Raw genomic sequence first — 114,431 nt, 5'->3', positions numbered from 1 at the left:
CAGGCCGAGCCCGTCGACCCTGTCCGGCAGCAGCTCCAGGAGGTCGACCCGGTCACCGGTGCGCCGAAATGGACGTACGAGGTCAAGGCCGGCTGGAAGGTCGCGCACGTGTACTCGTCGAGTCCGCTCGTCATCTCGATCAAGAAGGACGAGGAGTGGGCCATCGCCGTCCTGAACGAGGACGGTACCTACCGCTCCCAACTGGTCGGCGGCACGGAGAACTACGCCCAGAGGTGCGGTGAGGAGTCCGTGGAGTCGGGCAGCAACCTCGACGGCTGCGTCGGGGTCGCGGCCGACAAGGAGAGGTTCTACCTGTCGACCAATCCCGAGAGCACCTCCGAGGGGATGACCAACAAGGTCATCGCCTTCAGCCTGGCCACCGGCCGGACCGTGTGGAAGGCGCCCGCGCCGGACAACCAGGTCATGTGGCCGCTGCGCAAGGAAGGCACCGACGTACTGGTCTACGTGAAGCCCTCGTACAGCAAGGGCGGTGCGCTCGCCGTCATCGCGCCCACCGGGGGTGCACCCAGGACGCTGCTCCAGCACCCGGCGTCGGGGGCCGCGACGGAGTCCTCGGTCTTCTCGCCCAAGGCCGCCTACGTGGGGGGCCGTTTCTTCCTCGCTCCGACGCGGATCAGCTCGGACGAGGACGAGGAGGAGAAAGCGATGACGGCCCTCATGGTCTTCGGCAAGTGAGGGTTCCGTGTGCGCTGCGCCGCGCGGGAGCGTCACGGAGCGGTACGGCGCAAAGAGTGCAGGGTCCGTGAAAGGCTCCCGGTACGGGGCAAGTTGACGCAACCTCGGTGACGGGTGTCCCGATGGTCCCGGGCGCGCGCGTAACGGCGGCATCACGGCCCGGTTCTCCCTTGGGAACAGGGGGTGGACCGATCCGGTGTTCGATGTCGGGCGGGTGGTACAAAGAAGCCCCGCTCGACTGCCGTAACGCAGCGGAAGCCATGCCCGATTCGCTCCTTTCCGAGGGGAATTCAGCCCAGCGGAATCGCGGGGGAGAACGAACCGGGCACCGGACCGCACCGCACGAAGGGGGACGTACTGATGACCCAGCCGCCCAGCCAGCAACCGCCGCAGGGAGGCTTCGGGGCTCCGCAGGAGCCGCCGCAGGGAACTCCTCAGCCGCCCGGGAACCAGCCGTCCCCGCCGCAGACGCCGCCGCCCGCCGCCCCGCCGCAGATGCCGCCGGCTCCCCCGCAGACGCCGCCCCCGGGCGGACCCGGCTACGGCTACCCGCAGGCACCGGCCGGCACCCCCGGCTACGGCTACCCGCAGGCCCCGGGCCCGTACGCCCAGCAGCCCGGCCCGTACGACGCGCAGACCGGCCCGTACGCCCAGCAGCCGGGTCCCTACGCCCAGCAGCCCGGCCCGTACGGCCAGCCGACGCAGCCCGGCGGCTACGGCTACCCGCAGCAGCAGTACCCCGGCGCGCCCGCTCCCGGCGGCTCCGGCGGCAACCCCTTCAAGGGGAAGCCCGCGATCATCATCGGCGCGGCCGTGGCCGCACTGCTGGTCGTCGGCGGTGGCGTCTGGTTCGCCACGAGCGGCAGCGACGACGACAAGAAGCCCATCGCCAGGACGAGCACCGCGCCCGGCCCGACCGCCTCGCCCACCGTCGACGAGGGTGACGGCAACGGCGACGGCCGCGAGGTCGACGACGACCTGAACGCCGGGCGCAAGCCCGGTGAGGCGAAGGTCCTCTGGCTGACGACGAACGACGTCGACCTCCCTCGCAACGGCGCGGACGTGTACGGCCCGTGGATCGTCGGCGACACGATCGTCAAGGGCATGTACCGCACGGTCTCCGGCTACTCGGCCGCCGACGGCAAGCAGAAGTGGACGCTTCCGCTGCCCGCCGACATGTGCGCGGCGCCCGGCACGGCCACCACCGACGGCAAGATCGTCATCGGTGTGAAGAACGGCACCACGGACAAGGCGGACTGCTCGGTCCTGCAGATGATCGACCTCAACACCGGCAAGCCCGGCTGGAAGAAGACGATCACGAAGAACAGCACCTGGGACCTGATGTCCGACATCGGCCTGGCGATCAGCGGCGACACCGTGACCGTCGGCCGCACCAGCAACTCCAACGGCTACCGGGTCAGCGACGGCAAGGAACTGTTCGGTAAGCAGGCGGGCAACTGCCAGCCGTTCGCGTTCGCCGGCGGCCCCAAGCTCATCGCGGCGTCCAGCTGCCGCACCGACGACCTGGACAACCCGCAGCACCAGGTCCAGGAGGTCGACCCGGCCACCGGGAAGCCCAAGTGGACGTACAAGCCCCAGCGCGGCTGGGAGGTCGACAAGGTCTACTCGGTGAGCCCGCTCGTCGTCTCCCTCACCCAGCGCGAGGAGAAGAAGTGGTCCATCCTCGCCATCAAGGAGAACGGCACGCTCCGTTCCCAGCTGGTCGGCGACAAGGAGGACAAGTTCTCCGTCGACTGCGGCCACGACTTCGCCATCTTCGGTGAGCAGCTCGAGGGCTGCACCGGTGTCGCCGCCGACGCCAACACCTTCTACATGGCGACCGAGGACGACACCAGCGGCACCAGCCGCACCAACAAGGTCATCGCGTTCAACCTGAACACCGGCAAGCCCAAGTGGAAGGCGGCGGCTCCCGCCGAGCGCGTCATGAAGCCGCTGCGCATGGAGGGCGGCAACGTGCTGCTCTACCTGGAGGCCACGTACGACAAGGGCGGGGCGATCGCGACCCTCGCACCGGCCGGCGGTGCGCCCAAGGTGGTCCTGCAGCACCCGGACTCGACGACCCGGATCGAGAGTTCCTTCTTCACGTCGAAGATCGCCTACGCGGGCGGCCGTTCCTTCATCGTCAGCGGACGCGTCAGCGCCTCGAACGACGAGGAGGAGAAGGCCCAGAAGACGATGATGGCCTTCGGCAAGTGACGTATCACGACGGCATCCGAGGGACCCGGCCCTCCCGCCGCACCCGCAGCCCCCTCTCCACAGACTCCTCAGAGGTACGTACGCCATGACGCAGCCGCCCAACGAGCCGCCCCAGGGCGGATTCGGCGCCCCGCAGGACCCGCCTCCCGGCGGATTCGGCGCGCCGACGCCGCCCCCCTCCGACGGCTTCTCCAAGCAGCCCCCGGCCGCACCGCCGACCCCGCCCGCCGGTGGTTACGGAAGCCCGCCGCCTCCGCCCCCCGGTGGCTACGGTGCCCCGCAGCCGCCCCCCGGTGGCTACGGCACCCCGCAGACGCCGCCCGGACAGCCGCCGCAGAACCCCGCCTACGGATACCCGCAGGCCCCGCCGCCCGGACAGCCCCCGACCCAGCCCGGGTACGGCTTCCCGCAGGGACCGCCGCCCGGGCACCCCGGCATGCCCCCGCAGCAGGGGTACGGCTACCCGACCGCCCCGATGCAGCAGCAGTACCTCGCACCGCAGCCGGGCGGCAACGGCGGCAAGAAGTTCAACACCCAGATGAAGATCATCGTCGCCGCGGTCGTCGCGGTGGTGCTGATCGTCGGCGGCGGAGTCATCTACGCCTCCACCAGCGGTGACGACGGTGGCAAGAAGGACGAGGCGTCCTCGGCCGGCACCAACGGCGGCGAGGGCAAGGGCGGCGAAGGCAGCGGACTCGGCGGCGGCAACGAGAAGGCGCCGGCCGACATCAAGTCCGAGGTCGGCTTCCAGCTCCCCCAGCCGAAGGTCACGGACACCACCACGGTCACGGGCTCCTGGCTCACCGACAAGGCGTTCGTGAAGACCGGTGTGTACGAGATCGCCGGCTACGACCCGGCCAAGGGCACCAAGCTCTGGTCCATCCCGCTGCCCGGCCAGCTCTGCGCCGCCTCCCGGCACATGAGCAAGGACTACAAGACGGCCATCGTCTTCGAGGAGGGCAAGCCGACCAAGGCGGACAAGTACCCGTCGTGCAACCAGGTCGGCGCCCTCGATCTGAACACCGGCAAGCTGCTGTGGAACAAGTCGGTCGTCTCCAGCTCCAGCGGTGACGAGCCCATCAGGTTCAGCGAGGTCACGCTCAGCGGGACGACGGTCGCCGCGGGCGGCACCAGCGGCGGCGCGGCGTTCAACCTCGCCACCGGCGCGGAGCTGTGGAAGCCGAAGACCGACACCAACGGCTGCTACGACAAGGGGTACGGCGGCGGCGAGGCCCTCGCCGTGGTCCGCAAGTGCGGTACCTACGACGACCCGCAGCTCACCATCCAGGCACTGAACCCGACGACCGGTGCCCCCCTGTCCTCGTACAACATGCCGGCCGGTGTGGAGTACGCGAGCATCGTCTCCACCAAGCCGCTCGTCGTCGCGGCCGATGTCGGCGACACCGCCGGTGACGGCAGCGGGATCTCGGACTTCTTCTCCATCAACGCGGCCACCGGCAAGCTGATCGTCCGGATCTCTGCCGACGCGGACCAGTACGCCGGCCGCTGCGGTTCCACCGAGGTCGAGACGTGCCAGTCCCTGGCCGTCGGCGGCAACAAGCTCTACGTGCCGACCGAGGAGCACGAGGGCGGCGGCGAGTACGGCGACACGAACGAGATCGTCGCCTTCGACCTGGCCACCGGCAAGCTCGTCGGCGGCAAGGCGGACGCGGGCGACCGCTACACGCTGACCCCGCTGCGCATGGACGGCACCAACGTCATCGCCTACAAGGAGCCCCCGTACGACAAGGGCGGCCAGATCGTCTCCATCGACGGTTCCACCTTCAAGCAGACCGTGCTGATGGAGAACCCGAGCGACGAGGCGGTGCGCGACGCGGAGACCGGGTTCTCCGGGTACTACGCCGAGTACATCTACGACAAGGGCCGGCTGTTCATCTCCGAGAAGATGATCAGCGAGCCCCGCAAGAGCACGCTGGACGACAAGCAGTACCTCGTCGTCAGCTTCACCACCGGCTGACCCGTCCGCGGGTGAGCAGCGGCCCTGTCGGTTGATCATTCAGCCGGCAGGGCCGATCGTTTTCCGTCCCGCAAGTAGCCCTGAATGACGCAGAATTCGGCATTCTGGGGGGCTTCTGCCCAGTAAGGGGCACGCCACGTCGAACAAGCGTGTAGCTTGCCGGGTCAGAGGGCCGGGGGGCCTGTTCGAGGGCTACACAGCAGTACATGGGGGTTGCTCGATGGGCGTGCGGCTCATGGTGATCGATGATCACCGTCTGCTCGCCGAGGCGCTGGCCTCGGCGCTGAAACTGCGCGGGCACCGGGTGCTCGCGGCAGCGGCGCCGACGTCCGGGGCCGCGGAACTGGTGGTCAGCAGGGCACCGGAAGTCTGCCTGTTCGGCACGGCGACACCGGCCGAACCGGGCACCTTCGACCCGATCGTGCGGATCGGGCGGGAGCGCCCGCAGGTGGCCGTCGTGGTGCTCGGCCCGGTGCCGAGCCCGCGCGGGATCGCGGCGGCCTTCGCCGCAGGCGCCGCCGGCTACGTCCGCCACGACGAACGCATAGAAGGCGTCGAACGCGCGATGATCAAGGCCCGCGCGGGGGAGGCCGCGGTCGTCCCGCAGCTCCTGCGGGGCGCGTTCGCCGAGCTGCTCCACCCGGCGGTCCAGCCGGACGACGAGGGGCAGCGGCTGCTGCAGATGCTCACCCCGCGCGAGGTCGAGGTGCTGGTACGGGTCGCCGAGGGCGAGGACACCCGGCTGATCGCCGCCGGGATGGGGATCGCGCCGAGCACCGCGCGTACGCATGTGCAGCGGGTCCTGATGAAACTGGGGGTCGGCTCCCGGCTGGAGGCCGCGGCGCTCGCGGCCCGTACCGGACTGCTGGACCGGGCGGCGGCGGGAATGCCGCAGGGGCCGGACGGCCTCGCGTGAACGCGTGACGGTCCGGCCCCCGCAAGGGTGCCGCGGTCAGCTCTCCGGCGTACCGGGGGCCTCGTCCGGCACCTGGGCGGGACGCACCTTCATCCAGACCAGGAAGAAGATCCCGAGGGCCAGCATGGCCAGGCCGGTCCAGAGGTTGATGTGGACGCCCTCGGCCTTCTTCAGGTCGGCGTCGGACGGGTTGATGCCGGCGATGGTGACGATCACTCCATAGACCACGAAGAGACCGCCGATGATCCGCCGGATGTCGAAGAGCCGGGCCGCGGTCGCGGACTTGCGCTCCAGCTCGGAGACTTCCTTGTGCAGGTCGGACATGGTGAGTGCCTCCGATCAGAGCGAGTAGGGCAGGTAGCACAGGGCGGCGAGGACGATGGCGCCCCAGCCGAGGAGAGCGGGACTGCGGTACCAGGCGCTGTCGCCCTCCTCCGGGACCTCGTCCGCGTCGGGGGACTCGGTGCCGTACACCAGGCCCGCCAGTTCGGCCTCGGGCCTGGGTGCCGTGAAGAGCGTGACGGCGACCATGACGACCGCACCGGCGACGAATCCGACGATCGCGGAGACGAAGTTGGCGCCCTGGTCGGTCGGGATGTCGACGATGCCCTGCTTGTAGACGACGAAGTAGTTGACCATCGCGGCCGTCGTGCCCGCGACGAGGCCCCAGACACCGGACTTCATCGAGGCGCGCTTCCAGAACATTCCGATGATGAAGACCACGAACATCGGGACGTTGAAGAACGAGAACAGCGTCTGCAGGTACGTCATGATGTTGGAGAAGCTGGCGGCGATGAACGCCGTGCCGATGGAGGCCAGCACACCCACCGCGGTGATCACCCGGCCGAAGCGCAGGTAGTACGCGTCGGGCTTGTCCTTGATCACGTACCGCGCCCAGATGTCCGTCGTGAACACCGTGTTGAACGAGGACACGTTGGCGGCCATGCCGGCCATGAACGCGGCCAGCAGACCGGTCACCGCGATGCCGAGCACACCGTTGGGCAGGAGTTCCCGCATCAGCAGCGGGATGGCGTCGTTGTACGTGAGGTCCGAACCGGGCGTGCCGATCTTCGGGAAGACGGCGGCGGCGACCAGGCCCGGGATCATCACGGCGAAGACGATGAAGATCTTCGGGTACGCGGCGATGAGCGGGGTGCGCTTGGCCGCCGAGAGGTTCTTGGCCGACAGGGCGCGCTGCACCTCGGCGAAGTTGGTGGTCCAGTAGCCGAAGGAGAGCACGAAGCCGAGGCCGAGGATGATCGTCAGCCAGTTGGCGCCGAGCGGGTTGGCGTCACCGATGCCCGTGCCGCTCCAGGCGGAGAGGAAGTCCCCGCCGTGGCTCTTCTCCAGCGAACCGGTCAGGCCGTCCCAGCCGCCGACGCGCTTGAGGCCGAGCAGGGTGAGCGGGATCAGCGCGGCGAGGATGACGAAGAACTGCAGCACCTCGTTGTAGATCGCCGAGGAGAGGCCGCCGATGGTGATGTAGAGGAGGACGAACACGCCGGCGACGACGATCGCGACCCAGCGGTCCCAGCCGAGCAGCGCCTCCACGACGATCGACAGGGCGTAGAGGTTCACGCCCGCGATCAGTATCGCCGCGAAGGCGAAGAGTATGGAACTCAGCAGGTGCGCCGACTTGTCGAAGCGCTGGAGCAGGTACTCGGGTACGGAGCGGACCTTCGACCGGTAGTAGAAGGGCATCATCACCAGGCCGAGGAAGACCATGGCCGGGATGGCGCCGATCCAGTACCAGTGGACGACCGCGACGCCGTACTGCGCGCCGGTCGCTGCCATGCCGAGGATCTCGGTGGCCCCGAGATTTGCCGCGACGAAGGCCAGACCGGTCACCCAGGCGGGCAGTGACCGTCCGGAGAGGAAGAAGTCGAGGCTCGTCTTCACACTGGCCCGGGCGGCGAAGCCGATGCCGAGCACCACGACGAAATAGATCGCCAGGATTGTGTAATCGAGCCCGTTCGTGGGGAGCCGGAGCCCTTCGGCCAGATAGTGCATGGGGGGTACTCGCTTCGTTGCCGAACTGAACCCGTCGGAACCTACGCCTTTGTGTTCAGAAACTGAACAGCTTGAGTGGCGTTCTTTGTTTGATCGTGATCGGGCGGGGTGGAATGTCCCGATCTGGTGTCGTCGGCGCCCGGCAAGATCGCACTTAGTGGCGGCATTGACTCGCCTGTTGGCTTGTGATTTGTTATGTGCGATTCTGTTGGAGGGCGGTTACCTTGAGGAGCCTGGTGAAGAAGACGGTTACGACCCTCGCCGACGGCCGCGAGCTGATCTACTACGACTCCGCGGACGACACCGTCCGCGACGCCGTGGACCAGCGGCCGCTCGACGCCGTCTCGACGTCCTCGGAGATCCGTCGCGACGCGCTGCTCGGCGACTCGGTGGCCATCGCCTCGCACCGCCAGGGGCGCACGTACCACCCGCCGGCCGACGAGTGCCCGCTCTGCCCCTCGCGGGACGGCCGGCTGAGCGAGATCCCCGACAGCCACTACGACGTCGCCGTCTTCGAGAACCGCTTCCCCTCACTCGCCGGCGACTCCGGCCGCTGCGAGGTCGTCTGCTTCACCTCCGACCACGACGTGTCCTTCGCCGGACTCACCGAGGAGCAGGCCGCCCTGGTCCTGGAGGCATGGACCGACCGCACCGCCGAGCTGGCCGAACACCCGCAGGTCACCCAGGTGTTCTGCTTCGAGAACCGGGGCGCCGAGATCGGCGTGACGCTCGGCCACCCGCACGGGCAGATCTACGGCTACCCCTTCGTCACACCGCGCACCGAGCTGATGATGCGCTCGACGGAAACCCACCGTGCGGAGACCGGTCGCAACCTCTTCGACGACGTCGTCGCCCGCGAACTGGCCGACGGCACCCGTGTCGTCCTCGAAGGTGAGCACTGGGTCGCCTTCGTGCCGTACGCGGCGCACTGGCCCTACGAGGTCCACCTGCACCCGCGCCGCCGCGTTCCCGACCTGCGGGAGCTCGACGACGACGCCCGCACAGAGTTCCCACAGATCTATCTGGAACTCTTGAGGCGATTCGACCGGATCTTCGGCCCCGGGGAGCCGCCGACCCCGTACATCTCCGCCTGGCACCAGGCACCGTTCGGGATCCCCGGGCGGGAGGAGTTCGGGCTGCACCTGGAGCTTTTCACCATCCGGCGCACATCCGGCAAGCTGAAGTTCCTCGCGGGCTCCGAGTCCGGCATGAGCGTGTTCATCAACGATGTGCCACCGGAGGCCGCGGCCCAGCGACTGCGAGAGGTAGCCAGCGAGTGAGCAATCCCGGTAAGAAGTACCTGGTGACGGGCGGTGCGGGATACGTCGGCAGCGTCGTCGCCGCGCATCTGCTGGAGGCAGGTCACACCGTGACCGTCCTCGACGACCTGTCGACCGGCTTCCGTGAAGGGGTGCCAGAGGGCGCCGAGTTCATCGAGGGCCGCATCCAGGACGCGGCCGAATGGCTGGACTCCTCCTACGACGGGGTGCTGCACTTCGCCGCGTACTCCCAGGTCGGCGAATCCGTCGTCAACCCGGAGAAGTACTGGGTGAACAACGTCGGCGGCACCACCGCCCTGCTCGCCGCGATGCGCGACGCCGGGGTGCGGACCCTGGTCTTCTCCTCCACCGCGGCGACCTACGGCGAGCCCGTCTCCAGCCCCATCACGGAGGCCGACCCGACCGCACCCACCAGCCCGTACGGCGCCTCCAAGCTCGCCGTCGACCACATGATCACCGGCGAGGCGGCCGCACACGGCCTGGCCGCCGTCTCCCTGCGCTACTTCAACGTCGCCGGGGCATACGGCAGCTGCGGTGAGCGCCACAGCCCCGAGTCGCACCTGATCCCGCTGGTCCTCCAGGTCGCGCTCGGGCAGCGCGAGTCGATCTCCGTGTACGGGGACGACTACCCGACCCCGGACGGCACCTGCGTACGCGACTACATCCACGTCGCCGACCTCGCCGACGCCCACCTGCTCGCGCTGGACGCGGCCACCACGGGCGAGCACCTGATCTGCAACCTCGGCAACGGCAACGGCTTCTCCGTGCGGGAGGTCATCGAGACCGTCCGGCAGGTCACCGGCCACCCGGTCCCCGAGACCCCGGCCCCCCGGCGCGGCGGCGACCCTGCCGTCCTCGTCGCCTCCGCCGCCACCGCCAGGGAGCGGCTCGGCTGGCAGCCGTCCCGCGCCGACCTGGCCGGAATCGTCGCCGACGCCTGGACGTTCGCCCGCCGAGAGGAACCCAGCACCCCATGACCGAGTCCCTGAACGACAGCGCGCTGGCCGCCTCCTTCACCGAGCTGTACGGGAGCGCCCCGGAGGGGATCTGGGCAGCGCCCGGACGAGTGAACCTGATCGGTGAGTACACCGACTTCAACGACGGCTTCGTCATGCCGCTCGCCCTTCCGCACACCGCACGCGTCGCCGTCGCCCGCCGCACCGACGGTGAACTGCGCCTGCACTCCACCGACGTACCGGGCGGCGTCGTGTCGCTGCGGGTCGACGAACTGACCCCGCACTCGGGTCACGGCTGGGCGGCCTACCCGGCCGGCGTCGTCTGGGCCCTGCGCGAGGCCGGCCACGCCGTCACCGGCGCGGACATCCAGCTCACCTCCACCGTCCCGGTCGGTGCCGGACTCTCCTCGTCCGCAGCCCTCGAAGTGGTCACCGCGCTCGCGCTGAACGATCTCTTCGGCCTGGGCCTCGACGCCCCGGAGCTCGCGGTGCTCGGCCAGCGCGCCGAGAACGCCTTCGTCGGCGTGCCGTGCGGGGTCATGGACCAGATGGCCTCGGCCTGCTGCACCGAGGGGCACGCGCTGTACCTCGACACCCGCGACCTCACCCAGCGCCAGGTCCCCTTCGACCTGGCCGCACACGGGCTGCAGCTCCTGGTCGTCGACACCCGGGTCAAGCACGCCCTGGGCGACGGGGCGTACGCGGAGCGGCGGGCCGGCTGCGAGGCGGGGGCGCGCGCCCTCGGCATCGGCACCCTGCGCGACCTCCCGTACGAGGGCCTCGGTACCGCACTGACGGCGCTGGAGGCAGGCGGCGCGGACGAGTCGGTCGTGCGCTACGTCCGCCATGTGGTGAGCGACAACCACCGTGTGGAGCAGGTCATCGCACTGCTCGACGCGGGGGAGGTGCGCGCGGCCGGCCCGGTTCTCAACGAGGGGCACATCTCGCTCCGCGACGATCTGCGGGTCTCCTGCCCGGAGCTGGACCTGGTGGTCTCGGCGGCGAACGCGGCCGGGGCGCTCGGGGCCAGGATGACCGGGGGCGGCTTCGGCGGTTCGGCGATCGTGCTGGTGGAGGATTCCGCGGCGGACACGGTCACCAAGTCCGTCATGGAGGCCTTCACTTCGGCCGGGTACGCCACCCCAGGCGTCTTCCCCGCCGTTCCTTCGGCGGGCGCCCGGCGGGTCGGTCCAGCCGCTTGACCAGGATGAACTCGGTCACTCCCGGCGGATAGTCCTCGACCTCGCCGACCACCTCGTACCCCTGCTTCCGGTAGAACGCGGGGGCCTGGAAGTCCCAGGTCTCCAGCCGGGAGCGGGTGCAGGCCCGGTCCTCGTGGGCGACGCGTTCGGCCTCGGTGAGCAGCCGCGCCCCGAGGCCCCGGCCGCGGTGGCCGGCGTCCACCCAGAGCAGGTCCACGTGGAGCCAGTGCGCCCAGGTCCGTCCGGTCAGCCCGCCGGCGAGAGCTCCCTGTCCGTCCAGGAGCCATACCCCCACGGGGAGTTCGTGCTCGGCGGAGGTGCCGGCCAGGGATCGCAGGTGCGGTGATCCGTCCCAGTTGTCGTCGTGCAGCCGTCTGCCCAGCAGAATGCGACGTTCGTTGTCTACTTCTGTCTCAAGACGGAACATGAAGCACACCCTAAACACCTTGGACAGTCAGTTCCGTGAATTGCCTTCCGCCGTCGACCGCCCGCCGTACGCTGATGCACAGCACCGGTGGGGGCCGGTGCTGATTCAGGGGACGAGACAGTCGGATACGACGCCCGGGGCGGGTGGCGGTCGGACACGGCGGCGGCTGTGGGCGGCGGTTCACCTCGATGTTCCGGGCGTCGTGTCCGCCGTGGTCCGTCCCCGTCGGGGAGGCCGTTCAGGGGCACCCCAGGAGCTGACGCAGCATGGGGGTGTCCGTGGCTCGTATCCGAGTTCTGGTGGTCGACGACCACCGCATCTTTGCCGAATCCCTGGCGGCGGCCCTCGCGGCCGAACCGGACGTCGACGTGTCGGCCGCGGGCAGTGGCCCTGCCGCGCTGCGATGCCTGGAGCGCGCGGCCGCCGAGGGGCGTCGCTACGACGTGATGCTGATCGACGCCGAGCTGGGCATCCTCGCCACCGCCGGGACCCGGGCCGTGCCCGTACCGGACAGCGGGCCGAACGGGACCGCTGTCGTGGACGGCATCTCGCTGGTCGCGGGGGTGCGTTCGGGCCAGCCGTCCGTCCGTACGGTGGTGCTCGCCGAGAAGGACGACCCGCGCAGGGCGGCGCTCGCGCTGCAGGCCGGTGCGTCGGGCTGGGTCGCCAAGGACTGTTCGCTGCAGCGCCTGCTCACGGTCATACGGGGCGTGCTGCGGGACGAGACGCATCTGCCCGCCGCGCTGCTGACCGGTGTCCTGCGGGAGTTGACCACGGCGCGCAAGCACCGCACCGAGAGCGAGCAGCTCGTGGAGTCACTGACGCCGCGCGAGCGCGAGGTGCTGCGGTGCATGGTGGCGGGTCTGGGCCGCAAGGCCGTCGCGGAGCGGCTGTTCCTCTCCCCGCACACGGTGCGTACGCACATGCAGAACGTGCTGGGGAAGCTGGGCGTGCACTCGACGCTGGCTGCCGTGGCCCTGGCCAGACGGGCCGGGGTGGGTCCGGTCGCGCTATCCGGGGACGTTGTCGAACGGGGCGGTCAACTGGCGTAGCAGGTTCGCCAGTTCACCCCGTTGCCCACGGGACAGTTCGGCCAGGATCGCCCGCTCCTGGTCGAGCAGGCCGGCCAGTGACTGGTCGGCCTTGTCGCGGCCCTCCGCGGTCAGCCGTACGAGGACGCCGCGCCGGTCGCTCGGATCGGGCAGCCGCTCGACGAGGTTCTTCTTGGTCAGCCGGTCGATGCGGTTGGTCATCGTGCCGGAGGTGACCAGGGTCTGGGTGAGGAGCTGGCCGGGGGAGAGCTGGTAGGGGGCGCCCGCGCGGCGCAGCGACGTCAGGACGTCGAACTCCCAGGGCTCCAGGTGGTGCTCCGCGAAGGCGATCCTGCGCGCCCGGTCGAGGTGGCGGGCCAGGCGGGAGACGCGGCTCAGTACCTCGAGTGGTTCCACGTCGAGGTCGGGGCGCTCTCGGCGCCATGCAGCGACCAGTCGGTCGACCTCGTCCTCCATGTCGATCAGTGTAGATGGTCCCTCGACATGAAGTCTCTTGAATTCAAGTGTCTTGACATCAAGATAATCTGTGATCGATCCTGACCCCATGACCGCACCCACCTGGGACCCGCAGCAGTACCTGCGCCACGCGGACCACCGCACCCGCCCCTTCCACGACCTCCTGGCCCGCATCGGACCCCTGCCCCACGACAGCGCCCCCCGGATCGCCGACCTGGGCTGCGGCGCCGGCAACGTCACCGCCCTGCTGGCCCGCCGCTGGCCACAGGCCCGCATCACCGGCTACGACAGCTCCCCCGAGATGCTGGAGCGCGCCCACGCCCACGCGGGGCCCCGGCTCGACTTCGCCGAGGCCGACGCCGCGACCTGGACGCCCGACGAAACGTACGACCTGATCGTCTCCAACGCCCTGCTCCAATGGGTCCCCGGCCACGCCGACCGCTTCCCCCACTGGCTGGACGCCCTCACCCCCGGCGGCACCCTCGCCTTCCAGGTCCCCGGCAACTTCGACGCACCCAGCCACGTCCACATGCGCGAACTGGCCGGCTCCCCGCGCTGGCGCACCCGCCTCGACGGCCTGCTCCGCCACGGCGACGCCGTGCTCGAACCGGCCGACTACCTGGAACGCCTGACCGCACCCGGACGCACGGTGGACGTCTGGGAGACCACGTACCTGCACCTCCTGGAAGGCGAGGACCCCGTCCTCGACTGGGTGAAAGGCACCGGCCTGCGCCCCGTCCTGACCGCCCTGGCCGACGAACCCGAGGCCCGGGACGCCTTCGTCGCCGAATACCGCGACCTGCTGCGCACCGCCTACCCGGCCGGCCCGCACGGCACGGTCTTCCCGTTCCGCCGGATCTTCGCCGTCGCCCGCAAGGAGAAGTGACCGGCCGGAGACCCGGAGCCGGCCGGGCGTCACAGCCGGTCGAGGGCGTCCGACGAGATATCGATGTCCACGGGGAACGGCACACCGGTCTTGAGCCGGTCGTGGTGGATCCCCGTCAGGGCGTACGCCTTCGTCACCGGGTCCAGCTCGTAGACCCGCACCACCGGGTGCCGGTCGCTGCCGGCCATCTCGACGAGCCAGAAGTTCGGAATGCCGGCCGCCGCGTACTTCTGCGGCTTGGTGTCACGGTCGCGGGCCTCGGAGTCGGGTGAGACCACCTCAACGGCGAGGAGGACATCCTCGGCTCGGAAACGGGTCAGCTCACGTCCCGTGACGGCCTCGGCGCGGACCACCGAGACATCCGGCTCGGGGCCGTTGCGCCGGTCGAGGACCACGGTCATCTCCCGACGTACCTTCAGGTCGGGCGGCGAGCTGTGCCGGAGCCCGGCCACCAGAAGGTCGATCATCGTGGTGTGAAAGTCTCGCTGCGGACTCACAAATACCAGGCTCCCGTCGAGCAACTCCGTGTGCGGCGGGAGATCGGGCAGGGTGAACAGGTCGTCCACCGTGTATCCGTCCTGCGGCGGCACCGGCCAGCGGCTGCTGCGCCCGGCGGTCGGCTCGGCGGTCATGATTCCTCCCATGGACGGGATTCTGGTCCTGCATGACCACAGTAAGGGCCGCTTCGCGCTCTCGTCATCACAAAGGGTGATCGCGCGGCGGCGGGCTGATCAGCTCCTGCGGTGGCCGATCAGCCGCGGCTTCGACTCCAGGTTCTCCAGCCCGTGCCACGCCAGATTCACCAGATGGGCCGCGACCTCCGCCTTCTTCGGCTTGCGTACGTCCAGCCACCACTGGCCGGTCAGCGCCACCATGCCGACCAGCGCCTGCGCGTACAGCGGAGCCAGCTTCGGGTCGAAGCCCCGGGCCTTGAACTCCAGGCCCAGGATGTCCTCCACCTGCGTGGCGATATCACTGATCAGCGACGCGAACGTGCCCGTGGACTGCGCCACCGGGGAGTCACGGACGAGGATCCGGAAACCGTCCGTGTACGTCTCGATGTAGTCGAGCAGCGCGAACGCGGCCTGCTCCAGCAGCTCACGCGGGTGACCCGCCGTGAGAGCGCCGGTGACCAGATCCAGCAGCTGGCGCATCTCGCGGTCCACCACGACGGCGTACAGCCCCTCCTTGCCGCCGAAGTGCTCGTAGACCACCGGCTTGGAGACCCCGGCACGCGCCGCGATCTCCTCGACGGAGGTGCCCTCGAAGCCCTTGTCGGCGAAAAGGGTGCGACCGATGTCCAGAAGCTGTTCGCGGCGCTCCTTGCCGGTCATCCGGACCCGCCGGGTCCGGCGGGTGGGGGCAGGCTTGCTCTTCTCGCCGCTGGTGCTTCCGTCGGTCGCCACGTCGTCAATCATGCCGGGTCGGCGGCCACGGTCTTGCGCCGGGAGTCGATACGCGAAGCATCGGGCCACCGCACGTCGTACGCCCAGCCCAGCTTCTCGAACCAGCGGATCAGCCGGGCGCTCGAGTCGATCTGGCCCCGCATCACCCCGTGCCGTGCGCTCGTCGGGTCCGCGTGGTGCAGGTTGTGCCACGACTCACCGCACGACAGCACCGCCAGCCACCACACGTTCCCGGACCTGTCACGGGACTTGAAGGGCCGCTTGCCCACCGCGTGGCAGATCGAGTTGATCGACCAGGTCACATGGTGGAGCAGTGCGACCCGGACCAGCGAACCCCAGAAGAACCCGGTGAACGCACCCCACCACGACATCGTCACGAGGCCGCCGACCAGCGGCGGGATCGCCAGCGAAATGATCGTGAAGGTGAGGAAGTGACGCGAGACGGCACGGATGGCGGGGTCCCTGACCAGGTCGGGGGCGTACTTGTGCTGCGGCGTCTGCTCCTCGTTGAACATCCAGCCGATGTGGGCCCACCACAGGCCCTTCATGAGAGCCGGAAGGGTCTCACCGAACCGCCACGGCGAATGCGGGTCACCCTCGGCGTCGGAGAAACGGTGGTGCTTGCGGTGGTCGGCCACCCAGCGAACGACAGGACCCTCCACCGCCATCGAACCCGCGACGGCCAGGGCGATACGGAGCGGACGCTTCGCCTTGAACGAGCCGTGGGTGAAGTAGCGGTGGAAACCGATGGTGACGCCGTGGCAGCCGAGGTAGTACATCCCGATCAGCAGACCCAGGTCGAGCCAGCTGACCCCCCGGCCCCAGGCCAGCGGCACGGCGGCGACCAGGGCCGCGAACGGCACCACGATGAACAGCAGCAGTGCGATCTGCTCGACCGAACGCTTCTTGTCGCCGCCGAGCGTGGCGGGCGGAGGCGCGGAGCCTCCTGCCGCCGGCGGCAGGCCGTCGTTGATCACGTCGGGGCTGGTGGGCATGGGGGGTCCCTCGTGAGGTGAGTAAATATGACGGAATGAGCGGGCTACGCATCCGTAACCTACGGAAACGTAAGTATGGCAGTGAAGAGGCCCGCAACACGAGAGCGGCACCGCCCCGTCCCTCAGGTCCGCCGGGTGGACGACCCCGGAGGGACGGGGCCCACACCCTTCACCTACCCCGGATCCGGGACGCCTTGCAGGGCAACGAGCACACCGATCCCCCGGACACCTATCCTGGGTGGGTCGGACAGCGCGGTCCGCACTCTGCTTTCCCGGGGGTGACGTGAACACCGCGACAGCCCCGGACCCCCTGTGACAGAAGTGCTCAACCACTGCAAGGAGCCGCACACTGTGAGCAGTGCCGACCAGACCCCTGAGTCCAGCCCCGAACTCCGGGCCGACATCCGCCGCCTCGGTGACCTGCTGGGCGAGACCCTCGTACGACAGGAGGGACAGGACCTCCTCGACCTCGTCGAACGCGTCCGCGCCCTGACCCGCACCGACGGCGAAGCAGCGGCCCAGCTCCTCGGCGAGACGGACCTGGAGACCGCCGCACAGCTCGTGCGCGCCTTCTCCACGTACTTCCACCTCGCCAACGTCACCGAGCAGGTCCACCGCGCCCACGAGATGCGCGACCGCCGGGCCGCCGAGGGCGGGCTCCTCGCCCGTACCGCCGACCGGCTCAAGGACGCGGACCCCGAACACCTGCGCGAGACCGTCAAGAACCTGAACGTACGACCCGTCTTCACCGCGCACCCCACCGAAGCAGCCCGGCGCTCCGTACTGAACAAGCTCCGCCGCATCGCCGCGCTCCTCGAAACCCCCGTCATCGAGGCCGACCGGCGCCGCCAGGACATCCGGCTCGCCGAGAACATCGACCTCATCTGGCAGACCGACGAACTGCGCGTGGTCCGCCCGGAACCCGCCGACGAAGCGCGCAACGCCATCTACTACCTCGACGAACTCCACGCCAACGCCGTGGGCGACGTCCTGGAGGACCTGGCCGCCGAACTGGAACGCGTCGGCGTCGAACTGCCCGCCGGGACCCGCCCCCTCACCTTCGGCACCTGGATCGGCGGCGACCGCGACGGCAACCCCAACGTGACACCCGCCGTCACCTGGGACGTGCTGATCCTCCAGCACGAGCACGGCATCACCGACGCCCTCGAACTCGTCGACCAGCTGCGCGGACTGCTCTCCAACTCCATCCGCTACACCGGAGCCACCGACGAGCTCCTCACCTCCCTCCAGGCCGACCTGGACGCGCTCCCCGAGATCAGCCCCCGCTACAAGCGGCTGAACGCGGAAGAGCCCTACCGGCTCAAGGCCACGTGCATCCGGCAGAAGCTCGTCAACACCCGCGAACGCCTCGCCACCGGCACCCCGCACCGCCCCGGCTGCGACTACCTCGGCACCGCCGAGCTCATCGCCGACCTGGCCCTCATCCAGACCTCACTGCGCAAGCACAAGGGCGGCATCGTCGCCGACGGCCGCATGGACCGCACCATCCGCACCCTCTCCGCGTTCGGCCTGCAGCTCGCCACCATGGACGTCCGCGAACACGCCGACGCCCACCACCACGTGCTCGGCCAGCTCTTCGACCGGCTCGGCGAGGAGTCCTGGCGCTACGCCGACATGCCCCGCGACTACCGGCAGAAGCTCCTCGCCAAGGAACTCCGCTCCCGCCGCCCGCTCGCCCCGACCCCGGCCCCGCTCGACGCCGCCGGCGAGAAGACCCTCGGCGTCTTCCACACCATCAAGGAAGCCTTCGAGCGCTTCGGCCCCGAAGTCATCGAGTCCTACATCATCTCCATGTGCCAGGGCGCCGACGACGTCTTCGCCGCAGCCGTCCTCGCCCGCGAGGCCGGACTCCTCGACCTGCACGGCGGCTGGGCCAAGATCGGCATCGTCCCGCTCCTGGAGACCACCGACGAACTGCGCGCCGCCGACGTCATCCTCGACGAGATGCTCGCCGACCCCTCCTACCGCCTCCTCGTCTCCCTCCGCGGCGACGTACAGGAGGTCATGCTCGGCTACTCCGACTCCTCCAAGTTCGGCGGCATCACCACCTCCCAGTGGGAGATCCACCGCGCCCAGCGCCGCCTCCGCGACGTCGCCCACCGCTACGGCGTACGCCTGCGCCTCTTCCACGGCCGCGGCGGCACCGTCGGCCGCGGCGGCGGCCCCTCGCACGACGCGATCCTCGCGCAGCCCTGGGGCACCCTGGAAGGCGAGATCAAGGTCACCGAACAGGGCGAGGTCATTTCCGACAAGTACCTCATCCCGGCACTCGCCCGGGAGAACCTGGAACTGACCGTCGCAGCCACCCTCCAGGCCTCCGCGCTGCACACCGCGCCCCGCCAGTCCGACGAAGCATTGGCCCGCTGGGACGCTGCCATGGACACCGTCTCCGACGCCGCCCACGCGGCCTACCGCAAGCTGGTCGAGGACCCCGACCTGCCGACGTACTTCCTCGCCTCCACCCCGGTGGACCAGCTCGCCGACCTGCACCTGGGCTCGCGGCCCTCCCGCCGCCCCGGCTCGGGCGTCTCCCTCGACGGCCTGCGCGCCATCCCGTGGGTCTTCGGCTGGACCCAGTCACGGCAGATCGTGCCCGGCTGGTTCGGCGTGGGCTCCGGCCTCAAGGCCCTGCGCGAAGCCGGCCTCGACACCGTCCTGGACGAGATGCACGAACAGTGGCACTTCTTCCAGAACTTCCTCTCCAACGTCGAGATGACCCTCGCCAAGACCGACCTGCGCATCGCCCGCCACTACGTCGACACCCTCGTGCCCGACGAGCTCAAGCACGTCTTCGACGTCATCCAGGCCGAGCACGAACTCACCGTCCAGGAAGTCCTCAAGGTCACCCGCAGCAAGGAACTCCTCGGCACCAACCCGGTGCTCCAGCAGACCTTCGCCATCCGCGACGCCTACCTGGACCCGATCTCCTACCTCCAGGTATCCCTGCTGGCCCGTCAGCGCCAGGCCGCCGAGCGCGGCGAGGAAGCCGACCCGCTGCTCGCCCGGGCCCTGCTGCTCACCGTCAACGGTGTCGCCGCAGGCCTGCGCAACACCGGCTGAGTCCCGTACGAGCGGGTGCGGCCCTGCCTAGAGGGCGATGAACGTCGCCACCAGCAGGACCGCACCCGCGATCCCGGTCCCCCACGCGGTCCGGGTCAGCCGCATACCGCCGCCGATCACCAGGGCGGCCAGCACCAGCGCACCGCCCAGCGGCACCCACGCATGGAGGAAGCCCGGCGTTCCGGTGCGTACGACCTCACCGGTCCCGGGCTTCACCACGACGGGGAAACGGTCCCCCTTCTTCACCGCGACGGACCTCTCGATCGTCACGCCGGGACGCTTCCCGGACTCCGCGTCCGGAGCGAACGACCCCGTACACACGTCCTCGCCGCAGCCCGTGACCGACATCGTGCCGTGCTCACGGCCCTTGGCCAGGACGATGTGGTGCGCGGTGTTCCACGACGTCCACGCGCCCGCGACGAGCACCAGCAGGACAAGGCAGCCCGCGGCGAACATACGGCCGTGGGCCAGGAGCCGGTGGGAGGAACTCCGCTTCATGGGGGCCGATCCTTGGGCAGAGCGATGCCCTCGGTCAACCTGTGGCCGAAAATGCCCGTGGAACCAGGGGAAATGTCAGGAGTTGTACGTGGACTGCGCCCGCTCCAGCCCGTCCGCCAGCAACGACTCCACCGAGTCCGCCGCCCGGTCCACCAGGTAGCCGAGCTCCTTGCGCTCCGCGGACGAGAAATCCTTCAGCACGAAGTCCGCGACCTGCATCCGCCCCGGCGGCCGCCCGATCCCGAACCGCACCCGGTGATACTCCGGACCCATCGACTTCGTCATCGACTTCAGCCCGTTGTGCCCGTTGTCACCGCCGCCCAGCTTCAGCCGCAGCATCCCGTAGTCGATGTCCAGCTCGTCATGGATCGCCACCACGTGGTCCGTGGGCACCTTGTAGAAGTCCCGCAACGCCGTGACAGGACCGCCCGACAGATTCATGTACGACATCGGCTTCGCCAGGACCACACGACGGCTCAAAGGGCCGGGCGGACCGATCCGGCCCTCCAGAACCTGCGCCTGCGCCTTCTGCGCCCGCTTGAACTTCCCGCCGACGCGCTCGGCCAGCAGGTCGGCGACCATGAACCCGACATTGTGCCGGTTCGCCGCGTACTCGGGGCCGGGATTGCCGAGGCCCACGATCAGCCAGGGGTCGGTGGCGTCGGACATCGCGCTGGGTCTCCTCGCGTACGGACGAGCGGGACAGGGAAACGGGGCGGCGGATCCCCGGAAGGGAACCGCCACCCCGTCAGTCAAGCAGGTGCGTCGAGGCTCAGGCCTCGGTGGTCGCCTCGGCGGCGGACTCGGCAGCCGGCTCCTCGGCCTGCGCGGCGACGACCTGGAGCACGACGGCGTCCTCGTCACCGGCCAGCACGGAGCCCTTGGGCAGCGGGATGTCCTTGGCGAGGATCGAGTCACCGGCGTCGAGGCCCGCGATGGAGACCGTGACCGACTCGGGGATGTGCGTGGCCTCGGCCTCGACGAGCAGGGTGTTCTGCACGTACTCGAGAAGGTTGCCGCCCGGGGCCAGCTCGCCCTCGACGTGCACCGCGACCTCGACCTCGACCTTCTCGCCGCGCTTCACGGTGAGGAGGTCGACGTGCTCGATGTTGCCCTTGATGGCGTTGCGCTGGACAGCCTTCGGGATGACCAGGGCGTCCTTGCCGTCGATCTCGAGACCGATCAGGACGTTCGCGGTACGGAGCGCGAGCTGCAGCTCGTGGCCCGGAAGCGTGATGTGAACGGGGTCCGCGCCGTGGCCGTAGACGACCGCGGGGACCAGGTTGGCACGACGGGTACGGCGGGCAGCGCCCTTGCCGAACTCGGTACGGGACTCGGCGGCGAGCTTGATCTCGGCCATGATGCACTCCTCGTAAGGTGACAGAAGTCGGATGGTCACCCGGCCCACGACAGGCCTGCTACGAAGAGCGCGTCGATAACGGACTGCCCGCCCCATGAGAACTCATGAGAACGGCCTCCCTCGCCGAGCAACTCCGTGAGTCTACCCGGCGGGGAGGCCGCATCCCAAAGTGGATCACCCGCAGGTGGTCCGCAGGCGTCAGTCGCCCTGCTCCTCGAAGAGGCTCGTGACCGAACCGTCCTCGAAGACCTCCCGCACCGCACGCGCGATGGTCGGGGCGATCGAGAGAACCGTGATCTTGTCGATCTCCAGCTCGCCCGGGGTCGGCAGGGAGTCCGTGAAGACGAACTCGCTGACCTTGGAGTTCTTCAGACGGTCCGCGGCGGGGCCCGAGAGCACACCGTGCGTCGCCGTCACTATGACGTCCTCGGCGCCGTGCGCGAACAGGGCGTCCGCGGCCGCGCAGATGGTGCCACCCGTGTCGATCATGTCGTCGACCAGGACACAGACCCGGCCCTCGACGTTGCCCACGACCTCGTGGACGCTGACCTGGTTCGGGACGTCCTTGTCACGGCGCTTGTGCACGATCGCCAGCGGGGCGTCCAGACGGTCGCACCAGCGGTCGGCGACGCGCACCCGGCCGGCGTCCGGAGAGACGATCGTCAGCTTCGAACGGTCGACCTTCGCACCCACGTAGTCCGCCAGGATCGGCAGCGCGAACAGGTGGTCGACAGGACCGTCGAAGAAGCCCTGGATCTGGTCCGTGTGCAGATCGACGGTGAGGATGCGGTCCGCACCCGCCGTCTTCATCAGGTCCGCGACCAGGCGGGCCGAGATCGGCTCACGGCCACGGTGCTTCTTGTCCTGACGGGCGTAACCGTAGAACGGCACGATCACCGTGATCGAACGGGCCGACGCGCGCTTCAGCGCATCCAGCATGATCAGCTGCTCCATGATCCACTTGTTGATCGGAGCCGTGTGGCTCTGGATCAGGAAGCAGTCGGCGCCGCGGGCGGACTCCTGGAAACGGACGTAGATCTCACCGTTGGCGAAATCGAAGGCCTTCGTCGGCACGAGGCCGACACCCAACTGATGTGCGACCTCCTCGGCCAGCTCGGGGTGGGCGCGGCCGGAGAAGAGCATCAGCTTCTTCTCGCCGGTCGTCTTGATCCCGGTCACAGCACAGTCTCCTCAGACGTGTTTCTGGCGCTGCACGCATGTGTCCCGATGTGCAACGAGCCAGCCGAAATGGGTGAGCATCTATCACGGTACGCCGAGTCAGGCGCACCTGTTTCCGGTCAGCTTTCGCTGTCGGTCTCCTGGGTGGCGGCCTGAGCTGCCTGCGCCGCGGCACTGCCGGGACGCTTCCGGGCCACCCAGCCCTCGATATTCCGCTGCTGGCCCCGTGCGACGGCCAGCGAACCGGCCGGCACGTCCTTGGTGATGACCGAACCGGCCGCGGTGTAGACGCCGTCCCCGACCGTGACAGGCGCCACAAACATATTGTCGGACCCGGTCCGGCAGTGCGACCCGATCGTCGTGTGGTGCTTGGCCACACCGTCGTAGTTCACGAAGACGCTCGCCGCACCGATGTTGGTGTGGTCGCCGATCGTCGCGTCACCGACGTAACTCAGGTGCGGCACCTTGGTGCCCTCGCCGATCGAGGCGTTCTTCATCTCCACGTACGTACCGGCCTTGGACTTCGCGCCCATCCTGGTACCCGGCCGCAGATACGCGAACGGGCCGACCTGGGCCCCGGGGCCCACCTCGGCCCCCTGCGCGACCGAGTTGTCCACGCGGGCGCCCGCGTGCACGACGGTGTCCGTCAGCCGGGAGTTCGGGCCGACCTCGGCGTCCTCCGCGAGGTGCGTCGTCCCCAGCAGCTGGGTTCCCGGGTGCACGATCGCGTCACGCTCGTACGTGACCGTCGCGTCGATCAGGGTCGACGCCGGCTCCACGACCGTCACGCCCGCCAGCATGGCGCGCTCCAGGAGCCGCTCGTTGAGCAGCCGCCGGGCCTCGGCGAGCTGGAGCCGGTTGTTGATGCCGAGGATCTCCCGGTGGTCACCCGTGACCGAGGCACCCACCCGGTGACCGGCCGCGCGCAGGATCGACAGGACGTCGGTGAGGTACTCCTCGCCCTGGCTGTTGTCGGTGCGGACCTTGCCTAGTGCCTCGCTGAGCAGCCGCCCGTCGAACGCGAAGACGCCGGAGTTGATCTCCCGGATGGCCCGCTGGTCCTCGGTGGCGTCCTTGTGCTCGACGATCTCGATGACCGCGCCGGTGGCCGCGTCACGGACGATCCGGCCGTAGCCGGTGGAGTCCGGAACCTCGGCGGTCAGCACGGTGACGGCGTTGGAGTCGGCGGCGTGCGTCCCGGCGAGCGCGGAGAGCGTCTCGCCGGACAGCAGCGGGGTGTCGCCGCAGACGACGATCACGGTGCCGTCGACGGTGCCGCCGAGCTCCTCGAGCGCCATCCGCACGGCGTGCCCGGTGCCGTTCTGCTCGGCCTGGTAGGCGGTGCGCACGGGGGTGTCCCCGGCGGTGAGATGCGCGGTGACCTGCTCACTCGCATGGCCGACGACCACGACGAGGTGCTGGGGGTCGAGCTCGCGGGACGCGGCGACGACATGTCCGACGAGCGAGCGCCCGGAGATCTCGTGCAGGACCTTGGGAGTCTTCGACTTCATGCGGGTGCCCTCACCCGCTGCGAGGACGACGACGGCTGCCAGTGGGGCATCCCCTGTTCGAGCAGAGCCGAGAACTTGGGGAGTGTTGGCGCTCACGGATGTGCCCTTCGGCTTCGGGTGGTGGACATCCGCAGGATACCGGGGGTGTTTCCGCACGAAACGAGCGCGGGCCCCGACCGGTGAGGTCGAGGCCCGCGCTCGTGGGCTCCCGGGGAAGGAATCGAACCCTCATTCAATGGACCAAAACCATTTGTCCTGCCATTAGACGACCCGGGATGGTACGACGCTTATGTCCGAATTTACTTCTCGGGCAAAAGCGCAGCCCCTACTATGCCGTACCACCAGCCCTCGATGCGACGGTACAGCTCGGCGCTCTGGAGTACGTGGATCACGAGACAACCTCGGTAGTTCTCGCTGATGTTCTTCCGGTTGGTTGTGGGTTGATGTTTCTTCACCGAGGTCTTTCCGAAGCGCGATGGGTCGGCGCCCGCGTGCTCGGCCCAGAAGCGTTCCGCTTCGGGGATGTCGGCGGTCTCGTGGATGTGGACATGGAACCTGAGCCGCTCCGAGGAGAAACCGAGCAGGCGCAGCCAGGCGAGGTAGACGCCGATCATGTCCGGGTCGCTGTTGATGAAGGACACGCGTTCCTGGCGTCGGTAGGGCTTGGACTTGGTGCCCTCGGCCCAGTAGAGCCCGACTCCCACGAGGAACAGCTCACGCTCGCTGAGGGTTGCAGTTTCCTGTCGGGCAGCTTCCTTCGTCCGGCGGCGCTCCACCTCGCGTCGCTGAAGCGTGGCTTCCCAGCCCCGCCGGGCAATGGCCGAAGCGTCCTCGCGGGTCCGCGGGGGCGGCTTCGGCAGGTCCCGCACCCACAGCGAGATCGAGCTCTTCGAGCATCCCAGCTCCACCTGGATCGCGTCGTACGTCATGCCCTGCAGCCGCAGCTCCCGCGCTTTGGCCCGCAGGTCGTCCTTGGCGCGGGGGCGCTTCGTCCACTCCGGTGCCGACTCGCCCTTCAGCATGCGGTCGAGGATGCCGTTGTTGAAGATCTTCAGCCGGTCGCGGATCTGGCGGCGACTGAGGCCCTCGCGCCGGAGCGCGACCGCCTGCTCCCGGAGCTCCTCGAAGTTCTCGTACGTGCCACTGGCATGTGTCATACGAGAACGATCGTCCGGAATGCGGACGTCCGGCCCGGAAGGACGAGCGGTTCACCGGATCGTGGGATCTGCGCACCATTCGCGGCCCGGCCGGTGACTTCGTGTGCTGACGGAGTCGCCCGAAAATGGGATGCGTCCGCCCGTAGTCTGGATGCCATGACCGCAACGGGGGCAGACCTGGGAGCGGCGGGCTCGACCACCCGCAGCTACTGGTGGTGGGAACGGCGGCGCAGTGTCGCCCTGGACGTAGGACTGGCGCTGGTCTCGGCGCTGGAGTGTGCGCTGGAGGGGGTGGCGTTCGCCGGGGACACCGGGATGCCGGTGCCGATCGGGGTGCTTTTCGGGCTGCTGGCCGGGTCCGTGCTGGTGGTGCGTCGGCGCTGGCCGATCGCCGTGGTGCTGGTGTCGATCGCGACGACGCCCGCCGAGATGGGCTTCCTGATGGGGCTGGTCGGCCTGTACACGCTGGCCGCCTCCGACGTACCGCGCAGGATCACTGTCGTCCTCACGGGGATGACGCTCGTCGGCACGTTCATCGTCACCTATGTGCGGCTTCGGCAGAGCGTCAGCGATCATGCCGACTTCGGGCCGGGCGTCTGGTACGTGCCGTTGCTGTCGCTCTTCATGTCGTTGGGGATGACGGCGCCGGCCGTGCTGTTCGGCCTCTACATCGGGGCCCGGCGACGGCTCATGGAGAGTCTGCGGGAGCGGGCCGACTCGCTGGAGCGGGAGCTGTCGCTCCTGGCGGACCGGGCCGAGGAGCGGGCCGAGTGGGCGCGTACCGAGGAGCGGACCAGGATCGCCCGTGAGATGCACGACGTGGTCGCGCACCGGGTCAGTCTGATGGTGGTGCACGCGGCGGCGCTCCAGGCGGTCGCTCCGAAGGATCCGGCGAAGGCTGTGCGCAACGCGGCGCTGGTGGGTGACATGGGGCGGCAGGCGCTGACGGAGCTACGGGAGATGCTCGGGGTCCTGCGTACCGGGGACGCGCTGATCGCCCCGCCGGAGGGGCGGGTGCCGCTCGCTTCGGTGAGGCGGGCGGCTGCGGCTGCCGCGGCGGCGGCTGTGGAGGACGGGCCGCGGCTGCGGGAGGTGGAGGTGCTCATCGCGCAGTCCCGTGAGGCCGGTATGACGGTGGAGCTGTCGGTGGACGGTGAGTTGCGCCCGTACGCCCCCGAGGTCGAGCAGACGGCGTACCGGGTGGTGCAGGAGGCTCTGACGAACGTGCACAAGCATGCGGCGGGTGCGAAGACGTGGGTGCGGCTGGCGCATCGTGGTGCGGAGGTCGCGATGCAGGTGGAGAACGGGCCGACGGACGGTGCGACGGCGGATGCGGGTCTGCCGAGCGGTGGCAACGGTCTGGTCGGGATGCGGGAGCGGGTGCTGGGTCTGGGCGGTGTCTTCGTCTCGGGTCCGACGGACGCGGGTGGCTTCCGGGTCTCCGCGGTGCTGCCGGACACGTCCGGGCCGTCCGCGGCGTGAGGGTGGCGCGGGGGCGGTCCGGGTCGTTCAGCCCGCGGTGAGCCGTTCCGGCTGCGCTCCGCCGACGAGTGTCGCCAGTGCTCCGTCGATGTCGGATCCGAGGTACCAGTCCCCGGTGTGGTCGATGGAGTAGACGCGTCCTTCGTGGTCGATCGCGAGTACTGCTTGTGCGTCGCCCTCCTCGCCGAGGGGGGCGACCTCGGTGCCCAGTGCGCGTCCCAGGTCGCTGAGTGTCCGTGCCAGGTGCAGTCCGCTCAGGGGGTCGATGCGTACGGCGGTGGGTGCGATCTGCCGGCCGGGTGCGGAGGCGGTGATGCGCAGTCCGCCGAACTCGGCCCATGCTTCGACCGCGGCGGGGAAGACGGCGTGCAGGTGTCCGGCGGGCGAGGTGTGGGAGCGCAGGGCGTCGGCCCATTCCTCTGCCTGGCGGATGTTCCAGCGTCCGGGATGCCACCCGGCCTCGCGCAGTGCGGCGTCGACGGCGACGGGGAAGCGGGTGGTGGAGCTGCGGTCCTGTTGGGCGGGGACTTCGGTTCGGTCGTGCATCTGTTCGCGGTCAGCCCTTCTCGGCGGTGGTCGCTGCACCGGATGCGGTGAGGTCGACGGGGCGTACGCCGAAGTGGGCGAGCATTTCCGTGCAGGAGCGGCAGGGCGGTGCGTAGCTGCCGTGGAGCGGGTCGCCGTCCTCGCGGATGCGGCGGGCGGTGAGGCGGGCGTGTTTGAGTACGCGGCGGGCTTCGCCGTTGGTCAGGGGTTTGCGCTGGGCGCGCTTGGAGCGGCCGGTGTCGGCGGCGGTGAGTTGCCGGGACAGCAGTATCGCTTCGGGGCAGCGTCCGGTGAAGCGCTCGCGCTGGCCGCTGGTGAGGGTGTCGAGGAAGTCCTGCACGAGTGGGTGGAGCACGGGTGGCTGGTCCCCTTTGCCGGCCGTGCAGGTCAGTGTCTCTCCGCGTACGGACAGCGCTGCGGCCACGGCGGGCAGGATGCCGTCGCGGCGGTGCCGGAGCTGGGGTGCGGTGCCGGCTCCGGTGGTGCCCCAGCTGAGTCTCGGATCTCCGGATGTGACTGTCTGTGCAGTGTGCATGTGCTGGTGTCCCTCCCGTGCCCGCAGCGGCAGCTGCAGCCGTGCACGCCCCCGCGTTGCGGGGACAGCCTGCCAAATGTGCGGGGCGCTGGGGAAGCTGGGGCGGTGAAACGTGTCTGCGTGTCGCGGTTCGGTGGCCCGACCGTCGCACGTCCGTCACGCGACGGTGACGTTCGGTGAGTGGTTCGGAGGGGCGGGTCCCCTTGTTGCGCCACCGCATAGGCTGTGCTGAACACCAGACGCAGCAGGGGGCAACCGCCATGACGACAGGTCGGCTCGGGCAGCAAGCCGCGCCACCGAACGCGGCCTATGCCGGGCAGGTCGTGCACTTCCCGGATCCGGTCCGGGCGTCCCGCCACCCCAGAGGTGTGCGCGTGGACGAGAACGGCCGTCCGGAGCTTTCGCCGTACGCGCGGGCCGCCGCGGAGATCGCCGATCCTCCGCCGGGGTTCGGTATCGACGAGTTGCGGCTCACGGACTACGTGTCGGCGAACGCGGCCATGGCGGCGAGTGGGCATGAGCTGTGGGACACCATTCCGGCCGTGGCGACTCCGCACGGCTGGACGTGGCATCACGTGGCGGGTGGCCGGCGGATGGAGCTCGTTCCGGTCGAGGTGAAGGCGCTGCTGCGTCATCACGGCGGTCTGGCGACGACCGAGGTGGACCAGAACCGGCGGGGTACGCGGCCGTTGCAGGAGACCCGGCCGGCCCACTTCCGGTTGCCGAAGGGTGCGGTCGCGGTGACTGAGCAGCAGGTGCTGGGTGTCGAGGAGGATCTCGGTTACCGGCTTCCGGGTGCGTACCGCTCGTTCCTGAAGGCGGCGGGCGGTGCGGCCCCGGTGGGTGCGGCGCTCGACGCGGAGCTCGGGCTGCTGGTCGACCAGCCGTTCTTCACGGTGCGTGAGGAGGCGGCGGTGAACGACCTGGTGTACGTCAACAAGTGCTTGCGGGACCATTTCACGAAGGATTATCTGGGTGTCGGTTTCGTCCAGGGCGGCATCATCGCTGTGAAGGTGCGGGGCGGTGATGTGGGATCGGTGTGGTTCTGCGCGTACGACGATGCCCGGGACCAGGACGGCTGGAGCGTGCAGGAGCGCGTGGACCGGCTGCTGCTTCCCTGTGGTGCGGACTTCGACGCTTTCCTCCAGCGTCTGGCGGGTAATCCGCCGGAGCTGGAGACCGTGGCGAATCTGATGGTGGACGGCGGCTTCGCGCAGACCGTCCCGGTGGAGGGGTGAGCGCGGTGGTGACCTTCGCGCAGGCGCAGGAGCGGGCGGACGAGTGGGTCAACGGTGACGTGCCCGCGTATCAGCACCGTGAGGTGCGGGTCCGTGAGTTCGAGCTGGGTTTTGTGGTGTGGGCCGAGGACCGTGCGGAGGGCCCTGTTTCGGACGGGGGCCGTCAGCGGCTGGTGATCGCCCGGGACAGTGGTGAGGCCACGTTGTGGCCGGGGTTGCCCGTGGGTGAGGTGATCCGGCGGTACGAGGAGGAGTACGGGGTGTCCGATGCGGCGCCTGTTTCTCCGGAGCCGCCGGCGCGTATCGATCTGAATCAGACGTCGTTCCTGTTGAGCCCGCCGGAGTGGCTCCAGGAGGCGGCGGACAAGCTGGGGATTCCGGACCGGCGTGCGGAGGCTGCCCCGGGGGCGCCGTCGGCACCGGATCCCGTTCCCGCTCCGGTGCCCGTTCCCGCGCCGGGTCCTTCGGCCCCGGCGGGTTCGAGTGGTTCGGGTGGGTCGGGGTGGCCTGCTGCGGGCGGGCCGCGGGATTACGAGCCGACCGCGTCCGACGGGGTGCCCGCGGGTGCTACGCCATGGGCGGGTACGGACACGAACGCGGACTCGGACGAGGGTGCGGTGCCGTTGCCGGAGACGGTGTTCTCGCCGCCGCTGTCCGGGTCGGACGACGAGGGGACGCCGCCGCATGTCGTGTCGGCGGAGGCGCCCACGGCGCTGATGTCGGGGGGCAGTCAGCTGCCCAGGACCTCGATCGTTCCCGGACTGAACCCGCAGCCCGGTGCTCCGGGCGCGCCTGCGGCCGGGGCTGCCGCCATTCCCGCGGCTCCTGTCCGGACCCCGGCTCCGGGGAACAGTGCGGGTGACATAGCGGATGCGGCGACCAGCAAGGCCGTGGTCTCGCGCGGTGCGCGTGGGACGGGTTCGACGACTCCGCCGCCGCCCGGGGCGCCCGGTGTCCCGGGTGCGCGGCCCGGTGCGACTCCGCCGCCGTCGGGGCCGGGTGCGCCCGGTGCGCCGGCGGGTGGCTACGTACCGACGCAGCTCGTGTCTCAGCTGGGTCCGCCCGGTGCTCCGCAGCCGCCTGCTGCTCCGGGGCCTCCGGGGCCTCCGGGTCCTCCCGGTCCTCCTGGGGCGACGCCGCCTCCGGGTGGCGGGGTGCATCATGCGGCGACGATGTTCGCCGATGCGAGCATCGGCGGCCCGAACGCTCCGCGGCCCCCGGGTCCGCCCGGTGCTCCGGGTGCTCCGCAGCCGCCTGCTGCTCCGGGCGCTCCGCAGCCGCCTGTTGCTCCGGGGCCTCCTGGTCCTCCTGGGGCGACGCCGCCTCCGGGTGGCGGGGTGCATCATGCGGCGACGATGTTCGCCGGTTCGAGCATCGGCGGCCCGGGTGCGCCGCAGCCGCCCGGTCCTCCGGGGCCGCCGCCCGGGATGCCGGGTCCGCACACCCCGCCGCCTCCGGCGTACGGCTATCCGCAGCAGCCGGCCGGCCTGCCGACGGTCGGCCCGGGTTACCAGGCGGTGCTGCGCTTCCGCGCGCCCGATGGCAGTGAGCAGCAGCTGATCCGCCGTTCGGCGCCGGGTACTCCGCACCCGGAGTGGCAGATGCTGCACGAGCTGCGGGCGATGAACGTGCCGCCGCAGCAGGTCATCGAGCTGCACACGGAGCTGGAGTCGTGTGAGTTGCCGGGTGGTTACTGTGCGCGGATGATCCGGGAGACCTGGCCGCAGGTGCGGATCACGAGCGTTGCCCCGTACGGGACGGATCATGCGAGCCGGCAGCAGGGCATGCAGCATCTGCTGACGCATCAGGGTGAGTTGCACCAGGTCGCCGACGGTCCTGCGCGGCCGGCTCCGGTGCGGGCTCCGTTGCCGCAGATGCCGCCGGCAGGCGCGGTGGCGCCCGAGGCGCTGGCGGAGGAGCTGTTGCAGGCGTTCGGCCCGCAGGGTGTGCTCCGCTTCGATCAGCGTGCGGTGTCCCGTCAGGGTGTGCCGGAGGTGGTGGGGCGGACGCTCGTGTGGGCGGGGCTGCCCGCTGATTTCGGGCCGTTCTTCTGGGCGCAGCCGGGGCAGCCGGTGGTGCCGACGCTGGCCGAGCTGGCCGCGCAGCGTCAGGTGCAGCCGGCGTCGGATGCGGGTTCGTACCTGGTGATGGGGTCGGACTTCGGCCGTGCGATCTGTGTGCAGTACGGCACGGCGAACATCGTGGCGGTGCCGGTCGAGCCGGGTCCGGGTGGGCAGCCGGTGCCGCCGCAGTTCGTGAACACGGGGCTGCCGGAGTTCGTGCGGTGCATGGCGTTGCTGGGCCGGATGTGGCGGCTGCGGTTCGGGCTGAATCCGGAGCAGGCCGGCCGTTGGACGGTCGACTTCCAGGCGCAGTTGGTGGCTCTGGACCCGGCGGCGCTGGCGTCGCCGGAGAGCTGGTGGTCGGTTCTGCTGGAGCAGATGTGGGACGGGCTGCTCTGAGCTGACGTGTGCGGAGTGAGGCGCCCGGTCCCCGGCAGGGGGCCGGGCGCCTTTTGTGTCCGGTTGTGTCGGGGTCTGTGATGCCGGTCGCTTCCGTCCTGAATGCAGCTGATCGATTCCGACTTCTGGCACCAATTACCGCATCCTTGACGTATTGCTTGGTGGTCGGGGAGTCGGAGAGCGGGAAAGAGGCTGCAGGGATGAGTGGTGGACCGGTGTCCGCGCACGGTTTTGCCGGTGTACGGGGACGTGGTTACCGGCCGGAGCAGGTGGACCGCACGGTGGCCGCCCTGTCCGCGGAGCGGGACGGCGCCCGGGAGCGGCTCGCCAGGCTGACGGTTCTGGCGCAGGATCTGACGGCCGAATCGGCGCGGCTCGGCGAGGCGGTGGCTTTGCTGGCGCCGCAGACGTACGTGTCGCTGGGTGTGCGGGCCCAGGAGATCCTCGCCCTCGCGGAGGCCGAGTCGGAGGCGTCCCGCGGGGCGGCCCTGGAGGCGGCGCAGGAGGTGCGCGACGCGGCGGAAGCGGCCGGCCGTTCCGTCCGCGAGGCGGCGCGTGAGGATGCCGGGGGTGTGTGCTCGGCCGCCGATGCCCGTGCGGAGGAGGTGCTGGCCGCGGCGCGGGGCACTGCCGGGGCTCTCGTCGAGGAGGCGGGCCTGGAGGCCGGTGTGATGCGCGGGGCCGCCGAGTCGGAGATGGCGGAGACCCGTCGTCGTACGACCGGGGTGCTGGCCCATCAGGAGCAGGAGCATGCCGAGCGGGGCAGGGCCGCGGATGCGGAGACCGCTGGGGCCGAGGCGGCCGTGGCGGCACGCGAGGCGGAGCTGGTGGAGCGGGCCGAGGCGCTGCTGGAGCGGGCGCGGCGGGAGCTCTCGGAGTCCGAGGAGGAGGCCCGGCGCAAGCAGGAGGATGCCGAGGCGCAGGCCGCGGAGCTGCTCTCGGGCGCGCGGGTCGCCGGGGAGCGGGTGGTCAGGGAGACCGAGAGGGTGCTGCGGGAGCACGAGGAGGGCCGCGAGGAGGCACGGGCCCACATGGCGCACGTGCGCAGCTCGCTGGCGGCGCTGACCGGGCGTACGGCTCCGGCCGGGGACTGACAGGGCGGTCGGGGACCGGGGAGGGCTTACCGGGATTGAGGGGCGTCGCGTCCGGGAGGGAGGGCGGCTCAGGTCTCCGGGCGCGTCCGCGGCGGTCCGTCAGGGGCGCGGCCAGGGGCGTCGGGAAAGGTCTTCGATGCTGTTGTTGAAGCGCTTGAGGTAGCCGGCGAAGGCGGCGATGTCCTCGTCCGGCCAGTCGTGCATGACCCGGTCCAGGACATGCACCACGCGCTCGCGTTGCTCTGCGAGCAGCTGCATGCCCTTGTCGCTCATGCGGAACTTGCGGGCCATTCCGCCCGCCGGGTCGGGGATGCGCTCGATGAGTCCGGCGTGCATCGCGGCGGCGGTCTGCCTGTTGAGGGTGGACGCGTCGAGGCCGAAGGCGTCGCTCAGCTCGCCGATGGACATCGGCCCTTGGACGCTTATGCGGCTGAGGAGGATGTAGGCGCTCCGGTCCAGGAGTGCGGCCTTGTGACGTCCGCCTTTGTGGGCGAGCTCGTGACGCCCGAGCAGCATCTGCTCGTACTCGACCTCGTAGGTGGGCCTGGCCATGTGCTCTCGCCTCCTGCTCCGGGGCCGGTCGCGCGGGTGATTCCGTGGCCCCCCTCATGATCCCACAGGGCATGCATGGGACACATAACATGCATGACACACTAGACATGTACGATACACATCGCCGGTCCCGGTGGCCTGTATGCAGACAATCGCCAAGGAGTCCCCTTTCATGGATGCCCCCCAGCCGACAGCCAGATCAGGCGGTGTGATCGCCACGCTCGCCTTCGCCGGCATCGTGGCGGCGATCATGCAGACCCTGGTCACCCCCCTGATCGCGGAACTGCCGCAGCTCCTCGACACGTCGTCCTCCAACGCCGCCTGGGTGATCACCGCCACCCTGCTGGTCTCGGCTGTCTGTGTGCCGGTGTCCGGACGGCTGGGCGACCTGCTGGGCAAGCGCCGGATGCTGCTCGCGTGTGCCGTGCCGCTGATCATCGGTTCGGTGGTGTGCGCGCTCGCGTCCTCCGTCGTCCCCATGATCATCGGGCGTGGTCTGCAGGGCATGGGCATGGGCATGGTGCCGCTCGGTATCGCTCTGCTGCGTGACGTGGTGCGGAAGGAGAAGCTGAGCTCCTCCATCGCCCTGGTGAGTGCCTCCATGGGCATCGGCGGCGCCCTCGGCCTGCCGATCGCCTCGGCGGTCGCCCAGTACGCGAACTGGCGGGTGCTGTTCTGGGGCTCCGCCGTGCTGGCACTCGGCATCTTCGCCCTGATCTGGTTCCTGATCCCGGACGTCCCGGCCGGTGCCAAGGGGCAGCGTTTCGACGCACCGGGCGCCATCGGCCTGGCCGTCGGTCTGGTCTGCCTGCTCCTCGCCGTGTCCAAGGGCGCCGAGTGGGGCTGGACCTCCGCGACGACCCTGGGCCTGTTCGTGGCCTCCGTCGTGGTGCTTCTCGCCTGGGGGTTCTGGGAGCTGCGGACGAGGGACCCGCTGGTCGACCTGCGGACCACGGCCCGCCCCCGCGTGCTCATCACCAACATCGCGTCGCTCTTCGTCGGCTTCGGCATGTACGCCGGCATGCTGATCGCGCCGCAGCTGCTGCAGTTCCCCGAGGCCACCGGCTACGGCCTGGGCCAGTCGATGCTCCAGGCGGGCCTGTGGATGGCCCCCGGCGGCCTCATGATGATGTTGGTCTCTCCGTTCGGCGGGAAGCTCACCGACGCCCGCGGGCCGAAGTTCACACTGATCTCCGGTGTGGCGGTCATCGCCGCCGCCTACGGGCTGGGCGTCCTCCTGATGGGCTCCGCCTGGGGGCTGATGCTGTTCCTCATGGTCAGCAGCAGTGGTGTCGGCCTTGCCTACGGTGCGATGCCCGCCCTGATCATGAGCGCGGTCCCGGCGTCCGAGACGGCCGCCGCCAACGGGTTCAACACCCTCATGCGCGCTCTCGGCACCTCGATCGGTGCCGCGGTGATCGGCGCGATCCTCTCGCAGATGACCATGGAGGCGGGCGGCTTCACCCTCACCTCCGAGGACGGGTTCCGCACCGGCCTGATGTTCGGCTGCGGTGTCGCCCTGGTCGCCGTGGTGATCGCGGTGTTCATCCCGGCCGTTCGCGGCTCAGCCGCCCGCACCGGCGAAGAGGCCGAGGCGCCCGCCTCGCCGGAGGTCGCCGCGGTCAAGAGCTGACCCGGTACGCCTTCCCGTACGCCGAACTGCCCGGCTCCGGACTCCCTGTGGGGAACCGGAGCCGGGCAGTTCGGCTGTGGCGCCGGCCCCCACACCCCCGTGGAAAACACGGAGTGCTCGGCGGAACCGGCCGCGCTCACCGGGCGTACGGCTCCCGCGGAGAACTGAGCGGGCGGCTCGCGGGTGGGGCGCCGGCCAGGATCCAGGGTTCGACGGCTTCGTACTGGCGGCGCTGTTCGTTGTCCGTGCCCCGGCCGAGCACGGTTCCCAGCCAACCCGCGAGGAATCCGAACGGGATGGAGACGAGCCCGGTCGTGGTGAACGGATACCAGTTGATGTCGCGTCCGGGGAACACGGAACCGGGTGAGCCGGAGACGAGGTTGGTGCCGGTGATGAGGACGAGGACGCACGCGGTGCCGCCCAGGAGCGTGCAGAGCAGTCCGGTGCGGGTGAAGCGCCGCCAGAACATGCTGTAGACGAGTGCGGGGGCGATCGCCGATGCGCCGATGCAGAACGAGAGCGTGACGAGTGCCTGGACGTTCCAGTGCCGGGCGAGTACGGCCAGGACGACGGCGAGTGCTCCGACTCCGACCGCGGCCGCCTGCGCGGTGGCCATCTCGGTCCGGCCCGCGACGGGTTCCTTGCCCCGGTCGCGCATGCCGTGCAGTCCGTGGGCGAACAGGTCGTGGGCGAGGGAGTTGGCGCAGGCCAGGATCATTCCGGCGACGGAGGCGAGCAGGGTCAGGAAGATCGCCGTGGTCATGGTGGTGACGACGAGTGCCCCGATCGCGCCGCCGCCGGCGACGGCTCCGGCGACCTGGAGGATCGCGCTGTTGCCCTGGGCTCCGGCTGCGGTGATGAGGTCGTGCCCGACGAGTGCCGCGGCGCCGAAGCCGATGACGGCGAGCAGCAGGCAGAGCCCGACGACGACGCAGACCGCCCAGGACAGGGAGCGGCGGACGGCTTGTGCGCTGCGGACGCTCGTCATCCGCATGGTGATGTGGGGGAGGCAGGCGCCGCCGAGGACGACGGTCAGTTCGGAGCTGATCATGTCGAGGTCATTGCCGCCGAACTGCAGTCCGGAGTGCAGGTAGGCGGCGCCCGCGCCGCTGCCGCGTTCGGCGGCGGCCAGGAGGGCGCCGGCGTCCCAGTCGAAGCGGTTCATGACGAGTACGGAGACGAGGAGTCCCGCGCCGAGGAGCACCACGGTCTTGATGATCTGGATGAGTGCGGTGCCCTTCATCCCGCCGATCGCCGCGTAGCCGATCATCACGACGCCCAGGGTGATGATGGAGCCGGTGCGGAATCCGGAGCTGTCGAAGCCGAGGATGAAGGAGAGCAGGTTGCCGCTGCCGGCGAGCTGGACGACCATCAGCGGCAGCAGGGCGGCGAGGGTGACCGTGCAGGAGGCGATGCGTGCGGCCCGGCCGGGGGCCCGGCGGGTGAGCATGTCGCCCATGGTGAACCGGCCCGCGTTGCGCAGGGGTTCGGCGAGCAGGAACATCAGCAGGACGAGCGAGAGCATGGTGCTGAGGGCGAGGACGAGGCCGTCGTGGCCGGTGAGGGCGATGACGCCGGTGGTGCCGAGGACGGTGGCGGCGGAGAAGTAGTCCCCGGCGATGGCGAGGCCGTTGCGCAGCGGGGAGAGCGAGCGGTAGCCGGTGTAGAACTCGTCGAGGTCGTCGCGGTCCGGGCCGGTCATGACGCAGAGCAGCAGGGTGATGCTGGCGACGGCGATGAACGCCGTGAGGGACATGGTCTGGGCGGACTCGTCGAATCCGTTCATGGGCGTGCTCCGCTCCGGCGGCGTTCGGTCGGTCCGTCGTCCCTGTCGTGGCGGGCGCCCCGGTTGCGCAGTCCGGCGCAGAGCGGGTCGACGGTGCGCCGGGCGGTCCACTCGTAGACGGCGATGGCCACGAGGGTGACGGGGAGCTGGCACAGGCCGAGGAGGAGGCCCGTCGTGAGGCCGCCGTCGCCCACGGGGTCGGTCATCAGGCCGGGTGCGTATCCGGACAGCAGGAGGAACAGGGTGAAGTAGCCGAGCGCGGTCAGTGTCGCGACGCGTCGCAGCACCCGGTAGGCCGTGCGCAGCCGCCGCAGGTCGCCGTGGTGGCCGGGCGCGGGGACGGGGACGGTGGCGGGGGCGGGCCAGCGCGGGGGTGGCTGCGGTGACGAACTCTGCCAGGGCAGGAGGTACTCGCCCGGGTACGGGGGTGGCTGCGGGCGCTGTCGCGGTGGCCGGGGAGGGCGCATGCGGGGAGGGGGGAAGGCGGGTTGCGGCGGGAGCGGGGGTTGCCGCCGCGGTGGGTAGGGGGGTTGGTGCGGGTGGTCGTACGACATCGGGTGCTGCTCCTTGCATGGCTCGGGTCCGTGGACGGACTGCAAGGCAGGAGCGCGGGTGCGCTGTAGGAGCGCGAACGTTACTCGCGGGTATCGCCGCTGGGGAGGGTTACGGCCGAACTACCTTCGGTAACCTTCCAGTTGTCTAGTCCTTGAGACCCTGGGTGGCGTTCGCGCGCTCGCCCGGCGCACGGCTCGCCCCTTGGGTGGCCCCGAGGCGCTTCGGCCGGCGAGGGTTGTCGGTCGGTGTCGGAGGGTTCCTGCACCGTCGCCCCGGTGGTCGCGGAACCGGCGGCGACTCCGCGCGTCACAGCAGGGTCCACCTCTGCCGGAACTTCCTCTTACGCGTGATCCACGACGTGGGGGCCCGGCACCAGGCGGGTCGAGGTCTTTGACGCCTGCCCGGATCGTCCGCCGGCCGGTCCGTCCCGGCCGGTGCCGGGGCGCCGGGGCGGGCTGCTTCTGTTCGGAGTGAAGGGGAGCCTCGCTCACCTGCGTCGGAGATGCCCGCGGACGCGGTCCTCGGATGCGGTCCACCGGAAGCGGTCCCCCGGGTGCGGTTCGCACCCGGGGGACCGCTTCGCCTGTGGTTCTCGGTGCTACTTGATCCCGAGGATCTGTTCCAGCGGGTCGATGGCGAAGTAGACGAGGAAGAGCACCGCGGTGCCCCAGAGCAGCCAGTGGACCTCGCGGGCCTTGCCCATGCACGCCTTGATGATGACGTAGGCGACGAAGCCGGCGCCGATGCCGTTGGTGATGGAGTAGGTGAACGGCATGACGACGATGGTGAGGAACGCCGGGACGGCGAGCTCGTAGCGGTCCCAGTCGATGTGCTTGACCTGGGTCATCATCAGGAATCCGACCGCGACGAGTGCGGGGGACGCGGCCTGCATCGGCACGATGGTCAGGATGGGGGTGAAGAAGAGGGCCAGGGCGAACAGGCCGCCGGTGACGAGGTTGGCGAAACCGGTGCGGGCGCCTTCGCCGACACCCGCGGCGGACTCGATGTAGGTGGTGGCGGACGAGGAGGAGGTGGCGCCACCGGCGACCGCGGCCGCCCCGTCGATGAGCAGGACCCGGCCCAGGCCGGGGACCTGGCCCCGTTCGTCCAGGAGCCCGGCTTCGGCGGTGACGCCGACGACGGTGCCCATCGTGTCGAAGAAGTCCGACAGGATGAGGGTGAAGATGAGCAGGACCACCGTCAGGACGCTGATCTGCCCGAACGAGCCGAGCAGGTCGAACTGGCCGAGCAGCCCGAAGTCGGGTGCGGCGACGGGCTTGTCGGGCAGGGAGGGGGCGGTCAGACCCCAGGACTTGATGTCGGCGAACGCGTTGACGACGATGGAGAGGACGGTCATCAGGACGATGCTGATGAGGATGGCGCCCTTGACCTTGCGGGCGAGGAGGACGACCGTCACGATCACGCCGAGGCAGAAGACGAGCATGGGCCAGCCGGCGAGGGTGCCGGTGCCGAGCTGGACGGGAACGGTGGTGTTCGCGGCGTCCGGGATGCGGGTGACGAACCCGGCGTCGACGAAGCCGATGAAGGCGATGAACAGGCCGATGCCCACGCTGATGGCTTGCTTGAGGGCCTGTGGAATGGCGTACATGATCGCTTCGCGCAGGCCGGTCGCCACCAGTGCGCAGATCAGCAGGCCCTCGAGAACGACGAGGCCCATCGCGTCGTCCCAGGACATCAGGGGGACGACCTGGTAGGCGACGACGGCGTTGAGGCCGAGGCCCGCGGCCAGGGCGAGGGGCAGGTTGCCGCCCACACCCATGATCAGGGTCATCACCGCGGCCACGAGGGCGGTGGCGGTGACCAGCTGAACGGTGTCCAGTTGCTCGCCGAACTTGTCCTTCGCACCGCCGAGGATGATCGGGTTGAGCACGAGGATGTACGCCATGGTGAAGAAGGTGGCGAAGCCACCGCGTACTTCCCGGCCGTAGGTCGATCCGCGTTCGCTGATGCGGAAGAACCGGTCGAGAGTGCCGCCTGATCTGGTCGGCGGTATATCGGCCGTATCTCTGTCGACCGGGCTGGTCTTGCTGGGGTGCATGACGGTGTCTCCTGGGCCTGCAACGGACGGGGGGAAAGGCGAGCCGCCGCTGCCGGGCACGGGTGACAGGCAGTTGTGAGAACACGTGTGCGGCGCCTTGCGTGCGGATCTTACGTGCCAGGGCCGGGCCGACAAGTGCCTTGCGCCAGGCCTTAGTTGTTGGCCAAAAATGATCCGTCTGTTCCTACGGAATCGCCGGTGATCTATTGCGTCAAACCATGATTCAGGCGACAGCGGCCATGGATTTTTCGGTGACCTCCCCGCTACGTTCTGTGCGTGCATCCTCCACCCCCTTTCAACGCGCGTGCTGCCCGAGCTCTGCGTGAAAAGCTCGGGATGGCCCACGGCCACGTCGCCTACGGCATGCGGGCCTCCTTCGGGATGGCTCACGTCACCCCCGGTCACATCGAGGCCTGGGAGCGCGGCACCGCACTGCCCGAAGCGAGTGAACTCGCCGCGCTGGCCGGCGCGTTGTGGTGTCATCCCCGCGAACTCATGGGGCGTCCGCGCACGTTGCGGGAGCATCGCATCGCCCGTGGGGTCGCGCCCGAGGACGTCGCCCGCGCCACGGGCCTGCCTCTGGGCGCCTACGCCCGTATGGAGGAGACGGGCCAGTGGACCGGGGACAAGCGGCAGTCCGCGAAACTCGGCAGTCTGCTCAACCTCCCTCCGCGCGACTTCGTCACCATCACCGGGCTCGAGGACGAACTCGCCCGGCTGCTCACCGAAGCCGTCACCACCCGGTGGCAGGCGCACGTTCGCGCCATCGCCAAGCTCATCGTCGCGGACCGCAAGGAACTGCACGAGCCGCTGGACGCCATGTACCACGAGTACCAGGCCCTCATGGCGGCCACGCTCAGCCGGGCCGGTGGCAGTACGGCCTCCGGTGAGGACGGGCGACGCTACGTCGAGGAGATCGTCGACCACTTCTGGGCCCGTCTGCCGGAGTAGCCGCGCCCGGCCCCCCGGCCGGGCGGCCCGGTGGGCCTGTGCGGTCCGCTGGGCCTGGGTGTTTCCCGAGGCTCAGCCCTTCGGGGCCGGGGCGGCGGTGTCCTCGTGCTCGGCCAGTACCGGGAAGCGGCGCGGGGCGAGGAACACCACGACCAGCAGTGCCAGTCCGGCCGCCACGGCCGCGCCGACGAAGACGTGGTCGGTCGCGGTGTCGACGGCGCGGCGCAGGTAGTCGGTCGCCGCGCCGGTCAGCGCGCCCGGATTCTCCAGGGCGTGAGAGATGGCGTCGAGGTCGCCGGGGAGGCCTGTGACGGGGGCGTCCGCCAGCCGGGAGGCGAGTGCCGCGTTGGCCACCGCCCCGAAGAGAGCGGCCCCCAGGCTCTGTCCGACCTGGCGGCAGAACAGCACGGACGCCGTCGTCGTACCCCGCTCGGACCAGCCGACCGTGGACTGGACCCCGACGATCAGCGGGAGCTGGAAGAGGCCGAGCGCCGCGCCGAGCAGCAGCATGAGCAGGGCGGGTTGCCAGGCGGCCCCGGGGAAGGGCAGCAGAGGGAAGGCGATCAGGACCAGCATGGCACCGGTCATACCCGTGATGGCGGTGCGCCGGAAGCCGATCCGGTTGTAGATCCGGTCGGCGAGCGCCGCGGACACGGGCCAGCTCAGCGTCATGACGGAGAGGACGAAACCGGCGGCGATCGGACCGAGGCCGAGGACCGACTGGGCGTACGTCGGAAGGAAGACGGTCGGCGCGACCATCAGCAGCCCCATCGCGCCGAGGGCCAGGTTGACCGAGGCGATGGTGCGGCGCCGCCAGACCCAGCCGGGAATGACGGGTTCGTCGGCGCGCCGCTCGATGACGACGGTCAGGGCGGCCAGCGCGGCGCTCGCACCCAGCAGACCGAGCGAGGGGGCGGAGAGCCAGGGCCAGGCGACCCCGCCCTGTACGAGTGCGGTCAGCAGGAGCGCGCCGGTGGCGAAGACGGCGAGGGCGCCCGCCCAGTCGATGCGGGGCCGGGTGGCGGGGCGCGGCCGGGCGGGTTCGTGGAGGTGGCGGACCACCAGCCAGAGGGCGACGGCGCCGACCGGCAGGTTGATCAGGAAGATCCAGCGCCAGTCGGCGTACGCGGCCAGCAGCCCGCCGACCGCCGGGCCGGCGACGGCCGATGCGGCCCAGACGGTCGACAGCTTGGCCTGGATCTTCGGGCGCTCCCTGAGCGGGTAGAGGTCGGCGGCGATGGTCTGGACGGTGCCCTGGAGCGCACCGCCTCCGAGGCCCTGGACGACGCGGAAGGCGATCAGGGCGGCCATGTTCCAGGCTGCGGCGCAGAGCAGGGAGCCGGCCAGGAAGAGGATGATGCCGGCGACCAGGACGGGCTTCCGGCCGAAGGTGTCGGAGAGCTTTCCGTACACCGGCAGCGTGACGGTCACTGCGAGGAGGTAGCCGGAGAAGAGCCAGGAGAAGACGGCGAAGCCGCCGAGATCGCCGACGATCTGCGGGACGGCGGTCGCGACGATGGTGCCGTCGATGGCGGACAGGCCCATCCCGAGCATGAGTGCGGCGACCACGGGACGGCGGCTGCGGGTGGTCGGCCCTCCGGCTGCCGCCCCGGGGCCGGTTGCCGCGGACGGGCCGACGCCGGTGCCGCCCGTGCTGCCCGCTCCTCCTGTGCCGTCGGTGCCGCCCCCGCCGCCCAGGCCGGCCGTGCCGGCCGCGCTGTCCGTGCCGCCCACAGGGTTTCCTTCCCTATGCATCTAGTTTCCCGGGCCACTGTCCCACCGTCGGGGGCCGGGCGGCAGGGGGCGGCCGAGGGATGAGATCCCCTACCCAGGTATCCCTCCGAGGTCGCAGACCCCTAGGGGGAGCTCCGTACTTCTGCCCAGGGACGGTTCCTCCCGGCGGAGGACGTGCCGGCGAGGTCCCGTTCCTTACCGTGTTCTTACACCGCGGTTGCGGCTGACCGCAGAGGGCGGGGTGGGGAAAACCCCACCTGAAGACTGCGCTGGGCACCAGCGCGCCGGACCCCCTCCGCACACGAGACTCGGAACGTACACAGAGACGTCCAGGCATTGACGGACATAGGAGAAAAACCGTGACAACGGCTGTAACCATTCCCAGGCACGGGGGCACTGGAGGGCGTACGGCCGTCGCTGCGCGAGCGCGGCAGGTCGTCAAGGCGTACGGCGCGGGGGAGACCCGGGTCGTCGCCCTCGACCACGTCGACGTGGACATCGCACGCGGGCAGTTCACGGCGATCATGGGTCCGTCCGGCTCCGGCAAGTCGACCCTGATGCACTGCCTGGCCGGTCTGGACACCGTGACCTCCGGCGAGATCCACCTCGCCGACATCGAGATCACCAAGCTCAAGGACAAGAAGCTCACCCAGCTGCGCCGGGACCGGATCGGCTTCATCTTCCAGGCGTTCAACCTGCTTCCCACGCTCAACGCGATCGAGAACATCACGCTGCCGATGGACATCGCGGGCCGCAAGCCCGACGCGGCATGGCTGCAGCAGGTCGTCGAGACCGTCGGTCTCGCCGACCGGCTGAAGCACCGGCCGACACAGCTCTCCGGCGGTCAGCAGCAGCGCGTGGCCGTGGCCCGCGCCCTGGCCGCCCGGCCCGACATCATCTTCGGTGACGAGCCCACCGGGAACCTGGACTCGCGGGCCGGTGCCGAGGTGCTGTCCTTCCTGCGCAGGTCGGTGGACGAGCTGGGCCAGACCATCGTCATGGTCACCCACGACCCGGTGGCCGCGTCCTACGCGGACCGGGTGCTGTACCTCGCGGACGGTTCCATCGTCGACGAGATGCAGAACCCGACGGCCGATCAGGTCCTGGACCGGATGAAGGACTTCGACGCGCGCGGGCGGACCTCATGACCGTCTGGAAGACCTCGATGCGCAACTTCTTCGCGCACAAGGGGCGGATGGCGCTCTCCGCCGTCGCGGTCCTGCTGTCGGTGGCGTTCGTGTGCGGCACGCTCGTCTTCACCGACACCATGAACACCACCTTCGACAAGCTGTTCGCGGCGTCGTCGGCGGATGTCACCGTCAGCCCGAAGACCGCCGAGGGCGCCGACGAGCTGCCGGAGAACGGCCGGCCCGAAGCGCTGCCCGCCTCCGTCCTCGCACAGGTCGAGAAGGCCGACGGGGTGAAGGGGGCCGAGGGCGGAGTCATGAGCATGTCCGTCACGGTCGTCGACAGCCACAACAAGAACATGGGCTCCGAGACCGGCGCCCCGACGATCGCCGGCAACTGGACGCGCAACGACCTGCGTTCCATGGAGATCACCTCCGGTCACGCACCGCGCGGCCCGACCGAGGTCATGGTCGACGCCGACACCGCCGAGAAGCACCACCTGAAGATCGGTGACGAGCTGCGGACCGTCGCCGTCACCGGTGACATCGAGGCGCGGATCAGCGGCATCACCGCCTTCACCGTGACCAACCCGGGTGCTGCCGTCGTCTACTTCGACACGGCCACCGCCCAGCAGAAGCTCCTCGGCAGGCCCGGTGTCTTCACCCACATCTCCGTCGAGGCCGAACCCGGCGTCGACGACAAGCAGCTGAAGAAGAACGTCGCCTCCGCCCTGGGTGCGGGCACGTACAAGCTGCAGACCCAGGACGAGGCCGCCGCGGCCAACAAGGACTCCATGGGCTCCTTCCTGGACGTCATGAAGTACGCGATGCTCGGCTTCGCCGGGATCGCCTTCCTCGTCGGCATCTTCCTGATCGTCAACACCTTCTCGATGCTGGTCGCCCAGCGCACCCGCGAGATCGGCCTGATGCGGGCCATCGGTTCGAGCCGCAAGCAGGTCAACCGGTCCGTGCTGGTCGAAGCGGTACTCCTCGGTATCGTCGGCTCGGTCCTCGGCGTGGGCGCAGGGGTCGGTCTGGCCGTCGGGCTGATGAAGCTCATGGGCGCCATGGGCATGGAGCTGTCCACCAAGGACCTCACCATCGCCTGGACGACTCCGGTCATCGGCCTCGCGCTCGGTGTCATCGTGACCGTCCTCGCCGCCTACATCCCGGCCCGCCGGGCCGGCAAGGTCTCCCCGATGGCGGCCCTGCGTGACGCAGGTACCCCGACGGACGCGAAGTCCGGCTGGATCCGGGCCGGAATCGGCCTGGTCCTCACCGGTGCGGGTGCGGCGGCCCTGTGGGCGACGACGCAGGCGGACAAGGCGAGCGAGGGCTCGCTCTTCCTCGGCCTGGGCGTGGTCCTCACCCTCATCGGCTTCATCGTGATCGGCCCGCTGCTGGCCGGTGTGGTGGTGCGGGCCCTGAGCGTCGTCGTACTGCGGCTCTTCGGCCCCGTCGGCCGGCTGGCGGAGCGCAACGCGCTGCGCAACCCGCGGCGTACGGGGGCGACCGGTGCGGCACTGATGATCGGGCTGGCCCTGGTGGCCTGCCTCTCGGTGGTGGGGTCCTCCATGGTCGCCTCGGCCACCGAGGAACTGGACAAGTCGGTCGGCACGGACTTCATCGTCCAGTCGAGCACCGGCCAGCTGGTCGTGCCGCAGGCGGCGGAGGCCATCAAGAAGGTGCCCGGCATCGAGCACGTCACCGACTACAGGTATGTCAGTGCGAAGCTCACCTCCCCCGACGGAAAGACGGAGGACGAGGGAGTCGTCGCCGCCGACCCGACGTACCAGGAGGACCTGCGGCGCACGACGGTCGCCGGTGACCTCGGCGACGCGTACGGCAAGAACGCCATGTCGGTCGGCGACGACTACGCCGTCCGGCACGGGATCGAGGTCGGGGACGAGATCACGGTCGCGTTCAAGACCGGCGAGACGGCGAAGCTGAAGGTCGCCGCGATCACCTCGGACGAGACGAACGTGGACAAGGGCGCGATGTACACCAACATCACGACCGTCGAGCAGTACGTCCCCGCCGACCGGATGCCCGAGAACATGATCATGTTCGCCACGGCGCAGGACGGCAAGGAGAAGGAGGCGTACACGGCCCTCAAGAGTGCGCTCGCCGAGTACCCGCAGTACAAGGTGCAGAACCAGGCCGACTTCAAGCAGGACCTGAAGGACCAGATCGGCCAGCTGCTGAACATCGTGTACGGCTTGCTCGCCCTGGCGATCATCGTCGCGGTGCTCGGTGTGGTGAACACCCTGGCACTCTCCGTCGTCGAGCGGACCCGTGAGATCGGCCTGATGCGGGCGATCGGCCTCTCCCGCCGCCAGCTGCGCCGCATGATCCGGCTGGAGTCCGTGGTCATCGCCCTGTTCGGTGCCCTGCTCGGGCTCGGCCTGGGCATGGGCTGGGGCACCTCGGCCCAGAAGCTGCTGGCTCTGGAGGGTCTCAACGTCCTGGAGATCCCGTGGCCGACGATCCTCACGGTGTTCGTCGCCTCGGCCTTCGTCGGACTGTTCGCCGCGCTGGTCCCCGCTTTCCGGGCCGGCCGGATGAACGTTCTCAACGCGATCGCCACCGACGGGTGAGCATGCCCGTCGTAGAATGAGTGATCCGGCCCGGGGCGTTCCTCCAAACGCCCCGGGCCGGATCCGTTCTCCGTGACGGCGGCCCGGACCCTCTGTTGCGGGAGCGGCTGTCACACCGGAGTCGTACGCTGGAAGCCCCGGCCCGTCCTACGTGTCGGGCCCTTCGCGTTGCTCACTCCTCGCCCCACCGGACGGAATGCCTTCATGAGCCTGCACGGTCTGCTGGATGTCGTCGTCACCGATCCGGCGCTCTCCGAAGCGGTGAAGGCCGCCACCGACGGCCACCGGACCCATGTCGACCTGGTGGGCCCGCCCGCCGCGCGCCCCTTCGCGGTGGCCGCGCTGGCCCGCGAGGCGGGGCGGACGGTGCTCGCCGTCACGGCGACGGGACGCGAGGCGGAGGACCTGGCGGCTGCGCTGCGCACCCTGCTGCCCCCGGACACCGTCGCGGAGTTCCCGTCCTGGGAGACGCTGCCCCACGAACGGCTCTCGCCCCGCTCGGACACCGTGGGCCGTCGCCTCGCCGTGCTGCGGCGGCTGGCCCACCCGCGGCAGGACGACCCGGAGACCGGCCCGGTGGGTGTCGTCGTCGCGCCGATCCGCTCGGTGCTCCAGCCGCAGGTCAAGGGGCTCGGTGACCTGGAGCCCGTGGCACTGGCCGGCGGGCAGACCGCCGATCTGGGCGAGGTCGTGGACGCGCTCGCCGCGGCTGCGTACTCCCGCGTCGAACTGGTCGAGAAGCGCGGCGAATTCGCCGTACGTGGCGGCATCCTGGACGTCTTCCCGCCGACCGAGGAGCACCCCCTTCGGGTGGAGTTCTGGGGCGACGACGTCGAGGAGATCCGCTACTTCAAGATCGCCGACCAGCGGTCGCTCGAGGTCGCCGAGCACGGGCTGTGGGCGCCGCCCTGCCGCGAGCTGCTGCTCACCGAGGACGTACGGAACAGGGCCGCGATCCTGGCGGAGGCCCATCCCGAGCTGGGGGAGCTGCTGGGCAAGATCGCGGAGGGGATCGCCGTCGAGGGCATGGAATCCCTCGCTCCGGTGCTCGTCGACGAGATGGAACTGCTTCTGGACGTCCTGCCCAAGGGTTCGATGGCAGTGGTCTGCGACCCGGAGCGGGTGCGGACCCGGGCGACCGACCTGGTCGCCACCAGCCAGGAGTTCCTCCAGGCGTCCTGGGCGGCCACGGCGGGTGGCGGCGAGGCCCCGATCGATGTCGGCGCGGCCTCGCTGCGGGGCATCGCCGATGTCCGTGACCACGCCCGTGAGCTGGGCATGATGTGGTGGTCGGTCTCCCCGTTCGCGGCGGACGACGAGCTGGACGAGGACACCCTGAAGCTCGGGATGCGCGCCCCGGAGGCGTACCGGGGCGACACCGCCCGTGCGCTCGCCGACACCAAGGGCTGGCTCTCCGACGGCTGGCGCACGGTGTACGTCACCGAGGGGCAGGGGCCCGCCTCGCGCACCGTCGAGGTGCTCGGCGGCGAGGGCATCGCGGCCCGTCTCGACCAGGATCTCAGCGAGATCACGCCGTCGCTCGTCCATGTCTCCTGCGGGGCCGTCGACCACGGCTTCATCGATGCGGGCCTGAAGCTGGCCGTGCTGACGGAGACGGATCTGACCGGGCAGCGAACGGCCACCAAGGACCTGGGCCGGATGCCGGCCAGGCGCCGCAAGTCCGTCGACCCGCTGACCCTGCAGGCGGGCGACTACATCGTCCACGAGCAGCACGGCGTGGGCCGCTACATCGAGATGGTGCAGCGCACCGTGCAGGGCGCGACCCGCGAGTACCTCCTCGTCGAGTACGCACCCGCCAAGCGCGGACAGCCCGGCGACCGCCTCTACATCCCCACCGACCAGCTGGAGCAGGTCACGAAGTACGTCGGTGGCGAGGCGCCCACCCTCCACCGGCTCGGCGGCGCCGACTGGACCAAGACCAAGCAGCGGGCCAAGAAGGCGGTCAAGGAGATCGCCGCCGACCTGATCAAGCTGTACTCCGCGCGGATGGCGGCCCCGGGGCACGCCTTCGGCCCGGACACCCCCTGGCAGCGCGAACTGGAGGACGCGTTCCCGTACGCGGAGACGCCCGACCAGCTGTCCACGATCGCCGAGGTCAAGGAGGACATGGAGAAGTCCGTCCCCATGGACCGGCTGATCTGCGGCGACGTCGGCTACGGCAAGACGGAGATCGCGGTCCGCGCGGCGTTCAAGGCGGTCCAGGACGGCAAGCAGGTCGCCGTCCTCGTCCCGACGACGCTGCTGGTCCAGCAGCACTTCGGTACGTTCACCGAGCGGTACGCCCAGTTCCCCGTCAACGTGCGCGCGCTCAGCCGTTTCCAGTCGGACACCGAGTCGAAGGCGACGCTGGAGGGGCTGCGCGAGGGTTCCGTGGACCTGGTCATCGGCACGCACCGGCTGTTCTCGTCGGAGACGAAGTTCAAGGACCTGGGCCTGGTCATCGTCGACGAGGAGCAGCGCTTCGGCGTCGAGCACAAGGAGCAGCTGAAGAAGCTCCGCGCCAACGTCGACGTCCTCACCATGTCGGCGACGCCCATCCCCCGTACGCTCGAAATGGCCGTCACGGGCATCCGTGAGATGTCGACGATCACGACGCCTCCGGAGGAGCGGCATCCCGTCCTCACCTTCGTCGGACCGTACGAGGAGAAGCAGATCGGCGCGGCCGTACGGCGTGAACTGCTGCGTGAGGGACAGGTCTTCTACATCCACAACCGGGTCGAGTCCATCGACCGTGCGGCGGCCAGGCTGCGCGAGATCGTGCCGGAGGCCCGGATCGCCACGGCGCACGGCCAGATGGGCGAGAGCGCGCTGGAGCAGGTCGTCGTCGACTTCTGGGAGAAGAAGTTCGACGTGCTCGTCTCCACGACGATCGTCGAGTCCGGCATCGACATCTCCAACGCCAACACGCTGATCGTGGAGCGCGGCGACAACTTCGGCCTCTCCCAGCTGCACCAGTTGCGCGGGCGGGTCGGCCGGGGCCGGGACCGGGGCTACTCCTACTTCCTGTACCCGCCGGAGAAGCCCCTCACCGAGACCGCCCACGAGCGGCTGGCGACCATCGCCCAGCACACCGAGATGGGTGCGGGCATGTACGTGGCCATGAAGGACCTCGAGATCCGTGGCGCCGGAAACATGCTGGGCGGTGAGCAGTCCGGCCATATCGCCGGGGTCGGGTTCGACCTGTACATCCGGATGGTCGGCGAGGCGGTGGCCGACTACCGGGCGGCCGTGGACGGCGGGGTGGAGGAGGAGCCGCCGCTGGAGGTCAAGATCGAGCTCCCCGTCGACGCGCACGTCCCGCACGACTACGCCCCGGGGGAGCGGCTGCGCCTCCAGGCGTACCGGTCCATCGCCTCCGCGAACAGCGAGGACGACATCAGGGCGGTCCGTGAGGAGCTCACCGACCGCTACGGGAAGCTTCCCGAGCCGGTGGAGAACCTCCTGCTGGTTGCGGGCCTGCGCATGCTTGCCCGGGCCTGCGGGGTGGGCGAGATCGTGCTGCAGGGCGCGAACATCCGCTTCGCCCCGGTGGAGCTGCGCGAGTCCCAGGAGCTGCGGCTGAAGCGGCTGCACCCGAAGACGGTCATCAAGCCGGCCGCGCACCAGATCCTGGTGCCGCGCCCGACGGCGGGCCGGATCGGCGGCAAGCCGGTGGTGGGGCGCGAACTCCTGTCGTGGACCGGGGAGTTCCTCACGACGATTCTGGGGTCGTAGCGGCAGTCGTAGCCGTGGCCGAAGTCCTGTCCGGGGTCTCCGGGTTGAAGAGCAGGGCGGTGAGCGTCCGGAACACCTCCTCGGGGTTCCGGCCGTCCACCGGTCCTTCCAGGTTGCCGCTGAGCAGCAGGGTGGCGAAGCCGTGGGCGAGTGACCACGCGGCGATGCCCGCGAGCCGGTCGTCGCCGCCGCGCTCGGATTCGGGAAGGCCGCTGATCCCGGCGCGGAGCGCTTCGGTGGCGCGGGCCTTCGCGGCGAGCAGCTCCGGGTCGTCGGCGTGGTGCAGTTCGGGGCGGAACATCACCTGGAAGTGCGCGGGGTGTCCGCTCGCGAACCGTACGTAGGCCACGCCCCGTTCCCGTAGGTCCGGTGCGGCGGCGAGGGCGTCGGCGAACAGCGTGTAGCCCTCGGAGGCGATGGCGGTGAGCAGGCCCGTCCGGTCCTTGAAGTGATGGGCCGGCGCGGCGTGCGAGACGCCGGCCCGCCGGGCCAGATCGCGCAGGCTCAGGGCGTCGGGGCCTTCGGCGGCGATGACGTCGAGGGCGGCGGCCAGGACGGCGCGCCGCAGGTCGCCGTGGTGGTAGGTGCGCTCACTGGTCATGGTCAGCACAGTACGCCGTATCTAGCCATTGACAAGTTCTTCGTCGAGGCGCACGCTGGGATCTAGTCAGTGACAAGATGAGCCGTTCTGCGGAAGGCGGAGACATGTCCGACGAACTGGGTCGCGTACGCCAGATGTGGCACCTGATGGAGCCCCTGCACGCCGTCCTCTACTACGCGCCGGAATCCTTCGAGGAGGCCGCCGGGCTCGGTCACGCGGTCGACGAGCGCTGGCCCGGCTACTTCGCCTGGCGCGCGGCACCGTTGGGGGCGGTGGACGCGGACCGGGTGACCGCCACGTTCTACAGCTTCAGCCCCGCGATGACCGGAAAGTACGTCCCGGGCGGCTGGTCCGTGGCCGGCCCCGAGGCGGTCCTCGCGGCCCGTACGAGGGCGGTCGACCGGGCGTACCGGAGCCTGTTCGGCGACCGGGTGCACGGCCCGGAGTTCGCCGAGGCGGCCGAACTGGCGCGGCGCGCGGCGCTGGCCGCGGACGTTGCGGGGCGCCCCCTGGCCGAGGCCAACGCCGCCCTGCCCTGGCCGGACGCGCCGCACCTGGTGCTCTGGCAGGCCGCGACGGTCCTGCGGGAGCACCGGGGGGACGGCCACCTCGTGGCGCTCGCCGAGGCCGGCCTCGACCCGGTCGAGGCGCTGGTCTCCTTCGCGGCCGTCGGCGCCGCCCGCCCGGAGGTGTTCACGAGCCGGGGATGGAGCGGGGCGGAGTGGGCGGCGGGCCGGCAACGGCTGGCGGAGCGCGGCCTGCTGGAGGCGGACGGGACGGCCACGGAGGCCGGGCGTGCCCTGCGCGGACAGGTGGAACGGCGCACGGACGAACTGGCGTCGGGTCCCTGGGTGGTGCTCGAACCCGAGGCGCGGGAGCGGCTCGTGGAACTGCTGGGGCCGCTGTGGGTGGAGGTGCTCGGCTCGGGGCTGCTGCCGACCGAGAACACGTTGGGCATCGGGAAGGTGTGAGGCGACGCCTGGCGCTTACTGTGGACCGCTGTGATATCTCATCGTGCAGCAATCCACCGGATCCGCCTGCTCCCGCTCGCGGCTGTGACCCTGACGGGCTCGCTCGCCCTGGTCGGGTGCGAGCCCGGCCTCTCTTCCGAACCTCCGGCGCAGACCGCGCCCGCCGCGGGCGGAACGGCGATGCAGGCCGTCGAGGGCCTCACCGTGAAGGGGCGGGCCCCCAGAACCGGTTACGAGCGGGACGAGTTCGGCTCCGCCTGGCTGGACACCGACAAGAACGGCTGCGGGACCCGGGACGACATCCTCGCGGACCAGCTGAGCGATGTCTCCCGTGCGGCCGACGGGTGCAAGGTGCTGCGCGGGGTGCTCGACCCCGACCCGTACACGGGGACGCGCATCACGTTCGAACGAGGGCGCAGCAAGGTCGACATAGACCATCTCGTCGCCCTGTCCGACGCCTGGCAGAAGGGTGCGCAGCAGTGGAGCGACGACAAGCGGCGCGCTTTCGCGAACGATCCGCTCAATCTCGTCGCCGCGGACTCCTCGACCAATCGCCGCAAGGGGGACGGTGACACCGCCACCTGGCTGCCTCCCAACAAGGCATACCGCTGTACGTACGTGGCGGGACAGGTCTCGGTCAAGAAGAAGTACGGGCTGTGGGTGACGCGCGCCGAGCGGGACGCGATGGCGAAGGTGCTGGCGGCCTGCCCGGACCAGAAGCTCCCGGCGGACGGCAGTCCCACCGAGAGCAGCGGGCGTTGACCGGCGACGGGCTTCGGGCCCCCGAGATGAATACCGGGCGCACGTGGACATGGCGTCTGACGGCCGTGGGCGTGAACCTGTTGCTCGGCATACCCGGAATCGTTCCGGTGTGGCTCCTCTGGTACTTCGTGTCGAACGGCCCGCTCGCGGAGATGGGCTACACGCGGCGTGAGCCGACCGAGAACGACGGCATGCTGCTGTGGCTGGTGATCATCGTGCCGGTCGTGGTGGTGTTCGGGCTCCTGTGGTGGCTCGCCAACGGCCCCGTGCGGCGGAGGGTGCGGCTCGACCCCCTCCTGTACTGGCCGGTCGGTGTCCTGCTGACACTCGTGCCCACGCTCGCGCTCATCGCCGCCGGCTCCGTGTGACGCGGCCGATCACCTGGGCACCCGCACCCGACCCCGGGCCGAGCCGGTGCGGCACGGGAAATGGGTTGGCGGGTGGGGGCGGCGTGTCTAGCGTGGCCGGATGGACCTGATGATCACCACCCTCGCCGCACGGCCCGAGCTGGCCCGGGCGATGGACGAGATGCCGGACACCTGGCCCGAGTTCGTACTCGAGGACCTCGTCGGCTGGGCGAACTTCCCGCGGATCGCCGTGGAGTTCCCCGAGTACGTGCTCGTCGCCACCGACCCGCACGGGGCCGTCGTCGCGCGGGCGTACAGCGTGCCGTTCGTCCTGGAGGCGCCGGGGAGGGGCCGACTGCCCGTCAACGGGTGGGACCAGGTGCTGCTGTGGGCGCTCTCCGACCTGCGGCACGGACGCATCCCCGACATGGTGAGCGCGATCGAGATCACGGTCGCCGAGGGGCACCTCGGGCGGGGGATCTCCGGCCGGATGGTGGCCGCGATGCGGGAGAACGCCGGGCGGCTGGGCTTCGGGGAGCTCGTCGCCCCGGTACGGCCGAGCGCGAAGCACACCGACCCCTCGGCGCCGATGGAGGAGTACGCCCGGCGGACCAGGGACGAGGACGGGCTGCCCCGCGACCCGTGGCTGCGCGTCCATGTGCGGGCGGGCGGGGTGATCGAGGCGGTGGCGCCCACGTCCATGACGGTCAGCGGCTCGCTCGCGCAGTGGCGGGACTGGACCGGGCTGCCCTTCGACGCCGAGGGACCGGTGGTGGTGCCCGGTGCGTTGGTGCCGGTGCACTGTTCGACCGAGCACGGGTACGCGGTGTACGTCGAACCGAACGTGTGGGTGCGGCACCGGGTATGACGGTGCGGACGGCCCCCCGCAGGTGTCCGTGGACGGGGGCCGGCCGCGCCGTCGGACGGTCAGTCCGCTGCCGGTCTCGTCACGGTGAGCGGGGCGTCGAACTCGGAGAACTCCACGGTGAGCGGCTTCTCCGTGCCGTCGGTGAGGCGCATCTTCAGGAGGTGGGGCGTGCCCTCCGTGGCGACGCTCGCCGTCCACTTCTCCCGGCCCGTACCGCCGGTCAGGGTCAGGCAGGGTGTGCCGGCGATCGTCGCCTGCCTGCCCTTGCGGGTGGTCGCACTCGTCGCGGCGAGCCGGTCGAGGAGATCCTTCGGATCGCAGAAGCGCAGGCTCCGGGCCGTGCGGTGGTCGTCCGGGCGTGCCTTCACCCAGCGGCCGGCGAGCCGGTCGACGTTGGCGTCGGCGTCGCGGGCCGGGCCGTCCGCCGCCGCGGCGCGGAGCATCGCCGCGTCCGACTTCGTGTAGACGGCGCCGTCCGCACGGATCAGTTCCAGGGTTCCCGCCGATCCCAGCGAGAACGTTCCCGTGCACGCGCCCCTGGCACCTGAGGCGACGAATGCCTGGACCGGGCCGTCCGCCGACTCCGTGGTCACGGTCAGACGTACGGTCGCTGCGGCCCGGGTGGCGGCGACCGCCTTGTTGGTGACCTCCGGGCCGGTGAGACCGTCGAACGGAGCCCGCGGCCCGGCGTCGCCGGTGAAGGCGTCGCAGGCGGTGAGGCCGAGTGCCGCCGTGACGCAGAGAGCGGCTACGGAGATGCGGGCTGAGAGGCAGCGCACGGGACGGGGCTCCGGGGTGTCAGGGGCGGGTACGGGAGGGCCGGACCGGGAGTTGCTGCGCCGGTGGCGGCCGGAACGGGAGTGCGGGGTGTGGCCGGGCCCGGAGTGGCGGGGTGTGGCCGGGCGGCCGGTGCGGCCGGGCCGGGTGGGTCAGAGCGTCAGTTCCCACTGGCTGGCGTCCCAGTCGAAGCCGGGGCTGACCTCGACGCTCAGGTTCTTGGCGTCCGCGGGGGCGTCGAAGGCGAACTGCACGGTGATCTTCTTGCCAGGCAGGACCGTGCCGCTGAAGCCCTCGCCGACCTTCCCGTCGAAGATCTGCTCGGCGTTGACGCCGTCGTCACCGGCACGCGCGTCGACGCTGACGAGTGCGGAGTCGAACTTCTCCTTCGTCTTGTTCTCGATGACGACGGAGACCTTGTAGGCCCGGTTGCCCTTGGTGTGCCCCGCGGCGTACGCGTCGGGTGTGTACGCGGCGGCGCCGCTGACCGTGACCTCGAGACCGTCGTCGTACACGGCGCTGTCACGCCCCGCGAGGGTCTCGCCGACGGCGGGCTCGTCATCGGACTTCGGGGCGTCAGCCGCGTCGCCCTTCGCGCCGCCCTCTGCATCGCCCTTCGCGTCGTCCGCCCCGCCCGGCTTCGCCGAGGCCGAGCTGTCCGCGACGGACTTGTTGATGTCGTTCACCACGTCGTCCACGGCCTTGAAGGTGAGCACCGCGCCGACCACCGACAGGATCAGTGCGACCAGGCCGAGCACGGCGCCGAACGTGGTCACGCCCTTGTTGTTCGCCTCGCCGCGCTTGGCACGGCCCCGCCCCGCGAGGCCCAGGATCAGGGCGATGACGCCGAGGATGCCCGCCAGCCAGAACATGAACGGGATCAGGCCGGAGACGGCACCGATGATGCCGAGGACGAGGGCGGCGGTGCCGAGGCCGTTGCGCACGGGACGCAGACCGGGTTCCTGGGCGGGGGCGTACGGCTGCTGGGGCTGCGGCGGCTGCGTGAACTGGGACATGGCTGTGCCCTCCGGCGACATGCGGGGATGTGTGAGCGGTTCTGTGCGCCACATCGAGTGGCGACAGGTCAATAAGACCAGAGCCTGTGAACCGAGTCAACAACAGTTCACGCGAAACAGGTTGGTCCACAGTGTGAACCGGTGGATCGGTAACCAGTCGGTATGCTCGCCGGCAGGACGGATCTATCGGGGAGACAGCCAGTGCCGGAGAGCTCGACTGAGGTGACCGCGGCCGGGATCGCACGGCTCGCAGGGGTGGGACGTGCGGCCGTGAGCAACTGGCGTCGCCGCCACGCGGACTTCCCGAAGCCGGTCGGCGGCACCGAGACCAGTCCGTCCTTTGCCCTGCCCGAGGTCGAACAGTGGCTGCGCGAGCAGGGAAAACTTGCCGAAGTCCCGCTCCGCGAGCGGGTCTGGCAGCAGCTGTCCGGCCATCCGGCCGGCGCCGTCACCGCCCTGATCCACGCAGGCTGCGCCCTGTTGCTCGTCCGGGACAGGCCCACCGCCTGGCTGGAGATCACGGCCGTCTCGGACGCCCGGATGGCCCGTGTCCTGCCAGGCGCTCTGGACGACGTACTGACGGTGCACTTCGGAGCCGAACGTGCCGTCCACACCCCGGACGCCTCCGATCTGGCGCCCTCGGTCCCGCTCCTGCGTGCCGCCGCGGAGCTGGCGGCCGCGACGGGGGTCCGGAAGGCCTTCGAGTTCCTCTTCGGCAGGCAGCTCGACGCCAATCCGCGCCAGTACACCCTCACACCACCCGATCTGGCCGAGCTGATGGCGGAACTGGCCGAGCAGGACAGGTCCGCCGGCCGCCGGAGCGGAGCGCAGCCCGCCCGCGCCGTCCTGGACCCCGCCGCCGGAACAGGAGCCCTCCTGCGCGCGGTGAGCGGCCCCACGGCGCTGTACGCGCAGGAGGCCGACCCCGAGCTCGCGGCGCTCACCGCGCTCCGGCTCGCGCTGCACTCCGACGGCCCCGCGGGGGCGGACGGGGGCACGCTCACGGTCCGTACCGGCGACACCCTGCGCGCCGACGCCTTCCCCCGCCTGGGCGTGGACGCCGTCCTCTGCCACCCGCCGTTCAACGAGCGCAACTGGGGTCATGACGAGCTGGCCTACGATCCCCGCTGGGAGTACGGCTTTCCCGCCCGCACCGAATCCGAACTCGCCTGGGTCCAGCACGCCCTGGCCCGCCTCCGCGAAGGCGGGACCGCCGTACTGCTGATGCCCCCGGCCGCCGCCTCCCGCCGTTCGGGCCGCCGCATCCGTGCCGACCTGCTGCGCCGGGGCGCCCTGCGCGCCGTCATCGCACTGCCGGCCGGCGCCGCGCCCCCGTACGGGATCCCGCTCCACCTGTGGGTGCTGCGCAAGCCGGGCGCCGCCCACCGCCCCGTGCCCGAACTCCTGCTCGTCGACACCGCCGAGAGCACCGAACCGGCAACGGGCACGGGATCGGCGACAGCCGGTGGCCGCGACCGGATCGACTGGACGGCCGTACGGAGCGCGGCACTCGGGGCCTGGAACGCGTTCACCGAGGACCGCGGGACCGAAGGGAGCGACGGCACGGACGGGACGGGCCGTGTCGACCGCCCCGGAGTCAGCCGCGCCGTCCCCGTGATCGAGCTCCTCGACGACGACGTGGACCTGGCCCCCGCCCGACACCTGCCGCCCCCGGCCTCCGGCGGCGGCGCGGCCGAGCTGATCCGCGTACGGGAACGGCTGGACGACACCCTGAAGCTCACCGCCCGCCTCACCCCGCCGCCCGCAGCCCCCTCCGACCTGGTCCGGCGGCCCCTCACCACAGTCGGTGAACTGGCGCGTGCAGGGGCCCTGCAACTGCGTACCGGCGGTTCGGGCAGTGGCACCGCACCCGTCCTCACCGAGCACGACGTGCTCGCCGGCACGGCCCCCAGCGGTTCACCCACCGCCCCGGCCGTGCCCTCGGAGGACGAGCCGCTCCTTCTCGAACCGGGCGACGTCGTCGTGCCCGTACTGGGCGGCGGCTCGGTCACCCGGGTCGTCGACGAAGCCACCGCGGGTGCCGCGCTCGGCCGCAACCTCCAGCTGCTGCGCCCCGATCCGGCCGCGCTCGACTCCTGGTTCCTCGCCGGGTTCCTGCGCGGCACCGCCAACAACCGGCAGGCCAGCAGCTACGCGTCCACCGCCACGCGGCTCGACGCCCGTCGTCTCCAGCTGCCGCGGCTGCCATTGGCCGAACAGCAGAGGTACGGCGAGCAGTTCCGCGCCCTCGCCGCCTTCGAGGACGCGCTGCGCGCGGCCGGGCGGCTCGGCGGCCGACTGGTCCAGGGTATGTACGACGGGCTCACGGACGGCACGGTCGCGCCGAAGTGATGTGAAGCACAACGGTTGTGCACAACCCGGGACCGGTTGTCCGTGTCGGTGTATACGCTCACACCACCCGTCCGACACACGCCCTTCCAGGAGCAGCACATGCATGGCTACGGCTATCCGCCGGAGCAGCAACCGAGGCGCCGCCCGTCCCAGGCGACGCTCGTCACGCTGCGCGTGGTCTTCGTGGCCCTCACCATGTTGAGCTGTGGGTTCCTCGCCTGGGCAGCGATGCTGAGGCTGGCGATCGTCACCCGCAGGAAGCTCGACTGGTATCTGCTCGCGCTCGTGTTCGTGCTGAACGTGGGACTCATCGTGTTCTTCGGGACGTTGCCCGACGACCCCGACGAGATGACGGACTCGGAGGCGCTCCTCGGCATCGGCTGGCTGTTCGTCGTCCTCGCAGGCACGGTCACGTACTACCTGTACGCCGATATACGCCACTTCGGACCGTACGGCGGTTCGCGCCCGGGGCCGTCCCCGCTCCCGTACGGCGGTTACGTGCCGCAGCAGACCGTGGCGGTCGCACCCACGACGCCCAGGCCCACCTACGGCTACCCGCCCGTCCCGACGCCCCCGGCACAGCCGCCTGCCGCAACGCCTCCGCCCACCCCCGCGACGCCCCCGCCCGCCGGGCCCTCGCCCGCCTCGCCGCAGCGCCTGGACCAGGTGCGCGCCGAGCTCGACGAGTTGAGCGACTACCTCCGCAAGGAGGGCGGCAGCCGGTGAACGGGCGCGTCATCGCCGGGCGGTACGAGCTGGCGACCATCCTCGGCCAGGGCGGCATGGGCCAGGTCTGGACGGCGTACGACCAACGCCTGGACCGCCGGGTCGCGGTCAAGCTCCTGCGTCCCGACCGGGTCGCCGGCCCCTCCGGCAGCGGTGCGGCCGAAGAACTGCGCCGCCGGTTCGTCCGGGAGTGCCGGGTCACCGCCCAGGTCGACCACCCCGGTCTGGTCACGGTCCACGACGCGGGCGGCGACGACGACGACCTCTACCTCGTCATGCAGTACGTGGAGGGCGCCGACCTCGCCGACCACCTGGCCGAGCACGCCCCGTACCCGTGGCCCTGGGCCGTCGCGATCGCCGCCCAGCTCTGCGCCGTGCTCTCCGCGGTGCACGCGGTGCCGATCGTCCACCGCGACCTGAAGCCCCGCAACGCGATGGTCAGGCCCGACGGCACCGTCGTCGTGCTCGACCTCGGTGTCGCCTCCGTCCTGGACACCGACACGACCCGCCTGACGCACACGGGCTCACCGATCGGCTCCCCGGCCTACATGGCCCCCGAGCAGGCGATGGGCGGCGCGGTCGGCCCGTACACCGATCTGTACGCACTCGGGGTGCTCCTCCACGAACTGCTCAGCGGCGATGTGCCGTTCGCGGGTTCCACCGCCCTCGGAGTGCTGCACCGCCATCTCTACGAGCCGCCCCTCCCGGTCCGTCATCTCCGGCCCGAGGTTCCCGAGGCGCTGGAGGCGCTCGTACTGAGGCTCCTCTCCAAGGACCCGCAGCACCGCCCTGCCTCCGCCCAGGAGGTGTACGAGTCGCTGCGCCCGCTGCTGCCCGTCGGGGGCGCACCGACAGGCCCGCTCGACCCGACCCGGCCCTTCCTCCGGCCCCACGCACCCTGGCCGGACCGGGCGGCCACCCCTGCGTCCGTGCCCGTGCCTGCCTCCGTGCCCCTGCCCGCGCAGCAGACGGCGACGACCCATGCGCCACCCGCCCGCCGGGATGTCGCACAGGCGGTCGACGAGGTGAAGCAGCTCATCGGCGAGGGCCGGATCACCCAGGCCGTGGACATCCTGGGCGGCATCCTCCCGGCAGCCGCGGCCGAGCACGGGGAGCACTCCCCGGTCGTCCGGATCCTGCGCAAGCAGTACGCGGCCACGCTGATGGACGACGGGCAGTACCGCCGCGCCCTGCCCGAACTGCGCCGTCTCGCCGACGACCGCACCGCCGAGGCGGGCCCGGCCGACGCCCAGACCCTGCAGTTCCGCTACGACGCGGCGCAGTGCCTGGAGCAGCTGGGCGAGGCGGCCGCGGCCCTCACCGAGTACCGCGCGGTCCTCCCGTACTACGAGAACGCCTACGGGGCGCCACCCCCGGACCGTTCCCGGGCCTACGACATCCGGCACCGCATCGGGCACCTGCTGCTCGCGGTCGGCGACCACGCGGCGGGGCGCCGGCAGCTGCAGGGGCTGCTCTACGACGCGGAGCGCACGTACGGTCCGCACCATCCGCTCCCCGTCGAACTGCGCAGGCAGCTCACCCATCAGCAGGACGTGCGCGGCGGCTGAGACCCGCCCCGGCGGGGCCCCGCGAGGTCCGCCGCCGCACCGCATCCCCAACTCCTCCCGAATCGTTGGTCGAATCAGTGGCCCGAACCTCTTCCACTGCCTAACATCGATCACCGCAAGGCTTTGTGCACTGATGCACAAACTCTCCCCGGGAGGCTCCTTTGCACCGCCGACGTCGCACCGCGCTCGCCGTATCCGTAGCCACGCTCGTCGCGGCGCCCCTCCTGACCGCCTGTGGCAGCGAGGCGCACCCAGGCGCCGCAGCCGTGGTCGGCGGGGACCGGGTCGACATGTCCACGGTCCAGGAGCAGGCGGCGGAGGTGCGCACTGCGCAGGAGGGCTCGAAGGGGTCCGCACAGCTGGTGCAGAAGTCCGGGCAGCTCACCCGGGCCAAGCTGCACGGGATCGTGTTCGGCATGGTCCTGGACCGGGCCGCGAAGGACGCGGGGGTGACCGTCAGCCGCAAGGAGATCCAGCAGATCCGCCAGGCGGCTGCCGCGCAGTCCGGTGGTGACACGGGCCTGCAGACCATGATGCTGGAGCAGCGCTGGGTCGCCCCGGACCAGATCGAGGACGATCTGCGCAAGGAGGTCCAGCTGCCGAAGCTGGCCCAGGCGCTCGGCGCCGACCTGCAGACGCCCGCCGGGCAGCAGGCCGTCGGCGAGGCTCTCACCAAGGCGTCGAAGGCCCTGCACGTCGACGTCAACCCGCGCTTCGGCACCTGGGACGACAAGAAGGTGCAGCTGAGCACCTACAAGGCTCCGTGGATCAACCAGGTCACCAAGTTCCAGGCGCAGGAACCCCAGTCGGGCGCCTGACCGGGGGGCGGGGCCGGGAGCCAGGACCGGGAGGGTCCCGGCCGGGGTAGGTTCGGAGGGTGAACGCTGAAGCCCCCGGCCGTATCGTCCTGCTCACCGCCAGCCACCGGGTCGCGCCCGGTCTGCTGTCCTGGCCCGCCTGGCAGACGCTGCAGGCCGCCGACGGGGTGCTCTGCGCCGAGCGGGACCATCCGCAACTGCCGTATCTGCGCGAGGCCGGAATCATGGTCGAGCACGTCGCACCGTCGGCCGAGGAACTCGTCGACGCCTGCGCGGCCGGCCGGACCGTGGTGGTCCTCGTGGGCGGCGAGGGCAATCAGCCGCTCACCGACGGCCTGGCCCGGCTCGGCGGTTCGGGCCGGGTGCAGATGCCGGACCTGGAACTGCTGCCCGGCTCCTACGACCTGCCGGGCGCCCGGCTCCTCGATCTGGTCCAGGTCATGGACCGGATCAGGCGGGAATGCCCGTGGACCTCGCAGAAGACGCACAAGGGACTCGCGAAGTACGCCATCGAGGAGGCGTACGAACTGGTCGAGGCCATCGAGTACGGTGACCGCGAGGAGCTGCGCGAGGAGCTCGGGGACGTTCTGCTCCAGGTCGTCTTCCACGCCCGGATCGCGCAGGAGGACCCGGACGAGCCCTTCGCCATCGACGATGTCGCGGCGACGATCGTCGAGAAGCTGATCCACCGTCATCCGCATGTCTTCGGCGACGCGACCGCGGAGACCCCGGAGGACGTCCACGCGCACTGGCTGCGGACCAAGGCGATCGAGAAGCAGCGCGATTCGGTCACCGACGGGGTGCCGCTGGGCCAGCCCGGTCTGGCCCTGGCCGCCAAGCTGGGCAGCCGGGCCCGTGCCGCCGGGCTCGATGTCGCGCTTCCGGAGGGAGACTCGGTCGGCTACCGGCTTCTCGCCCTCGCCGTACGCGCCGAACAGGACGGCACGGACCCGGAGGCAGCCCTGCGGGCCGCCGCCCGTACCTACCGGGACGCGATCCGGGCGGTGGAGGGGCACGGGGGCGCTCCGGATAACGTCGAGGAGTGAACGACAGCCCCGCCGACACCCCCGCGCCCGACGCGACGCAGAACGCAGCGCCCGACGCGACGCAGGACGCAGCGTCCGAAGCAACGCAGGACGCAGCGTCCGAAGCACCCGAACTCTTCACGTGGGAGTTCGCCACCGACCCGTACCCCGCCTACGCCTGGCTCCGCGAGCACAGCCCCGTGCACCGCACCGCGCTGCCCAGCGGAGTCGAGGCCTGGCTGGTGACCCGGTACGCGGATGCCAAGCAGGCCCTCGCCGACACCCGGCTCTCCAAGAACCCGGCGCACCACGCCGGGCCGGCGAACGCCAAGGGGAAGACGGGCATCCCGGGGGAGCGCCAGGCGGACCTGATGACGCACCTCCTGAACATCGACCCGCCGGACCACACCCGCCTGCGCCGGCTCGTCACCAAGGCGTTCACCCCGCGCCGCGTCGCGGAGTTCGCGCCCCGCGTGCAGGAGCTGACGGACCGCCTCATCGACACGTTCATCGAGGAGGGGAAGGCGGACCTCATCCACGACTTCGCCTTCCCGCTCCCCATCTACGCGATCTGTGACCTGCTGGGGGTGCCCCCGGAGGACCAGGACGACTTCCGGGACTGGGCGGGCATGATGATCAGGCACGGCGGCGGTCCGCGCGGCGGAGTGGCCAGGTCGGTCAAGAAGATGCGCGGCTACCTTGCCGAACTCATCCACCGCAAACGGGAGAATCCCGGCGACGACCTGATCTCGGGACTGATCCGGGCAAGTGACCACGGCGAGCACCTGACCGAGAACGAAGCCGCGGCGATGGCCTTCATCCTGCTGTTCGCCGGCTTCGAGACCACGGTCAACCTCATCGGCAACGGCACCTACGCGCTGCTCCGCAACCCGGAACAGCGCGAGCTGCTCCAGCGCTCGATCGAGGCGGGGGAGACGGAGCTGCTGGCCACGGGGATCGAGGAGTTGCTGCGGTACGACGGTCCGGTGGAGCTCGCCACCTGGAGGTACGCCACGGAACCCGTGACGCTGGGCGGACAGCGCATCGGGGCCGGGGACCCCGTTCTCGTGGTGCTCGCCGCCGCCGACCGGGACCCGGAGCGCTTCCGCGATGCGGACACGCTGGATCTCGCACGGAGTGACAATCAGCACCTCGGGTACGGGCACGGCATCCACTACTGCCTGGGTGCACCGCTGGCCAGGCTGGAGGGCCGGGCGGCATTGGCGACGCTGCTGCGACGCCTCCCCGACCTGCGGCTCGCTGCAGAACCTACCGATTTGCGCTGGCGGGGCGGGCTCATCATGCGTGGACTGCGCACTCTTCCTGTGGAGTTCGGTCCCGGGACGCCGCTCGGAAAAAGTGACACTCTGTCAACTCTGTGACTTTCACGTGATCTCCGCTGCATCGACTTGTGACACACGTTCGAGTGCGGCTAGGTTCACCGTTCGACTCACCAGTCACACGTCAGTCACACGGAAGGCAATCCCATGGGCTCCGCGAACGGCAGACACCGTCGCCCTCGGCAGGCACCCGCCATCGTCGTCGCCGCAGGCGTCACAGGGTCGGCCATCGCCATCCCGCTGCTCGGCGCAACGGGTGCGCACGCAGCCGACGCCTCGACCTGGGACCGGGTCGCCGAGTGCGAGAGCGGTGGCATGTGGAGCGCCGACCTCGGCAACGGCTACTACGGCGGCCTGCAGCTCTCGCAGGACACCTGGTCGGCCTACGGCGGCACGGCGTTCGCGCCCCGCGCCGACCTGGCCAGCCGCTCGCAGCAGATATCCGTGGCGGAGAAGGTGCTCGACGACCAGGGGGTGACGGCGTGGGCCAGCTGCGCGGTGATCTCCGGACTCGCACTCGACAACACGCTCCCGGGTGTCGACCCGGGCAGTGAGCCGACCACCGAGCCGTCGGACGACGCGACCCCGTCCGGCGACGCGTCGGACACCCCCTCGTCCGATGCGTCGGACAACGCGAGCGGGAACAGGAACACGGACAGCAGGGGTGGCGATACCGGCAAGGTCGACAAGTCGACCGGATCCGACACGTCCGACTCCTCTCCCTCGCCCGAGACGTCCGAGGCCTCCGACGGATCGACGGAAGCGCCGGGCGGTAAGCACCGCGGCACTCCGGCCCCGGAGGCGAGCGCCGGTGCGGGCTCGACGGACGGGCGCGAGTCCGGTCGGCACGCGTCGCGCGGTGACGCCGAAGCGCGCAAGGGCGGCGACGGCACCTACACCGTCCGCACCGGAGACAACCTCTGGGCGATCGCGGACGCGCAGGAGCTGCCCGGCGGCTGGACGGCGCTCTACGAGGCGAACAAGGACGAGCTGGGCTCCGACCCGGACCTGATCCTTCCCGGGCAGAACCTCGACCTGGGTCTCGACCTGGGCGCCCAGGCGGACGAGAAGAGCGCCGAGGCCGGTGCGGAAGCCGCTGTCGGCAACTGATCCAATTCGGGAAAACACCCCAAAAGCGGGGGCAGTTCAGAGGCCTATGTCCACTTATGTCTAAGTGAGACATGGGTCTCTTTGCGTCAACTCACGCGTCTCGCCCGCCGGGTTCGCCGACGACGCCTCCGACCTGCGGAAATGATCCCTCGCCCGGTGCGAGTACGGGCTGATTGTCCGTGATGTCCATCTTTGAATGTGGGGGTTGCCTATGTTTACGGTCGGAACCGCTCGCACCGCGGGCACCTTCGACCGTCACGCCGAATCCTGCCGTCGGCCGAAGGGATTCGACGCGTAAAGCGCCGTAGGCAGGAGCGGGGGACCCAGGTAAGTGCCGGACCCGGCCGTCGGAAGACGGGTGAGGGTCGGCTCGGGGTGAAGTCGCTCGCCAGTGCGAGCGACCGGGCAACTCACAGGCCCGAACCCGACAGCTCACCTCGTAGGCGTCGGTGAGGAGAACCATGCTGCTTTCGAGCAAGGGCAAGCACCGTCGCCCGTCCAAGGCCGTCCGTATCGCCACCCTGGCCGGCGTCGCCGGTGCCGCGGTCGCCGTCCCGCTGATGGGTGCGACCGGCGCCTCCGCCGCTTCCGTCGCCACGTGGGACGCCGTCGCGCAGTGCGAGTCCGGTGGCAACTGGTCCATCAACACCGGCAACGGCTACTACGGCGGTCTGCAGTTCTCGCAGTCCAGCTGGGCAGCCGCCGGCGGTACGCAGTTCGCCGCCCGCGCCGACCTGGCCACCAAGGCTCAGCAGATCACCGCAGCCGAGAAGCTTCTCGACCTGCAGGGCCCGGGCGCCTGGGCCTGCGCCGGTGCCGGCGGCCTGACCAACGACGGTGTGGACCCGGGTGTCGACACCGCCGCGCCGAGCGCCGACAAGGCCGCCCAGCCGGAGCGCAAGGCCGAGCAGCCCACCACGCGCAGCGAGAAGCGCACCGCCCCCGAGGCCTCGAAGACCGTCACGACCCCGACCGGCGACAAGGTCAAGAAGGGTGACGGCGAGTACAAGGTGAAGGCCGGCGACACCCTGAGCACGATCGCCGACGCGAAGAAGGTCAAGGGCGGCTGGCAGAAGCTGTTCAAGCTCAACGACGACATCGTCGAGGACGCCGACCTGATCTTCCCGGGTCAGCAGCTCCACCTGAAGTAGTCCCGGGTCTCTCCTCCCCGAAGGCTTCAGGGCCGCGGAAGGGTGTCCGGCGGCACCCGACGTGTTCCCTCCCGGCCCGGCGCACTCACCCCCGTGTGCGCCGGGCCGGGGTCGTGTCCGCGGTGTGCCGCACGGGCCCACCGCGGACGGGATCGTTCAACTCTTGCGGTTACCGGTCAGTAGATTTCTGGACCTTTGCCCGGAATGCAAGCCCTTGGGTCCTTTTTCGTCCCAGGGGACGGGCGGTCGGCCGACGCAGGGGGCAGAGCCGGTTAGGCTCGGGGCGCAAGGCCACAGTGACCCTGCACAACCAGCGTCATATCCCAGAAGGAGATGCCTCGTGCCGTCCATCGACGTCGTCGTAGCCAGGGAAATCCTCGACTCCCGGGGAAACCCCACGGTCGAGGTCGAGGTTGGCCTCGACGACGGCAGCACGGGACGTGCTGCTGTTCCGTCCGGCGCCTCCACCGGTGCGTTCGAGGCCATCGAGCTTCGCGACGGTGACCCCAACCGCTACCACGGCAAGGGTGTCGAGAAGGCCGTCCTCGCCGTCATCGAGCAGATCGGCCCGGAGCTCGTCGGGTACGACGCCACCGAGCAGCGCCTCATCGACCAGGCGATGTTCGACCTCGACGCCACCGAGAACAAGGGCTCCCTCGGCGCCAACGCCATCCTCGGCGTCTCGCTGGCCGTGGCCCACGCCGCGTCCGAGGCGTCCGACCTGCCGCTGTTCCGCTACCTCGGCGGCCCGAACGCGCACCTGCTGCCCGTTCCGATGATGAACATCCTGAACGGCGGCTCGCACGCCGACTCCAACGTGGACATCCAGGAGTTCATGATCGCGCCGATCGGCGCCGAGTCGTTCTCCGAGGCCCTTCGCTGGGGCGCGGAGATCTACCACACGCTGAAGAAGGTCCTGAAGACCAAGGGCCTGTCCACCGGTCTCGGTGACGAGGGCGGCTTCGCCCCGAACCTCGAGTCCAACCGCGCCGCCCTGGACCTGATCCTCGAAGCCGTCAAGGAAGCCGGTTACGTCCCGGGCCGCGACATCGCGCTCGCCCTCGACGTCGCCGCGTCCGAGTTCTACAAGGACGGCACGTACGAGTTCGAGGGCAAGTCCCGCTCGGCCGCCGAGATGACCGAGTACTACGAGGAGCTCGTCTCCGCGTACCCGCTGGTCTCCATCGAGGACCCGCTGTACGAGGACGACTGGGCCGGCTGGAAGGTCATCACCGACAAGCTCGGCGGCAAGGTGCAGATCGTCGGTGACGACCTGTTCGTCACCAACCCCGAGCGCCTGGCCCGTGGCATCGAGGAGGGCTCGGCCAACGCCCTGCTCGTCAAGGTCAACCAGATCGGTTCGCTGACCGAGACCTTGGACGCCGTCGAGCTGGCCCAGCGCAACGGCTTCAAGTGCATGATGTCCCACCGCTCCGGTGAGACCGAGGACGTCACCATCGCCGACCTCGCCGTCGCCGTGAACTGCGGCCAGATCAAGACCGGCGCCCCGGCCCGCTCGGACCGTGTCGCCAAGTACAACCAGCTGCTGCGCATCGAGGAGATCCTCGACGACGCCGCGGTGTACGCGGGCCGTTCGGCCTTCCCGCGGTTCCGCTTCGAGGGCTGAGAGCCCGGCAGCAGGAGCTGAGCCGCCCTTCGGGGCACCAGCCTCCGTCCGTCCCCGCACTCGGTCCCGTACCGTGTGCGGGGACGGACGTGCGTAATGGGGAGGCGAGATGGCCGGGAAGGACCGCGACCGGTTCTCCACCGCGACCAGGCTGCGGCTGCTCGGGGAGCAGACCGCGGCGCGCGTGTACCGGTCCCAGAACCGCCGCCAGGCCCGCCGCTCCCGGCTCACCGGCAGGGCCGCGTTCCTGGCCCTGATCGTCTGCTCCCTGGTCGTCGCCCTCGCCTACCCGATGAGGCAGTACATCTCCCAGCGCGACGAGATCGCCGATCAGGAGAGGCTCACGCAGGAGGCGCACCGGCGGACCGAGGAGCTGCGCGACGAGAAGGCGCGGCTCAAGGACGACGCGTACATCCGGCGACTCGCGCGCCAGCACCTCCACTACGTCATGCCCGGGGAGACCGGTTTCACGGTGATCGACCCGGACGCAGCCGAGGTGCGCCGCGGTGAAGCGGGTGCGCCGGGCAGGCCCTGGCACTCGAACCTCTGGGACGGCGTCGACAGCGCAGACCGCGGCTGACCCCGCTCCCGTACATACAGACCGACCGATGACATTCAAGGCAGGCATGGACACGCCCCCTCCGCAGACCGAATCCACCGCGCCCACCGAGGCGGACATCGCCGCGTTCGAGCAGCAGCTCGGCCGGCCGCCGCGCGGGCTGCGCGCCATCGCGCACCGCTGCCCGTGCGGCAACCCGGACGTGGTGGAGACGCAGCCCCGTCTGGAGGACGGCACGCCGTTCCCGACGACGTTCTACCTGACCTGTCCGCGTGCCGCGTCCGCGATCGGCACGCTGGAGGCCAACGGGGTCATGAAGGAGATGACCGAGCGCCTCACCACGGACCCGGAGCTGGCCGCCGCGTACCGTGCCGCGCACGAGGACTACATCGCGCGCCGTGACGCCATCGAGGTCCTGGAGGGCTTCCCCAGCGCCGGCGGCATGCCGGACCGGGTGAAGTGCCTGCACGTGCTGGTCGGCCACTCGCTGGCGGCGGGCCCCGGGGTCAACCCGCTGGGCGACGAGGCCATCGCGATGCTGCCGCAGTGGTGGGCCAAGGGCCCGTGCGTGTCGCCGTGCGACGCCGAAGGGGCCTGACCTCCCGCACCCCGGGGCCCGGCCCCGCACCCCGGTTCCCGAGAGTCAGGAGGGGCTCGGTCGTGCGGGCTCGGCCCGCACGACCGAGCCCCTCCTGCGATCGAGGAGCGGGTCCGGGGCGGAGCCCCCGTAACCACGACCACAGGAGCTCGCATGACCCGTGTTGCCGCCATCGACTGCGGTACCAACTCCATCCGCCTGCTCATCGCCGACGCGGACCCCGTCTCCGGCAGTTTCACCGAGCTCGACCGCCGGATGCTGATCGTGCGGCTCGGCCAGGGCGTCGACCGCACCGGGCGGCTGGCTCCGGAAGCCCTGGAGCGCACCTTCGCCGCCTGCCGTGAGTACGCCGCGGCGATCAAGGAGCTCGGCGCCGAGAGGATTCGCTTCGTCGCCACCTCCGCGTCCCGCGACGCGGAGAACAGTGCCGTGTTCGTCCAGGGTGTCCTGGACATCCTGGGTGTCGAGCCCGAGGTCATCAGTGGTGACCAGGAGGCGCAGCTCTCCTTCGACGGCGCCACCAAGGAGCTGGCGGGCAGCGACCATCTGGAGAAGCCCTATCTCGTCGTGGACATCGGCGGCGGCTCCACCGAGTTCGTCGTCGGCGACGACGCCGTCCGCGCGGCCCGGTCCGTGGACATCGGCTGCGTCCGGATGACCGAGCGTCACCTCGTCGAGGACGGCGTGGTCGTCGACCCGCCCACGCCCGGCCGGATCGCCGCGATCCGCGCGGACATCGACGCGGCCCTCGACCTGGCGGAGGAGGCCGTGCCGCTCGCCGAGGCGGCCACACTCGTCGGATTGGCCGGCACCGCCGTCACCGTCGCCGCGATCGCGCTCGGTCTGCAGGAGTACGACTCCGAGGCGATCCACCACTCCCGGGTCTCCCTGGACCAGGTCCGGGACATCACCGGACGGCTGCTCTCGTCGACGCACGAGGAGCGGGCGGCGATCCCCGCGATGCACCCGGGGCGGGTCGATGTGATCACCGCGGGAGCGCTTGTCCTGCTCGCGGTGATGGAACGGACCGGAGCTCGGGAGGTCGTCGTCAGCGAGCACGACATTCTCGATGGGATCGCCTGGTCTTTGGTAGTCGACGTGAGGTGAGAGGCGGGGCGCTACACGTTGCGGTAGACGTCCCGCCGGTCGCCCACCCTGACCACGAGGATGACGAGTTCACCGTCGTTGATCCGGTAGGCGACCCGGTAGCTGCCGACCCGGAGCCGGTAGAGCCCTGAGGGGCCGGTGAGCTTCTTGACGTCGGCGTCCTCACGGTACGGATCGTCGCCGAGCGCGGTCAGCGCGGTCAGGATGCGCATGGCATCGTGTCGGCTGATGGTCCGGAGCTGCCGCTGTGCTGCCGTGGTGAACCGGAACGCGTACTTCACGCCGCGCCTTCACCGCGCTCGCTGAACAGATCCGCCAGCAGCTCGGCCATCGAAACGGTGGGCCCGCCGTCGGCCAGCACCGCTTCCGCCTCGCGGGCCAGCAGCACGTCGGCAGCCTCCTCCAGTGCCTCGAAGTCGGTGATCGGCACGACCGCGGCCACCGGGGCGCCGTTGCGTGTGATGACTGTCGGAGTGCCTTCCTCGGCCCGGTTGATGTGCTCCGCGAGGTGTGCGCGTGCTTCCCTGACGGTCACGGTGTTATCGGTCATGGATCCAGTGTACGCACTTATGTGTACACGTTGCCAGGCGTGGGAGTCGCGTTTGTGGTGCATCCTCGATGGGATCGCCTGGTCCGCAGCATGATCACAGCGCCGTGGGCCGATCGGTGAGATCACGCTCATGCGCACTCCGGCCTGCACCTTTGAGCCTTCCGGGGGCTCTTGGGGCCGGTTGGCGGAGGCCTTCCGCGAGGCGCCGCGACGAACTTCGTGAACTTCTTCACAAGGAATTCGGCTCCCCTGGGTGAAGTTCGGCTCCCGAGGGACCGCGCGCGCACCCCGCAAGGCCCCGGTGCGGGGCTGCGGGGAGGTTTCGGGGGTATGGCGCGCATGTGAAGCGGGGCTTTGGTTCGGGCCACTCGGTGGCACAAGGACCAGCTCACAAGTGGTGAACAACGTTCGCCGAGGCCCCGTGGTTCCCCTCCGGAGCCATGACCTGGGTCACGTGGGCGGCGAAGTGTAGCAGAGGGTGGCGCATACCTTGTGAAGGGGCTCACGAGCGTGCCCCCCGAGGGGGGTGGATACTCGATGGCATGAGCACCACGGAGCGTCCCAGGATCCTCGTTGTAGGCGGTGGGTACGTAGGCCTGTACGCAGCTCGTCGCATTCTGAAGAAGATGCGGTACGGGGAGGCGACCGTCACGGTCGTCGACCCACGCTCGTACATGACGTACCAGCCCTTCCTCCCCGAAGCTGCTGCCGGCAGCATCTCGCCTCGGCATGTCGTCGTCCCGCTGCGACGCGTGCTGCCCAAGGCAGAGGTTCTCACCGGCCGTGTCACGACCATCGACCAGGACCGCAAGGTCGCCACGATCGCGCCGCTCGTCGGCGAGGCCTATGAGCTGCCCTTCGACTACCTGGTCATCGCGATGGGCGCGGTCTCCCGCACCTTCCCGATCCCCGGCCTCGCCGAGCAGGGCATCGGCATGAAGGGCATCGAGGAGTCCATCGGTCTGCGCAACCACGTCCTCGAGCAGCTGGACAAGGCTGACTCGACGACCGATGAGGACGTCCGCCGCAAGGCGCTGACGTTCGTCTTCGTGGGCGGCGGCTTCGCCGGTGCGGAGACCATCGGCGAGGTCGAGGACATGGCGCGCGACGCGGCGAAGTACTACACGAGCGTGAAGCGCGAGGACATGCGCTTCATCCTCGTCGACGCCGCCGACAAGATCCTTCCCGAGGTCGGCCCGAAGCTGGGCGCGTACGGCAAGGAGCACCTCGAGAGCCGCGGTGTGGAGATCTACCTCTCCACCTCCATGGACTCGTGCGTCGACGGTCACGTCGTCCTGAAGAACGGCCTCGAGGTCGACTCCAGCACGATCGTGTGGACGGCCGGCGTGAAGCCGAACCCGGCGCTGGCCCGCTTCGGCCTGCCGCTCGGTCCGCGTGGCCACGTCGACACGTCCGAGAAGCTCCAGGTGCAGGGCACCGACTACATCTGGGCCGCGGGCGACAACGCCCAGGTTCCGGACCTGGTCGGCCGCAAGGCCGGCAACCCGAACGCCTGGTGCCCGCCGAACGCCCAGCACGCTCTGCGCCAGTCCAAGGTCCTCGGTGACAACGTCATCTCCGGCATGCGGGGCTTCCCGCAGAAGGACTACAGTCACGCCAACAAGGGTGCGGTCGCCGGTCTGGGCCTGCACAAGGGCGTCGCGATGATCGTCGTGGGCAAGGTGAAGATCAAGCTCAAGGGCCGTCTCGCCTGGTACATGCACCGTGGTTACCACGGCATGGCGATGCCGACCTGGAACCGCAAGATCCGGATCTTCGCCGACTGGACGCTCGCGATGTTCCTCAAGCGCGAGGTCGTCTCGCTCGGCGCCATGGAGACGCCGCGCGAGGAGTTCTACGAGGCGGCCAAGCCGCATCCCGCCCCGGTCGCAGCCAAGGCCGAGGGCGAGAAGGCCAAGGCCTCCTAGTACCTGCACGTCACCGAAGGGGTCGTCCGCCATCCGTGGTGCGGACGGCCCCTTCGGCATGTCTCCGGCGCGCACCAAGTAGATGGAGTGTGCAGGTATTTTGCCGTTCCGTTGCCGAGGAGCGGGATGGCATACCCGCCCGGCGGTGTTGACGCAGGTGTACCCGGCGGTGACTCCGAGGTGTCGCCGCCCGGTTCGGGTACGTGTATGTGCGAATTTAGGCACGTTGGGAAACACCACCACGGAGGTGTGCGCCATGGCAGACGCCGCATCGCGGCTGACCGCTCTCGCCGAAGAGTTGCTGGGAGAACCCCTGCCCGTCCGGATCCGGGCCTGGGACGGCAGTGAATCCGGGCCGCCGGGCGCGCCCGTCCTCGTCCTGCGCCACCGCCGTGCCGTGCGCCGACTGCTCTGGAAGCCGGGCGAACTGGGCCTGGCCCGCGCCTGGGTGGCCGGTGAGATCGACATCGAGGGCGACCTCTACGCGGCACTGAACCATGTGGCCGGACTGCTCTGGGAACGGGGCGCCGAGGCGAAGGACTCCGTCCATCCGGTCCGCGACCCGAAGGTCCGCGCGTTCGCCCGCGGCCTCGTCCAGCTCGCCGGACCCTGGCCGCCGCCCCCTCCGCCCGCGGAGGAGGTCCGCCGCCGCTCCGGAGCGCTGCACACCAAGCGCCGCGACAAGGAGGCCATCAGCCACCACTACGACGTCGGCAATGATTTCTACGAACTGGTCCTCGGCCCGTCCATGGTCTACTCCTGCGCCTACTGGCAGGACGGCGGGACGCTCGAGGACGCCCAGCGCGACAAGCTCGACCTCGTCTGCCGCAAGCTCGCGCTGAAGGAGGGCGACCGCCTGCTCGACGTCGGCTGCGGATGGGGCTCCATGGCCATCCACGCGGCCCGTGAGTACGGCGCCAGGGTCACCGGGGTCACCCTCTCCACCGAGCAGGCCGCATTCGCCCGCAAACGCATCGCCGAGGAGGGCCTCACCGACCGGATCGAGATCCGGGTCCAGGACTACCGGGACGTCAGGGACGGCCCGTACGACGCCATCTCCTCGATCGGCATGGCCGAGCACGTCGGCTCGGTCCGCTACCGCGAGTACGCCGAAGACCTCTACGCACTGCTCAAGCCCGGCGGCCGGCTGCTCAACCACCAGATCGCCCGCCGCCCCGAGAAGGACGAGACCGCGTACCACGTGGACGAGTTCATCGACGCGTACGTCTTCCCCGACGGGGAGCTCGCCCCCGTGGGCCGTACCGTCGCCACCCTGGAGGAGGCCGGCTTCGAGGCCCGTGACGTCGAAGCGATCCGCGAGCACTACGCACTGACCCTGCGTCAGTGGGTCGCCAATCTGGAGAAGCACTGGAAGCAGGCGGTACGGGTCACCTCACCCGGACGCGCCAGGGTCTGGAGGCTCTACATGGCGGCCTCCGCGCTGTCCTTCGAGCACAACAGGATAGGCGTCAACCAGATCCTCGCGGTACGTCCGCAGGAGGGTGGTCCCGCGGGCATGCCGCTGCGGGCCCGCGAATGGACGGCGTCGGGCTGACGTCCCAGGGAGGTCGGGCGCACGCCCCGACGGCCCAGGGAAGTCGGGGCCTACGCCCCGCAGGGAAGACGAAAGGGGCCGGTATCCGAGTCGTGGATACCGGCCCCTGCGCATGACGTCGCTACTCCGTCTTGATGGCCGTCAGCATGTTCAGCTTCGCGGCGCTGCGGGCCGGCCAGAGCGAGGCCAGGACGCCGACCAGAGCCGCGAGCACCAGGAAGATCCCGATGCGGTCCCAGGGCAGGACCAGCGCGTAGCCCGGGATGCTGCTCCGGATGGACTCGCCGATGGCCCAGCCGAGGAACGAGCCGAGGCCGATGCCGATCAGCGCGCCGAAGACGGAGATGACCACGGCCTCCAGCCGGACCATCCGCTTCACCCGACGCCGGTCGAGACCGATCGCGCGCAGCATGCCGATCTCGTGCTGCCGTTCGAAGACGGACATCGCGAGGGTGTTGACGACGCCGAGGACGGCGATGATGAGCGCCATCGCGAGCAGGCCGTACAGGATGTTCAGCATCAGGTTGATCGTGCCGCCGAACTCGTCGCGGATGTCCTGCTGGTCCATCACCCTGATGGCGGGGTTCTCGCCGAGGGCGCCGATCACGGCCTTCTCGCTGGCCTCGGTCGGACCGCCGTCCATCGTCACGAAGATCTGCGGGATGTACGGCTTCACCTCGTGCGGGTTCACGACCGACGTGGCGACGAGGACGGGGGAGAGGAACTCGCTGTCCTTGAAGACCGCTCCGACCGTCAGGGTGCCCTTCTTCTTGTCGTCGAAGGTGACGGGCAGGCTGTCGCCGACCTTCCAGCCCCTCTTCTTGCTCGTCTTCTCGGCGACGGCGATCTGTCCCTTGCCGAGCGAGCCGATGCTTCCGCTGACGACCTGGACGTTCAGGACCTTCTCGATGGAGCCGGGAGTCACCGCGGAGGCCGAGGCGAAGTTGCCGTCGATGTCGAGGTAGGAGGACTGCTGCGGTGAGACCGCGACGGCACCCGGGGTCTTCTCCAGGGCGGTCAGCGCGGACTGGTCGAGGTCGCCGCCGCTCGCCATCGAGACCATGTAGTCGGCCTTGATGTTGTCCGTGGTCATCTTGTCGAGGGCCGCGCCGACCGTGACGCCGAGCACCGAGAGGCCGGTGACGAGGGTGAGGCCGATCGCCAGCGCCGAGGCGGTGGCGCCGGTGCGGCGCGGGTTGCGGACCGCGTTCTGTCCCGCCAGCTTGCCGGAGACTCCGAAGGGGCCGACGAGCAGCGGGCGGATGACCGCGATGACGGGCCGGGACAGCAGCGGGATCAGGACGATGATGCCGATCAGCGCGAAGAACGCGCCGGCTGCGATGAGGACACGGCCCTCGTCGCCGCCGCGGTCGGCGCCCGCGATGATGCCGACGGCGCCGATCGCGGTGATGACCGCGCCGATGGAGTTCCGTACCACCAACGACTTGGTGGTGGCCACCGCGTGGACGCTGCTCATCGCCGCCACGGGCGGGATCTTCGCGGCCCTGCGGCCGGGCAGCCAGGCGGCGAACATCGTGATCAGCACGCCTACGCCCAGGGCGGCGAGCACGGGTGTCGCCGACAGCACCAGCGGCCCCGCGGGCACCTTCATGCCGAACGCGGCCATGCCCGAGCGCAGTCCGACCGCCAGACCGATGCCGAGTGCGAAGCCGATCGCCGAGGCCACCGCGCCGACGATCCCGGCCTCGACGAGCACCGAGCGGGTGATCTGCTTGCGCGAGGCGCCGACGGCGCGCATCAGCGCGAGTTCCTTGGTGCGCTGGGCGACCAGCATCGAGAAGGTGTTGGAGATCAGGAAGACGCCGACGAAGAGCGCGATGCCGGCGAAGCCCAGCAGGATCTGCTTGAGGGCGCCGAGGCCTTGCTCGATGTTCTTCGCCTGCTCGTCGGCGAGCGCCTGGCCGGTCTTCGCCTCGGCACCCTCGGGCAGCAGCGGCTCCACCGCGTCGAGGATCTTCGCGTCATCGGCGCCCGGTGAGGCGGTGACGGTGAGTTCCTGATAGTAGCCGGGCTTCAGGTACTGCTCCTGGGCCACAGCCGTGTCGAAGAGCACGAGGCTGCCGCCGGCGTTCACCTCGCCGTCGTCGGTGGTGAAGACGCCGCTGAGGGTGAACTCCTTGACCGGCCCGTTGGTCGCGACCCGCACCCGGTCGCCGACTGTGTACTCGCCCTTGGCGGCGGTGCCCTTGTCCAGCGCGATCTGGCCGGCGCTCATCGGGCCCGAGCCGTCGGTGAAGGCGTACGCGGTGTCCTTGCCGTCCTCGCCAGGGGCGAAGTTGGAGCCCTTGGGGCCGCCGAACGCGCCTTCGATGAGCTTGCCGTCGGGGTCGGCGACCCCGGCGAAGCCGTCGACACGGCCGTGCACGGCGCTGACGCCGTCCAGCCCGGCGATCCTGTCGAGGGTCTTCTGCGAGAGGCCGGGCTCCTGCTCGGCGGAGTTCGGGTCGGCGTACGAGGTGACGGCGACCGCGACGTCGTCGTAACTCTTCGCGGACTGGCTGCGGAAGGCGTTGGAGAGGGTGTCGGCGAAGACCAGGGTGCCGGAGACGAAGGCGACGCCGAGCATGACGGCGAGCACGGTCATCAGCAGCCTGGCCTTGTGCGCGAGCACGTTGCGCAAGGCGGTACGGAGCATGGTGTGGTGTCCTGGGATGAGGTCGGGTGGAGGGGACGGGCAGTCGGCTACCAGCGGGTCAGCTGGTGCGGCCCTTCGCGTCGAACGCCTTCATCCGGTCGAGGACCCCGTCCGCGGTGGGGTGCATCATCTGGTCGACGATCGCGCCGTCCGCGAGGAAGATCACGCGGTCCGCGTACGAGGCGGCCACCGGGTCGTGCGTCACCATCACCACGGTCTGGCCGAGTTCGCGCACCGAGTTGCGCAGGAAGCCGAGCACCTCGGCGCCGGAGCGGGAGTCGAGGTTTCCGGTCGGCTCGTCACCGAAGATGATCGCCGGCTGGGAGGCCAGGGCGCGGGCCACCGCGACGCGCTGCTGCTGGCCCCCGGAGAGCTCGGTCGGACGGTGCTTCAGCCGGTCGGAGAGGCCCACCATGTCGATGACCTTCTGCAGCCACGCGGCGTCCGGCTTCCGGCCGGCGATGTCCATCGGCAGGGTGATGTTCTCCAGCGCCGACAGTGTCGGCAGCAGGTTGAACGCCTGGAAGATGAAGCCGATCTTGTCCCGGCGCAACTGCGTCAGCTGCTTGTCCTTCAGCGAGCCGAGCTCGGTCTCGCCGATGCGCACGGATCCGCTGCTGAAGCTGTCCAGACCGGCCACGCAGTGCATGAGCGTGGACTTGCCGGAGCCCGACGGGCCCATGATCGCGGTGAACTCGCCCTGCGGGAAGTCCACGGTCACCCGGTCCAGGGCGACCACCTGGGTCTCACCCTGGCCGTAGACCTTCGACAGCTCCGTGGCGCGGGCGGCGACCGCGGTGGTGCGGTGAACGGTGGTGGAGGTCACAGGGGTACTCCTGGTTCGGGCGACGATGGGGCGGGGTGCGCGGGACCCCTTCATCGTCGCCGCCGAATCGCGCCCGGACGTCAGCCCCCGTGCCGGTTCCTGGGGCCCTCTTGAGTCGCATCGGCGGGACCGTGGCGTACTCCTCGGGTATGACACCGACCCTGACGGCGTCCGTCCTCAGCGGGGCGGAAGCCCGGCCCGGCGGGGCGGCGCGGTCGGCCCGGCGGGCCGGAGCGGTCGGTCAGCGGGCCGGAGCGGTCGGTCAGCGGGGCGGGGCGGTCGATCCGCGGGGCACCAGCCGGGCCGCGGAATCCTCGAATCCGGGTGCCGACCCCTCCGCCACCATCGCCAGCAGGGTGCGCGCCGCATGGGTGCCGTACGCAGGGATGTCGCGGCTCAGTGCGGTCAGCGGCGGCCGGACGACCCGGGACAGCTGGGAGTCGTCCCAGGCGACGAGCGAGAGGTCGGCGGGCACGTCGAGCCCCATCTCCTGGGCGACGGAGAGCCCGGCGACGGCCATGATGTCGTTGTCGTAGATGACGGCGGTCGGCCTCCCGGGCGAGCTGATCAGCCGCCGCGTCGCGTGCGCGCCCTCCTCGCCGGAGTAGTCGGTGTGCACCACCACCGGTTCGTCCAGGCCCAGTTCCGCGGAGATCTCGTGCTGGGCCCGGTCGCGCATCCGGGTGTGGATCAGATCGGGCAGCCCGGCGACCCGGGCGATGCTGCGGTGCCCGAGTGCGCTCAGATACGTGAGGGTGTCCCGCAGTGCCGCCGACTCGTCCGACCACACCGGGGTGAGCCGGCCGGCCGCCGAGGGATGGCCGATCACCACGGCCGGCATGCCCAGCTCGGCGACGCCCTCGATGCGCGGGTCCAGGGAGCGCACGTCGGCGAGGAACACCCCGTCCACCCTGCCCTCGCCCCACCAGCGCCGGTACATCTCCAGTTCCTGCGCGGGGTCTGTGACGACCTGGAGGAGCAGGGCGCAGCCCCGGGTGGCCAGCTCGGTCTCGATGCCGCTGATCAGCTCCATGAAGAACGGCTCGACGCCGAGCATCCTGGCCGGCCGGGACAGGGCGAGGCCGACGGTGTCCGCCCGCGCGTGGGTCAGGGCGCGGGCCGCGCTGTTGGGCCTCCAGCCGATCTCCTGGGCGATCGCCTTGATGGAGGCGCGGGTGGCGGGGGAGACGCCGGGGCGGTCGTTCAGTGCGTACGACACCGCGACCTTGGAGACCCCGGCCCGGCGTGCGATGTCGGCGATCGTGGGGCGGTGCTTGGACATGCGACCTCGCTTAACCGGTTCGTGTTCGGGGGTCATCCTAACGGCAGCCCCCTGACCTGTGTCTTCCGCTCCCCGGTCTAGACCCCTCGGCAATCGCCCGAAAAAACTGCAATGGGAGCGCTCCCGCACCCTTGACACGGCTCAGGGGCCCCCATACCTTCACGGCACTTACCCGGTTCAGTAACTCCGCTCGGCAGGGACGGCGGGGAAAAGGAGGGGCTATGGGTACGCGTACCCGGGTGCGGATCACCGTCGCACTCGCCGTGTTCGGACTCGCCGCGACCGCGTGCACGGGGGGCGGTTCGTCGTCGGGCGGCTCCACCGGGCCCGCCGGCAAGGGCGGCGCACTGCCGCGCAACGAGACGCTGTACACGACCGGCACCCAGTGGGGGCCGCCGGCCAACTACAACCCGCTGCGCAACTGGGACCACGCGACCGGCACCAAGGGCCTGGTCTACGAGACGCTGTTCCACTTCGACCCCAACGAGGGCAAGCTGACGCCCTGGCTCGCGGAGTCGGGCAGCTGGACCGATGACAAGACGTACGACGTGAAGCTGCGGCAGGGCATCACCTGGGCCGACGGCAAGCCGCTGACCGCCAAGGACGTGGCGTACTCCTACGGTCTCGGCAAGATCGAGGCCTCCTCCTTCCACTCGCTGTGGAGCTGGCTCTCCGACGCGAAGGCGGTGGACGCGACGACCGTCCGCTTCACCTTCAAGGAGGCCCGCTACCAGGAGTGGGACTTCACCCTCTACGGCCAGCCGATCGTCCCCGAGCACGTCTGGAGCTCGCGCACCGACGAGGACATCCTCAACGGCGTCAACGACAAGCCGGTCGGCACGGGCGCGTACAAGCTCAAGAGCAAGTCCCAGGACCGGGTCGTGTGGGAGCGGCGCGAGGACTGGTGGGGCACCAAGGCGCTGAGCATGACGCCCGCACCCCGCTACATCGTCGACGTCTCCAACCCGAGCAACGAAGTGGTCATCGGCCAGCTGGGCCAGGGCCAGCTGGACCTCAGCAACAACTTCCTGCCCGGAGCGTCCTCGCTGATCAAGAGCAAGAAGGTCGTGTCGTACTACGACAAGGCGCCGTACATGCTCTCGGCCAACACCGCCTGGCTGGTGCCCAACACCACCAAGAAGCCGATGAACGACGCCGCCTTCCGCAGGGCGCTGGCCGCGTCGGTCGACACCGGGAAGATCGTCAAGGGGGTGTACGGAGACCTGGTCAAGCCCGCCAGCCCCACCGGTCTCCTGCCGCAGTGGGACCAGTTCGAGGACAAGGCCCTCATCGCCGAGAAGGGCTTCACGCACGACGTCGCCGCCGCGAAGAAGGAACTCGCCGACGCCGGCTACAAGGACAAGAACGGTGACGGCCTCGTCGAGAACAAGGACGGCTCCGCCCTCAGCCTGAAGCTGGCCGTGCCCTCCGGCTGGACCGACTGGATGGAGGCGGCCAAGGTCATCGCCGCCGGCGCCAAGGAGGCGGGCATCCAGGTCAGCACGGAGTTCCCCGACCAGAACGCGCTCAACGAGCAGCGCGGCAAGGGCGACTTCGACCTCGTCATCAACAACGAGCGTCAGCTGTCCAGCACCCCGTGGACGTACTACGACTACATTTTCCAGTTGCCCGTCCAGAAGCAGCAGAACACGGTGAACTTCGGGCGGTACGAGAACGCGGAGGCCTGGAAACTGGTGCAGGAGCTCGGCGGGGTCAAGACCGATGACGTCGCCGGCATGAAGACCGCAGTCTCCAAGATCCAGGACATCCAGCTCACCGAGATGCCCGTCATCCCGCTCTGGTACAACGGCCTCTGGTCGCAGTCCACCTCCGGGACCTGGAAGAACTGGCCGTCGGACGCCGCCGGAGCCCCCAAGACGGCACCGGCGCTCTGGCGCAACTGGCTGGAGCTGGGCGGCTTCGAGACGCTCACCCAGCTGAAGCCCGCCAAGTGACACGGCAGTTCTGACTCGATGACCGCCCCGCCGTGCGCGCGCCCACCTGACCGGTGAGCGCACGGCGGGGCTCTCCACCAGGGGAGCACCCTTGCGCCGCTACTTCGCACGCAAACTTCTTGTCTACGCACTGACCTTCGTCGTCGCCGTCACCGTCAACTGGATGATCCCGCGCTTCATGCCCGGTGACCCGGTGGCGGCCATGGTGGCCCGCGCCAGGGTCTCGCAGCCCGAGGCCGCCGAGGCGATGCGCACGTACTACAACAACCTGTTCGGCTTCGACGAGCCGCTGTGGCAGCAGTACCTGCACTTCTGGGGAGCCCTGTTCCAGGGCGACTTCGGCATCTCCATCTGGGTCTTCCCCACGCCCGTCGGCGACGTCCTGCTCGACGCGCTCCCGTACACCCTCGCCCTGATGATCCCGTCGGTGCTGCTCAGCTGGTTCGTCGGCAACTGGATCGGCGCGCTCTCCGCCCGCCGCAAGGTCCTCGACAACACCGTCCTGCCGGCCGGCTACCTGCTGACCGCGATGCCGTACATGTGGATCGCCGTCATCCTCGCCTGGGCGCTCGGTGCGAAGGCCGGCTGGTTCCCCCTGTCGGGCGGTTACAGCCTGGACATCCAGCCAGGCTGGAACGCCGATTTCGTCCTGGACGCGCTGCACCACTGGGTGCTGCCGTTCCTCTCGCTCTTCCTGGTCGCGCTCGGCGGCTGGGCCATCGGCATGCGCAACATGATCATCTACGAGCTGGAGTCCGACTACTCCTCCTATCTGGCGGCCCTCGGCGCACCGCAGCGCCTCATCCGCCGCTATGCCTTCCGCAACGCCGTGCTGCCCCAGGTCACCGGCCTCGCACTCCAGTTGGGCGTCCTGGTCGCCGGAGCACTCGTCACCGAGATCGTCTTCGCCTACCCGGGGCTCGGCTCACTGATCCTCGCCTCCATCCAGAACCAGGACTTCTTCCTGCTGCAGGGCGCGTTCCTGTTCATCGTCATCGGCGTACTCATCGCCAACTTCCTCATCGACATCGTGTACGTCGTCGTCGATCCCCGCACCCGTACGGGCATGGCAGGAGGCACCTCATGAGCACACTGCCCGAACCGGTACCCGAGACCGCCGTGACGGCGGAGCCGCCCGCTGCCGGGCCCGGCAGCGAGTGGCTGCACTACGCGGTGCGCAACCCGAAGCTGATCATCGGCGCCGTCGTCGTCGCGGTACTGCTCGCCGTGGGCCTCTTCGGACCGATGCTGCTCGACAACGGCAACCCCAACGAGTACGTCGGCCCCCAGGCCTCCGCACCCGACGGCACGTACTGGATGGGCACCACCACCTTCGGCCAGGACGTGTACGCGCAGTTCGTGCACGGGCTCCGCGCCACGTTCCTGGTCGGTGTCGTCGGGGGTGCGATAGCCGCCGTCATCGCCATGCTCGTCGGCTTCCTCGCCGGCTACCGGGGCGGCCTCGTCGACGAGGTCCTGAACATGCTCACCAACGTCGTCCTGGTGATACCGGCCCTCGCGGTCCTGCTCATCATCAACGCCTACATGGGGGTGCGCAGCGTCGCCGTACAGGGCCTGTTCATCGGCCTCACCTCGTGGCCCTGGGCGGCCCGGGCGATCCGGGCGCAGACGTTCTCGCTGCGCACCCGGGAGTTCGTGGACCTCGCCCGGCTCAGCGGGAGCGGCACCTGGCGGATCGTCTTCCGTGAGATCGCGCCCAACATGAGCTCGTACCTCTTCATGATGTTCATCCTGCTCTTCGGCGGGTCCATCCTCATCGCCTCCTCGCTGGACTTCATCGGGCTCGGCCCGACCGAGGGCGTCTCGCTCGGCCTGATGCTGCAGAGCGCCCAGCAGTGGAGCGCGCTCCAACTCGGCATGTGGTGGTGGTTCATTCCGCCGGGCGCCGGGATCACCGCGATCGTCGGCGCGCTCTACGTCGCCAACGTCGGCCTCGACGAGGTCTTCAACCCGAAGCTGAGGGAGTCGTGAACGCATGACCCTGACCGTCAACGACCTGCGGGTCCACTACCGCACGCTGCGTGGCGAGGTCCGGGCCCTGGACGGTGTCAGCTTCGACCTGGCGGACGGCGAGATCCTGGGCCTGGCCGGCGAGTCCGGCTGCGGCAAGACCACCCTCGGCAAGTCCCTGATCCGGCTCGACGGCCGGATGCGGCACGCGGGCGGCACCGTCACCCTGGACGGCGACGAACTGCCGCTGTCCGACGACCGCGCGATGAACGCCTACCGCTTCCACAAGGTCTCGCTCGTCCCCCAGTACTCGATGAGCGCGCTGAACCCGACCCGCCGCATCGGCCGCATGATCCGCGAGCTCCTCGCCTCGCGGGGCGTCAGCGTCGACACCGGCGAACTGCACCGCCGGCTGGCCCTCGTGGGCCTGGAGCCCGACGTCCTGGACCGCTACCCGATCGAGCTCTCCGGCGGCATGAAGCAGCGCGCCGTCATGGTGATCTCCACGCTCCTGGACCCCTCGGTCCTGATCGCCGACGAGGTCACCTCGGCGCTGGACGTCTCCAACCAGCAGGCCGTCGTCGGGGCCCTCACCGGGCTCCGCGACAAGGGGCTGGTCACCAGCATGATCTTCGTGACCCACGACCTCGGACTGACCTCGCACATCGCCGACTCGATCATGGTGATGTACGCGGGCAAGCTCGCCGAGAAGGCGCCCACGAAGGCCCTGACGACCGAGCCCCGCCACCCGTACACCAAGATGCTGATCGGCTCGCTGCCCCAGGTGGGCGCCCGGTACAAGGACAAGCCGCTCAGCGGCATCGAGGGATCCCCGCCCTCCCTGCTGAACCCGCCGGCCGGCTGCCGCTTCCGTGACCGCTGCCCGCTCGCCGACAGCGGGTGCGCAGAGGAGCCACCGGTCGTCGAGGTCGCCCCCCGCCACACCGTCGCATGCTGGAAGGCGGCCTGATGCTGACCCTCGACCGTGTCACCAAGACCTTCCGGGCCGGCGCCTTCGGCGGTGGTTCGGTGACCGCCGTGGACCGGGTCTCCTTCGAAGCGGCACCCGGCGAACTGGTCTCGCTCATCGGCGAGAGCGGCAGCGGCAAGTCCACCATCGGCCGCATGGTCCTGGGCCTCACCCGGGTCAGCGGCGGCAGCCTCACCCTGGACGGCGAGCAGGTCAAGCCCGGCAAGGACTTCTACCGCCGCGTCCAGGGGGTCTTCCAGGACCCCTTCAGCTGCTACAACCCCGTCTTCAAGGCCGACCGCGTCTTCGCGCTCGTCCGCCAGGCCTACCACCCGGGCGTCTCCGGCAAGGAGTGGGCGGACCGCGTGGAGAAGGCGGTACGGGACGTCCGCCTGGACCCCGGGCAGGTGCTGGGCCGCTACCCGCACCAGCTCAGCGGCGGGCAGCTGCAGCGCCTGCTCATCGCCCGCGCGCTCCTTCTGGACCTGCGCTTCCTGGTCGCCGACGAGATCACCAGCATGCTCGACGCCTCCACCCGCATCGACGTGCTCAACCTCCTCGCCGGCCTCAAGGAACGCGGCCTCGGCGTCCTCTACATCACCCACGACCTCTCGCTCGGCACCTATCTGGCCGAGAAGACCGTGGTGCTCCGCAGCGGCCGTGTCGTCGAACGCGGCGACACGCAGAAGGTCTTCGGCAACCCCCTGCACCCCTACACCCGCACCCTCCTGGCCGCCGTGCCCCGCCTCAACCAGCCCTGGACGTCTGCCGTCCCCGTGGAGATCTGCGCCTACCACGAGGGCCCGGCGTCCGGTGACGACCTGTACGAGACCGAACCGGGCCACTTCGTCGCCTGCGCCGGGCTCCCCGACTGCGGAAGGACCCTCACGTGACCCTGCGCCACCTGCCCCTGCACGAAGGCTGGACGCTTCACGCCGACGGCCCCGTGCCCGTGGGGCTCCCCGCAGGAGGCGTTCCGGCGGCCGTCCCCGGCTGCGTCCACACCGACCTGATGGCCGCCGGGCTGATCGACGACCCCTATCTGGACGACAACGAGACCGGACTGGGCTGGATCGGCCGCACCGACTGGACGTACCGCACCACCTTCGACTGGTCCGCCGACGAGCACACGTCCACCGATCTGTGCTTCGACGGCCTCGACACCGTCGCCACCGTCCTCGTCAACGGCACCGAGGCCGGCAGCACCGCCAACCAGCACCGCAGCTACCGCTTCCCCGTCCGGCGGCTGCTGCGCGAGGGCGCCAACACCCTCGACGTACGCTTCACCGCCCCGTACACGTACGCCGAGGCCCTGCGCGACAAGCTCGGCGACCGGCCGGGCGCGTACACGGAGCCGTACGCCTTCATCCGCAAGATGGCCTGCAACTTCGGCTGGGACTGGGGGCCGACGCTGGTCACCTCCGGCATCTGGCGCCCGGTCGCGCTGGAGTCCTGGACGGGCCCGCGCATCGCCGGCGTGAAGGTGCTCGCCGACCTGGACGGCGACGGGGTGCCGCGCCTCGCGCTCACCCTCGACGTCGACCGGGCCGGGGACGGGCCGCTGGAGGCGTCGGTGGAGGTGGCCGGCGAACGGGCCGTGCTCACCGTCGCCGCGGGAGAGGACCGGGCGGCCGTCACCCTGCCCGTCCCCGGGGCCGGGCGCTGGTGGCCGCACAGCCACGGCGAGCAGCCGCTGTACGACGTCACCGTCCGCCTCGGCGACCACGCCTGGACCGGCAGGACCGGCTTCCGGGGCGTGACCCTGGAGCGTGAGGCGTTCCGCCTCTCCGTCAACGACGAGCCCCTCTTCGTACGCGGGGTGAACTGGATCCCCGACGACTGCTTCCCGTCCCGCGTCACCCGGCAGCGGATCTCCGACCGCTTCGACCAGGCGATCGCCGCGGGCGTCAACCTCGTCCGGGTCTGGGGCGGCGGCCTCTACGAGAGCGACGACTTCTACGAGCTGGCCGACGAGAAGGGGCTGCTGGTCTGGCAGGACTTCCCGTTCGCCTGCGCCGCCTACCCCGAGGAGCAGCCGCTGTACGACGAGGTGGCCGCCGAGGTCCGCGAGAACCTCGTCCGGCTCGCCCCGCACCCCTCCCTGGTCCTGTGGTGCGGCAACAACGAGAACCTGGAGGGCCACGCCGACTGGGGCTGGCAGGACGAGCTCCAGGGCCGGACCTGGGGGCACGGGTACTACCACGAGCTGCTGCCGGCCCTGTGCGCCGAGACCGACCCCACCCGCCCGTACTGGCCGGGGTCGCCCTACTCGGGCTCTCCGGAGCTTCCCCCGAACGACCCCGCCCTGGGCACGGTCCACCTCTGGGAGGTCTGGAACCGCGTCGACTACCGCCACTACGCCGACACCGCCCACCGCTTCGTCGCCGAGTTCGGCTTCCAGGGCCCGCCCGCGTACGCCACCCTGCGCCGGGCCGTCAGCGGCCCGCTCTCCCCGGACGCCCCGCTGGTCGCCCACCACCAGAAGGCGCAGGACGGCGGTGCGAAGCTGCTGCGCGGCCTGGGCGACCACCTCCCGCAGCCGTCCGGCTTCGACGACTGGCACTGGCTCACGCAGCTGAACCAGGCCCGCGCCGTCGCCTTCGGCATCACGCACTTCCGCTCGCACACCCCGTACTGCGCGGGCTCGATCGTGTGGCAGCTCAACGACTGCTGGCCGGTCGTGTCCTGGGCCGCCGTGGACGGCGACGGCCGCCGCAAGCCCCTCTGGTACGCGCTGCGCAAGGTGTACGCGGACCGTCTGCTGGCCGTACGGGACGGCGCCCTGCACCTGGTCAACGACTCGGCCCGCGTCTGGGAGGGGAACCTGCGCCTGACCCGGCACGGGCTCGACGGGGCGGTCCTGGCCGAGGAGGAGATCGCGGTGAGCACCGCCGCGCGCGGCGTCACCCGCGTACCCCTCCCGCCGTCCGTCGCCCTGCCCGGGGACAGCACCCGCGAGGTGCTGGTGGCAAGGCTGGGCGAGGCGAGAGCGGTCGAGTTCTACGAGGAGGACACCCGGGTCGCGCTGCCGCCGGCACGGTACGACGTCTCGGTCACACAGGGTGACGAGTCGGGTATCGGGTACCGGGTCACGGTGACGGCGCGGACGCTCCTGCGCGACCTCGCCCTCTTCCCCGACCGGCTGGATCCGGCGGCCGAGGTGGACGACATGCTCGTCACTCTGCTGCCCGGCGAGAGTGCGGTGTTCCATGTCACCGGTGCGGTCCTGAAGGACCCGGAGGCGCTGGGGTCCGGGCCGGTCCTGAGGTGCGTCAACGACGCCGTCGCGCCCTGAGGTGGCGATGCCCCGGCGTTCGGTGGCGCGGCCGTGGCTGCTCGGCCGTCGGGGTGCGGCGAGTTTCCGTCATTCCGGTTTGCGGGGCTTCGCGCCCGTTACCCCGTCCGGGCATGTGCTGATGCTGTACGCACCGTCTGACGCACCCTCAAACGGTCAATAAAATAAGACAACATCGAGCCGCTGTTCCGCTGTTCGAGGGAAGCCCCCGGATAGGGTCTTGTGCCAACGCGGAGCCGCGCGCCCACGCCCGGGTGGTGGAATGCAGACACGGCGAGCTTAAACCTCGCTGCCTCCTCGGGGGCGTGCCGGTTCGAGTCCGGCTCCGGGCACCACCGCACAGTCGGTGGGGCCCGATCGAGCGCACAGTACTTCAGTGGTCAACTTCTCTCAAAGATCCTCCTCTGGCACTAGGGTCATTGTTTTGCCTACCCATTACTCTTGTGACAAGGCCACGCAGGGTGGCCATGGAGGAGTGAAATGAGGAGCAGCAACCCGGTCTTCTCGCGACGGGGCTTCAGCCGCGACAACGGCACCGCGGGCTTCAACGCGGCACCGCAGGCCGGGGCCCCCGCAGCGGGTGCCAATCCGTACGCGCAGGGCACCGCCGCGAACCCGTACGCCACGAACCCCTACGCCCAGCAGGACACCCAGTACGGCGCCCCTCAGGCGCCGGCGCGCTCCGGCGTGATGACGATCGACGACGTCGTCACGCGCACGGCGATGACGCTGGGCACCGTGGTGCTCACCGCCGCGCTCTCCTGGGCCCTTCTGCCGGTCGACGAGGCCAACCTCGGCAAGTCCTACGGCATCGCCATCGGCGCCGCACTCGTGGCGTTCGTCCTGGCGATGGTCCAGGCCTTCAAGCGCAAGGCCTCCCCGGCGCTGATCCTCGCCTACGCGGCCTTCGAGGGTGTCTTCCTCGGAGTGATCTCCAGCACGGTCAGCACCTACATCAGCCCCGGCACGGTGATGCAGGCGGTGATGGGCACCATGTGTGTCTTCGCCGGTGTCCTCATCGCGTACAAGATGCGCTGGATCCGCGTCACCCGCCGCTTCTACGGCTTCGTGATGGCAGCGGCCGTGGGCTTCGTGCTCCTGATGATGGTCAACCTGCTGTTCTCCGTGTTCGGCGGCGGTGACGGCCTGGGCTTCCGCAGCGGCGGCCTCGGCATCCTCTTCGGAGTCATCGGCATCATCCTCGGTGCGTGCTTCCTCGCCCTGGACTTCAAGCAGGTCGAGGACGGCATCAACTTCGGAGCGCCGCGCGAGGAGTCCTGGCTGGCGGCCTTCGGCCTCACCCTGACCCTGGTGTGGATCTACCTGGAGATGCTGCGTCTGCTCTCCATCCTCAACGGGAACGACTGACCCGCAGGATCCCTGGGGATCTCCTTGGGACGAACAGACGGAACGGCCCGCAGGCACTGCCTGCGGGCCGTTCCGTCTGTTGCCGGGGGTGCTGCGGGGTCACAGGAGCCTTCTGGCTGCCCGCCTCAGGTCGTACTCGTGGATGATCGCTTTGGCATGGCCGTAGGTGAGGTCGTGTTCGCTCCGCAGCCAGCTGACCTTCTCCTCGAAACGGAAGAGAGAGGGGCCGTCATCGACGGTGCGAAGCCAGTCGGCGATGTCACGACCGGTGCAATGAGGGATCCGTGAGAGCAGGTTGCGGTGGGTTTCTTCGGAGAAGACTTGAGACATCGGCGCCTCCGACGCAGTGCGCGTTGCTGGTCCTTCCCGACACCGTGCCCGACCATCGGCCCGTTGGCAACCATCCTGCGGGGGCGCGTAGGGTCACGGCGTGCTCGATACGACGCCCCTGATCACCGCCGTGGACCGATTCGCCGACCGTCTGCGCAGCGCCCCGCAGAGCCGGCTGCAGCGCGGTGCGGCCGCCGGGGCCCTGGCCACGGCCAGGGAGCTGACCGCACGGGCCCAGCGCGCCGAGGCGCCGGACCGGGAGCCGCGCATCATGCCGGACGCCGGGATGTTCGCGGTCGGTGACCAGCTCGCCGTCGCGGGCCGCGATCTGGCGGTGGCACTGGATACGGCCTCGTCCGCGGAGCTGGACGAGGCCGTGCGATTCGTCGATGCGGCGGCGGCGCGGGCGTTCTCCTGAGCCCGCGCGGGCCGGAGCAGGCATGCGTGCCGCGTACTAGAACGAGGCGATGACGCGGTCGGCGAGGATGTAGACGTTCTCCTTGCCGCACGAGAACGTCAGTGCGTAGGCGCCGCTGACTCCCGAACCACCCAGCAGCACCGGCTGCTCGCCGGCGCGCAGCGAATCGGAGAGCCGCTCGGCGGTCTCGCGGTGGCCGGGGGTCATGCAGAGCGTGGTGCCGTCGGCGAAGACGTAGACGTCGAGCGTGCCGAGCGGGCCGGGGCGGACGTCGGTGAGCTCGGTACCGGTGTCGGCGAGCCGCTCCAGGCGGTTCACGGTACGCTCATGGTCAGTGACAACCGGTGTCTGCACCGGGACGAAGTCCGGGTGTGAGGGGTGGCGGCGACGTGCCGCTGCCAGCTCGGGAGAGTCCTCGGCGAACTCCATGAATTCGGAGACCTCGGCGACCTCGGGCAGATCGGTCAGCTCGATCAGCTCCTCCATGGCCTCGGTGGCTTCGAGGTCCATCGCCTCGAGGCCGGCGAAATCGGCCTGGCGGGGCATGAAGAACGGGGCGTCCTCGCCCAGCCCGGCGAGCCCGCCCAGCAGTGACGGTGCGTCGGCGGCGTCGCGTGCCTCCTGGGCGGCCCAGAAGGCACGGGCTTCGGCCAGTTCACGCTCCCGCTCCTCGGCGAGTGCGTCGGCGACCGCGGTGCGTATCTCCTCGGCGGAGGCGGCGGCACTCCGGTTCTGCTGTTCGGGCACGGACGCGCTGAGCCTCCGTCCCTCCGCCAGCTCCGTCCGCAGTGCCGCGACCTGCTTGCGCAGCCCGTGAGCAGCGTGCAGAGCAGCGGCGCCGACAGCCGTGGCAGCGGCGGTGGTCAGCAACAGGGCAAATGACATGGCGCTCACTGACATACTCCCGGTTTCTATCGACACCCCCGACTTCCTACATCAGCTTGTCCTGTACTCGTGCCTGCTGTCAGTGCATTACGTCACGAATTGGACAGGTCTTTGGGCCTGATGTTTAGTCCTGTGGCTGGTGTGACCTGCGAAAACGACTCTCCCCCAGGGCGCAGATCACATCCTGGGGGAGATTCGGTCACGTTCGGGGCTCGGCCGGGTTCGGAACCGTCCCTCCGAGGGAGGGCGGAGCGGTCTCCGGGCCCTGGGGCCCGGGTCTAGCTGAGGCGCTCGATGACCATGGCCATGCCCTGGCCACCGCCCACGCACATGGTCTCCAGGCCGAACTGCTTGTCGTGGAACTGGAGGCTGTTGATCAGCGTGCCGGTGATCCGGGCGCCGGTCATGCCGAAGGGGTGGCCGACGGCGATCGCGCCACCGTTGACGTTGACCTTGTCCAGCGGCAGGCCGAGGTCCCGGTAGGAGGGGATGACCTGGGCGGCGAACGCCTCGTTGATCTCGGCCAGGTCGATGTCGTCGATGGTCAGGCCGGCGCGCTTCAGCGCCTGCTTGCTGGCCTCGACCGGTCCGTAGCCCATGATCTCGGGGGACAGGCCGGAGACGCCGGTCGAGACGATCCGGGCCAGCGGGGTCAGGCCGAGCTCGCGTGCCTTGGTGTCGGACATGATCACGAGTGCGGCGGCGCCGTCGTTGAGGGGGCAGCAGTTGGCCGCGGTGACGAGTCCGTCGGGGCGGAACACCGGCTTCAGGCCCTGTACGCCCTCCAGGGAGACGCCCGCGCGCGGGCCGTCGTCCTGCGAGACGACCGTGCCGTCCGGCGTCGTCACCGGCGTGATCTCGCGCTCCCAGAAGCCGTTCTTGATGGCTGCCTCGGCGAGGTTCTGCGACCGGACGCCGAACTCGTCCATGTCCTGGCGCGTGACGCCCTTGGTCCGGGCCAGGTTCTCCGCGGTCTGCCCCATGGAGATGTACGCGTCCGGGACGATGCCGTCCTCGCGCGGGTCGGTCCAGCTCGCACCGGTCTCCTCGGCGCGGGCGGCCGTACGGGCCTCGGCCTCGGCGAAGAAGGGGTTGTGCGTGTCCGGGATGCTGTCGGAGTTGCCCTTGACGAAGCGGGACACCATCTCGACACCGGCGGAGATGAAGACGTCGCCCTCGCCGGCCTTGATGGCGTGCAGCGCCATGCGGCTGGTCTGCAGCGAGGACGAGCAGTAGCGGGTGACCGTACAGCCGGGGAGGTGGTCCATCCCCATCTGCACGGCGATGATGCGGCCCAGGTTGTTGCCCTGCTCGCCGCCGGGGAGGCCGCAGCCGAGCATCAGGTCGTCGATGTCCCTGGGGTCCAGCTCGGGGACCTTGGCCAGCGCGGTCTGGATGATGGTGGCGGTCAGGTCGTCCGCGCGCAGGTCCTTGAGGGACCCCTTGAAGGCCCGGCCGATGGGCGAGCGGGCGGCGGAAACGATCACGGCTTCGGGCATCACGCGGCTCCATGAGGGCTGGAAGACTGGGCTGACTTGGAAGTTACCCGGACGTATAGCTGAGGTCACCCAACAGGCTGTGTGATGCGGACCTCTTTTCTAAGCAACCGCTCAGTCGCCCGGGTTGTTCCCGTGCGGGACCGCCGGTCCGCACCACCGCACGGCCACCCCTCACCGCCGGGCCGTCCTCACCTCCGGGTCACCCCTCACCGCCGTGTCGTCAGGGCCGCTCCCGCGCCGGCCGCCACGTGGCCCCCGACCCGGACCCGGACGGCGGCCCGCCGTCCGCGGCGTCCGCGCCGTGCCGCTTCGCCGGCTCCGTGTGCGCGGGCAGCCGCCGCCGCCGGCGGTGCTTGAGCAGGGCCCACGGCGCCCGGGCCCCCGTGACCTCCGTACCGGCCTCACGTGCCGCCTGGGAGGCCGCCTTCGCCACCGGCAGGATGTCCTCGCGCCGCGACCCGTCCAGATGGTCGGACTCCGGCCACAGCCCCAGCACCGCGCACAGCGTCGGCAGCATCGCCATCGCCGCCGTCGCGTACCCCTCCGCCGAGGGGTGGTAGTTGTCGGGGCCGAACAGCTCCCGCGGATTCGCCTCGAACTCGGGCCCCAGCAGATCGCCCAGCGACACCGTCCGCCCGCCCTGCTCCACCGCGCCGATCGTCTGGGCCGCCGCCAACTGGCGGCTCACCCGTCGCGCCAGCCACCGCAGCGGCTGGTAGACCGGCTCGATCGTGCCCAGGTCCGGGCATGTGCCCACGACCACCTCGGCGCCGGCCGTGCGCAGCCTCCGTACGGCCGTACCGAGACAGCGCACCGACTGCGTCGCCGGCATCCGGTGGGTCACATCGTTCGCGCCGATCATGATCACGCAGACGTCCGGCACCCCCGCCGGATCGGCCAGGACCAGCGACACCTGCCGGTCCAGATCGTCCGAGCGGGCCCCGGGCAACGCCACGTTCCGCAGATCCACCGGCCGCTCGGACACCGCCGCCAGCCCGGACGCGAGCAGCGCCCCGGGCGTCTGACCGGCCCTGCGCACCCCCTGCCCGGCCGCCGTCGAGTCACCCAGCATCACGAACCGCAACGGATCGGTGGGGCCCGCGAAGGCCACCCCGTACCGTCCGTTCGCACTCGGCGGGACCGGCGCCGTACCGCCGCCCACCTGCCTTTTTGCCAGCTGTACCTCCGCCAGCACCAGGCCCACCGTCGCCGCACCGATCAGCCCGACGCTTCCGCCGCCGTAGGCCGCGCCCGCTGCGATCCGCCGTGCCACCCTCGCCCTCGACACAGTCCGGTCCACCTCCTCCTTGCTGTGCAGCTGTACACAGCACTACCTGCCCCGAACGGGGCGTAGCCCAATCGCTTCGTCCAATGTCCTCCCCGTACGCATAGTCTTGCTTGACCATCTCGGAGACCCCGGAGTACACGGTGCAATTCCACGATTCGATGATCAGTCTTGTCGGCAACACCCCGCTGGTGAGGCTGCGCAATGTGTCGGCAGGCATTCAGGCGACGGTCCTGGCCAAAGTCGAGTACTTCAATCCCGGCGGGTCGGTGAAGGACCGCATCGCGCTGCGCATGATCGAAGCCGCCGAGCAGAGCGGTGAACTCAAGCCCGGCGGCACGATCGTCGAGCCGACCAGCGGAAACACGGGCGTCGGCCTGGCCATCGTCGCCCAGCAGAAGGGCTACAAGTGCATCTTCGTGTGCCCGGACAAGGTGTCCACGGACAAGATCAACGTCATGCGGGCGTACGGCGCGGAAGTCGTCGTCTGCCCGACGGCCGTTGACCCCGAGCACCCGGACTCGTACTACAACGTCTCCGACCGCCTGGTCCGCGAGACGCCCGGTGCCTGGAAGCCCGACCAGTACTCCAACCCGAACAACCCGCGCTCGCACTACGAGACGACGGGTCCCGAGCTCTGGGAGCAGACCGACGGGCGGATCACCCACTTCGTCGCGGGCGTCGGCACCGGCGGCACGATCTCGGGCACCGGCCGCTATCTCAAGGAGATCAGCGAGAACCGCGTGCAGGTCATCGGCGCGGACCCGGAGGGCTCCGTCTACTCCGGCGGATCGGGACGCCCGTACCTGGTCGAGGGTGTCGGCGAGGACTTCTGGCCGAGCGCCTACGACCGTACGGTCACGGACGAGATCGTCGCGGTCTCCGACAAGGACTCCTTCCAGATGACCCGGCGTCTCGCCAAGGAGGAGGGCCTGCTGGTCGGCGGCTCCTGCGGCATGGCGGTCGTCGCGGCCCTGGAGGTCGCCGGGCGGCTCGGCCCCGACGACGTGGTGGTCGTGCTGCTGCCGGACAGCGGCCGCGGCTACATGAGCAAGATCTTCAACGACGAGTGGATGGCCGACTACGGCTTCCTGGAGGCCACCGGCACCTCCGCCCCGGTCGGTGCCGTGCTCGACTTCAAGGAGGGGCCGATTCCCTCGCTCGTCCACATGCACCCGGACGAGACGGTCGGCGAGGCCATCGACGTACTCCGTGAGTACGGCGTGTCCCAGATGCCGATCGTGAAGCCGGGCGCGGGCCACCCGGACGTGATGGCCGCCGAGATCATCGGTTCCGTCGTCGAGCGACAGCTCCTGGACGCCCTGTTCACGCAGCGCGCCTCGCTCAGCGACCCGCTGGACAAGCACATGTCGGCCCCGCTGCCGCAGGTCGGCTCCGGTGAACCGGTCGAGGACCTGATGGCCGCGCTCAGCGGTGCGGACGGCTCCGACGCGGCGATCGTGCTGGTCGAGGGCAAGCCGAAGGGCGTGGTCAGCAGGCAGGACCTGCTGGCGTTTCTCGCAAAGGACGCGACCCCGAAGGCGTAGGCCGGATTTCCGGGCTTCGCGAAACCGGTACGAGCGCGTCACGTGCGCGCAGCACCGGCTTAACACGGCTCCGGCACAGTAGTGGGTGTCGGCAGGGGAAACCCCGCCGGCACCAGATACGGCGACACGGACTACGGAGCGGCTCCCGGACCTCCACCGTCGCCAGGACGCGATACCCGGCCCTGACCCGGGAGCGCGTCCCTCGCGGGGACCGCCGTCGTCCCGCCCTCCGGGAAACCGGGGGTGCGGCGGTCCCCGCGACATATCCATGCGCGGAGATCGCGGCGACCTGCGGCACGCGGATGCGCGCGGACCGGCGGCCTTCGCCCCCGCAGCCGTCGGACCTCAGTCCTCGGACGTCAGACCTCAGGCCTCCCAGTCGGACGAGGCCCTCTCACGCTGCTTGTCCCGGAACCACGGCAACCCACGGGCGGCGTGGACCGCGTTCACGCCGACGATCCCGAGCCAGGCCACGACGAGCCCGTCGATCCCGGCATTCGCGACGCCGATCGCCGACAGCGGGATGGCCAGTACCAACGAGACGACCCCGAAGCCGAAGCGCTCCCCGAAGGTCCCGCTCGTCCGGACGGGCTGCGTACCGCCCCGGGCGACCACCATCTGCTGCTCGGCGAAATGCCGGCGCACCCGCCGGTCGAGGGTGTTGTCGAGCCGTTGTTCGACCTTCTCCAGGAACGAGTCGATGAGTGCGGACTCGTATTCGGGTCCCAGCTCGCTGCGGGCCTGCAGGGTCGCGTCGAGCTCTTGCTTGAGCTCGGAGTCACGGGCTTCCATGCGTCCTACGGTACGAAGCGCGGGCGCCCGGGTCAGTGGGGTTAGCCCCCCTGTTTCCGCCCGCTCCCGTGCCGGGCGGAACAGCTCACCCCATGCCGGGCGGGGCCGGGGCCATCGGCGTAGCGTTGACCGGGCGAAGAGGGGAGCCGGTTCATGACCACCGCGACGCCTTCCGCCCGTACCATCCCCCGCACCTCCGAGATGCGGGCCCGTGAGGTCAACGAGGCAGAGCTCCGCGCCACACTTTCCACCTTCCGCGAGCTGTCCGACGAGGACTGGCAGCGTCCGACGACCTGCACGGGCTGGACGGTCCGCGACATGCTCGCCCACATCGTCGGCCAGTACGAGGAGCTGCCCAGGCCCTGGGTCTCCGTACGGCGGATCCGGCAGGCGGGGCGGACGCATCCGCACCTGGGCCGGCTCGACGGTCACAACGAGCGCCAGATCGAGGACAGGCGGGCCGTGCCGGGCAGGGAGCTCATCGGCGCTCTCGCCCACTACGCCCCCCAGGGCCTGCGCGCACTGCGCCGGGTACCCGTGCCCGTCCGCCGGACGATGCGACTCAGCCTGCTCTACCCGGAGGCCAAGGCACTTCCCGACGACTCGATGGACTACCTGAACCGCGTCCTCATCGTCCGCGACACCTGGATGCACCGGGTGGACCTCAGCGACGCGACGGGAGGCGAGCTGCTCCTGGACGGGCACGACCGCGAGATCGTGGACCAGGTGGTGCTCGACCTCGCGCTCGCCTGGACCGGTCCCGCGGTGGAGATCGACCTCCATGGTCCCGCGGGCGGCAACTGCCTCCTCCTCGGCCTCGGCACCCCCGCGGCGAGGCTCCGTGCGGACGCGATCGTCTTCGCCCGCCATGTGTCGGGCCGCCCTCCGCGCGGGCCGCTGGAGCTGGACGGCGACGACGAAGCGAAGGCGGCACTCGTGGCTGCCCGTGTCGTGTTCTGACTTTCGGGCGAGACAACTCGGCCATGTGGGCTGCCCGTTGACCTGCCGAACGTTCACGGATCCGGCGATGCGATGCGGATGACGATGCGGCGGTGGCGTCCTTGAACGACCACGGCACCCCGAAGCTGACCCGGCGCACCCCTGACCAGGGCATCCGGTTCTTCGACGGCCTCGGGCTCCTGGACCCGGGCGTGGTGTCGTGCGACCGGTGGCGTCCTGATGCGGACACGAACGGCCTGCCGGACGAGGTGGCCATGGTCGGCGGAGTCGCACGCAAGCCCTGAGGTGCCGCTCGACGGCCGTACCGGATGGCGGTCCTGTATATGGACATACAGTCCGCTTGCTGGCTGAATGGATTCGTCGGCGCCGTGCGGTGCGACGGATCCTGGAGGGACCACCATGAGCGGGAGCAGCCCGGCTGCGCGGTTGCAGCGGCTCTTCGAAGGGCAGCGGCTCACGCCCACCCAGCGGCGGATCGCCCACTCCATGGTGCGGCGGGCCGCCGATGCTCCCTTCCTGTCCAGCGTGGAGCTGGCCGAGCTGGCCGGGGTCAGTCAGCCGTCGGTCACCCGGTTCGCCGTGGCACTCGGCTTCGACGGGTACCCGGCTCTCCGCAGGCATCTGAGAGAGGTCGCACCGGACGCGGCGGCGGGCGGGGGTGCCGTGGAGGAGACCCTCAACGAGTACCAGCAGGCCGTCCGGGCGGAGATCGAGAACCTGCAGCACCTGGCCGAACTCCTCGCCGATCAGGGCCCGGTGGAGCGGGCCGGCCGGTTGCTGGCCGGATCGCGGCCGCTGCCCGTGCTGGGGCTGCGGGCGGCCTCGTCACAGGCTCGGGGGTTCGGGTACTTCGCCGCCAAGGTGCACCCGGACGTCCGGGTGCTCGACGAGGGCGGCAGCATGCTGCACGACCGGATCGATGCCGCCCGCCGGGCGGGAGCCACTGCGCTGATGTGTTTCGCGCTGCCCCGGCATCCGAGAGAGGTCGTGGACGCGCTCGCGTATGCGCAGGCGCAGGGACTGACCGTCGTGACCGTGGCCGATTCGGCCTTCGCCCCGGTGGCCAAGCACAGCGATGTGCTGATTCCGGCCGCCGTCGGAACCGGGCTCGCCTTCGACACCGCCTGTGCGCCGATGCTGCTGGGCCGGGTGCTGCTGGAGGCGATGTGCGACGGGCTGCCGGAGGCGCAGGCCCGGCTGGAGGAGTTCGACGCGCGGGCGGCTGCCCGGGGGCTGTTCGTCGAGTAGGGATCTCCGGACAGTCCTCGTCCTTTTGGCGATTCTCAGCTGTCGCTCATCTGTACCCATTAATCTCCGCGCCCAGGAAGGTCCACAGGGAGTCGTGGAGAGGGGTACGGACGTGGGGCGCGGAGCGCAGTCGTTGGCGAGGGTGGCCGTGGTCGTGCGGGCCGGGGCGGCACCTCTGTGGTGGCTCGGCCTGCCGGCGGCGGCAGTCGGGGCTTTTGAACCGGGACCGGCCGGGCGGCGGGTCGGGCTGCTCGTCGGGGCGGCACTCTTCCTCGTGGCCGCGGCCGTGGGGGCTCTGCTGCGTACGGGGCGGTACGCGGAGCTCGCCGAGGGGGCCACGCGGGCCGGGCGGAGCGACTTCCTGCAGGACCGGGCCGTGACCGTACGGAACTGGCGGCGGGAGCACCGGTGGTGGCTGTTCGGCGCGTTCGTGGCAGCCGCGGCGAGCGGACTCCTCGTGCCGGTGGCCGGCGGGCTCGTGCTCGCAGGGTCCGGGGCCGGGCTCTGGGCCAAGGCCGTGCGGATCGGGCGGCGGGAGCGTCGGGACGACGTCCTGTACTGGGTGCGCACCGACCGGGTGGTGCGCGGCGGGCCCGCGGGCAAGCAGGTGGAGGCGTACCGGACGACCGGGTCCGCGGCGGGCGACGCCGCGCCCGGAGGGGCACGGCGTCGCAGCCGCTGAGGCCGGGGAGTCAGACCTCCAGTTCGGCTTCGACCTTCTTCAGCTGGTGGCGGGCCATCGCCAGGTTGGCGCGGCCCGAGTCCAGCACCAGGTAGAGGAACAGGCCGTTGTTGCCACGGGTCTTGAGCAGGCGGATCAGGTGGTACTGGCCGCTGAGGGTGATCAGGATGTCTTCGATCTCCTCCTTGATCCCCAGGTGCTCCATGGTGCGGAGTTTGGCTCGTACGACATCGGTGTTGCCTGCTGCAGCGACATCCAGGTTGAAGTCCTTGCCACCGCCGAGGGTGCCGAGTGCCATGCCGCTGGTGTAGTCGACGAGTGCGACGCCGAGGGTGCCCTCGATCGACGTCATCGCTTCCTTCAGTGACGCTTCGGTGTTGGCCATGAGTGCTCGTTCCTTTCCCTGGCCGGCCCGGCGGGCCGGATCCGTGTGTGTCAGCTGGGGTCTTGTGTGGGGCGGCGGGGGAGTGTGCGGGGCTGCGGGGCGCGCGCCGGGGGCGCGGGGCGGTCGGCGTGCGCCAGCGCGGCGTCGACCACCTCACCGATACGGGCGCCCGCGCGGCGTCCCTCCAGGTGCAGCCGGCCGACGTTGATGCGGTCCTCGGCCAGCAGGGTGAGGACGGCGGAGGCCCCTGCCGCGTATGTGGCGATGTAGCCGGTCTCGCCGCGCACCAGGAGTTCACGGAAGCCGCCGCGGCCGGTGGCATCGGTCATCCGGATGGACACACCGAGCGCGGCTGCGGTCAGCGCGGCGACGCCCTCGGCCTCGATACCGGGGGTGTCCTGGGCCAGCACCAGGCCGTCGGTACTGGCCGCCAGCGCGCCGGACAGGAGAGGAACCCGGGCCCGTAACCGCTGGAGCTCGTCGAGGACATCCTGCACTTCGGCCTCGGGCACCATCAGTTGTCTCCTCCCGGCACGCTGTCTGAGCGCGCGAATCACAGGGCCTCCAATGCGTCTCTGAGCCGGCGCAGCAGGGCGACGTCGGGGTCGGCCGTGACCTCGGGCAGCGTGATCCGGTCTGCCGCGGGAGCGGACGGGTCCGATGTCCGGCGGGCCGTGCCGACCAGTCCGGCCGCCGCGAGCCGGCGCAGGTCGACCAGGATGTGGAAGGCCGAGCGGCCCAGTTCCTGGGCGATGTCCGTGGCCGTACGCGCACCGTCCACCAGGTCCAGGACCCGGCGCTGCCGTGGTGGGACCGGGGCGTCGACGGGGTGCGCCGCGGGGGTGAGCGGGGCACTGTCGGTGAGCGCGTCCGGCCAGATCCGGTCCAGTAGTTCCCGGCGCCGGAGCGTCTCGCGCTGCACGGCGTCCACGGGTACGGGGTGGACGGGGCCGATCCAGTGGGAGACCCCGTAGCGGAAGCGGGCCGGGGTGCGGGTCGGGGCCAGGGCGAAGAAGGCCGCGTCGTACAGCGCGCCCAGGTGGCACAGCTCCAGTGCGCCGCCGGGTACCCGGCCGCTGTCCACGAGGTAGCGGCCGACCCGCTGTCCGGCGCCCGCCTGGGCGACCGCGTCCCACCAGCCCTCGGTGCGCAGGGCGCCGCCGGTGATGAGCAGGACGTCGATCCCGGGGGTGGCGGGGCTTTCGGCGTGGACTATCTGGCCGTCGGCGAGGTACAGGGTGCCGCGGTCGCGCATCAATGCGCCGGTTGCGCGCTCGGCCGCGAGCCGCTCCAGCATGGGGGAGGGGACGGACGGGGCGGCCTGTTCGGGGGTGTCCGGCCGGGTGGCGGTCGGTCTCATGCCAGGACCAGCCGCTCCGCGATCTCGCCGAGCCGTATGCGGGCGAGGGCGAGGTTGCCTTCCGCGCGGTCCAGCCAGAGGTGCAGGAAGACGCTGCTGTCGAATGCGGTCTCGACGAAACGGAGGATGTGGTAGCCGACCGGGGTCGTGACGATGACGTCTTCGACGGCCGGTCCGGGCGGGGTGGATAACTCCTGCGGGCGTGACTGGGCGAAGACCGGCTGCTCCGCCGCCATCCTCGCCACCTCGGCCGTCTCGGCGGCCGTTGCCTCGTGGTCACCGCCGGGCGTGTCGCCGATGGTGCCGAGGGCGAGACCGCTCGTCCAGTCGACCACCGCGGCGCCCCGGGCACCGGGCAGCCTCATGACTTCGAGCAAGCACTCGTCGATTCCGGGCAACGCGGACTCCCCTCCCGACGTGTCGTACGGCTGTAGTGGAGAGGCTACGCAACGTGCTTGCGGCAGGTGGGAGTTCTGGCATTTTCCATAGGTACATGCAGGTTGCCGTGTAAAGGGGTTCCGGGCGGCGGGGGCCGCGCGGGGTTGCCGCCCCGGCCGGCGTCGGCCCGGGCGGGGATCCCGATCCGGTCGGCGGTCGGCGGTCGACGGCTGGTGGGCGACGGCTGGTGGTCGGCGGTCGGCGGCTGGTAGCCGGCGCTCGGACCGGACGGGGCGGGTGCTCCCTGTTGACTAAGAGTATTCAGACCCGCAGGATGTGAATAGAACAGTCACAGGTCGGACGTCGCAGTCGCGAGGAGGCATTCCCCATGTCAGGACCCCGCCCCGTACGGGCACCGCGCGGTACGGAACTGAGTGCCCTGGGATGGCAGCAGGAAGCCGCCCTGCGCATGCTGCAGAACAACCTCGACCCCGAGGTGGCCGAGCACCCGGACAAGCTCGTCGTCTACGGCGGTACGGGCAAGGCGGCCCGGGACTGGCGGTCCTACGACGCCATGGTGCGCACGCTGCGGACGCTCAAGCAGGACGAGACGATGCTCGTCCAGTCCGGGCGGCCCGTCGGCGTCATGCAGACCCACGAGTGGGCGCCGCGCGTGCTGATCGCCAACTCCAACCTGGTGGGCGACTGGGCCAACTGGGAGGAGTTCCGCCGGCTGGAGGCCCTCGGGCTCACCATGTACGGGCAGATGACCGCGGGGTCCTGGATCTACATCGGTACGCAGGGCATCCTCCAGGGCACGTACGAGACGTTCGCCGCCGTCGCCGAGAAGCTGCGTTCCGTGGGCAAGGGCGTCAACGGCACGCTTGCGGGGACGATCACGCTGACGGCCGGGCTCGGCGGCATGGGCGGGGCCCAGCCGCTCGCCGTGACCATGAACGACGGCGTCGCCATCTGCATCGACTGCGACCCGCGCGCCATCGAGCGCCGGATCGAGCACCGCTTCCTGGACGTGAAGGCGGACAGCCTGGAGCACGCGCTCCGGCTGGCCGTCGAGGCGCGGGACGCACGGCGACCGCTCTCCATCGGTCTCCTCGGCAACGCCGCGGAGCTGCTGCCCCGCATGCTCGCCGAGGGCGCGCCGATCGACATCGTCACCGACCAGACCAGCGCCCACGACCCGCTCGCCTATCTGCCGGTCGGCGTCGACTTCGACGACATGGCCTCGTACGCCGCCGAGAAGCCCGCCGACTTCACCAGCCGCGCCCGTGAGTCGATGGCCGCGCACGTCGAGGCGATGGTCGGCTTCATGGATGCCGGTGCCGAGGTCTTCGACTACGGCAACTCGATCCGTGGCGAGGCGCAACTGGCAGGCTACGGGCGGGCTTTCGACTTCCCGGGGTTCGTGCCCGCGTACATCAGGCCGCTCTTCTGCGAGGGCAGGGGGCCGTTCCGGTGGGCGGCGCTGTCGGGGGAGGCCTCCGACATCCACAAGACGGACAAGGCGATGCTCGAACTCTTCCCGGAGAACGAGTCGCTGCAGCGCTGGATCAAGATGGCCGGCGAGCGCGTCCACTTCCAGGGGCTCCCGGCCCGGATCTGCTGGCTCGGATACGGCGAGCGGGACAAGGCCGGTGAGCGGTTCAACGACATGGTGGCGAGCGGGGAGCTGGCCGCACCGCTGGCCATCGGGCGCGACCACCTGGACTGCGGATCGGTCGCCTCTCCGTACCGCGAGACCGAGGCGATGCTCGACGGCTCCGACGCGATCGCGGACTGGCCGCTGCTGAACGCCATGGTCAACGTCGCGTCGGGGGCCTCCTGGGTGTCCCTGCACCACGGCGGTGGCGTGGGCATGGGCCGATCCATCCACGCGGGACAGGTCACGGTCGCCGACGGTACGAAGCTGGCGGGCGAGAAGATCCGCCGGGTGCTCACCAATGACCCCGGCATGGGGGTCATCCGGCATGTCGATGCCGGTTACGACATCGCTGAGTCGGTCGCCTCGGACAAGGGCGTGCGGGTTCCCATGGCGGAGGGCGAGCAGCCGTGACGCAGGGCGGCCCCCGGACGGCGGGTGCGAGCGGTTCACTGGCGGGTGCGAGCGGTTCACTGGCGGGTGCGGGTGCGGGTGCGGGTGCTGCCGGCGCCGGCGCCGGTTCCGCCCTGCCGCCCGAGCGGACGGCTCAGCCGTCCTTCCAGTCGATGTGGCGCGACCTCGCGCCCATCGGCCGCCACGCGGGCAGCGGCGGGTACCGGCGTTACGCCTGGACCGGGGCCGATGCGGAGTGCCGGGCGTGGTTCCGGGGACAGGCCGAGTCGCGCGGACTCGCCTACGAGGTGGACCGGAACGGCAACCAGTGGGCCTGGTTCGGCGATCCGCTCGCCGGGGATGCCGTCGTCACGGGGTCGCATCTCGACTCCGTGCCTGACGGGGGCGCCTTCGACGGGCCGCTCGGCGTGGTCTCCTCCTTCGCCGCCTTCGATGAACTCCGCCGCAGGGGAGCGGAGTTCACCAAGCCTTTCGCCATCACCAACTTCGGTGACGAGGAAGGGGCCCGCTTCGGGCTGGCCTGCGCCGGATCCCGGCTCGCCGCCGGACAGCTGACCGTCGACAAGGCGCACCAGCTCCGCGACGGGGACGGTGTCACGCTGCCGCAGGCCATGGAGGCCGCCGGATACGACCCCGGCACCATCGGGCCCGACCCCGAACGGCTCGCCCGTATCGGTGCGTTCGTCGAGCTCCACGTGGAACAGGGGCGGGCACTCGACCTGAGCGGTGACCGGGTCGGTGTCGCCTCCGCCATCTGGCCGCACGGGCGGTGGCGGTTCGACTTCCGGGGCGAGGCCAACCACGCCGGAACCACCCGGCTCGTCGACCGGCGCGACCCGATGCTCACGTACGCGGAGACCGTGCTGGCGGCCCGGCGCGAGGCCGAGCTCGCAGGAGGGCTCGCGACCTTCGGAAAGATCGCCGTCGAGCCGAACGGGGTCAACGCGATCCCCTCCCTCGTCCGCGGCTGGCTCGACTCACGGGCCGCCGACCAGGCCACCCTCGACGCCGTCGTCGGCGGCATCGAGCGGGCCGCCCGGGAGCACGCGGGGCGGGCCGGGATCGACCTCGACGTCGTACGCGAGTCGTTCACGCCCGTCGTGGAGTTCCAGCACGCCCTGCGCGACGAGATCTGCCGGGTGCTGGGCAAGCAAGGCCCGGACGACACGGGACGCACCGTCCCCGTCCTCGGCACCGGAGCGGGCCACGATGCGGGTATTTTGTCCGCTTCGGTGCCCACCGCCATGCTGTTCGTACGGAACCCCACCGGGATCTCGCACTCGCCGGCCGAACACGCCGCCGAGGACGACTGCGTGGCCGGGGTGATCGCACTCGCCGACGTACTGGAAGGCCTCGCGTGCAGCTGACTACGCAACCCACAGGCGCACCGGTCACCGCCACCTACTGGCTGTCCCACGCCTGGCTCGGCACCCACGTCGAGCCGGGCGTCGCCCTGGACGTGGCCGCAGGGCGCATCGCCGGTGTCCGTACGGGCATCGACACACCGCCGCCCGGCGCCACCGCACTGCGCGGCCTGACCCTCCCGGGCCTGGCCAACACCCACTCGCACGCCTTCCACCGGGCCCTGCGCTCGACCGTCCAGGTCGGATCCGGCACCTTCTGGACCTGGCGCGAACTGATGTACCGGGCGGCCTCCCGGCTCACCCCCGACACCTACTACGACCTGGCCCGTGCCACGTACGCCGAGATGGCCCTGGCCGGTATCACCGCCGTGGGCGAGTTCCACTACCTGCACCACGCGCCCGGCGGCACGCCCTACGACAATCCGAACGCGATGGGTGAGGCCCTCATCGCGGCGGCGGCCGAGGCGGGCATCCGCATCACCCTGCTGGACACCGCCTACCTCGCCGCCGGATTCGGCGAGAAGCCCAACCGGCACCAGCTCCGCTTCAGCGACACCACCGCCGACGCCTGGGCCGAGCGCGCCTCCCTCCTCAAGGGCGACGACCGGACGGTGATCGGCGCCGCCATCCATTCCGTGCGCGCCGTCCCGGCCGGGCAGCTGGCCACCGTCGCGGCATGGGCCGAGGAGCGGGAAGCGCCCCTCCACGTCCATCTCTCCGAGCAGACCGCCGAGAACGACGCCTGTCTCGCCGCCCACGGCCGCACCCCCACCCGGCTCCTCGCCGACCACGGGGTCCTCGGCCCGCGCACCACCGGCATCCACAACACGCACCTCACCGCCGAGGACATCACCCTGCTGGGCAGCTCCACGACAGGCACCTGCATGTGCCCCACCACCGAACGCGACCTCGCCGACGGCATCGGGCCCGCCGTCGCCCTCCAACGGGCGGGCTCCCCGCTCTCGCTGGGCAGCGACAGCCACGCCGTGATCGACCTCTTCGAGGAAGCCAGGGCGATGGAGCTCAACGAGCGCCTGCGCACCCATGTACGCGGCCACTGGACGGCGACGTCCCTGCTCAGAGCCGCTTCCGCCGACGGGCACGCGGCACTCGGCCGCCCCGACGCGGGCACGCTGGAACCGGGTGCGCCGGCCGACTTCGCCACCGTCGCACTGGACTCCGTCAGAACAGCGGGGCCGGCGCCCCGGCTGGCAGCCGAAGCAGCCGTATTCGCCGCCTCCGCCGCCGATGTGCGGCACACGGTCGTGGCAGGCCGGCATCTCGTACGGGACGGTCACCACACACAGGTGCAGGACGTCCCCGCGGCGCTCGCCTCCGCCATCGCCGCCCTGCACGGCTGATCACCGAACACGAGGAGAGCACCCCCCACATGACGACGACCGCCGTCACCAACATCGCCAGCCTGGTCACCAATGACCCCTCCCTCGGAAACGGGACCCCCCTGGGCCTGATCCGGGACGCGGCCGTCGTCATCGAGGGCGACCGCATCGTCTGGACCGGTGAAGCAAGCAAAGCACCCGCCACTGACAACGCCGTCGACGCGGGCGGCCGGGCCATGATCCCCGGCTTCGTGGACTCGCACTCCCACCTGGTGTTCGCGGGCGACCGCACCCACGAGTTCAACGCCCGCATGTCAGGCCTCCCCTACTCCGCCGGCGGTATCCGCACGACCGTCTCCGCCACCCGCGCCGCCTCCGACGACGAGCTCTCGGCCAACGTCGCGCGCTATCTCGCGGAGGCGCTGCGCCAGGGCACCACCACCTTCGAGACCAAGTCCGGCTACGGCCTCACCGTCGAGGACGAGGCCCGCGCCCTGCGGATCGCCGCCCGCCACACGGACGAAGTCACCTTCCTCGGCGCGCACATCGTGGGGCCCGAGTACGCCGACGACCCAGCCGGATACGTGGACCTGGTCACCGGGCCGATGCTGGACGCCTGCGCCCCGCACGCCCGCTGGATCGACGTCTTCTGCGAGAAGGGCGCCTTCGACGGGGACCAGGCCCGCGCCGTCCTCACCGCGGGCAAGGCCAGGGGCCTGCACCCCCGCGTCCACGCCAACCAGCTCGGCCACGGCCCCGGAGTCCAGCTCGCCGTCGAGCTCGACGCCGCGTCGGCCGACCACTGCACCCACCTCACCGACGCCGACCTCGACGCGCTCGGCCAGGGCGACACCGTGGCCACGCTGCTCCCCGGTGCCGAGTTCTCCACCCGGGCGACCTGGCCCGACGCCCGTCGCCTCCTCGGCGCGGGGGCCACCGTCGCGCTCTCCACCGACTGCAATCCGGGCTCCTCGTTCACCTCCTCGATGCCGTTCTGCATCGCCCTCGCCGTACGGGACATGGGCATGACCCCCGATGAGGCGCTCTGGTCCGCGACCGCGGGCGGCGCCGCCGCGCTGCGCCGCGACGACATCGGCCGGATCACGCCCGGCGCCCGCGCCGACCTCGTGCTCCTGGACGCCCCGAGCCACGTCCACCTCGCCTACCGGCCCGGGGTTCCGCTGGTCAGCAGGGTGTGGCGGCGCGGGGAACAGGCCGCGTAACGGCCGAAAAGCGGAAGGAGCCGATTTTCACCGGTCGGTCACAAGATGTCGCGGGTGCCTACCGCGGAGTGACCGCGCCCGGTACCGTTCTGGGCAGCGTGGCTCAGGGGGTAGACCGGGGGGTCTGGTGAGCAGTCGGCGCATACGTGTGGTCAGGCCCGGGGATCTGGGCGTGGGGGACATCGAGACCTGGCGGGAGCTGCGGGCGAAGTCCGGTGCTCCGGCCCATCCGTTCATGGAACCGGAATTCACCCTTGCCGTCGGCCGCGTCCGGCCGCGTGCACGGGTGGCCGTGATCAGCGACGAGGAGCTGGGGACGGCCGGCTACTTCCCTTTCGAGCGGGGGCGGTTCGGCGGCCACGGCAGGGCGATCGGCCTCGGTGTCTCCGACCTCCAGGGTGCGGTGCTGCGCCCAGGTCTCCCGCTGGACGCCAGGACGCTGCTGCGGGCCTGCGGGATCTCCGCATGGGAGTTCGACAACCTCGAGGCGGGTCAGGAGCTCTTCGAGGCGGACGCCGCCCGCTCGTACCCCTCGTACGTCATCGACGTCGGTGACGGCTACGGGAGTTACGAGACGGAACTGCGCTCCCGGTCGCCGAAGTTCCTGAGAACCACCCTGGCGAAGGAGCGCAAGCTAGGCCGGCAGGCCGGTGAGGTGCGGTTCGTCCTCGACGAGCGGGATCCGGCGGTGCTGCGGACCCTGATGGAGTGGAAGTCCGCCCAGTACCGCAGGACCGGCCGCCGCGACCGCTTCGCGAAGAAGTGGATCCGCGGCCTGGTGGAGTTCCTGTTCCACACCCGGGCCCCGGGGTGCTCGGGCCTGCTCTCGGTCCTGTACGCGGGAGAGAGGCCGGTGGCCGCCCACTTCGGGCTGCGCTCGCGGACCGTGCTCTCGTGCTGGTTCCCGTCGTACGACCCCGAGTTCGCGAAGTATTCTCCCGGGCTGATTCTCCATCTGCGGATGGCGCGGGCAGCCGCGGACGACGGCATCGGGATGCTGGACATGGGGCGCGGGGCGGCCGAGTACAAGGACGCCCTGAAGACCGGGGAGCTGACGGTCCACGAGGGTGCCTCGGTGAGGCCGGGTGCGGGCGCCGCCCTCCAGTGGCTCGGCCGTGAACCCTCGCGCAGGGCGCACAGCTTCGTACGCAAGAGGCCCCGGCTGGCGGGCGTGGCCCAGCGCGGACTCGAACGGGCGGGCCGTCTGCGCAACCCGAAGCAGGCGACACCGTCGAAGCAGCCGTAACGGCCGTTGCGCCGTCACAGCAGACGTTGCGGCGACTGCGGCACGGCCAGTTCACGACGGGCGGCCATGGCGTCACGACGACGTGGGGAGGGGACCGGATGCCGTACAGGACACAACGAGCCGGAGCAGCACCGCAATTACCCGACATCGGCCATCTCGCCGGTGTGGCCGTGGCCGAGCTGGAGCTCGGAGCACCGGACGGTACGGGCGCACGGATCGCCCCGGCCCCCGGCGGCCCGCCGTTCAAGGACGGCCCGCACGAGGGAGAGGACCAGCGGGTCTTCGCGCTCGTACGGCTGCGCGGGCGCCCCGTCGGCACGGTCGTCGGCCGGATCCGGGCGGGCGAGGACCCGGCCTCCGTGCTCGCCGGACAGGCAGTCGACGAGATCGACCTGCCGGAGCCGCACCCTGCGTTCCTGCCGGCCGACGCGCCCCGGGCCACGGTCGTCGTCGCGACCCGGGAGCGCCCCGAGCAGCTCGCCCGCGCGCTCGACTCGCTGCTGGCCCAGGACCACCCGGACTTCGAGATCGTCGTCGTCGACAACGCACCCGCCACGACCGCCACCCGCGATCTCGTCGCGGCCGCGTACGCGCACCGAGGTGTCCGCCACGTCCTGGAACCCGTGCCCGGTCTGGCCGCCGCCCACAACCGGGGGATCGCCGCCGCCGAGGCGGACGTCCTCGCCTTCACCGACGACGACGTCATCGCCGATCCGCACTGGCTCACCGCCCTCACCCTGCCGTTCGCCGCGGACCCGCGGCTCGGCTGTGTCACCGGCCTGATCCTGCCCGCGCGGCTGAACACCCCTGCCCAGACCCTGCTGGAGAGCCACGGCGGCTTCGCCAAGGGATTCGCCGGGCGCCGCTACGACCCCGCGCACCCGCCGGCCGACGAGCCGCTCTTCCCGTTCACCGCCGGACGATTCGGGTCCGGCGCCAACATGGCTTTCCGCGCCGGACCGTTGCGTGCCGTCGGCGGTTTCGACCCCGCCACCGGCACCGGCACCCCCGCCAGGGGTGGCGACGACCTCTACGCCTTCGTACGGATCCTCGCCGGTGGCCACCCCCTGCTCTACACACCCGACGCGATCGTCTGGCACCACCACCGGGAGCGCTGGGAGGACCTGTGCGGGCAGGCGTACGGGTACGGGGCCGGGCTCACCGCCTGCCTCACGGCACTCCTGGTCCGGCACCCCGCGCTGCTGCCCGCCCTGCTCGCCCGGCTGCCGCGCGGTCTCGCCCACGCCCGCACCATGACGGCGTCGCGCGCCACGGACGCGGCCGGCCGGCGGGGTGTTCCCGGCGAACACGGCGCGTACACCTACCCGTGGCCCCGGCATCTGTCCCGACTGGAGCGGCGCGGCCTGCTGTACGGCCCGGTCGGATACGTACGCGCCCGGCTGTCCGTCCGCGGCGAACCACGTCCCTGGGAGGGGAGATGAGCGCTCACAGATCCGGCAGCTCCGGGGCGTCCCGGATACCCGTGCTGCTCTACCACGCGGTGATGGACGACCCCCCGCAGTGGATCGCCGAGTTCACGGTCGGGCCGCGCGCGTTCGCGGCCCAGCTGGACGCGATCGCCGCCAGCGGGCGCACCGCCGTCCCGATCAGTGCGCTGGTCGACCATCTCGCGGGGCGGGGCCCGCTGCCGGACCGCCCCGTCGTCCTCACCTTCGACGACGGTTTCGCGGATCTGCCCGGGCCCACCGCCGAGGCGCTCGCCGGGCGGTCGATGCCTTCCACCGCGTACCTCACCACCGGTGCGCTGGCGGCCGGCGGGCGCAGTCTGCTGCCGCCCGGTCCGATGATGAGCCTGGAGCAGGCGCCGCTGCTCGAGCAGTACGGCATGGAGGTGGGCGGGCACACCGTCACCCACTGCCAGCTGGACACGCTGACCGGTTCGGCTCTGAAGCGCGAGCTCACCGACTCCAAGAAGGCGTTGGAGGACGTGCTGGGCCACGAGGTGACCCATCTCGCCTATCCGCACGGGTACAACAGCGCGGCCGTGCGCCGCGCCGCCCGTGCCGCCGGGTACGAGAGTGCGGTGGCCGTGCGGCACGCGCTGAGCTCCGCGCGGGACGAGCCGTACCGCATCGCACGGCTGATCCTGCGGCGGGGGCACACGGTGCGGGACATCGAGGAGTGGATGGCGGGCGGTGGCGCTCCGGTGGCGCCGTTTCCCGATTCGCTGCCGACCGTCGGCTGGCGGTGGTACCGACGGGCCCGGGCGGCGGTGCGGGGACCGGTGTTCGCGGGGTGAGGCCGCGCCGGCGAACCCGGACGGGCGGGCGGGACGGGCGGAGTGACGGGCACCGGAACGAGCGAGAGCCGTACAAAGGCGAAGCACATTCCTATACTTCGCTTAAGGGGACAGCGGCGTGACGGCCGCGACCACATCCGTGGGGGGAGTCGCACTGTGCAGCAGCCTGTTCCTGTGCCGGTCGCAGGGGGCACCGCAGGGAGCAGCGGCTCCTCCACGCCGCCCCCGGCCGGTCCGTCCGGCACCACGCCCCGTGAACCGTCCCGCAGAAGTGTCCCGGGCGTCCTGAGACCTCAGTTGCTGCTCACCTGGCTGCCGTTGCTCCTGGCAGCCGCACTCTGGATCCAGGCCCTGCCGCACATCGGATTCCGCTCGATGGGCGAGTACGGGCTGCTGGACCGGCTGCCGGTCACCTACTACCTCTCCCTGCTCGTCCTGACCGCGGGCTTCCTGGTCAGCCTGCGCCGTGCGGGTACGGCGCCCTGGTGGCCGGCTCTCCACTGCGCCGGTCTGCTGATGGCTCTCAAGGGCGTCCCCGCGGTGCTGTACGACTCCGAGCGCTACCCGTGGGCCTCCAAGCACGACGCCGTCATCGACCATCTGCTGGCCAACGGGGAACTGCGCCCGAACGAGGGCCTCTCCGGCAACATGTCGGCCTACGACCAGTGGCCGGGCTTCTTCACCCTCAACGGCGGGCTCGTCCGCGCCTTCGGGGTCGACAGTGCCACCACGTACCTCAACTGGGCACCCATCGTCCTCGGTCTGCTGATGATGCCGGTGCTGATCCTGATCTACCGCACCTTCAGCGAGGACTGGCGGCTGATCTGGACGGCCGTCTGGATCTTCCAGCTCGCCAACTGGGTGGGCCAGGACTACCTCGCCCCCCAGGGATTCGCCCTCCTGCTCCACCTCGCCGTGTTCGCCGTCGTCGTACGGCACTTCGTGCGTCCCGGTTCGGCCGGGAGGCTGCGCTCCCGCGCTTACCTCGACCCGGCCGCCGCCGTCGTCCCGCCGCCCACCGGCACCCGGCAGCGCGCGATCTGCGTGATGGTCCTGGTGCCGGTGATCGCCGCCGTCAACGCGGTGCACCAGCTGACCCCGGTGATGCTCTGCGTCACCTTGCTCGCCCTCAACCTCACCCGCCGCTACCGCAACCCCGGGCTGCTCGCCGTGGCCGGTCTGCTCATGCTTGCCTGGGACCTCACGATGGGCCGCCCCCTGTTCACCGAGACGCTGGGCACCCTGCGCGACTCGCTGGGCGAGCTGACCCAGAACTCCCGAGCCGGGTACGCGGGTCAGCTGACCGGGGCCGGGCCGGAACTGGCCGGGCGGGCCAACATCCTGATGGTGCTGGCCGTGGCCGCCCTTGCGGGGACGGCGCTGCTCATGCGCCGCCGCCTGGTGCACAGTGCGCTGCCGCTGCTGCTGGCCTCCCTCGCCCCCGTACCGCTCTTCGTCGTCAACGACTACGGCGGCGAAATGCTCTTCCGGGTCTACCTGTTCGCGCTGCCCGGCGCCGCGTTCTTCGCAGCCGCGGCGCTCGTACCGGCGGCCGGGGGCAGCGGGGTGCACCGGGTCCGGCCCGCCGTACGGAGGATCTGCGCGGTCGCGCTGCCCCTGTCCCTGGTCGCCCTGCTGGTGGGCTTCATGCCGTCGTACTACGGCAAGGAGCAGATGAACTACACACCGCCCGACGAGACGGCGCTCGTCACCCGCGCCATCGACCGGGCCCCCGACGGGGCCCTGATCCTGGCCACCACCGGCTCCTTCCCGCGGGCACTGCACCGCTACGACCAGCTGGAGCACTGGTTCTTCGCCGAGCAGGAGCTACCCGAGAACGTCGCGATGCTCAAGGACCCCGCCCGCTACCTCTCGACCCGGATGCCGCCCGGCGCCACCGCGTTCGTCATCCTCACGCACACCCAGGACATCTACACCGCCGGTGAGGGGCTGCTGCCGCCCGGCGGCTTCGCCCGGCTGACCAGGGACCTCACCGCGTCGCCGCTCTTCCGGGTGGTCGAGCGCACCGAGCACGGCGTCGTCCTGCAGTACACCGGGCCCTAGACGAGGAAGGCCGCCACCGTGTCCGAGAACCGGCAATCGACAGCACCGAGGCCACAGACCCTGATCAGAGCCGCTGTGGCGCTCTCCGGATGGGTGGCGCTCGCCGCGACCGCACTGCCGGGCGGCTCGCCCCTGCGCTGGATACCGGTGTTCCTCTTCGTCTGCGTCGGCCCCGGATTCGCCCTGCTGTACCCGCAGTCGGGGAAGCTCCGCCCCGCGGCCCGCTTCGAAGCACTGGCGCTGGCCGCGCCGTTCGGCCTCTCGGCGGCCGTTCTCACGGCCACGTCGTTGTTCCTGGCCGAGGCGTTCTCGGCGACGGCGTTCCTGGTGGCGCTCGCCGCGTTCACCACGGTCGCGGCCGTGTGCCCCGGTCTTCCGCTGCCCGCCGCCACCCGGGGCGCCGCGGAGAGGGGGCGGGCCGAACCCGTGAAGCGCCGATGACCGGACGCCCCGTGCCGGGGCCGGTCTCCGTATCGCGGCTGCACCGGCCCCGCACCTGCCTGGCGCTCGCCCTCGTCTCCGTGGCGGCGCTGCTGACCGGACTCGTCGCCTGGTTCGGTACGCCTTCGTCCGGTGACGAGGACCCTGCCGTACCGTCCGCGAACGACCTGCCCGCCGATGCCGCCACCGGCGAGGTGACCGGTGGTGCGTGCGCCCCGTCCGCCACCCTCGTACCGCCGTGCGGAGCCTGGTGGGGCGCCTACGTCCCGCACGCGGGGAACGGGTCGCTCAAGGACGCGGTGTACGCGTTCGAGAAGAAGATCGGCCGGAAGCTCGATCTCCTGTACACCTACCACGACATGTCGAACAACGAGCTCGACGGACAGCTCCTCACCCCCGACGAGCAGATCCTCGGCCGGGACCGGATGCTGATGCTCGCCTGGGAGTCCACGGTGTGGCGTGAGCCCCGCCATGCGAACTACACCGAGGACCAGCTCGGTTGGGCGAAGGTCGCCTCGGGGGCGTACGACCGCGAGATCATCGACCCCCAGGCGCGTCGCATCAAGGCGTACGGGAAGCGGGTGTTCTTCTCCTTCGACCAGGAGGTCGACGCCCGGGTCGGCGACGCGGGGACCCCGGCGGAGTACGTCGCCGCCTACCGGCACCTCCACGACCGGTTCGAGGAGCTGGGTGTGGACAACGTGGTGTGGGTGTGGACGGTCTCCGGCTTCCTGCAGTCGGGAGAGCTCTTCGAACAGCTCTATCCGGGGGACGACTACGTCGACTGGATCGGCATGGACCAGTACAACTACTTCACCTGCCACGACACCACGGACTGGAAGGACTTCGACCGCAGCCAGCGGCCCACCTACGACTGGCTGCGCACGCACATCAGCGCGGAGAAACCGGTCATGCTCGCCGAGTTCGCCACCGTCCCGGATCCGGCCGACGCGGACCGCCAGCGCGAGTGGTACGAGGAGATTCCCGAGGTCGTACGGACGATGAAGGGGGCCAGAGCGCTGGTGCACTGGAACCGTGCGGTGCCGGGCGAGGGCTGCGACCTCACCGTCAACGACGGTCCGGGGCTGGAGGGTTACCGCACGGCAGGCCAGGACGACTACTTCAAGCAGCCGGTCCCCGGCCGCTGATCCGGCCGCGGACGGTGCGGGCCACCGCCGTTGCCGCGAACAGCCCGCAGAACACGGGCAGTCCGGCAGCGGCGAAGGCGTCCTGGGCCGCCCACCCGGCCACCGCGAGCGCCCACACCAGGGCGGCAACGGCCCGCCGGGGCACGCCCACGGACCGCAGCAGTACGGCGACGAGCCCCAGGCAGAGCACCTGCAGCGCGAGCGGCAGCCCCAGGAGTACCGCGGCGGGGGAGTCCAGTCCGGCGACCTCGGCCAGGAATCGGGCGAGCGTCCCGTGCGGCTCCCACGAGGCGGCGGGGGGCCGGACACCGAGGAGCGGCGGGGCCGAGTGCAGGGCCGCCACGGTCACCAGCAGCGCAGACCCGATCAGCCCGGGCCGGAAACGCTGGAGCGCGACGGCCCCGCTGCAGACGACGATCATGAGCACTCCCGCGGTCACGGTGACCGGAGGCAGCGCACGGATCAGCTCGGTACCGGTCAGCCGGTGGTGGCCGGCCTGCGCGCCCCGCGTCAGCGGCACCCAGAACAGCCCGGCGGCGAGCCCCAGCAGCAGCCACAGTGCGCCTGCCGGCCGGGACTCGCCGGCCGCCCGGTCCGTGGCAGACGGTGAGCCGTCGCGGACGAGGACCGGAATGCCGAAGGCGGGCGTCACCGTGTCGTGGGCGCCGCGCAGGTACACCGTGTCCACGGTCCAGTCCGCCCCGTACTCCTCGGCCCGCCGCTCCCGGGTGCGCCGATGCGCCGTGCGGGCCCAACTCGTCCCGAAATAGTCGTCCTCCGCGGCGCTCGGCCGCCGCCCGAGCCCGAGGACGGGCCGTCCCGTCAGTGCGGCGCGCAGTCCCAGGGCGGACGCGGACGCCACCGCCGTCATGCTCAGGAGCATCGCCCAGCCCGCCCCCGCGATCCCCAGCGGACCCAGCAGCAGGGCCGCACTGCCCAGCACCGCCGCGCACATCGCGCCCTGGAGAACGGCCAGGGCGCCGGTGCGGCCCTGCACCCGCAGCACGCCGATGTACAGCTCGACCAGGACCCGGGGGAGCGCGGCGGCGGCCAGCAGCCGCAGGACGAGCGTGCCGTGGTCGGCGTAGTCGTGGCCGAACGGGGCGAGTATCTGCGGGGCGAACACGACCAGCACGAGGACGACGGGAACCAGCAGCAGCGCCATCCGGCGCAGCGCTCCCCGCACGCCCTCGGTCAGGTGGCCGGGGCTGTGGGAGGCGTGGGCGGTGAGCGAGGAGGCCATGTTGATGGCCATGAACTCCATGGTGCCGCCGACGGTGTACGCGATGTAGAAGAAGCCGTTGTGCGCGGCGTCGAAGCGGACCGCGACCATCACGGGCAGCAGATTGATCATGGCGAGACTGAAGAGGGCGCCGACCGAGTCCCCGGCCAGGAATCTGCCGATCTCGCCGAGCCGGGGCGGCTCGCGGTCCCGGTCGGCCCCGGCCTGGTGCGGGATCAGCCGCCTGAAGATCAGCCAGCCGAGAGGCAGCACGGACAGGGCGATGGCCGCGGCCCAGGACACGAACACACCGAGGACGGGCAGGGCGGTGGCGAAGGCCGCGAGCATCAGCAGTTTGCCGATGGAGAACACGGCGTTGCCGACAGGCACCCAGAAGGCCTTGCGCAGCCCGGTCAGAACCCCGTCCTGGAGGGTCAGAATCGCCCAGGCGACACACGACCCGGTGAACACGAGCCCGGCGGAGAGCGTGCCCAGCGGGGCGTACGAGTCCCCCCACAGGTCCAGCGTGAGGAGGAAGACCACGCAGGCGAGGGTGACGACGACGGAGCTGGCCAGATAGGTGCGCGCGACCAGGGACGCGGTGGCGCGTCCGGCCCGGGGCACGTACCGCACCACGGCGCCGATCATCGTCGTGGCGGTGACCGAGGCGAGGAGGCGCATCGCGGCGATGGCGGCGGAGCCCTGGCCGACGGCCTCCTCGGTGTAGTAGCGGGCGGCGACCAGCCAGAAGCCGAGGCCGAGGGCGGCGGAGACCCCGGTGGAGAGCATCAGGGCGTAGGCGTTGCGGAACATCGAGTCGCCGCTCGCGCCGTCCTGTTGTGCCGGTACGGGTGGGTCCGCCGCGTCGGCGCCTCCGGTCGGCGGCGGGCCGACTCTGGTGGTGTCAGCCACCGGGCAGCTCTCTCGCGGGCGCGATGCCTGCCGCGGTGAGGACATCGATGACCCGGCCGGCGCGCAGGGGGTCGACGGGCAGGGCGTGCCGGGCGAACCAGGCAGCGTTGGCGGGGTGGACGGAGGGGTCGGTGAACTTCTCCCCGGCGTAGGTGTCGAGCGGCGGGTCGTAGAGGTAGCCGACGGTGATCCGGTGCCGGGCGAGGGCGGCTACGGCCGCGTCCCGGTCGGCCACCAGCAGCGGCACCCGGAACAGCGGCTGAACGGGGGTGTCGGCAGGGTGCGGCGCCGCCCAGCGGGTGGCGAGGAGGTGCTCCGTCCCGGCCCGGTGTGCGGTGAGCCG

General features: G+C 70.6%; 97 protein-coding genes, 2 tRNA genes, 2 pseudogenes and 1 riboswitch (2 of these 102 cut by a window edge). Of the genes and pseudogenes, 61 read left to right on the top strand and 40 right to left on the bottom strand.

Annotation, left to right across the window (positions count from 1 at the left end):
- From ABZS61_RS09915 to ABZS61_RS09900, 4 genes are all read left to right on the top strand, one after another.
- Positions 1-696: the end of a PQQ-binding-like beta-propeller repeat protein gene (locus tag ABZS61_RS09915; protein WP_356417659.1), read on the top strand. It extends 993 nt beyond the left edge of the window; only the last 696 of its 1,689 coding nucleotides appear in the window; its start codon lies beyond the left edge, outside the window; its stop codon occupies positions 694-696.
- A gap of 360 nt (positions 697-1,056) precedes the next feature.
- Complete coding sequence (locus ABZS61_RS09910; protein ID WP_356417658.1) at positions 1,057-2,913, top strand: PQQ-binding-like beta-propeller repeat protein; 1,857 nt, start codon at positions 1,057-1,059, stop codon at positions 2,911-2,913.
- An 85-nt stretch (positions 2,914-2,998) separates the two neighbouring features.
- Entirely contained in the window at positions 2,999-4,891 is a 1,893-nt protein-coding gene (locus tag ABZS61_RS09905) for a PQQ-binding-like beta-propeller repeat protein (RefSeq protein WP_356417657.1), read from the top strand.
- Between the two features lie 220 nt (positions 4,892-5,111).
- Entirely contained in the window at positions 5,112-5,807 is a 696-nt protein-coding gene (locus tag ABZS61_RS09900) for a LuxR C-terminal-related transcriptional regulator (RefSeq protein ID WP_356417656.1), read from the top strand.
- Between the two features lie 36 nt (positions 5,808-5,843).
- Here ABZS61_RS09900 and ABZS61_RS09895 read toward each other — a convergent pair whose 3' ends face one another.
- Positions 5,844-6,131, bottom strand: a complete 288-nt coding sequence (locus tag ABZS61_RS09895; protein WP_356417655.1) for a hypothetical protein — start codon at positions 6,129-6,131, stop codon at positions 5,844-5,846.
- Positions 6,132-6,146: 15 nt separating this feature from the next.
- Positions 6,147-7,817, bottom strand: a complete 1,671-nt coding sequence (locus tag ABZS61_RS09890) for a sodium:solute symporter family protein (RefSeq protein WP_356417654.1) — start codon at positions 7,815-7,817, stop codon at positions 6,147-6,149.
- Between the two features lie 236 nt (positions 7,818-8,053).
- Between ABZS61_RS09890 and galT the strand changes: the two genes are divergently transcribed.
- From galT to galK, 3 genes are read left to right on the top strand one after another with little or no spacing between them, the layout of a single operon-like run.
- On the top strand, positions 8,054-9,097 hold the full coding sequence (gene galT / locus ABZS61_RS09885) for a galactose-1-phosphate uridylyltransferase (protein ID WP_356417653.1): 1,044 nt from the start codon (positions 8,054-8,056) through the stop codon (positions 9,095-9,097).
- Positions 9,094-10,074, top strand: coding sequence for a UDP-glucose 4-epimerase GalE (gene galE / locus ABZS61_RS09880; protein WP_356417652.1), 981 nt, complete (start codon positions 9,094-9,096; stop codon positions 10,072-10,074). The genes galT and galE overlap by 4 nt, the downstream gene beginning before the upstream one ends.
- Positions 10,071-11,255 (top strand): galactokinase, encoded by a 1,185-nt coding sequence (gene galK, locus ABZS61_RS09875; RefSeq protein WP_356417651.1) that lies wholly within the window; start codon positions 10,071-10,073, stop codon positions 11,253-11,255. Before galE ends, galK begins: the two co-directional genes overlap by 4 nt.
- On the opposite strand, the pseudogene ABZS61_RS09870 reads toward galK, so the two are convergent.
- A pseudogene (locus ABZS61_RS09870) lies at positions 11,245-11,682 on the bottom strand (N-acetyltransferase); the annotation flags it as partial. The gene galK and the pseudogene ABZS61_RS09870 sit on opposite strands and share 11 nt — an antisense overlap.
- A 278-nt stretch (positions 11,683-11,960) precedes the next feature.
- Here ABZS61_RS09870 and ABZS61_RS09865 point away from each other — a divergent pair.
- Complete coding sequence (locus tag ABZS61_RS09865; protein ID WP_356417650.1) at positions 11,961-12,734, top strand: response regulator transcription factor; 774 nt, start codon at positions 11,961-11,963, stop codon at positions 12,732-12,734.
- Here the strand turns inward: ABZS61_RS09865 and ABZS61_RS09860 are convergent.
- Complete coding sequence (locus ABZS61_RS09860; RefSeq protein ID WP_329210198.1) at positions 12,693-13,190, bottom strand: MarR family transcriptional regulator; 498 nt, start codon at positions 13,188-13,190, stop codon at positions 12,693-12,695. The genes ABZS61_RS09865 and ABZS61_RS09860 overlap by 42 nt on opposite strands.
- A gap of 88 nt (positions 13,191-13,278) precedes the next feature.
- Between ABZS61_RS09860 and ABZS61_RS09855 the strand changes: the two genes are divergently transcribed.
- The gene (locus tag ABZS61_RS09855) at positions 13,279-14,076 is read left to right on the top strand and encodes a trans-aconitate 2-methyltransferase (RefSeq protein ID WP_356417649.1); all 798 of its coding nucleotides are present in this window, start codon (positions 13,279-13,281) and stop codon (positions 14,074-14,076) included.
- 29 nt (positions 14,077-14,105) lie between these two features.
- Here ABZS61_RS09855 and ABZS61_RS09850 read toward each other — a convergent pair whose 3' ends face one another.
- The 3 genes from ABZS61_RS09850 to ABZS61_RS09840 all read right to left on the bottom strand — a co-directional run bounded on the left by ABZS61_RS09850 (position 14,106) and on the right by ABZS61_RS09840 (position 16,477).
- Positions 14,106-14,708 carry a Uma2 family endonuclease gene (locus tag ABZS61_RS09850; protein WP_356417838.1) on the bottom strand — a complete coding sequence of 201 codons (603 nt, stop codon included), beginning with the start codon at positions 14,706-14,708 and terminating at the stop codon, positions 14,106-14,108.
- Between the two features lie 99 nt (positions 14,709-14,807).
- Positions 14,808-15,494: a TetR/AcrR family transcriptional regulator gene (locus tag ABZS61_RS09845; protein ID WP_356417648.1), complete on the bottom strand. Its 687-nt coding sequence runs from the start codon at positions 15,492-15,494 to the stop codon at positions 14,808-14,810.
- Complete coding sequence (locus ABZS61_RS09840) at positions 15,491-16,477, bottom strand: fatty acid desaturase (protein ID WP_356417647.1); 987 nt, start codon at positions 16,475-16,477, stop codon at positions 15,491-15,493. The genes ABZS61_RS09845 and ABZS61_RS09840 overlap by 4 nt, the downstream gene beginning before the upstream one ends.
- Positions 16,478-16,828: 351 nt before the next feature.
- Here ABZS61_RS09840 and ppc point away from each other — a divergent pair, with 351 nt between their 5' ends.
- The gene (gene ppc / locus ABZS61_RS09835) at positions 16,829-19,558 is read left to right on the top strand and encodes a phosphoenolpyruvate carboxylase (RefSeq protein ID WP_356417646.1); all 2,730 of its coding nucleotides are present in this window, start codon (positions 16,829-16,831) and stop codon (positions 19,556-19,558) included.
- A 27-nt stretch (positions 19,559-19,585) separates the two neighbouring features.
- Here ppc and ABZS61_RS09830 read toward each other — a convergent pair whose 3' ends face one another.
- From ABZS61_RS09830 to ABZS61_RS09800, 7 genes are all read right to left on the bottom strand, one after another.
- On the bottom strand, positions 19,586-20,056 hold the full coding sequence (locus ABZS61_RS09830; RefSeq protein ID WP_356417645.1) for a hypothetical protein: 471 nt from the start codon (positions 20,054-20,056) through the stop codon (positions 19,586-19,588).
- A 75-nt stretch (positions 20,057-20,131) separates the two neighbouring features.
- Positions 20,132-20,725, bottom strand: coding sequence for an aminoacyl-tRNA hydrolase (pth, locus tag ABZS61_RS09825; RefSeq protein ID WP_356417644.1), 594 nt, complete (start codon positions 20,723-20,725; stop codon positions 20,132-20,134).
- Positions 20,726-20,828: 103 nt separating this feature from the next.
- The gene (locus ABZS61_RS09820; protein WP_356417643.1) at positions 20,829-21,416 is read right to left on the bottom strand and encodes a 50S ribosomal protein L25/general stress protein Ctc; all 588 of its coding nucleotides are present in this window, start codon (positions 21,414-21,416) and stop codon (positions 20,829-20,831) included.
- A gap of 198 nt (positions 21,417-21,614) precedes the next feature.
- Complete coding sequence (locus ABZS61_RS09815; protein WP_356417642.1) at positions 21,615-22,595, bottom strand: ribose-phosphate diphosphokinase; 981 nt, start codon at positions 22,593-22,595, stop codon at positions 21,615-21,617.
- A 119-nt stretch (positions 22,596-22,714) separates the two neighbouring features.
- Complete coding sequence (gene glmU, locus ABZS61_RS09810; RefSeq protein ID WP_356417641.1) at positions 22,715-24,202, bottom strand: bifunctional UDP-N-acetylglucosamine diphosphorylase/glucosamine-1-phosphate N-acetyltransferase GlmU; 1,488 nt, start codon at positions 24,200-24,202, stop codon at positions 22,715-22,717.
- Between the two features lie 109 nt (positions 24,203-24,311).
- Positions 24,312-24,382: transfer RNA gene (locus ABZS61_RS09805), tRNA-Gln, on the bottom strand.
- A 23-nt stretch (positions 24,383-24,405) separates the two neighbouring features.
- On the bottom strand, positions 24,406-25,263 hold the full coding sequence (locus ABZS61_RS09800) for a hypothetical protein (protein ID WP_356417640.1): 858 nt from the start codon (positions 25,261-25,263) through the stop codon (positions 24,406-24,408).
- 156 nt (positions 25,264-25,419) lie between these two features.
- Here ABZS61_RS09800 and ABZS61_RS09795 point away from each other — a divergent pair, with 156 nt between their 5' ends.
- Entirely contained in the window at positions 25,420-26,745 is a 1,326-nt protein-coding gene (locus ABZS61_RS09795) for a histidine kinase (protein ID WP_356417639.1), read from the top strand.
- A gap of 27 nt (positions 26,746-26,772) precedes the next feature.
- Here ABZS61_RS09795 and ABZS61_RS09790 read toward each other — a convergent pair whose 3' ends face one another.
- The gene (locus ABZS61_RS09790; RefSeq protein WP_356417638.1) at positions 26,773-27,291 is read right to left on the bottom strand and encodes an SUKH-3 domain-containing protein; all 519 of its coding nucleotides are present in this window, start codon (positions 27,289-27,291) and stop codon (positions 26,773-26,775) included.
- A 10-nt stretch (positions 27,292-27,301) separates the two neighbouring features.
- Positions 27,302-27,826, bottom strand: a complete 525-nt coding sequence (locus tag ABZS61_RS09785) for a YwqJ-related putative deaminase (RefSeq protein ID WP_356417637.1) — start codon at positions 27,824-27,826, stop codon at positions 27,302-27,304.
- A 260-nt stretch (positions 27,827-28,086) separates the two neighbouring features.
- Between ABZS61_RS09785 and ABZS61_RS09780 the strand changes: the two genes are divergently transcribed.
- The 3 genes from ABZS61_RS09780 (at position 28,087) to ABZS61_RS09770 (ending at position 32,620) form a co-directional block, all read left to right on the top strand.
- Positions 28,087-29,064, top strand: coding sequence for an SMI1/KNR4 family protein (locus tag ABZS61_RS09780; RefSeq protein ID WP_356417636.1), 978 nt, complete (start codon positions 28,087-28,089; stop codon positions 29,062-29,064).
- Entirely contained in the window at positions 29,061-31,526 is a 2,466-nt protein-coding gene (locus ABZS61_RS09775; RefSeq protein WP_356417635.1) for an SUKH-4 family immunity protein, read from the top strand. Before ABZS61_RS09780 ends, ABZS61_RS09775 begins: the two co-directional genes overlap by 4 nt.
- Positions 31,527-31,726: 200 nt before the next feature.
- On the top strand, positions 31,727-32,620 hold the full coding sequence (locus ABZS61_RS09770; RefSeq protein ID WP_356417634.1) for a cellulose-binding protein: 894 nt from the start codon (positions 31,727-31,729) through the stop codon (positions 32,618-32,620).
- A 99-nt stretch (positions 32,621-32,719) separates the two neighbouring features.
- On the opposite strand, the gene ABZS61_RS09765 is transcribed toward ABZS61_RS09770, so the two are convergent.
- The gene (locus ABZS61_RS09765) at positions 32,720-33,172 is read right to left on the bottom strand and encodes a MarR family transcriptional regulator (RefSeq protein WP_356417633.1); all 453 of its coding nucleotides are present in this window, start codon (positions 33,170-33,172) and stop codon (positions 32,720-32,722) included.
- A 172-nt stretch (positions 33,173-33,344) separates the two neighbouring features.
- Between ABZS61_RS09765 and ABZS61_RS09760 the strand changes: the two genes are divergently transcribed.
- Positions 33,345-34,805 carry an MFS transporter gene (locus tag ABZS61_RS09760; protein WP_356417632.1) on the top strand — a complete coding sequence of 487 codons (1,461 nt, stop codon included), beginning with the start codon at positions 33,345-33,347 and terminating at the stop codon, positions 34,803-34,805.
- A gap of 136 nt (positions 34,806-34,941) precedes the next feature.
- Here the strand turns inward: ABZS61_RS09760 and ABZS61_RS09755 are convergent, their stop codons facing one another.
- From ABZS61_RS09755 to ABZS61_RS09745, 3 genes are all read right to left on the bottom strand, one after another.
- Positions 34,942-36,591 carry a cation acetate symporter gene (locus ABZS61_RS09755; RefSeq protein ID WP_356417631.1) on the bottom strand — a complete coding sequence of 550 codons (1,650 nt, stop codon included), beginning with the start codon at positions 36,589-36,591 and terminating at the stop codon, positions 34,942-34,944.
- Complete coding sequence (locus ABZS61_RS09750; protein WP_356417630.1) at positions 36,588-37,058, bottom strand: DUF485 domain-containing protein; 471 nt, start codon at positions 37,056-37,058, stop codon at positions 36,588-36,590. The genes ABZS61_RS09755 and ABZS61_RS09750 overlap by 4 nt, the downstream gene beginning before the upstream one ends.
- Before the next feature lie 686 nt (positions 37,059-37,744).
- A complete protein-coding gene (locus ABZS61_RS09745; protein WP_356417629.1) occupies positions 37,745-39,205 on the bottom strand; it encodes an NCS2 family permease in 1,461 nt (486 codons plus the stop codon).
- 336 nt (positions 39,206-39,541) lie between these two features.
- Between ABZS61_RS09745 and ABZS61_RS09740 the strand changes: the two genes are divergently transcribed.
- On the top strand, positions 39,542-40,156 hold the full coding sequence (locus ABZS61_RS09740; protein ID WP_356417628.1) for a helix-turn-helix transcriptional regulator: 615 nt from the start codon (positions 39,542-39,544) through the stop codon (positions 40,154-40,156).
- A gap of 72 nt (positions 40,157-40,228) precedes the next feature.
- Here ABZS61_RS09740 and ABZS61_RS09735 read toward each other — a convergent pair whose 3' ends face one another.
- Positions 40,229-41,911: an MFS transporter gene (locus tag ABZS61_RS09735; protein WP_356417627.1), complete on the bottom strand. Its 1,683-nt coding sequence runs from the start codon at positions 41,909-41,911 to the stop codon at positions 40,229-40,231.
- 338 nt (positions 41,912-42,249) lie between these two features.
- Here ABZS61_RS09735 and ABZS61_RS09730 point away from each other — a divergent pair, with 338 nt between their 5' ends.
- From ABZS61_RS09730 to mfd, 3 genes are all read left to right on the top strand, one after another.
- Entirely contained in the window at positions 42,250-43,038 is a 789-nt protein-coding gene (locus ABZS61_RS09730) for an ABC transporter ATP-binding protein (protein ID WP_329210230.1), read from the top strand.
- Positions 43,035-45,614 carry an FtsX-like permease family protein gene (locus ABZS61_RS09725; RefSeq protein ID WP_356417626.1) on the top strand — a complete coding sequence of 860 codons (2,580 nt, stop codon included), beginning with the start codon at positions 43,035-43,037 and terminating at the stop codon, positions 45,612-45,614. Before ABZS61_RS09730 ends, ABZS61_RS09725 begins: the two co-directional genes overlap by 4 nt.
- A 204-nt stretch (positions 45,615-45,818) precedes the next feature.
- A complete protein-coding gene (gene mfd / locus ABZS61_RS09720) occupies positions 45,819-49,349 on the top strand; it encodes a transcription-repair coupling factor (protein ID WP_356417625.1) in 3,531 nt (1,176 codons plus the stop codon).
- On the opposite strand, the gene ABZS61_RS09715 is transcribed toward mfd, so the two are convergent.
- Positions 49,327-49,950, bottom strand: coding sequence for a TetR/AcrR family transcriptional regulator (locus tag ABZS61_RS09715; RefSeq protein ID WP_356417624.1), 624 nt, complete (start codon positions 49,948-49,950; stop codon positions 49,327-49,329). The two genes, mfd and ABZS61_RS09715, sit on opposite strands and share 23 nt — an antisense overlap.
- Positions 49,951-50,054: 104 nt before the next feature.
- Between ABZS61_RS09715 and ABZS61_RS09710 the strand changes: the two genes are divergently transcribed.
- The 4 genes from ABZS61_RS09710 (at position 50,055) to ABZS61_RS09695 (ending at position 52,898) form a co-directional block, all read left to right on the top strand.
- Complete coding sequence (locus ABZS61_RS09710) at positions 50,055-50,921, top strand: hypothetical protein (protein WP_356417623.1); 867 nt, start codon at positions 50,055-50,057, stop codon at positions 50,919-50,921.
- Between the two features lie 84 nt (positions 50,922-51,005).
- Entirely contained in the window at positions 51,006-51,683 is a 678-nt protein-coding gene (locus tag ABZS61_RS09705; protein WP_356417622.1) for an HNH endonuclease family protein, read from the top strand.
- 26 nt (positions 51,684-51,709) lie between these two features.
- Positions 51,710-52,051 (top strand): hypothetical protein, encoded by a 342-nt coding sequence (locus tag ABZS61_RS09700; RefSeq protein ID WP_356417621.1) that lies wholly within the window; start codon positions 51,710-51,712, stop codon positions 52,049-52,051.
- A 100-nt stretch (positions 52,052-52,151) separates the two neighbouring features.
- Entirely contained in the window at positions 52,152-52,898 is a 747-nt protein-coding gene (locus tag ABZS61_RS09695; protein WP_356417620.1) for an N-acetyltransferase, read from the top strand.
- Between the two features lie 59 nt (positions 52,899-52,957).
- On the opposite strand, the gene ABZS61_RS09690 is transcribed toward ABZS61_RS09695, so the two are convergent.
- Entirely contained in the window at positions 52,958-53,677 is a 720-nt protein-coding gene (locus ABZS61_RS09690) for a hypothetical protein (RefSeq protein WP_356417619.1), read from the bottom strand.
- Positions 53,678-53,827: 150 nt separating this feature from the next.
- The gene (locus ABZS61_RS09685) at positions 53,828-54,691 is read right to left on the bottom strand and encodes a DUF4190 domain-containing protein (RefSeq protein WP_356417618.1); all 864 of its coding nucleotides are present in this window, start codon (positions 54,689-54,691) and stop codon (positions 53,828-53,830) included.
- A 201-nt stretch (positions 54,692-54,892) separates the two neighbouring features.
- On the opposite strand from ABZS61_RS09685, the gene ABZS61_RS09680 reads away from it, so the two are divergent.
- The 12 genes from ABZS61_RS09680 (at position 54,893) to ABZS61_RS09625 (ending at position 68,672) form a co-directional block, all read left to right on the top strand.
- Positions 54,893-57,043 carry an N-6 DNA methylase gene (locus tag ABZS61_RS09680; protein WP_356417617.1) on the top strand — a complete coding sequence of 717 codons (2,151 nt, stop codon included), beginning with the start codon at positions 54,893-54,895 and terminating at the stop codon, positions 57,041-57,043.
- Positions 57,044-57,142: 99 nt separating this feature from the next.
- Positions 57,143-57,769: a hypothetical protein gene (locus tag ABZS61_RS09675; RefSeq protein ID WP_356417616.1), complete on the top strand. Its 627-nt coding sequence runs from the start codon at positions 57,143-57,145 to the stop codon at positions 57,767-57,769.
- Positions 57,766-59,337 (top strand): protein kinase, encoded by a 1,572-nt coding sequence (locus ABZS61_RS09670; RefSeq protein ID WP_356417615.1) that lies wholly within the window; start codon positions 57,766-57,768, stop codon positions 59,335-59,337. Before ABZS61_RS09675 ends, ABZS61_RS09670 begins: the two co-directional genes overlap by 4 nt.
- 161 nt (positions 59,338-59,498) lie before the next feature.
- Entirely contained in the window at positions 59,499-60,155 is a 657-nt protein-coding gene (locus ABZS61_RS09665; RefSeq protein ID WP_356417614.1) for a SurA N-terminal domain-containing protein, read from the top strand.
- A 59-nt stretch (positions 60,156-60,214) separates the two neighbouring features.
- A complete protein-coding gene (locus ABZS61_RS09660) occupies positions 60,215-61,201 on the top strand; it encodes a nucleoside triphosphate pyrophosphohydrolase (RefSeq protein ID WP_356417613.1) in 987 nt (328 codons plus the stop codon).
- Complete coding sequence (locus tag ABZS61_RS09655; protein ID WP_356417612.1) at positions 61,198-62,562, top strand: cytochrome P450; 1,365 nt, start codon at positions 61,198-61,200, stop codon at positions 62,560-62,562. The genes ABZS61_RS09660 and ABZS61_RS09655 overlap by 4 nt, the downstream gene beginning before the upstream one ends.
- 105 nt (positions 62,563-62,667) lie before the next feature.
- On the top strand, positions 62,668-63,630 hold the full coding sequence (locus tag ABZS61_RS09650; protein WP_356417611.1) for a transglycosylase family protein: 963 nt from the start codon (positions 62,668-62,670) through the stop codon (positions 63,628-63,630).
- A gap of 290 nt (positions 63,631-63,920) precedes the next feature.
- A riboswitch (cyclic di-AMP (ydaO/yuaA leader) is annotated at positions 63,921-64,091 on the top strand.
- Positions 64,092-64,781, top strand: coding sequence for a transglycosylase family protein (locus ABZS61_RS09645; protein WP_356417610.1), 690 nt, complete (start codon positions 64,092-64,094; stop codon positions 64,779-64,781). It begins immediately after the preceding riboswitch.
- Between the two features lie 340 nt (positions 64,782-65,121).
- Positions 65,122-66,408 (top strand): phosphopyruvate hydratase, encoded by a 1,287-nt coding sequence (eno, locus tag ABZS61_RS09640; RefSeq protein WP_356417609.1) that lies wholly within the window; start codon positions 65,122-65,124, stop codon positions 66,406-66,408.
- A 109-nt stretch (positions 66,409-66,517) separates the two neighbouring features.
- Positions 66,518-66,988 carry a septum formation initiator family protein gene (locus ABZS61_RS09635; protein ID WP_356417608.1) on the top strand — a complete coding sequence of 157 codons (471 nt, stop codon included), beginning with the start codon at positions 66,518-66,520 and terminating at the stop codon, positions 66,986-66,988.
- 46 nt (positions 66,989-67,034) lie between these two features.
- Positions 67,035-67,565, top strand: a complete 531-nt coding sequence (locus ABZS61_RS09630) for a DUF501 domain-containing protein (protein WP_356417837.1) — start codon at positions 67,035-67,037, stop codon at positions 67,563-67,565.
- 153 nt (positions 67,566-67,718) lie between these two features.
- Positions 67,719-68,672, top strand: a complete 954-nt coding sequence (locus ABZS61_RS09625) for a Ppx/GppA phosphatase family protein (RefSeq protein ID WP_356417607.1) — start codon at positions 67,719-67,721, stop codon at positions 68,670-68,672.
- An 11-nt stretch (positions 68,673-68,683) separates the two neighbouring features.
- Here ABZS61_RS09625 and ABZS61_RS09620 read toward each other — a convergent pair whose 3' ends face one another.
- Positions 68,684-68,953 (bottom strand): type II toxin-antitoxin system RelE/ParE family toxin, encoded by a 270-nt coding sequence (locus ABZS61_RS09620; RefSeq protein ID WP_356417606.1) that lies wholly within the window; start codon positions 68,951-68,953, stop codon positions 68,684-68,686.
- Positions 68,950-69,222 carry a type II toxin-antitoxin system Phd/YefM family antitoxin gene (locus tag ABZS61_RS09615; RefSeq protein ID WP_356260632.1) on the bottom strand — a complete coding sequence of 91 codons (273 nt, stop codon included), beginning with the start codon at positions 69,220-69,222 and terminating at the stop codon, positions 68,950-68,952. Before ABZS61_RS09615 ends, ABZS61_RS09620 begins: the two co-directional genes overlap by 4 nt.
- A gap of 542 nt (positions 69,223-69,764) precedes the next feature.
- Between ABZS61_RS09615 and ABZS61_RS09610 the strand changes: the two genes are divergently transcribed.
- On the top strand, positions 69,765-71,150 hold the full coding sequence (locus ABZS61_RS09610; RefSeq protein WP_356417605.1) for an NAD(P)/FAD-dependent oxidoreductase: 1,386 nt from the start codon (positions 69,765-69,767) through the stop codon (positions 71,148-71,150).
- 256 nt (positions 71,151-71,406) lie between these two features.
- A complete protein-coding gene (locus ABZS61_RS09605; protein WP_356417604.1) occupies positions 71,407-72,705 on the top strand; it encodes a cyclopropane-fatty-acyl-phospholipid synthase family protein in 1,299 nt (432 codons plus the stop codon).
- 121 nt (positions 72,706-72,826) lie between these two features.
- On the opposite strand, the gene ABZS61_RS09600 is transcribed toward ABZS61_RS09605, so the two are convergent.
- From ABZS61_RS09600 to ABZS61_RS09590, 3 genes are all read right to left on the bottom strand, one after another.
- Positions 72,827-75,361 (bottom strand): FtsX-like permease family protein, encoded by a 2,535-nt coding sequence (locus ABZS61_RS09600; RefSeq protein ID WP_356417603.1) that lies wholly within the window; start codon positions 75,359-75,361, stop codon positions 72,827-72,829.
- Positions 75,362-75,419: 58 nt separating this feature from the next.
- Positions 75,420-76,187, bottom strand: coding sequence for an ABC transporter ATP-binding protein (locus tag ABZS61_RS09595; RefSeq protein ID WP_356417602.1), 768 nt, complete (start codon positions 76,185-76,187; stop codon positions 75,420-75,422).
- Positions 76,188-76,449: 262 nt separating this feature from the next.
- Positions 76,450-77,469, bottom strand: a complete 1,020-nt coding sequence (locus ABZS61_RS09590; RefSeq protein ID WP_356417601.1) for a LacI family DNA-binding transcriptional regulator — start codon at positions 77,467-77,469, stop codon at positions 76,450-76,452.
- A 221-nt stretch (positions 77,470-77,690) separates the two neighbouring features.
- On the opposite strand from ABZS61_RS09590, the gene ABZS61_RS09585 reads away from it, so the two are divergent.
- The 8 genes from ABZS61_RS09585 (at position 77,691) to ABZS61_RS09550 (ending at position 87,028) form a co-directional block, all read left to right on the top strand.
- Positions 77,691-79,424: an ABC transporter substrate-binding protein gene (locus ABZS61_RS09585; protein WP_356417600.1), complete on the top strand. Its 1,734-nt coding sequence runs from the start codon at positions 77,691-77,693 to the stop codon at positions 79,422-79,424.
- A gap of 91 nt (positions 79,425-79,515) precedes the next feature.
- Positions 79,516-80,511, top strand: a complete 996-nt coding sequence (locus ABZS61_RS09580; protein WP_356417599.1) for an ABC transporter permease — start codon at positions 79,516-79,518, stop codon at positions 80,509-80,511.
- On the top strand, positions 80,508-81,416 hold the full coding sequence (locus tag ABZS61_RS09575; RefSeq protein ID WP_356417598.1) for an ABC transporter permease: 909 nt from the start codon (positions 80,508-80,510) through the stop codon (positions 81,414-81,416). Before ABZS61_RS09580 ends, ABZS61_RS09575 begins: the two co-directional genes overlap by 4 nt.
- Before the next feature lie 4 nt (positions 81,417-81,420).
- Entirely contained in the window at positions 81,421-82,365 is a 945-nt protein-coding gene (locus ABZS61_RS09570; protein WP_356417597.1) for an ABC transporter ATP-binding protein, read from the top strand.
- Positions 82,365-83,258 carry an ATP-binding cassette domain-containing protein gene (locus ABZS61_RS09565; protein ID WP_356417596.1) on the top strand — a complete coding sequence of 298 codons (894 nt, stop codon included), beginning with the start codon at positions 82,365-82,367 and terminating at the stop codon, positions 83,256-83,258. Before ABZS61_RS09570 ends, ABZS61_RS09565 begins: the two co-directional genes overlap by 1 nt.
- On the top strand, positions 83,255-85,660 hold the full coding sequence (locus tag ABZS61_RS09560; protein WP_356417595.1) for a glycoside hydrolase family 2 protein: 2,406 nt from the start codon (positions 83,255-83,257) through the stop codon (positions 85,658-85,660). Before ABZS61_RS09565 ends, ABZS61_RS09560 begins: the two co-directional genes overlap by 4 nt.
- A 248-nt stretch (positions 85,661-85,908) precedes the next feature.
- Positions 85,909-85,995: transfer RNA gene (locus ABZS61_RS09555), tRNA-Leu, on the top strand.
- A 145-nt stretch (positions 85,996-86,140) separates the two neighbouring features.
- Complete coding sequence (locus tag ABZS61_RS09550) at positions 86,141-87,028, top strand: Bax inhibitor-1/YccA family protein (RefSeq protein ID WP_356417594.1); 888 nt, start codon at positions 86,141-86,143, stop codon at positions 87,026-87,028.
- 99 nt (positions 87,029-87,127) lie between these two features.
- Here ABZS61_RS09550 and ABZS61_RS09545 read toward each other — a convergent pair whose 3' ends face one another.
- Positions 87,128-87,358, bottom strand: coding sequence for a DUF4287 domain-containing protein (locus ABZS61_RS09545; RefSeq protein WP_356417593.1), 231 nt, complete (start codon positions 87,356-87,358; stop codon positions 87,128-87,130).
- 100 nt (positions 87,359-87,458) lie between these two features.
- Here ABZS61_RS09545 and ABZS61_RS09540 point away from each other — a divergent pair, with 100 nt between their 5' ends.
- A complete protein-coding gene (locus ABZS61_RS09540) occupies positions 87,459-87,776 on the top strand; it encodes a hypothetical protein (protein ID WP_356417592.1) in 318 nt (105 codons plus the stop codon).
- Between the two features lie 36 nt (positions 87,777-87,812).
- Here ABZS61_RS09540 and ABZS61_RS09535 read toward each other — a convergent pair whose 3' ends face one another.
- The 3 genes from ABZS61_RS09535 to ABZS61_RS09525 form a co-directional block, all read right to left on the bottom strand.
- Entirely contained in the window at positions 87,813-88,661 is an 849-nt protein-coding gene (locus tag ABZS61_RS09535; RefSeq protein ID WP_356417591.1) for a hypothetical protein, read from the bottom strand.
- A 278-nt stretch (positions 88,662-88,939) separates the two neighbouring features.
- The gene (locus ABZS61_RS09530; RefSeq protein WP_351171890.1) at positions 88,940-90,160 is read right to left on the bottom strand and encodes an acetyl-CoA C-acetyltransferase; all 1,221 of its coding nucleotides are present in this window, start codon (positions 90,158-90,160) and stop codon (positions 88,940-88,942) included.
- 220 nt (positions 90,161-90,380) lie between these two features.
- Positions 90,381-91,433: an SGNH/GDSL hydrolase family protein gene (locus ABZS61_RS09525; RefSeq protein WP_356417836.1), complete on the bottom strand. Its 1,053-nt coding sequence runs from the start codon at positions 91,431-91,433 to the stop codon at positions 90,381-90,383.
- 155 nt (positions 91,434-91,588) lie between these two features.
- Between ABZS61_RS09525 and ABZS61_RS09520 the strand changes: the two genes are divergently transcribed.
- The gene (locus tag ABZS61_RS09520; protein WP_356417835.1) at positions 91,589-92,992 is read left to right on the top strand and encodes a cystathionine beta-synthase; all 1,404 of its coding nucleotides are present in this window, start codon (positions 91,589-91,591) and stop codon (positions 92,990-92,992) included.
- A 366-nt stretch (positions 92,993-93,358) separates the two neighbouring features.
- On the opposite strand, the gene ABZS61_RS09515 is transcribed toward ABZS61_RS09520, so the two are convergent.
- Entirely contained in the window at positions 93,359-93,784 is a 426-nt protein-coding gene (locus tag ABZS61_RS09515; protein WP_356417590.1) for a hypothetical protein, read from the bottom strand.
- A 153-nt stretch (positions 93,785-93,937) separates the two neighbouring features.
- Here ABZS61_RS09515 and ABZS61_RS09510 point away from each other — a divergent pair, with 153 nt between their 5' ends.
- The 4 genes and pseudogenes from ABZS61_RS09510 to ABZS61_RS09495 all read left to right on the top strand — a co-directional run bounded on the left by ABZS61_RS09510 (position 93,938) and on the right by ABZS61_RS09495 (position 96,674).
- Positions 93,938-94,744, top strand: coding sequence for a maleylpyruvate isomerase family mycothiol-dependent enzyme (locus ABZS61_RS09510; RefSeq protein WP_356417589.1), 807 nt, complete (start codon positions 93,938-93,940; stop codon positions 94,742-94,744).
- A gap of 77 nt (positions 94,745-94,821) precedes the next feature.
- A pseudogene (locus ABZS61_RS09505) lies at positions 94,822-95,028 on the top strand (SAM-dependent methyltransferase); the annotation flags it as partial.
- 115 nt (positions 95,029-95,143) lie between these two features.
- Positions 95,144-95,992 carry a MurR/RpiR family transcriptional regulator gene (locus ABZS61_RS09500; RefSeq protein WP_356417588.1) on the top strand — a complete coding sequence of 283 codons (849 nt, stop codon included), beginning with the start codon at positions 95,144-95,146 and terminating at the stop codon, positions 95,990-95,992.
- 142 nt (positions 95,993-96,134) lie between these two features.
- Complete coding sequence (locus tag ABZS61_RS09495; protein ID WP_356417834.1) at positions 96,135-96,674, top strand: hypothetical protein; 540 nt, start codon at positions 96,135-96,137, stop codon at positions 96,672-96,674.
- Positions 96,675-96,684: 10 nt separating this feature from the next.
- On the opposite strand, the gene ABZS61_RS09490 is transcribed toward ABZS61_RS09495, so the two are convergent.
- From ABZS61_RS09490 to ABZS61_RS09475, 4 genes are read right to left on the bottom strand one after another with little or no spacing between them, the layout of a single operon-like run.
- Positions 96,685-97,059, bottom strand: coding sequence for a hypothetical protein (locus ABZS61_RS09490; protein ID WP_356417587.1), 375 nt, complete (start codon positions 97,057-97,059; stop codon positions 96,685-96,687).
- Positions 97,060-97,109: 50 nt separating this feature from the next.
- Complete coding sequence (locus ABZS61_RS09485; protein WP_356417586.1) at positions 97,110-97,574, bottom strand: roadblock/LC7 domain-containing protein; 465 nt, start codon at positions 97,572-97,574, stop codon at positions 97,110-97,112.
- A gap of 38 nt (positions 97,575-97,612) precedes the next feature.
- Complete coding sequence (locus ABZS61_RS09480) at positions 97,613-98,419, bottom strand: transcriptional regulator (RefSeq protein ID WP_356417585.1); 807 nt, start codon at positions 98,417-98,419, stop codon at positions 97,613-97,615.
- Positions 98,416-98,817 (bottom strand): hypothetical protein, encoded by a 402-nt coding sequence (locus ABZS61_RS09475; protein ID WP_356417584.1) that lies wholly within the window; start codon positions 98,815-98,817, stop codon positions 98,416-98,418. Before ABZS61_RS09475 ends, ABZS61_RS09480 begins: the two co-directional genes overlap by 4 nt.
- 368 nt (positions 98,818-99,185) lie before the next feature.
- Here ABZS61_RS09475 and hutU point away from each other — a divergent pair, with 368 nt between their 5' ends.
- The 10 genes from hutU to ABZS61_RS09425 all read left to right on the top strand — a co-directional run bounded on the left by hutU (position 99,186) and on the right by ABZS61_RS09425 (position 111,954).
- Positions 99,186-100,868, top strand: coding sequence for a urocanate hydratase (gene hutU / locus ABZS61_RS09470; RefSeq protein ID WP_356417583.1), 1,683 nt, complete (start codon positions 99,186-99,188; stop codon positions 100,866-100,868).
- A 152-nt stretch (positions 100,869-101,020) separates the two neighbouring features.
- Complete coding sequence (locus ABZS61_RS09465; RefSeq protein WP_356417833.1) at positions 101,021-102,235, top strand: allantoate amidohydrolase; 1,215 nt, start codon at positions 101,021-101,023, stop codon at positions 102,233-102,235.
- A complete protein-coding gene (locus tag ABZS61_RS09460) occupies positions 102,226-103,593 on the top strand; it encodes a formimidoylglutamate deiminase (RefSeq protein WP_356417582.1) in 1,368 nt (455 codons plus the stop codon). Before ABZS61_RS09465 ends, ABZS61_RS09460 begins: the two co-directional genes overlap by 10 nt.
- Positions 103,594-103,622: 29 nt before the next feature.
- Positions 103,623-104,795 carry an imidazolonepropionase gene (gene hutI, locus ABZS61_RS09455; protein ID WP_356417581.1) on the top strand — a complete coding sequence of 391 codons (1,173 nt, stop codon included), beginning with the start codon at positions 103,623-103,625 and terminating at the stop codon, positions 104,793-104,795.
- A gap of 127 nt (positions 104,796-104,922) precedes the next feature.
- On the top strand, positions 104,923-106,041 hold the full coding sequence (locus ABZS61_RS09450; RefSeq protein ID WP_356417580.1) for a GNAT family N-acetyltransferase: 1,119 nt from the start codon (positions 104,923-104,925) through the stop codon (positions 106,039-106,041).
- Positions 106,042-106,139: 98 nt separating this feature from the next.
- Positions 106,140-107,483 (top strand): glycosyltransferase family 2 protein, encoded by a 1,344-nt coding sequence (locus ABZS61_RS09445; RefSeq protein ID WP_356417579.1) that lies wholly within the window; start codon positions 106,140-106,142, stop codon positions 107,481-107,483.
- Positions 107,480-108,301 (top strand): polysaccharide deacetylase family protein, encoded by an 822-nt coding sequence (locus ABZS61_RS09440; protein ID WP_356417578.1) that lies wholly within the window; start codon positions 107,480-107,482, stop codon positions 108,299-108,301. The genes ABZS61_RS09445 and ABZS61_RS09440 overlap by 4 nt, the downstream gene beginning before the upstream one ends.
- A 174-nt stretch (positions 108,302-108,475) precedes the next feature.
- Positions 108,476-110,365, top strand: coding sequence for a hypothetical protein (locus ABZS61_RS09435; protein ID WP_356417577.1), 1,890 nt, complete (start codon positions 108,476-108,478; stop codon positions 110,363-110,365).
- A gap of 18 nt (positions 110,366-110,383) precedes the next feature.
- The gene (locus ABZS61_RS09430; protein ID WP_356417576.1) at positions 110,384-110,806 is read left to right on the top strand and encodes a hypothetical protein; all 423 of its coding nucleotides are present in this window, start codon (positions 110,384-110,386) and stop codon (positions 110,804-110,806) included.
- A complete protein-coding gene (locus ABZS61_RS09425) occupies positions 110,803-111,954 on the top strand; it encodes a glycosyl hydrolase (protein WP_356417575.1) in 1,152 nt (383 codons plus the stop codon). The genes ABZS61_RS09430 and ABZS61_RS09425 overlap by 4 nt, the downstream gene beginning before the upstream one ends.
- Here the strand turns inward: ABZS61_RS09425 and ABZS61_RS09420 are convergent.
- On the bottom strand, positions 111,929-114,088 hold the full coding sequence (locus tag ABZS61_RS09420) for a lipopolysaccharide biosynthesis protein (RefSeq protein ID WP_356417574.1): 2,160 nt from the start codon (positions 114,086-114,088) through the stop codon (positions 111,929-111,931). The genes ABZS61_RS09425 and ABZS61_RS09420 overlap by 26 nt on opposite strands.
- Positions 114,081-114,431: the 3' end of a DegT/DnrJ/EryC1/StrS family aminotransferase gene (locus ABZS61_RS09415; protein ID WP_356417832.1), read on the bottom strand. 798 nt of this gene lie beyond the right edge of the window; 351 of the gene's 1,149 nt are visible here — the last part of the coding sequence; the start codon falls outside the window, past its right edge — the gene reads right to left on this strand; it ends in the stop codon at positions 114,081-114,083. The genes ABZS61_RS09420 and ABZS61_RS09415 overlap by 8 nt, the downstream gene beginning before the upstream one ends.

This window comes from Streptomyces sp. NPDC005566 (assembly GCF_040605575.1).
GTDB lineage: Bacteria > Actinomycetota > Actinomycetes > Streptomycetales > Streptomycetaceae > Streptomyces.
Note: the sequence above shows the minus strand (reverse complement) of the source record. Positions and strands in the feature narration are given on the sequence as shown.

What these genes read in the sequence shown, in the direction of transcription:
- ABZS61_RS09910 (WP_356417658.1), top strand. Translation starts at nt 1,057, where the DNA reads ATGACCCAGCCGCCCAGCCAGCAACCGCCGCAGGGAGGCTTCGGGGCT.
- ABZS61_RS09905 (WP_356417657.1), top strand. Translation starts at nt 2,999, where the DNA reads ATGACGCAGCCGCCCAACGAGCCGCCCCAGGGCGGATTCGGCGCCCCG.
- ABZS61_RS09900 (WP_356417656.1), top strand. Translation starts at nt 5,112, where the DNA reads ATGGGCGTGCGGCTCATGGTGATCGATGATCACCGTCTGCTCGCCGAG.
- ABZS61_RS09895 (WP_356417655.1), bottom strand. Translation starts at nt 6,131, where the DNA reads ATGTCCGACCTGCACAAGGAAGTCTCCGAGCTGGAGCGCAAGTCCGCG.
- ABZS61_RS09890 (WP_356417654.1), bottom strand. Translation starts at nt 7,817, where the DNA reads ATGCACTATCTGGCCGAAGGGCTCCGGCTCCCCACGAACGGGCTCGAT.
- galK (WP_356417651.1), top strand. Translation starts at nt 10,071, where the DNA reads ATGACCGAGTCCCTGAACGACAGCGCGCTGGCCGCCTCCTTCACCGAG.
- ABZS61_RS09860 (WP_329210198.1), bottom strand. Translation starts at nt 13,190, where the DNA reads ATGGAGGACGAGGTCGACCGACTGGTCGCTGCATGGCGCCGAGAGCGC.
- ABZS61_RS09855 (WP_356417649.1), top strand. Translation starts at nt 13,279, where the DNA reads ATGACCGCACCCACCTGGGACCCGCAGCAGTACCTGCGCCACGCGGAC.
- ABZS61_RS09850 (WP_356417838.1), bottom strand. Translation starts at nt 14,708, where the DNA reads ATGACCGCCGAGCCGACCGCCGGGCGCAGCAGCCGCTGGCCGGTGCCG.
- ABZS61_RS09845 (WP_356417648.1), bottom strand. Translation starts at nt 15,494, where the DNA reads ATGATTGACGACGTGGCGACCGACGGAAGCACCAGCGGCGAGAAGAGC.
- ABZS61_RS09840 (WP_356417647.1), bottom strand. Translation starts at nt 16,477, where the DNA reads ATGCCCACCAGCCCCGACGTGATCAACGACGGCCTGCCGCCGGCGGCA.
- ABZS61_RS09830 (WP_356417645.1), bottom strand. Translation starts at nt 20,056, where the DNA reads ATGAAGCGGAGTTCCTCCCACCGGCTCCTGGCCCACGGCCGTATGTTC.
- pth (WP_356417644.1), bottom strand. Translation starts at nt 20,725, where the DNA reads ATGTCCGACGCCACCGACCCCTGGCTGATCGTGGGCCTCGGCAATCCC.
- ABZS61_RS09820 (WP_356417643.1), bottom strand. Translation starts at nt 21,416, where the DNA reads ATGGCCGAGATCAAGCTCGCCGCCGAGTCCCGTACCGAGTTCGGCAAG.
- ABZS61_RS09800 (WP_356417640.1), bottom strand. Translation starts at nt 25,263, where the DNA reads ATGACACATGCCAGTGGCACGTACGAGAACTTCGAGGAGCTCCGGGAG.
- ABZS61_RS09795 (WP_356417639.1), top strand. Translation starts at nt 25,420, where the DNA reads ATGACCGCAACGGGGGCAGACCTGGGAGCGGCGGGCTCGACCACCCGC.
- ABZS61_RS09790 (WP_356417638.1), bottom strand. Translation starts at nt 27,291, where the DNA reads ATGCACGACCGAACCGAAGTCCCCGCCCAACAGGACCGCAGCTCCACC.
- ABZS61_RS09785 (WP_356417637.1), bottom strand. Translation starts at nt 27,826, where the DNA reads ATGCACACTGCACAGACAGTCACATCCGGAGATCCGAGACTCAGCTGG.
- ABZS61_RS09780 (WP_356417636.1), top strand. Translation starts at nt 28,087, where the DNA reads ATGACGACAGGTCGGCTCGGGCAGCAAGCCGCGCCACCGAACGCGGCC.
- ABZS61_RS09770 (WP_356417634.1), top strand. Translation starts at nt 31,727, where the DNA reads ATGAGTGGTGGACCGGTGTCCGCGCACGGTTTTGCCGGTGTACGGGGA.
- ABZS61_RS09765 (WP_356417633.1), bottom strand. Translation starts at nt 33,172, where the DNA reads ATGGCCAGGCCCACCTACGAGGTCGAGTACGAGCAGATGCTGCTCGGG.
- ABZS61_RS09760 (WP_356417632.1), top strand. Translation starts at nt 33,345, where the DNA reads ATGGATGCCCCCCAGCCGACAGCCAGATCAGGCGGTGTGATCGCCACG.
- ABZS61_RS09755 (WP_356417631.1), bottom strand. Translation starts at nt 36,591, where the DNA reads ATGAACGGATTCGACGAGTCCGCCCAGACCATGTCCCTCACGGCGTTC.
- ABZS61_RS09750 (WP_356417630.1), bottom strand. Translation starts at nt 37,058, where the DNA reads ATGCGCCCTCCCCGGCCACCGCGACAGCGCCCGCAGCCACCCCCGTAC.
- ABZS61_RS09745 (WP_356417629.1), bottom strand. Translation starts at nt 39,205, where the DNA reads ATGCACCCCAGCAAGACCAGCCCGGTCGACAGAGATACGGCCGATATA.
- ABZS61_RS09740 (WP_356417628.1), top strand. Translation starts at nt 39,542, where the DNA reads ATGGCCCACGGCCACGTCGCCTACGGCATGCGGGCCTCCTTCGGGATG.
- ABZS61_RS09735 (WP_356417627.1), bottom strand. Translation starts at nt 41,911, where the DNA reads ATGCATAGGGAAGGAAACCCTGTGGGCGGCACGGACAGCGCGGCCGGC.
- ABZS61_RS09725 (WP_356417626.1), top strand. Translation starts at nt 43,035, where the DNA reads ATGACCGTCTGGAAGACCTCGATGCGCAACTTCTTCGCGCACAAGGGG.
- mfd (WP_356417625.1), top strand. Translation starts at nt 45,819, where the DNA reads ATGAGCCTGCACGGTCTGCTGGATGTCGTCGTCACCGATCCGGCGCTC.
- ABZS61_RS09715 (WP_356417624.1), bottom strand. Translation starts at nt 49,950, where the DNA reads ATGACCAGTGAGCGCACCTACCACCACGGCGACCTGCGGCGCGCCGTC.
- ABZS61_RS09710 (WP_356417623.1), top strand. Translation starts at nt 50,055, where the DNA reads ATGTCCGACGAACTGGGTCGCGTACGCCAGATGTGGCACCTGATGGAG.
- ABZS61_RS09700 (WP_356417621.1), top strand. Translation starts at nt 51,710, where the DNA reads ATGAATACCGGGCGCACGTGGACATGGCGTCTGACGGCCGTGGGCGTG.
- ABZS61_RS09695 (WP_356417620.1), top strand. Translation starts at nt 52,152, where the DNA reads ATGGACCTGATGATCACCACCCTCGCCGCACGGCCCGAGCTGGCCCGG.
- ABZS61_RS09685 (WP_356417618.1), bottom strand. Translation starts at nt 54,691, where the DNA reads ATGTCCCAGTTCACGCAGCCGCCGCAGCCCCAGCAGCCGTACGCCCCC.
- ABZS61_RS09675 (WP_356417616.1), top strand. Translation starts at nt 57,143, where the DNA reads ATGCATGGCTACGGCTATCCGCCGGAGCAGCAACCGAGGCGCCGCCCG.
- ABZS61_RS09650 (WP_356417611.1), top strand. Translation starts at nt 62,668, where the DNA reads ATGGGCTCCGCGAACGGCAGACACCGTCGCCCTCGGCAGGCACCCGCC.
- ABZS61_RS09645 (WP_356417610.1), top strand. Translation starts at nt 64,092, where the DNA reads ATGCTGCTTTCGAGCAAGGGCAAGCACCGTCGCCCGTCCAAGGCCGTC.
- ABZS61_RS09635 (WP_356417608.1), top strand. Translation starts at nt 66,518, where the DNA reads ATGGCCGGGAAGGACCGCGACCGGTTCTCCACCGCGACCAGGCTGCGG.
- ABZS61_RS09630 (WP_356417837.1), top strand. Translation starts at nt 67,035, where the DNA reads ATGGACACGCCCCCTCCGCAGACCGAATCCACCGCGCCCACCGAGGCG.
- ABZS61_RS09625 (WP_356417607.1), top strand. Translation starts at nt 67,719, where the DNA reads ATGACCCGTGTTGCCGCCATCGACTGCGGTACCAACTCCATCCGCCTG.
- ABZS61_RS09615 (WP_356260632.1), bottom strand. Translation starts at nt 69,222, where the DNA reads ATGACCGATAACACCGTGACCGTCAGGGAAGCACGCGCACACCTCGCG.
- ABZS61_RS09610 (WP_356417605.1), top strand. Translation starts at nt 69,765, where the DNA reads ATGAGCACCACGGAGCGTCCCAGGATCCTCGTTGTAGGCGGTGGGTAC.
- ABZS61_RS09605 (WP_356417604.1), top strand. Translation starts at nt 71,407, where the DNA reads ATGGCAGACGCCGCATCGCGGCTGACCGCTCTCGCCGAAGAGTTGCTG.
- ABZS61_RS09600 (WP_356417603.1), bottom strand. Translation starts at nt 75,361, where the DNA reads ATGCTCCGTACCGCCTTGCGCAACGTGCTCGCGCACAAGGCCAGGCTG.
- ABZS61_RS09590 (WP_356417601.1), bottom strand. Translation starts at nt 77,469, where the DNA reads ATGTCCAAGCACCGCCCCACGATCGCCGACATCGCACGCCGGGCCGGG.
- ABZS61_RS09585 (WP_356417600.1), top strand. Translation starts at nt 77,691, where the DNA reads ATGGGTACGCGTACCCGGGTGCGGATCACCGTCGCACTCGCCGTGTTC.
- ABZS61_RS09575 (WP_356417598.1), top strand. Translation starts at nt 80,508, where the DNA reads ATGAGCACACTGCCCGAACCGGTACCCGAGACCGCCGTGACGGCGGAG.
- ABZS61_RS09570 (WP_356417597.1), top strand. Translation starts at nt 81,421, where the DNA reads ATGACCCTGACCGTCAACGACCTGCGGGTCCACTACCGCACGCTGCGT.
- ABZS61_RS09565 (WP_356417596.1), top strand. Translation starts at nt 82,365, where the DNA reads ATGCTGACCCTCGACCGTGTCACCAAGACCTTCCGGGCCGGCGCCTTC.
- ABZS61_RS09550 (WP_356417594.1), top strand. Translation starts at nt 86,141, where the DNA reads ATGAGGAGCAGCAACCCGGTCTTCTCGCGACGGGGCTTCAGCCGCGAC.
- ABZS61_RS09545 (WP_356417593.1), bottom strand. Translation starts at nt 87,358, where the DNA reads ATGTCTCAAGTCTTCTCCGAAGAAACCCACCGCAACCTGCTCTCACGG.
- ABZS61_RS09535 (WP_356417591.1), bottom strand. Translation starts at nt 88,661, where the DNA reads ATGTCATTTGCCCTGTTGCTGACCACCGCCGCTGCCACGGCTGTCGGC.
- ABZS61_RS09530 (WP_351171890.1), bottom strand. Translation starts at nt 90,160, where the DNA reads ATGCCCGAAGCCGTGATCGTTTCCGCCGCCCGCTCGCCCATCGGCCGG.
- ABZS61_RS09515 (WP_356417590.1), bottom strand. Translation starts at nt 93,784, where the DNA reads ATGGAAGCCCGTGACTCCGAGCTCAAGCAAGAGCTCGACGCGACCCTG.
- ABZS61_RS09510 (WP_356417589.1), top strand. Translation starts at nt 93,938, where the DNA reads ATGACCACCGCGACGCCTTCCGCCCGTACCATCCCCCGCACCTCCGAG.
- ABZS61_RS09500 (WP_356417588.1), top strand. Translation starts at nt 95,144, where the DNA reads ATGAGCGGGAGCAGCCCGGCTGCGCGGTTGCAGCGGCTCTTCGAAGGG.
- ABZS61_RS09490 (WP_356417587.1), bottom strand. Translation starts at nt 97,059, where the DNA reads ATGGCCAACACCGAAGCGTCACTGAAGGAAGCGATGACGTCGATCGAG.
- ABZS61_RS09485 (WP_356417586.1), bottom strand. Translation starts at nt 97,574, where the DNA reads ATGGTGCCCGAGGCCGAAGTGCAGGATGTCCTCGACGAGCTCCAGCGG.
- ABZS61_RS09480 (WP_356417585.1), bottom strand. Translation starts at nt 98,419, where the DNA reads ATGAGACCGACCGCCACCCGGCCGGACACCCCCGAACAGGCCGCCCCG.
- hutU (WP_356417583.1), top strand. Translation starts at nt 99,186, where the DNA reads ATGTCAGGACCCCGCCCCGTACGGGCACCGCGCGGTACGGAACTGAGT.
- ABZS61_RS09465 (WP_356417833.1), top strand. Translation starts at nt 101,021, where the DNA reads ATGTGGCGCGACCTCGCGCCCATCGGCCGCCACGCGGGCAGCGGCGGG.
- hutI (WP_356417581.1), top strand. Translation starts at nt 103,623, where the DNA reads ATGACGACGACCGCCGTCACCAACATCGCCAGCCTGGTCACCAATGAC.
- ABZS61_RS09445 (WP_356417579.1), top strand. Translation starts at nt 106,140, where the DNA reads ATGCCGTACAGGACACAACGAGCCGGAGCAGCACCGCAATTACCCGAC.
- ABZS61_RS09440 (WP_356417578.1), top strand. Translation starts at nt 107,480, where the DNA reads ATGAGCGCTCACAGATCCGGCAGCTCCGGGGCGTCCCGGATACCCGTG.
- ABZS61_RS09425 (WP_356417575.1), top strand. Translation starts at nt 110,803, where the DNA reads ATGACCGGACGCCCCGTGCCGGGGCCGGTCTCCGTATCGCGGCTGCAC.